This window comes from Rhodococcus sp. IEGM1428 (assembly GCF_050321865.1).
In the GTDB taxonomy this organism is placed as follows: Bacteria; Actinomycetota; Actinomycetes; order Mycobacteriales; family Mycobacteriaceae; genus Rhodococcoides.
The window spans coordinates 511,193-622,959 of the sequence record NZ_JBNQFW010000002.1; the positions used below are offsets into that span (position 1 = coordinate 511,193).

The following is a 111,767-nucleotide window of genomic DNA, read 5'->3' on the forward strand; positions in this document are numbered from 1 at the left end:
GACGACACCCATTTGACACCGGCGAGGGCCTGGTCGCCACCGAGATAGGCGGGCAGTGCGATGAAGCGTGTGCCAGGTTGGTCGATGGGCCGCACGAATGCCGAGAACGGCAGGTCGGATTGACCCAGATCATGTGCGATGTATGCAGATTGCACGGCATGCAGCACTGCCATCTCGGAGTCCGCCAGTGCGCGGTGCACATCGTCTGCGGTCATCAATTTCATCGTCGAAGCAACTCCTCGAGTCGGGTGGATGCGGCGAGTACCGCCGGTAGTCCTATGTGGTTCTGGACCCACGCGTCGTCGTAGATCGAGTGCAGGTATCGGTCACCGCCATCGGGGAGGATGGTCACGACGGTGCTGCCTGCCGGTAATCGAGGCAGGTACGCGGCGATGGCCGCGATCACCGCACCGGACGAGCCGCCGGCGAGAATCGCCTCACGCTCGGCGAGCAGCCGGCACGCGGCCACGCACTCGGCGTCGGTGACGAATACGACGTCGTCGGCCAGATCATCTCGGAAATGACCGGGCACCATGGTGGATCCGTGTCCCGGGAGGGTGCGGCCGTAGTCGGGAGCGGGCGGTGCCATCGAACCGAATATGGCGCTGCCGCAGGCATCGACGGCCACGATGCGCGTATGGGCTCCGCTGCTGCGAAGGTGATCTGCGATGCCGCGGAGCGAACCGCAGGATCCGGCGGCCACGAACAACACATCGGGTTCTCCTATGGCGTCGACGATTTCGCGTGCTGTTCTTCTGTGTGCGGCCGCTCCGCTCGGATTGTTGTACTGATCGAGGCACAGTGCGCCGGGAATGGACGTCAGCAGCTCCTGGACCCGGAGCAGCCTGGTAGGCAAGAACTCGCCGGTGGCGTGGTCGCGTTCGGTGACTATCTCGACCCGCGCGCCCAGTGCCCGCATGATCGCGAGATTGGTGTGCGATGCCTTCGGATCGGTCACCACGTGCAGACCGAGGCGGTGATAGGCACAGACCAGCGCGAGCGCGACACCGAGGTTGCCTGAACTGGATTCGACGATCGTGGTGACGCCGGGAACAGCGCGACCCTCTGCCAGGGCGGCCTCGACCATCTCACGCGCCGGTCGATCCTTGGTGCTACCACCGGGATTGGCGCGTTCGACCTTGGCGAGAACGCTGGCGGACACGGTGCGAAACAGTCGGTCCAGTCGGACCATGGGGGTCGCGCCGATTGCGGCGACGATGCCGTCGTGCACGGGGCTGATCGGATGTCGGGTTGCTGTGCCGTCCAGAATTACGGTCATGATGCACCTCCGGTTCTCGGGGGAGATGTCGCCGGCAACATCTGCAGGCGGATCTCGCTGACGTAGCGGTGCCCGACTGCATCGGCGAGCCAAGAACTGCCCGGATCGGGCAGGCATTCGGTGACGACGATCGGATCGAGTCGGTGCTGCTGGCGCCGGACCTGATGGACGAACGCCGCCACGAGTGTCGGACTGTCGAGGTCGAGATAGAGCGGCTTCGTCTCGCCCGGCACCTTCGCGTACACCCGGCCCGGCAACCCCAGCTGGCGGCGCCAACGGGTGACGGCCACGAAGTCCTGCCATGCAACGGTTTTCGTGGGCAGAGCGAGTTCGGCGAACGGACTGCGCCAGGTCTGCCGGAACACCACCGTACGATCGACCTCGAGCCGGGGGGTCTTCTGTCCGTGCAGCCCGACCTTGAAGCCGTCGGCTGCGACGATCGACAGTGGTACGGCGAAGGCTTCGGCGAGGGTGAATCGGCGCCCGTCGGGCAGCACCACGAACGTGTGCCCCTCGGTTCTGTCGAATCGAATGTCCGACGCCGCCACCACCGATCGAGGCTCGCGCGCAGCGGCATTGGTGAAGCCGATCGACGTCTCCTCGTGGCCGCACGTGGTAGGTACGAACCGACCGGTGTTGCGCTCCCACGTCGAGGGCAGCAGCGGAACCAGTCTGCGGACCCCCGAGACCGCGTTGATGGTGTCGCGGAAGTCGTCGGCGGCGCCCAGGTTCCACGTGAACACCGGCACGTCCAGCGAGACAAGGGCGGCGTGCATCTCGCCGAGAATCGCAGTGGAGTCACCGGCCAGAAGCCGATCGGCGTTCTCGGCGACGAACTGCAGGTCCGGACTGTGCGGCAGATTCACCGCGGTACCGGTGAGATCGGTGAATGCAGCCTGTGCCGTCAGTTCGGCTGCGCTGCGCTGGATGACAGCACCGTCCACCTCGCCCGGTTCGAGGCCGATCGACTGCGACCACCGGTCGGCGAGTTCACGGCGAGCGCGGTCGACGCTCGCACTCTCGCCCCAGAACACCGTCATGGTGCGGGGCCATACCTCGGCAAGAGTGATCGAGGTCAGATCGCCGCGGGCCGCGCGGTCGATGATCGCGTCGATCTCGGCGACGACGTAGTAAGCGAGGCGATCGGTGAACCACCGCGCGGCGTCGGCGATGAGTGCCAGAGCGTCGGCATGCGGGGCCAGCGCAGCGGTACCGATGGTCATGGTCACATCGCGGGCAGCGTCTTCGAAGCAGACGCTGCGGGCGGCGTACGACTTCGCTTCGGCGCGATGTGCTTTCACCTCGGTGATCCGCTCGAAGTCGCCCGAGAGTGCGGTGAGAGCAGCGTCGAGAGCGTCCGGCGTGCCGGCCTCCGAGACCGCCCGCAGCCCACCGTCGATGTCCGCGAGATCGCGAAGGCAGCGGGCCGCCACGGAGGCGTCGGCGATGGGGAGTACGCGGGACTCGAGGATGCGGTGAGCGTCGGCGGTGGAAGGAATTCTGGCGTCCCAGTTCAGTACCTTGCGCCGAACGAGCTTGCGCACTGCCGTGTCCACCGCCGTCGCGTCGAGTGCGAGTTCGTCGGCTATCCGGTCGATGGTGGCGTGCCCGTCACAGCAGAGCACGATGCGGAGGTCGTCCTCGGCGAGCCGGATGCGGCGCGATCCCGATCGGGCCTGCGACCGATCCGTATCGACTGCGACATCGGGGCGAAGGTACGGCGGGAGCCAGCGCCGGATCTGCTCGTCTCGGGACCATGCTGCGCCGATCGCCGCCGCGGCCCAGGCCTCGAGGAAGGTGCGGCGTTCGCGGATCAGCTGCGGCCCGTGTTCGAGCTCTCCCTCGGTGCTCTCTCCAAGTTCCACCCACGCCCCGGGACCGAAATAGCCGATGGTCTCGGCCTTCCCGCAGTAGCGCTGCCAGTACAGGGCAAGTGATCGCAGACGCTGTCGACGCTTGGACGGCGATCCACAGAACGGACTGGCAATCTGACGCCAGGCACCGCGGTTCTGCCACACCAGTGCGGTGACGAAATCCTCGCGCTCGACCAGGAGCGTCAGACGAGCTTCCTCCTTTTCGCGGGACGCGGTGAACTCGTCCTCGGTCGCGACGGACGGCCCACCGAAGACGTCGAGGCCGTCGGCAGAGAAGCCGGCGCTGCGCAGATTGGCTGTTCGCCACAGGTCCCAGTCGGTGGTGCCGAGGGCGAGGGTGCGGGTGAAGGGCGGGTCGGCCAGGGCGGCATGCCCGGTGGTGTGCGGAAGTTCGACGGCGGTCACGACGCTGCCCTCTGTGTCTCGACCGCTGGCGCTTGTGTCTCGTCCGCTCGCGCAGCCGTGACGCCTGCGGCGAACCGGGTGACCGCTTCGATCACCGAACCGTCGGGAACGTGGGAGAAGCTGAGCCGAATTCCGTCGGCGTGTTCGTCGGCGAGCGAGAAGTGGCTGCCACCCACGACGGAAACGCCCTGAGCTGCAGAATGTTCGACGACCGATGCCGTCGGGTAGCCGTTGCGACGACGCAACCAGATGTAGAAGCCGCCCCGAGGGGATTGCCATTCCCACTCGCCCTGATCGAGACGTTCGGCGAGTTGAGCGTCCATCAGTGCTGCACGACGGGCATAAACGGTGCGGAAGGCGTCCACCAGATCGAGCCAGCCGTGCTTGGCGTAGTAGCGCCCGACGGTTGCCTGGGCCAGCGGCGCGGGGGAGAGGGTGGTGATCTCGGCTACGGTGCGTAGCTCGTCGGCGAGCGCGGCGGGCGATTCGATCCAGCCGCACCGCAGGCCAGGTGCGAGGATCTTCGAGAACGTTCCGAGGTGTATCACCCGCTGCGGATCGAGACTGTGCAGTGTCGGGGCGGTGCGGTTGTCGATCGTCACGCCCGGAAAGCTCAGCAACGCATAGGGATCGTCCTCGATCACCGTCAGCTCGGCCGATGCTGCCGCCTCGACGATGCCCTCGCGTCGATCCGCGGACAGCGATCGCCCGGTCGGGTTGTGGAACGTCGGATTGGTGTAGAGCAGCACCGGGTGGCCGCCCGTTCGGCGGACGTCGGCAGCGACTGTCCGGATGGACTCCGGAGTGGGTCCTTCGCGGTCCGATTCGACTGCGACGGTGTTCAGGCCGGCGGTACGAAACGACGCCGCAGCACCCGGGTAGATCGGTGTCTCGCACAGCACGGTGGCTCCGCTGCCGGCGAATGCCAATGCGACGGTGAGCAATCCGTTCTGCGAACCGGCTGTCGGGATGAGATGTGCCGCGTTCACCGAGGCTCCGCGGAATTCCATGGCCCCGGTGATAGCGGCGGCCAAGGCGTCGGGCATGCGATAGGTGGAGTACTGCAGCAGGGTTCGCCCGCCGAGTCGCAGCATGCTGCGCATGGCATCGCTGATGTCGCTGGAGGGAAAGAGCTCGGGATCCGGCAGTCCGCCGGCAAGGTTGATGGTGTCGGCCACGGTATCGAACAGGCGAGGTAACGACGACCGGGTGGGTCGCGTCGGTGGCAGTGCAGTGGTGAGCATGTGAGATCCGTCCTCGAAGAGTCGGGTGCGAAGAACTCCTGCAGCTATGCCGCAGCGAGATTCGATACGGTGTCGAACAGGACGTCCGGGCTCAGAGCCGATCCGGCAGTGAGGGATTGCTCATCGAACTCGACTCCGAATGCATCCTCGATCGCAACCAGGATGTTGACGACGCCGAGGGAATCGATCGACGATTGCGAGAACGGACGGTCGGGTGCCACGACCGACTCGGGGGCGAGAGCGGCGAGAACGGAATCAAACTGCGAGCGCTGCATGATGGTCTCCTGAAGGTGTCGAGGTGGTGGTGTCGAGTTCGGCGCGCAGGGCGCGCCGGTCGGGCTTTCCGTTTGCGGTGAGGGGGATGCGGGCGCGGTGGACCACGGCGTTGGGATGCCGGACGGGATCGAGCGCGGCGCGCAGCTGCTGATGCACCCAGCGCGGATCGGCTGAGCCGGTGACGATCAGACGCAGAGCTCCGTCCTCGGTGACAACGGCAACCGCCTCCTCCACGGAGCCGAAGGACTCTGCGCACGATTCGATTTCGAGGAGTGAGATGCGAACACCGTTGCGTTTGACGACGTCGTCGTCGCGTCCCAAGAAGTAGAGCCGCCCGCGGGCGTCCATGTATCCGCGGTCGCCGGTGTGCAGTTCGAGACCATCGGCACCGGGACGAAATCTGATCTGTGCGTTCATGGGTACGTTCCAGTACCCGGCCATGACCGTCTCGCCGGAGACCACGATCTCACCGGCAGTTCCTGCCGACACGGGCGTTCCGTCACCTGCGACGATGCGGATGTCGTCGCCGGCGATGGGGTACCCGACCGAATCCGGGTACTCGGCGAACTCCTCGGGCGGCAGAATGGAGATGCGCTTGCATTCGGTCATGCCGTACATCGAGGCGTAGCGGGATCCTGGGAAAGACTGGAGCAGGGTTCGAGCGAGTTCGGGTGCCAGCCGGGCACCGGTGTTGGTGAAGAGGCGAACCGTGGTGATCGAGGCTGTGCGGCGAGCCACGATGCGCAGGATCTGGGCGAGCGCCGGTACCAGTGGGATGACGGTCACGGAGCGGCGTACCACCAGGTCGAGGATGCGCAGATCCTGGATCCCCTCGGCAACCACCACCGAGGCTCCGACTGCGAAGGACAGAAACACCTGGTAGAGGCCGTAATCGAACGACAAGGGGAGACGGCACAGCACAACGTCGTCGGATCGGTAGCCCAGGCCGGTGCCGATGGCGCTGACCGCGGCAGCGACTGCTCCGTGCGGGCACACGACGCCCTTGGGACTACCTGTGGTTCCGGAGGTGTAGATCAGCAGTGCGATGTCGTCGGGTCGAACGGGACTGGTGATCGGAGTTGTGGATCGGGAGCTTCCCAGGGCGGCAGTGACGCTGTCGACGGTGAGAACCCGCACCGGGCTGTCCTCGTGACGCTCTGGGTGATCGGTGACGACGAGTCGGCAGCCACTGTCGCGGACTATGTGTGCTGCCTGGCTCGCGGTGAGTTCGTTGTTGATCGGTACGAACACTGCTCCTGCACAGACGGTTCCGAACAGCAGCTCGACGAATGCTGCACTGGACCGGCCGTGATGTACGACGCGATCGCCGGGCCTGATGCCGTTGTCGATCAACCACGCCGTCGCACGCAGAACGCGCTCCCGCAGTGACCCGTAGGTGAGCTCGGTATCGCCATCGACGATGGCAATGTCGGTTTCCCGACCCTGGTCGAGGAGCTCAGGCAGCAGCATCGGATCGGCCCTTCGTCGTGGACGCCAGGCGATCGATGTCGCGCGGCGAGGTGATGCGCACGACGGCGACCGATGGCAATGTGCGCGAGGCGATTCCGGCCAGAGTGCCGGCCGGTGGTAGGCAGATCGCGCTGGTGATGTCGGCTGCGCGGAATGTCTCGAGGCAGAGGTCCCAGCGGACGGGCGCGGTGATCTGTTCCACGAGTCGCTCGCACAGGGACGTTGCACTCCTGACCGACGCGCCGTCGGCGTTGGACACGACGGGGACGTCGGCATCGCGGACAGGAACCGACGCAATCGCCTCGGCGAAGACCTCGGTGGCCGACTGCATCGCGGCACTGTGAAACGCACCTGCCACGTGCAGACGGCGTGCGGCGGTTCCGGCGGGTGGTGCAGCGACGAAAGCCTCGATCGCATCGATCGGACCTGCGGCCACCACCTGACCCGGGCCGTTGTGGTTGGCCACGGTGAGGCCGGCTGATTCGATTGCGTCGGTGACGGTTTCGAGATCCCCGCCGAGTACGGCCGCCATCGATCCTGTGGTGGCTGCACACGCGGCGGCCATCGCGCGGCCCCGCACGGCGGCCAGATGTACCGCGTCCGCGGGGTCGAGTGCTCCGGCCAGCGCTGCTGCGGCCAGTTCTCCGACCGAATGCCCTGCCACCGCGGTGTGGGCCTGGCCGGCGTCTGCCAGGGCGTCGATCACCGGAAGCCCGGCAAGGAGTGCGGCGGTGACGAGTAGGGGCTGTGCGTTCTCGGTACGGGCGATCTCGTCTTTGCTCGCGGTGGTGCCGAGCGCGATCAAGTCGATGCCTGCGCGTTGAGACCAGTCCTTTACCAGTCGATGTCGTTCGGGATCCTTGAGCCACGGTGCGAGCATCCGTGGCGTCTGTGCTCCCTGTCCGGGGGCGAGAAGGGTGATCATGGTGGTCCTCGTGCTCGTAGGTTCGGGGCATGCTTTCTCGCGCGGCGGCCGGAGTGGCCGATGCGTCGGGTGCTGCGGGGAGAGGATGGGAAGTACACGTGAGTCACTGGCGGCCGGTTGCCCCAGCGAATCGTCGGACGGCGGCGAAGGAGAATCCGAAAAACCAGGCTGCGACGTTGATGAGGGCGCCTGCCAGAGAGGCGTGAGACCCGTCGAGGTTGTAGCCGTCGGTCAGCGCGTAGCGGGCCAACGTCGCCACACCGTAGAGCGGTGTCACCTGTGCGATTGCGAGCATGCCGCCCGAGAGTGGGATGAAAATGTTGCCCAGGAAGGCGAGGCCGGTCATGACGACGCCAGGAACGTGGGTGACCACCTCGGGTGGCAGCAGCATCCCGAGCACCAGGCCGAGAGCGGAGAAGATGGCAGATCCGATCCAGGCCACGACGAGGCCGGTGATCCAGACGATCGCGTCGGCGCGGGCTCCGGTGAGTGCTCCGAGGATGCCGACCACGATGACCGGGATGGCCGCGTACACCTGGCAGGCGATGATGCGCGATGCGACGTAGCCGCCGGCACCCAAGGGCGACAGGCGAATTGTCCGCAACCAGCCGTTGGCCTTCTCGTTCGAGATGCCCGCGGCCCGCGAGATGGTGCCGATCGACGCACCGTAGACGGCGATTCCGATCATCATCCAGGCCTGAAAGTTGCCGTGCGGCAGATCGACTCCGGCGCTGGGTTCCACGACGCGGAACAGGGCGAGGTAGAGAACGGCGGGCAGCGCGACGGTGAAGATCAGATTCTGTGGGGTGATCTGCCTGCGGATGTCGTGCAGTACGAACGTGGGGTGTAGTCCGCGGCGGGGGCGTAGTGAGGTCGTAGTGGTCATCGGATGTCCTCAGTTCTGGTGAGTGCGGTCGGTCAGCGCCGAGAATGCTTCGTCGAGTGAGGCCGACACGATCGCGATATCTGTCGCGGAGGTCGACGTGCTCAGTGCGCGCACCACTGCGTCGGTATCGGTGCACACGAAGCGGAACCGGCCGTTGGCGAGTTCCTGCAGTCGCGAGCCGGTCTGCCCTGCAACGAATTCGGCCTCGGAGCGTGGCAGGTTGGCGTCGACGGTCCGATTGGAGACGGTGGCCTTGATCTGGGCCACCGTGCCGTCGGCGACGAGGGCGCCGTCGACGATGACGACGATTCGATCGGCGAAGTCCTGAGCCTCTTCGAGGTAGTGGGTTGCGAACATGACGGTGGTGCCGTTGGCTGCCTGTGCGTGCATCGCCTGCCAGAAGTGCTTGCGCGCAGTGACATCCATGCCGGCGGTCGGCTCGTCGAGCAGAAGCAGTTCGGGGTCGGACAGGAGCGCGAGAGCGAACCGCACCTTCTGCTGTTCGCCACCCGAGCATTTCGATACACGTCGGTTCACCAATTCACCGAGCCCGGCGCGGGTGATCGCGGCGGCAGGATCGGCCCCGATGTACAGAGAGCCCATCATCGCGACCAGTGCGCCGACGGTGACGTCCGGCAACAGTCCACCGGACTGGAGTACCGCGGCGCTGCGTCCTGTCGACGCGGCGGTCAGCGGATCGGTGCCGAGCACCTCGATGGTGCCGCCGTCCGGTTCGGTGAGTCCGAGGATCATGTCGATCGTCGTGCTCTTGCCTGCGCCGTTCGGTCCGAGAAACGCCACAACCTGCCCGCGGGGAATCGAGAGGTTGAGTTCGCGAACGGCGCGGAACTTCGAGCCCGTGGAGTCGCTGAACGACTTGTGGACACCGGTGGCGTGTACCGCGAGTGTTGTCTCGGTACCCACCGCCTCGGTGCGAGTCGAATTCTGCGTGATCATCTGCAATTCCCTTCGCTCTTTCGTCTGTGGATCTTCAGCCGTGTTCCTCGGCGACACATCAGACTCTCCACCTAGAAGAAAGCGCAGGTCAACGCCAATTGCCAGGTCGTTTCGGCCGTCATGGCGAACTGCTGACAACTGTCACGTGCAACTACGGACCAGGTGTCACGTAAGTGCCCCGATGCTGGGATTCACGCCCCTCGTGGGGATTCACACCGCCTGGAGCGGGCGTGAATGACGATGAAGGGCGTGGATTGGGTAGTGGACTTATCGTGGCGTGATGGAAATCGGATTCGACGCGGGTTCGTATACGGTCCGTGAGGTCGATGGCGGAGACACCACCGAGCGGTTCCTGGCCGTGTTCAACAGCAACCCCGAGTTCCTCGACGCGAGTACGTTGCACACCGGTGTCACCGTCTTCACCGAGGTGGATGTCGAGAAATTTCTCTGGCACAACACGGTCATGGAGAACTCCCACTGCCTGGTGATTCGTGCAGCAGAACGAATCGTGGGAGTGATGACATTGCTGGTTCCGCATCCCCGCGAAGGTCAACCGTGGGTGGGGAGTCTGATCGTCGACGGGGAACTGGAGCATGAGCGTGTGGCGAATCCGGTGCTGGCGGAGCTCGAGCGCATACTTGTGGCGCAGGGGTGGACCCATGTGTTCGTGGGTCCGATGGTAAGAATGGTCGAGAGCATCGGATGGTGGCGTTCACTCGACTATCTGCCGGTCGAACGACGACTGGACAACGACAAACGCGAAGTCGGGGTTCACCGAAAAACATTGCGGGATATCAGTTCTCCGGAGTGAGTTCCGAGATGTTCGACGACATCAGATCATCCGTGTCGGCCGTCTCGTCGAAGTAGCGACGAAAAGCATCCGCATGGATTCGATGATGTCGATGTGCTGTTGAAGAATCACGTCGAGAGACCGATCGGTGCCGGTAACGAGTTGGAGGAACTTATCACGGGTACCAGCTACGCGCCTGATGCTGGGATTGCCGCCCTTCGTGGGGATCCACACCCCGTCGACGGGGTGTGCTCGACGATCCCGGGCGTGGATCGAGGCAATCGTAGGCGCATCGCCCGTCGCAGATGGTAGGGCAGACCCCCGAATATTGTGTAGTGCGTGCGGCACTGTGCCGCGTCGACGAAACAGATTCAATTACTGCATGATTCGAGATGACGCATCTGCGGTCCGGCTCGACGATGTCCGGAAGGTGCACGGCGAGGGCCATCGCGCAGTTACAGCCCTCGACGGGGTATCGATGGACTTCGGGCGGGGTAGTTTCACTGCGATCATGGGCCCCTCGGGCTCGGGTAAGTCGACGCTGCTGCACTGCGCAGCAGGTCTGGATCGTCCGACCAGTGGCATCGTCACGATTGCTGGCACCGACATCGCCCAGCTCGACGAGAAGGCGCGCACCGAATTGCGTCGCCGCCGGGTGGGATTCGTATTTCAGGCGTTCAATCTGGTGAATTCGTTGACCGCAGCGAAAAACATCGAGTTACCAGCACGATTCGCTGGGTCTCGTATTCCGGCGAGTGAAGTGACGGCGGCGCTGGCGGCAGTGGGGCTCGAGGACCGCGCGTTCCATCGTCCTGCTGAGTTGTCGGGCGGTCAGCAGCAACGAGTTGCCCTGGCGCGGGCACTCATCACCCGGCCGGACGTTCTCTTCGCGGACGAACCGACCGGTGCCCTGGACTCGCGCTCATCGAAAGATGTTCTGTCGCTGATGCGCACGCTCGTCGACGATCACCAGCAGACCACTCTGATGGTCACGCACGACCCACTTGCCGCTTCTTACGCCGACGTAGCAATCTTTCTCGAGGACGGGCTCGTTGTCGATTCCTTGGAGATCGAACGGGAGCGACCGGACACTGCGGCCGTGATCGCCACTCGTATGGCCGGACTGGACGGATGATGCTGGCATCGGCGAACCTTCGCACTCATTGGAGAAGCTTTCTGGCCACACTGCTGGCCACGACGTTCGGGGTTGCCCTGATGAGCGCGACGCTCATCATCTACGACTCCGCACGACCGACGGTTCAGCCGCGGCTGGAGGGTGCGGCGCTACTCGCATTGCCCGCGCAGGCCGTGAACGAATTCGGCAACACGGCGGACTTCATTCCCTGGAGTGCAGAGCGGGCTCAGCAGGTTGCCGCCGATCTCGGTGCCGTGCCCGGGGTGGAGGCCGTCGTCACCGATAGGTCTTTTTATGCCCAGCCGTTCATCGACGGTGCGCCGGTCGAGGACGAGGGAGCGCAGGACGCCGGACACGGTTGGGCAAGTGCGCAATTGACACCCCTTCGGTTGACATCGGGTGCCGCACCGACGAACCCCGACCAGATTGTCGTTTCCGATTCACTGGGTCTCGCCGTAGGTGACACGGTCTCGGTGAATCTTGCGGCCGGGCTCGAGAAGTTCGCGGTGGCGGGAACACAGGACGGGCCGGGGCTCTATTTCGCTGAGGAACGTGCCGCGCAGCTGGACCCCGGTGTACGCGCGATCGGCGTCGTAGCGACGTCCGATGCACGGTTGGACGACCTCGAGACAAGGGTCGAAGAAAAGCTGGGTGACCGGGGACGAGTAGCCGCCGGCACCGATCGCGCAGCGCTGGAACCCGAGTTCGTCTCGCACCGGCGGAATCTGGGCACTCAGCTGATCGTCGCGATGGCCACCATCGGCCTGTTCACGACCGTCTTCGTTGTGGGATCGACATTCGCCCTCACGACATCCGAACGCCGACGGGAGATCGCCCTGCTGCGAACCATCGGTGCTGCAACGGGACAAGTACGACGCTTGGTGCTCGGAGAGGCCGCGGTGATCGGCCTCGTGGGTGGTCTCGTCGGTGCAGGCCTCGGCATCGCAGCGTCACCTGCGCTGCGAATGTTGCTGCTGAAACTCGACGTTCAACCGCCGGAGTTGCAGGTTCGGATATCGGCGTGGCCTCTACTGGTGGCGGTGAGCATCGGCATCACCGTGGCGTTGATCGGTGCCTGGATGCCCGCTCGATCGGCCGCCACAGTGGATCCCATCGAGGCCCTTCTCGATGCCGCCGTCGAACGACGTCCCATGACGACGCTGCGCTGGCTCATCGGGCTTGCCTCGCTCATCGGTGGTCTGGGTGCGACGGTGTCGACAGCAACAGCGGCTACCGACAGCCGAGTGAATACCGCGGTCGCTGCGGCCATGGTGCTGATCCTGGCTGCGGCGCTACTTGCGCCGATCGTGATCGGGCCGATCGCCGGCCTCGTGACTCGGCCGTTCACACGGCGCTCTCGATCGGCGTTATCGATGCTGGTCAGAGCGGAGCTGACGACGGGGTCACGCCGTGCGGCCGCTACCGTGGCTCCGGTCATTGCCGCCGTCGGCTTCGCGGTGCTGTTGAGCGGAATGGTGCAGACGATGGCCGTGGCGTATCCGGCCGCGCAGACCGAGCAATTGCGCGGACTGGCAGCCGTGACCCCCGATGGAACCGCGGGTCTGAGCGATCAGGTGGTAGCCGAAACAGCGGCGGGTCCGGTAGGAACAACTGCCGGACTACCGTCACGCGTATTCGTTCCTGGACCTGACGGCACCGTGACCGTCGTCGACGCCGTCGGCAGCCTCGATGAACGGTACGCCGCACCGGGGCGGGCAGTGCTGGACGAGGCAACAGCGAGTCTGTTCGATATGCGGGCCGGCGAGGAGATGTCGGTGACCTTCGCAGACGGTCGTTCCGAGAGCGTGGTGGTGTCGCAGGTGCTCCCGCTCGACCCCGCGCGTGGTGCATTCGTGCTGCCGCGCGCACTGGTACGCGATCATGATCCGTCGGCGTTGACCGAGGTCGTGTTCGTTCCGGAAGAAATGGCACCGACACATTTGACCGCAGGTGCGAGGGTCGAGGACGCACACAGTTTCGCGTTGCAGGACTACATGGTCGACGCGCGCCTCACCAATTGGCTTGCGGCCGTGCTCATCACGATGGGCGTCGGGTACAGCGGTCTCGCGGTGGCTAACAGCACGGCTATGTCGGCGTACCGACGCAAGGACGATTTTGCCGTCCTGAGAGCGTCCGGTGGAACCGACCGGCAACTGCTGACGACGGCCGTCGGCGAGACTGGTGTGATTGTTCTGATCGGGTCTGCGCTCGGTGTGATGGTCACCGTGCCTCCACTGCTGGCGATGGCGGTCGGCTTGTCTCAGGTGACCGAAGCCGAGGTGGGTCTGCAGATGTCGTGGTCGACCGTGCTGTGGGTGGTCTCGGGATGTTTGGCTCTGGCGACGGCCGCAACTGTGGTGGTGACCCGACGGGGGTTGAGGGTCCGGGCGGGATAGCCCTGTCGGCGAAAGGTGCTGTGCCACCTCACTTCGGCGGAGTCAGTGCGGTGATGTTCGCGGACGTCTGGGCATCGGTGTCGAGTGTCTCGTCGAAATAGCGACGAAAAAGCATCCGCATGGATTCGATAACATCGATGTGCTGCTGCAGAATGACGTCGAGAGACCGATCGGTGCCGGTGGCGAGACGACCGAACCGGGCTTGCAGATCTTGCGCAGACTTCAAGTCGCCCCACTCTTGAAACTCGCCCAGGCGAATGGCCTTACGTTTCATGTCGTTGAGGTGTGCGATGTACGCGACACAGGCTGCATCACACTTGGCAGCGACTTCGACCGGAATCGTGATGGAGCCGGCGTCGGCTTGGGCGTTGAGCTCTTGCCAATGTGTGATGAGGTCCGGCCTGGCTTCGGTCACGGGTTCGCGTCTTTCAGTCGGTGGAGTTAGCTGGGGAGTTCTGAGTCGAGCTTTGCGACCAGGGAATTCAGCTCGGTACATGGGTCGTAAGGAGGATTGCGGACCGTGGCATCTGTGATGATCGTTGCCCTGATCAGTTGGATGCCCTCTGTGAAGGCAACGCCGCAGTTCAGGGATGCGTCAGCACCGACCTGCTGATACTGGGTCGCGTCACGAGTGCCCACGCGCACGGGCTGGAGCCGGTCGAAGCTAGCGGGATCGTCGATGTAGTCAATGCCTTCGAGCCCGGCGAATATCGAAAAGAAGTATTTGTTGTTCGGCGGTCGATCCTCCCAACCACAAATCTTGAATCCGTATTGATCCCGCCCGAAGATTCCCGACTCCTTGGTGTCGACGTTCAATCCCGCTCGCTCGATTGCCTCGTCGGAGATGGTGCAGGGATCCCATGGCGTAGTGGGTGCCGCGATCGTGCTGCTGGTTTCCACCCGCGGCGTCGCCTCCCCTTCTGTGGTGTTCGAGCAGCCCGCGATCAGCAGAAGTGTCGCCATCATCGGGATCCATCGACGTGCCCTGCGCATTGCTCTTGTCCGTTCCTCGAGAACACCTACGTTCTTGGACGCAGCACAAGCCGCGTCGGTTCCAAGCGTCAGCAATTCGGGAGACGCAGAATCTGTGACAGGCTGGCAGACGTGGAGGATTGCGACGACGGCAACCCAGGCTCCACTACCGTGCTGGTCGAGACGGGTATCTACGGGGAACTGGATCTGATCTACCGGGACGACGAGGTGTGCGGTTCGTATCGCGAGGGCGTACCCATGACCGTCACGATTTCACGCACCGGGCCTCGGACCTCTGACTCGGCACCGATCGGGACGCGCAAGGCCGCACAGCTGAAAGCGAGCATCGACGGTTGCGAAATACTTCTCAATCCCGGCCGCGCGAGGCTCTTCAAGCGGTCCTACCGCGTCGGCATCCAATATGGCGGACGTACTCTGTCTCTGCGCGCCAAGAACCTGGAAGACAGTGTGCTGCTCGATGGTTCGTCGGACCGGGGCGACAACGAATTCGGGGTGCTGACTCGCGTTTTCGGTGGAGGTGTCGATGTGTTGTGGGCGCTCCCGTTCACAATGGTGAACAAGACGATCGAACCGCCGACACCGTCGCGCGAGGACGCCCTCGTCGGCATCGTCGTGGCTGCGGCATTCGGAACCGGCGGGTTGTCATTGACGACCATCGTGATGGGCGCACTCGAATCGATCCTTCCGTGACGGTCCCGCGGGCAACGCGCTGACAGATCGGCGTCGATTTGGCATGGTGGAGGGATGCAGCGGCGCGTGGGCGAGTGTTGGTCCGCGGGACCGGTCTCAGGGGTAACCCCTGGGTACATCACGAGAATCGAGCACTGCGTCCGAAGCTGGTCCGCACGCTTCGCGTGCTTGGCAGCTCCGAGGACAAAAGATTTCGGTCGCCCCGCGCCGTTGCACCCCACGGCCTTGCATGTCACAGCGCTGCACCCGATCGGTAGCCGCCTGTGACCGAACGCGAATTGACCCCATGGGCCGCTGCGACATTGGCGCGGCTAGCCGCCGATGTCGAGTGGACGCGGTCGGGACTCGAGGTTGCGTTCGCCCGTTTCATGCCCGAAAGAGCCTCGTGGCTCGCAGACCGAATTATCAATCTGTATCCCAGCCCACCCTTCGACGAGGCGTCGATTTTCGGTTTGTTGCGCGATCTTCCGTTCATCTCGGAGCCCTCCGCGTCCTCGCAGCGGCCCAATACGAGCTCCCGCTTCAAACCATGGCGATTCGAGGTACCGCGGTACGAGACCACCGGTCAGCTGGCTCGATCTCTCGACCTGACGATCTCCGAAATCGAATGGTTCGCCGACCTGCAGGGCAGGCTGCGTACCGCTCCGTTCCCGTTGCAGCACTATCGATCTGCGCGACTCGACAAGCGTCAGGGCATTCGACTACTGGAGGTCCCGAAACCACGCCTGCGTGAGGTTCAACGAAAGATACTGCGCCGCATACTCGATCGAATTCCGGCGCATCCAGCGGCGCATGGCTTTCGGAAGGCGCGCAGTCCGCGTACCTTCGCGATGCCGCATTCCGAACGCGACGTGGTGGTCTCGGTGGATCTCCGACGCTTCTTTCCGTCCATCGGGTTCGATCCAGTGGTCGCGATCTTCGAGGCGGTGGGCTACCCCAAGAGGGTCGCGGCAAATCTCGCCGCGCTGTGCACCACGGTCACCCCGGCCGGCGAATTGGTCGGGGTAGACCGTCCCACTGCGGCGCGGCTTCGAGCCACCCACTTGCCGCAGGGCGCGCCCACATCACCGGCGTTGGCGAATCTGGCTGCGCGACAACTCGATATCCGAGGCGCGGGCCTGGCCAGGTCCGTCGGTGCCCACTACAGCCGATACGCAGACGATCTGGCGTTCTCGGGTGGTGCAGACATCGACGTCGACAGACTGCTGTGGCTGATTTCCCAGATCGCCCACGACGAAGGCTTCACGATTCATCCCGACAAGACCAGGGTTCGACGCGCTCATCAGCGGCAACAGCTGACCGGGCTCGTCGTCAATTCGTGGCCGGCAGTGCCCCGAGAGGAGTACGACAATCTCAGGGCACTGCTGCACAACTGCATCAACACCGGACCAGCCGAGCAGAACCTGCACGACCACAACGATTTTCGTGCCCACGTCTACGGACGCATCGCCCGGATCGGCGAGACGAACGAGACGCGTCGCGCAAAGCTGCTGAGCATGGCGTCCCAGGTGAACTGGGACTGAGCTGCGAATCAGCTCCTCGGATTCGGATTCCATCCTCCCATCGCAGGCGGAAATCCATAACTGAGGAGCCGATACGCCTCAGACGGCCCGCACCCGCAGCAACACTCCGGTCTGCGGGAACAGCACCGGTAGTGCCACACCCGCCTGCGCCAACATCGAACCCGATAGCTCGACGATTCCGCCATCGGCGATCCATGGCGGAAGTTCGATGCCGTTGCCCAGGTCGCTGAGCTCCCGCACGAACTCGACGCGGTACCGAACATGTGGATCCAGACCTGGAAGGCGGACGCGATCGGTACGGTCCTCGGGCGAGGTATCCATCCGCACTACCGAGTATGCGGCCTCCGACAGATCCGCCGCCACGACTCCGTGTAGCCAGACGCTCTGGTCGGGATGGTCGGCGCGCACAACATCGCCGCTGTGCAACAACCCGCGCAGTTCCTTGTACAGCCCGGTCCACGTCGTCAGGTACTCGTGGTCCTCGGACGAGAGCTCGGTGACGTCCATCTCCAGCCCTGCGTGGCCGAACAGTGATGTCAAGCAACGGAACTGGAGAGTGGACCACCGACCCGACGTATGCGCGATCTGGGGCCCGACGTGCGAGCCGATCAACTCCGGCGGCAACAACTGCGTCGTCCACCGTTGCAAGCGTTGACGTTCGAGCGGATCGTTGGTGTCCGACGCCCAGACGCGGTCGGTGTGTTCGAGCACCTCCAGATCGATGCGGGCACCGCCCGATGCACAGGACTCGAACTCGACCTGTGGATGGCGGGATCGCAAGGCGTCGAGCAACCGATAGAACGCCGAGGTCTGTGTATGCACCGCAGCGCGACCGTCGGAGTCGACCGCCAGCATCAGGTCCCGGTTGTGATCCCACTTCACGTAGTCCGGCCGCTCGTTGGTCAACACAGCATCGATGGCCGAGAGGAGATAGTCGAATACGTCGTCACGGGTCAGATCCAGTACGTGCTGATGGCGCCATTCGAGGGGAATGTGGTCCGGCGCTGCGAGCAGCCAATCGGAATGTGCGCGAGCGATATCGGAGTCCAGGTTGACCATCTCGGGCTCGAACCACAGGCCGGGGCTCATCCCGAGCGCTCGGACGTGATCGAAGAGCGGGGCCAGGCCATCGGGCCAGACCCCCTCGTCCACCTGCCAGTCACCGAGACCGGCTCGATCGTCACGTCGGTGGCGGAACCAACCGTCGTCGAGCACAAATCGCTCGACTCCCACGCGCGCGGCGACATCCGCGATACCGCGAAGCCGGGTGAGATCGTGGTCGAAGTAGACGCCCTCCCACACGTTGAGGACCACCGGCCGCGGCGACGAGGGATGCGCCGGACGGGAGCGCATCCAGCGGTGCAGCGAGTGTGCCGAACCGTCAAGTCCGACAGCCGAATAAACGAAATGTACCCACGGCGTCGAGTAGGTCTCGCCGGTCTGCAACACCACCTCACCGGGCGCGAGCAGTTCACCACCCCCCAGAACGCCCGAGGCCTGACCGGCCCGCTCGGGAAGCCGCTCGGCCAGGTGCAGGTGATCCCCGCTCCACGCGACGTGCGCACCCCACACCTCACCGCTGCGGAAGCCGAAGCCCTCGCTGCCTGCGGTGAGAACCAGGGTGGCGTCGTGCCCCGTTCGTCCGCGGCGCGACGCGCGCACCACCGCACCGTGGTCGAACCGTCGACGCTGCGGGGTGCGCTCGCGGCAATGACGGCCCGTCAGATCGAGGAGTTCGGTTGCGGTGTCCGGCAACGGCATCAGGGTCACGACGCCGTCGACGGTCAGAGGTCCACCGTTCACGTTCTGGACACCCTGACGAACGCGCAGTGATCCGCCGACCTCGAGGGACAACTCGATCGACCACGAGATGCCCAGCTCGCTATCGGAAGCGGCCACAGTGCAACCGAATTCGGTCGCGGAGGTCGTCACTTCAGCCCAGCGCGGGTACTGCACCGAACCGTCGCGATGCACCGCCAGAGCCGGGGTGCCCTGCCAGGCGTCGTCGCCGCCGGGTGCGAGGGTGAGCCACCGCGGCACATCCACACTCGAGTGCGGAACCGCTGGTATAGCGGCCCTGCGCAGTTCGGTGAGGTCGTGATCGGTGAGCTCACCGAGATCGGCACCCCAGTGCAGCACGGCGGGAACGGCCGTGGACGACGGTCCGAGGATCACCATGACGCCGTCGCGGCGCAGGACGGTGAAGCTCACTTGTTGGCACCCATCGTCAGTCCGGACACGAAATGGCGTTGCAGCGCAATGAATACCAGCACCGTCGGTAGCGCGACCAGTACCGAGCCCGCCGCGAGCAGGTTGGTGTCGGTGAAGAAGCTGCCCTGCAGATTCTGCAGCGCCGTTGTCACCGGAAGCTTGTCACCGCTGACCATCAGGGCCAGGGCCCAGAAGAAGTCGTTGTAGATCCACGTCACCATGAGGGTGGCGAGTGCGGCCAGCGCGGGCCGACACAGCGGCATGACGACCTGCCAGTACTGCCGGAACAAGCCTGCGCCGTCGACGGTCGCGGCCTCGAGCAGTTCGTATGGCACGGTTTTCATGTAGTTGCTGAGCACGAAGACGCAGAAGCCCGTCTGGAATGCGACGTGCACGATGATCAGGCCCCAGTAGCTGTCGTACAGCGAGCCCGAGGAACTCATCCAGTACGGAACCGGAATTGCGTTGTACAGCCGGAACAATGGGGTCAGCAGGGTCTGCTGCGGCAGCAGGTTGCCGGCGATGAACACCGCCAGCATGAAGATGTTGAACTTCCAGCTGAAGCGCGCCAGGATGAACGCTGCCATCGAGCCGAAGAACAGGATGAGCAGCACCGACGGAATTGTGATGATCATCGAGTTGAGGAAGTAGTGCGGGATGCCGCCGATCTGCCACGAGTCGATGTAGTTGTCCAAGGTGAACCCGCCCACCGACAGGTACCCGTTGAGCAGCACGTAGTCGTAGTCGCGGAACGAGTTGTACACCGCCCACACCAGAGGGAACAGCCAGGCCAGCGCCATGACCGTCAGCAGCACGTAGATCGCGATCTGTGCGGTGCCCGCGCGTCGACGATTGGCGACGGCGGCGCGGTTGCGGGTCAGTGGATCGCGCTCGGGAGGTGCTGTGCGCGTGAGTGAAGTGGTCATCAGTCTTTGCTCCGAAGAACGATGGCGAGGTACAGGGCGATGAAGACTAGCGAGATGCCGAGCATGATGGTGGCCAGTGCCGAACCGAATCCGATCCGGCTCGCCTCACCGACTACGTTCGCCGTCACGAGAGCCGAGATCAGCTCTAGTCCGTTGCGGCCCTTGTTGATCACCCACACGAGGTCGAAGGCGCGCAGCGCCTCGATGACGGTGATGACGATGATCAACAGGTTGGTGTTCTTCATCAGCGGGAAGATGACGCTGAAGAACGTGCGTATCGGCCCGGCACCGTCCATCACCGCGGCCTCGCGGACGGACGGGTCTATGGCCTTGAGGCCGGCCAAGTACAACAGCATGATGTAGCCGGTGTGACGCCAACCTGCCGCGACCATGACGGCCCAGATGTTGATGTCCGGATCGCCGAGCCAGTCGACGTCCGTGCCGAGCAGGCTGTTGAGGACGCCGCCCTCGGTGGAGTAGATGAGCTGCCAGATGAAGCCGATGAGGGCCATCGACAGCACCACGGGGATGTAGAAGATGCTCTGGTACAGCCGAGATCCCTTGAGATTCTTGTCCAACAGAATCGCGAGCAGGATGCCGATGACGGTGGGGACGAGGAACAGGAAGACGAGCCACAGCACGTTGTTCTGCAGTGCTTGCTGGAACGGCGGATACGCCTGGACCGCGTCGACGTAGTTCTGAGTACCGATCCACTCGATACTCGACGTGCCGCCGATTCCGTCCCAGCGTGCGAACGAGAGGATCACCGTGAACACGGTGGGAATCCAGACGAGACCGATGACGATCATCGCGGGAACGCCGAGCATCAGTGCGATGGTCCACTTCTCGCGAACACTGCGCCGAATCTTCGGCGACTTGACCCGTTCGGGTGCGGTCATGGCATTACCTGATCTCGAGGTCGAGTGAATGATGGGGGTCGAATCACAGTGCGCACGATCATGTTCCGAACACCGCCGACTTCTGGCGCTCGATGCTGCGGACCAATCCGTCGACATCGTTCGGGTTGCCGATGAACTGTTGCAGAGCCGGGATCATGACGATGGACGCGAAGTCGGGTCGGGTGTCGCGGTCGAAGAACTGAGTGATGGATCCGGCGTTCTGCACGAGGTCTGCCGATTTACGCACCAGTGCAGGGAAATCCGACAGGTCGGCGTCACGGTGTGCGGGAATGGCCTGCGGATCCTGCTTCGCATAGGCCACTGCCGGGTCGGGTCCGGTGAGGAAGGTCAGCAGCTTCTCGGCAGCGGGACGGTTGCGCGGATCGGCGCGCATCATGAAGCCGTCCATCGGTGCCTCGACCGCGGAACTGCCGATGGCGGAGTCGAGTTCGGGGAAGGGGAAGAAGTCCAGATCGTCCCGCTCGGCCCCGGCGGGGAAGCTCTGTGCGACGAACATGCCGGCGACCAGGGACCCGACGCTCTTGTTGAGCAACGCCGTCTGCGCATCGGCGATCTTGCGGCCCAACGGCTGCGGTTGATGGAACGGCAAGAGCTCGCGCCAGGTGTCGAACACCGTGCGGACGCGGTTGTCGGTCCAGCTGACATCACCGGCCAACAGGGTGCGGTGGAAGTCGACACCGTTGAGGCGCAGGTTCAGATAGTCGAACGTCCCCATCGGTGGCCAGCCGTCACGGGCACCGAAGCCGATCGGGGTGATGTTGTCGGCCTGCATCTGCTTGTTCAGCGCGACCCACTGGTCGTAGGTCTTGGGCGGTTCGTATCCGCGCTCGGCCCACAGGCTCGGCCGGTAGAACACTGCCCAGGGGTAGTAGAAGAACGGAATCAGATATTGGTTGCCGTCGGATCCGGTCGAGTTCTCCTTGAAGCTGTCGCTGTATCCGCCGCCGTTGCTCGCCCACACATTCGAGACGTCCTCCACCAGACCCTTGTCTGCGAAGTACTTCATTCGGTAGCCGCCCATCCAGGTGAACACGTCGTCCGGCGTCCCCTGGAGGTAGTTGTTGACGTTCTCCTGGAACGACGTCGAATCGACGGTGTTGACGCGGATGTCGCCACCGGTCTGTTGCCGATACATGGCAACGAAGTCCTCGACGCCGACCTTGGAGTTCTTGTCCGACAGCCGCGAGCCGAGCGTGACCGTGTTGGGATCGAGACTGCTCGAGCACGACGACAGCACGCCACCGGCGGTCACTGCGCCGGCGGCAACGAGCGCTGACCTGAGGAAGTCGCGCCGAGACGGCTGCCACGTACGCGGCCACTCCTGTGGGTTCATGAGAATCCTTCGCCGGAAAATGTCGATAACGATCAGAAATGAACATCAACGATGTTCAACGATGTGCGTTTACTGACCGTTCGGGGTGATGCAGGTTACAGAAACATGACTCGGTAGCGTCTGTCAAGCTCTTGCTAGTCCTCTCACCTGCGCCAGTAGGAGAATGTTCATTCATGTTGACATCTGAGAGCTGCTCGTTCATATTGTGAGCATGGACACAGCGCGACGCAGCACCTGGCCGACCCAGGGAATTTCCTTCGGGGGCGATTACAACCCCGAGCAGTGGCCCGAGGACGTGTGGCATCGCGACGTCGAGCTGATGCACGAGGCCGGTGTCGACTTCGTGACCGTCGGTGTCTTCTCCTGGGCGCGCCTCCAGCCGACCGCGACGACGTGGGACTTCGAGTGGCTCGATCGGGTCATGGACCTGATGCACCAGGGCGAGATTCGGGTCGATCTGGCCACGGCTACCGCGTCGCCCCCACCCTGGTTGGCCACGGCCTACCCGCAGATGCGTCCGGTCGACGATCGCGGCTACCGGTACGCCATCGGAAGTCGTCAGACGTGGAGCCCCAGTTCCGCTGTGTACCGAGAACATTCGCTCGCGCTGGTCGAGAAGATGGCGCATCGCTACGGTGAGCACCCCGCGCTGGCGATGTGGCATGTCTCCAACGAACTCGGCTGCCACAACGCCCTGTGCTACTCCGACGACAGTGCCTACGCGTTCCGGGAATGGCTCAGCACCAGGTACATCGACCTCGAGACCCTCAACACCGCCTGGGGCACCGACTTCTGGAGCCAGCGCTACAGCGACTGGGACGAGATCGTTCCTCCATCGGTGAGCACCACGTTCGGCAACCCGACTCACCAGCTCGACTGGCGACGCTTCTGCTCCGACGCACTGCTCGAGCAGTACCGAGCCGAGAAGGCCGTGCTGAATCGCATCACCCCCGAGATTCCCGTGACTACTAACTTCATGGTGGGTATGGGACAGGGCCCCGCGCTTGCAGGCAACATGGACTACGCGTCGTGGGCCCCCGAGCAGGACATCGTCTCCACCGACCACTACCTCGTCGGACCCGAAACAGGCGACGCCGCCGCACATCACAAGCTCTCGTTCTCGGCCGACCTCACCCGCGGCGTGGCCGGTCGTCGACCATGGCTGTTGATGGAGCACTCCACCAGCGCCGTCAATTGGCAGCACATCAACCGTGCCAAGGTTCCCGGCGAGATGATGCGTAACTCCCTGGCGCACATGGCTCGCGGAGCAGACGGCATCGCCTACTTCCAGTTCCGTGCGTCCAAGGCGGGCGCGGAGAAGTTCCATTCGGCTCTGGTTCCCCACGCCGGTGAGGACTCCGCCCGCTGGCGCGAGGTCGTCGAGCTCGGCGCGGCTCTGCGTCGCATGGCCCCGGTGGCAGGCAGCACCGTCGATGCTCGGGTTGCCGTGCTCTTCGACTGGGCCTCGCAGTGGGCGTGCGAGCAGGAGGGCCATCCGTCGATGGCGATGCAGCCCATGGAGATTGCTCGACGCGCACATCGCGGATTCACTTCCGCGGGCGTGACCTGCGACGTCGTCCCGTCGTCGACGGACCTGAGCGACTACGACGTGATCGTGGTTCCGGCTCTCTACCTGTGCAGCGACGAGACCGCGGCGCGGATAGCCGACGCTGCAGAAGTAGGTGCGCAGGTGCTCGTCACTGCGTTCTCGGGAATCGCCGACGAGGACGATCACGTGCGACTCGGCGGCTACCCGGGTGCCTTCCGCGAGCTGCTCGGCGTCCGAGTCGAGGAGTTCTTTCCGCTCGCCGAGGGCGAGACCCTGACGCTCGACAACGAGACCCTCGGGGAGATCTGGAGCGAATACCTCACTGCGTCCGAGGATGTCGACGTACTCGCGCGGCATACCCAGGGCCACTTGCGTGGAGTTCCCGCGCTGACCAAGCGCGCGGTCGGCTCCGGCGCCGCCTGGTACGCGGCCACCGTCCCCGACGCGGCGGGCTGGGCCACGCTGGCCGACAAGCTTTGCGCTGCAGCAGAAATCGATACCCGACGCGACCTCGGATCCGATGTGGAGATCGTGCGACGATCGGCAGGGGAGCAGTCCTGGTTCTTCGTACTCAACCACGGGAGCGACAAGGTCAGCGTGCCGGCCACAGGTACCGACCTGGTCAGTGGGGCACAGGTCGACGGTGAGCTGATCGTGGCCGCAGGCGGCAGCGCAGTGATCGCCGAGACCCGCTGATGCTCGCCCATCAGCGTCAGCAGAAGATCCTCGACCAGGTGACGGCCTCGGGCGCAGTCAAGGTCGCCGATCTGGGTGCAGCGCTGTCGGTGTCGGACATGACCATTCGACGCGACATCAACGAACTCGTCGCCCGGGGTCTGGTCGAGCGGGTGCACGGCGGCGTCACGCTCCCCCGATCGGCGAGTGTGTTCGAGCCGGGCTTCTCGGCCAAGTCCGAACTCGATCGCGACGCCAAGGCCGCAATTGCCAAAGCCGCTGCGCGTTTCGTGCGGCCGGGAACATCGATCGGTATCTCTGGCGGCACTACAACACACGCGCTGGCCGAGGAACTGCTCGACGTCCCGGACATCACCGTCGTCACCAATTCTCTCCCCGTTGCCGACCTGTTTCACACCGGTGGCCGGACGGATCAAACCGTGTTGCTCACCGGCGGGGAACGCACACCTTCCTACGCGTTGGTCGGGCCGCTCACGGTCAGTGCCCTGCAGAGTATCCACCTGGACATGCTGTTCCTCGGGACGCACGGGGTGGACATCGAATCGGGGCTCACCTGCCCCAATCTCATGGAGGCACAGACCAATCAGGCGCTGGTGGCGTCGTCCCGCCGCGTCATCGTTTTGGCCGACCACACCAAGTGGGGTGTCCGTGCGCTCGCCAACACCATCCCGCTCTCTCGCGTCGACGTGTTCGTCACCGATGCCGGGCTCGACTCCGGCGTACAGGACGCGTTGTCCGAGGTGGTCGACGACGTGGTGATCGCCGGAGAACCTGTCGACACGAACGAGGAACGAGTACTCGATGACCGCGCATGACGCCACGACGCACGCACTGCGCAAGACGTCGACCACTCTGGCCGATGGTCGAGAGCTGATCTATTACGACGACACCGAGCCCTACGTCTCCGGTGGAGCCACCCGCGACCTGGTCGATACCCGCGCGCTCGCGCCGTCGATGTCGCAGTCGCAGATGCGATTCGACGTTCTCACCGGCGAATGGATCGTCATCGCCGCTCAGCGGATGGACCGGACGTTCTTGCCGCCGGCCGACGCGTCGCCGCTGGCACCGAGTCGTCCCGACAGGCCGGCGACGGAGATTCCGGCTGCAGATTACGACGTGGTGGTGTTCGAGAATCGATTCCCGTCACTATCGGAAACTGCTGCACAGCAGACACTTCCGACAGAGGTGGACGGTGAGGCACTGTGGCCACTCGCGCCCGGCACCGGTCGCTGCGAGGTGATCTGTTTCGCCAGCGATCCCGACGCTTCTTTCGTCTCGCTGGAGCTCTCTCGGGTCCGCACCATCATCGACGTCTGGGCCGACCGCACCGCTGCGCTCTCCGCGATCCCCGGCGTGCAGCAGGTCTTCTGCTTCGAGAACCGCGGCAAGGAAATCGGCGTCACGCTGACGCACCCGCACGGTCAGATCTACGCCTACCCCTACCTCCCACCTCGGACCGACGCGCTGATGCGGCAGTCTCGCAAGCACATCGAGAGCACCGGACGAGTACTGCTGGCCGATGTCCTCGCTGCCGAACTGCGTTCGGGTCGACGCATCGTGGTCGACGCCGAGCACTGGGTCGCCTACGTCCCGGCGGCGTCACGGTGGCCGGTCGAGGTTCATCTCGCCCCTCGTCGCGATGTGGCGGACCTCGCCGAGTTGAACGATGTCGAGCGTGACGAACTGGCCGAGGTCTACCGGCATCTGTTGCGCGGAGTCGATGCGTTCTTCGAGGGCGTCGACGAGGTGCCGTACATCTCGGCGTGGCACCAGGCGCCCGTGGGAGCCGACCGCGAACTGGGACGGCTTCACCTGCAACTGTTTTCGATGATGCGCTCACCGGGCCGGATGAAGTTCTTGGCCGGCTCGGAATCGGCGATGGGCGCGTGGGTCAACGACACCACGCCGGAACGGATCGCCGATCGACTGCGTGAGGTACTCGGATGAAGTGGCTCGATGTCGTCGCCGAGGAAGATCTCGCCGACGGGGCCGCAGCGCTGTTTCGCTGCGCGTTCGACGGTGAACCCGATGGCGTCTGGATCGCTCCGGGCCGAGTCAATCTGATCGGGGAGCACATCGATTACGCAGGCGGTCTCGTGTTGCCGTTCGCGTTGCCGTACGCCACCGCGGTCGCGGTACGTCGCCGCGAGGACACGGTGATGCGCGCCGTGTCGACACACACCGACGAGTCGTGGACGGGTGAGCTCGGGGAGATCGGCCCGGGCACACCGTCGGGGTGGGCCGCGTACGTGGCGGGCGTGGCCTGGGCGCTGCAGGAGCACGGGATAGGCGGGGTCGATGTTGCCGTGCACTCTTCGGTGCCGGTGGGTTCGGGCCTGTCGAGTTCGGCAGCCCTCGAGTGCTCGTTCGCTCTGGCGCTCAGTGAGCTGTTCGATCTGCAGGTCGATCGAAACATTTTGATAGACGCCAGTATTCGAGCCGAGAACGAGATCGCCGGTGCGTCGACGGGCGGCATGGATCAGAACATCGCGATGTCGGCTCAGCCGGGACACGCGCTGTTGCTCGATTGTCTCGACGGGTCGACGCGTCAGATCCCCCTCGATCTCGATGCGTCGGGAACCAGGCTGCTGGTGATCGACACCAATGCACCGCACCGGCTGGTCGACGGCCAGTACGGAGCGCGTCGGAAGTCGCTCGACACCGCATACGCCGAATTGGGGGTCACGACGCTGCGCGGCCTCGATCTCGAGCAGACCGTCTCGCGCCTCGTCGACGACACTCTGCTCACCCGAGTTCGTCACGTCATCAGTGAGATCGGGCGGGTGGAGCAGGCAGCCGAGCTACTCGACCGCGGTGCCGCAGGCTCCGAACTCGGTGAGTTGATGACGGCCTCGCACGTGTCGTTGCGAGACGACTACGAGGTCAGCTCTCCGGAGCTCGACAGTGTCGTGGACGCAGCGCTTCGCGCAGGCGCGCACGGAGCTCGCATGACCGGCGGAGGCTTCGGCGGATCGGCCATTGCCTTGGTGCCGTCGGACATCGTCGAAGCGGTGGTGGTCGAGATCGACTCCAGCGCAGCACGAGCCGGACTGCCACAGCCCACCTTTCTCCGCGCCGAGCCCGCCGGCTCCGCGCATCGATTCTTCTAACCTCTACAAAGGAGCACTCCCATGGCACAGGTCACGTACGAAGGAGCGACCAAGCTGTATCCGGGATCGGACGTTGCAGCGGTCGAGTCGTTGGATCTCGCCATCGAGGACGGCGAATTCCTCGTTCTCGTCGGCCCGTCCGGCTGCGGAAAGTCCACCTCGCTGCGCATGCTCGCCGGGCTGGAGGACGTCGACTACGGTGCCATCAAGATCGGTGACCGAGACGTCACTTCATTGGCACCCAAGGAACGTGACATCGCGATGGTGTTCCAGAACTACGCGCTGTACCCGCACATGACCGTCGCGAAGAACATGGGCTTCGCGTTGCAGATCGCCGGTATGGACAAGGCCGAGGTGGGCCGACGCGTCGAGGAAGCGGCGAAAATTCTGGACCTGACCGACTACCTCGGCCGTAAGCCCAAGGCGCTCTCCGGTGGTCAGCGTCAGCGCGTTGCGATGGGCCGTGCGATCGTGCGGAACCCGCAGGTGTTTCTCATGGACGAGCCGCTGTCGAACCTCGACGCCAAGCTACGCGTCCAGACCCGCACGCAGATCTCCTTGCTGCAGCGCAGGCTCGGCACCACCACGGTGTACGTCACCCACGATCAGGTCGAGGCCATGACCATGGGCGATCGCGTGGCGATCATGAAAGCCGGTGTACTGCAACAGTGCGCCAGCCCGAAGGAGCTCTACGAGCGTCCGGTCAATGCATTCGTTGCAGGCTTCATCGGCTCGCCCGCGATGAACCTGTTCGAGGTGGACGTCGTCGCCGGTGCCGCGAAAATCGGATCGCTGACGGTGCCCATCGAGCGGTCGATTGCCGACCGCATCGACGGCAGCCGCGTGACGATGGGCGTGCGCCCGGAAGCATGGACGCTGTCCGATTCCGGTACCGACATCGTTGTCGACGTCGTCGAGGAACTCGGTGCAGATGCCTACATCTACGGCCGGACCGTCGAGGACGCGTCGAATCTCGGCACGCTGGGGGCTCAGATCATCGCCCGGATCCCCGACATCGCGACGCCCTCTCAGGGAGACGTCATTCGAATAGCCCCTCGCGCCGAGACGGTGCACTACTTCTCGACGAAGACGGGATTGAATCTGCGCCCCTGAGCTCGAATCAGGAACGAACCAGAGTGGCAGCGAACTGTGCGCCCTGAGTGGTGGATCCGTTCGTACCGTACTGAAGGTGCGCGAAGGCGTTGAATCCGCCGATCTGGCATACCGGATCGCCGAAGTTGCAGAAGCTCGTCGTGCGTGAACCGTATGTGCTGCTGGATGTTTCGATCTTCCGCCCGTACAGGCCGAACGGGTTGCCGAACACCACGACTGCTTCGACCCGGGAGGCCAGGGCGGCGGGAATGACGGCACCGGTGAAGCTGCTGGGGGTGCGCAGGCCGACGGCGTTGGTCACCACGGTGGCTCCTTGTGAATATCCACCGATCACGAACTTCGTCGAAGGGCAGGATGCAGCAACGGAATTCAAGTGTGCGACGAGGTCACGGGATCCGGGGCCCGCGCTTGCCTGGGTGAAGTCTGCGGCGTAGTCGACGGCGTAGGTGCTCGCCGAGCGGTCCGACAGCTGAGATTTGAGGCTGTTGACGAACGGTGTGCCGGTGATGCCGAGTCCGGGGAGCTCGCCGGTACCCCGAGCGAAGGAGATATCGACGTCCGAACATGGCGCAGCGGAGGCCACGCCCGCCGGAAGTGCCACCGTCGACGCCGAAATAGCCAGCGCTGCAATGGAATATGCGAGCAAACGTTTCTTCATGCGGTGTCCTTCTTGGGTCGAGGGAGGCCTACCGGCACGAACGATAGCTGCTGAAACGATCTTTTCCCAGGGTCGTCAAACTTTCGATTACCAGCATCTCGACGGTTGGTTGGACAGTTCTGGGGGAGTGCCCCGCGATCGCGTCGGTCGGACATCACGGGGCTGGTTTCTCAACGCCTGTTGCGATACGGTCTCCGCCGGGGTTGCCGTAGACCGGGCACAAAGCCTGGTCCGAATTTTTCCGGGGGATATGTCGTGAAGAGTCGTGGAGTACAGGTTGCTGTAGTGACGGCGGCGGTCGTGGTCATGTGCCCGACGATCGCGGCGAACGCTGCGCCCGGCCCGGCTCCGGCCCCCGCCACGATCCTCGGCTCGATCGAGAACGGACCCGGTAGCTTCAGTGTCTACCGCACCGTCGACAGCGGGCAGCGACCCACCGAAGCCGACAATTCCGCGTGCAACGACTACTTCGGATCCCCGCGCTCGCTGACCGTGGTCGAGCGGCTCGACGCGCGGATGTACACCTTCACCAACGATCCGTCGACGGGTTTCCTGCTCGATCCCACCGCCCAGAACGTCGGACCGATCTACGTGTGCGACGGCCCGACGGTCGACGGCCAGGCGTTTCTCGACCAGTGGGGGGTGCTGACCGCTCCGGGCCTGGGCAGGTTGTCGATGAACGGTCCCTGCGGGCTCGAGTTCATGATCGGCTCGCCGGGGCGCGGCGCCGTCGATTGTGTTCTGCGAGTGCAGCCCAATGACTCCGGGGTCACCGACGGGGTCGCGACCAGCAACTCGGTCGCCAATCCGCTTCGGTTGCCGGACGGTCGAACCGGCTCGCTGTGGACTCTGTACACACTGGGCGAGGGGACTGCTCCGGTGGCCGAGCCCGTACCAGGCACTCCGCAGCCGACCGGCTCGGTGAAGTACAGCGTCGGCCGCGAGGTCAATTCGATCTCGACCGGTTCCACCCCGGCATGCCCGGGTGGAGTGCGCACTACGGAGATCCACTCCGTCTCGGTGGACCCGGCCACCGGAGCGGCATCGACCGAGCCGTCCGAGGACGTTGCCGCCAACGCGTCGATCTGTTACCAGAACCCGTCGTCACCGGACTTCGGCGCGTCGCTGAGTATCACGAGCCTCGGCGTCACACCCGCGCTCACGGCAACCTCGACCGGGCAATGCCGGCGTACCGATCTGGCTGTCGGAGCAGATATCGTGCAGCAGTCCTGTGGCTTCACTCTGCCACCGCAGCTCGGTCGCGGCCTGACCGGTGGACAGGTGACGTTGAACGGCCTGGTCCCGAGGAACGATCCAGCGGGATCTGCGAATTCGGCAATCTGGACCACGTCCTTCCTCGGTCCCATTGCTCCACGATGACGCAGCGTCGTCCTTGGGCTCTCGTTCTCGCGGTGCTCGCGATCTGTTTCTCCGGTGTACCCGAGGCAGTAGCCGAGCCTGCCACCGCGCCAGAGCCCGTCGGATACGGGCAGACCAGAGACATCGCCGTAGTTCCCCTGCCGGGGCAGCCCGAGGGGATGGCAGTCGATCCTGTGGACGGCAGCATCTGGTCGGGATCGAATCGACCGAATTCGGCTGCGGACGTGTGGCATTGGGATTCGCACGGCCGACTGCTCGATACGTACTCCTTGATGGATCACGAACCTGCCGAGCACGGCGTCAACGGGATCACTCTCGACGGTGACGGCCGGGTGTACGCCCTCGACTACTCGGGTACACGGGCTGTGAGGATCGACCCAGCGACCGGTACGCAATCGGTCTATGCGACATTCGCGAATCTGCCGATCTGTGCGGAGACTGTGAGCACTGCTTGTGAGCCGTCGCCCGTCGACCGGCCTGCGTGGCCGAACTGGGCCACTTTTGCCCCCGACGGAACCCTGTATGTCAGCGACCTGAACCAGGCCACCGTCTGGAAGGTACCTGCGGGTGGTGGGGCAGCCGAAATCTGGTATCAGAACAAAGATTTCGCGTCGATCTACAGTGTCAACGGTATGCAGTTCGATTCATCGGGTCGGCTGAACTTCGTGGTGACCATGTCGCTGACCCCGGATATCAGCACGATCGGCCGCGGCGTCGTCTACCGAATTGCGCTCGACTCCAACGGTTCACCCGGTCCGTTGGAGCGCATAGCGGTCGTCGCGCAGGGCGACGGCCTGGCCATCGGAACGAGCGGTCGCATCTACCTGCCGATCTCGAACCCGCTCATCAATTCGATCCAGGTGGTCGACCCGAACAACGGGTCGATAGTGGCCGAGCTACCGACCCTGGCGGATCGCGTGACCCGCTCGATTCCGTACTCGACCCCCGCGTCGGTTGCGTTCCGAGGAACCTCGTTGATCGTGTCCAACCACGGTCTCTTGGCTATCGACCCACGTCAATGGGCGATCCTCGAACTCGGAGTCGGAGAGACGGGATTGGCGCTGCACTATCCGACGGGGATCTCCTAACCGGTGCTACCGTCTGCCGGTGGACCTTGTCGTTCCCTCCGCTGATCTCGCCGATGCATGGCGGGATGCGCATGCCGAGTGGGGACCCGGGTTCCATGAGGACGGTTTCGGGTTGACCGCTGACGATGATGTCGATTCCGCACAGGGCTTCTCGGACTGGGTCGATCGGCTGCGACGCGACAGCCTGTGCACTTACCGCTGGATCGTGGAGGTCGCCGAGTAGTGGGCGGGATCGCTGTGCGGCACGGCAGCGCTGCGGAGATCGAGCGGTTGGGCCACCTCGGCTATGGGGTGCGACCGTCCGACCGTGGCCGCGGAGTTGCCACGCGAGCGCTCGCCGACATGCTGAAAGTTGCCGCAGAGATTGGGTTCTCGGAACTGACGGCGGTGTGCGAGGTCGATAATCGTGCGTCGGTTGCGACGCTCGAAGGGGCCGGTGGTGAGCTCCTCGACCGCCACGGACCGACGGTCAAATATCGGATCAGGGTCGCGCTCTGAGTCTCAGCGCTTCGATATTCAACGAACCGCCTGATCTGTCTACCGCTGGCCGCTCACTGCCGGACCGACCACGACTGGGTCGACGCTGCAGTAAACCAGAATTGCTCAACGGCCGATTCTGCGCCGATCGGCAGCTGTTCTGGCTGGATCGAGAGCGGTCGGCGCGCGACACTTGACCCTCACACAGTGTGAGAGGGGATTCTCTTCAGAATCATGTTCAGCATCGGAGAGTTCGCATCGATCGGCCGGGTGTCGGTTCGCATGCTTCGGCATTTCGACGAGATCGGGTTGTTGACGCCGGCACGGGTGGATTCGTTCACCGGATACCGCTCGTACGACGGCTCGCAGTTCGAGGTCCTGGGACGCATCCTCATGTTCAAGGACCTCGGGTTCCGGCTCGACGAGGTGACGCAGATCGTGCATGGCCAGGTCGATGGTGACCGTCTACGCGAGTTGCTTGCCGCCAAGCGCGATGACGTCGTGCGTCGACTCGATCTCGACGCCGCTCGGCTGCGTCGTATCGATGCGCGGCTCTCCCACACCGAAGGGATTTCGATGATCACCGTGGACACCAAATCGTTGCCTGCCACTCGCATCGCTGTCGTCACGGAGACCGCCGCCGGGTTCGGTCCGCAGAACATCGGCCCGGTCATCGGTCCGATGTATGCCCGACTCGCTCAGACGCTCGCCGGGCACGGCGTGACGTTCGGCCCCTCGTCGATCGCCATGTACGAAGCCGTCGACGACGGAGACGGCACGGGCATCACCGTGCACGCCGCGTTCGAGGTGGGGCCTGAGGTCGTGGCCGGTGAGGGCTTCGAGGTTCGGGAGCTACCGCCCGTCGAGCTCGCGGTGACCACCGTGCACCACGGGCCGATGGCCACGATCGGTGAAACGTGGGAGCAGTTGATGGCGTGGATCGAGGCCAACGGCTACGAGCTCTCAGGCGTCTGCCGGGAGCTCTACCTGGTGTCGGAGCCGCAGCCGCAGGAGAACTGGGTCACCGAACTCCAGCAGCCGGTGGTCCGACGTCAGGACGCCTGAGCGAGCTCGACGAGTGCGGTGCACTGGCAGCCGCCGGTGACCTCTTCGCACTCGAGGACCAGGAAGTGACGGACGTACTCGAGGTCCACGCAGTCCGGCTCCGTGCACTCCGCACCGCCGACCGCATGGATCACAAGTGTGCCGTGGCAAGTATCGAAGCTGGTGGACACGCGAATTCCCTTCTGTCGTTTCTCCTACATCCTTGATATCACCGGGCTCCGACAAGTTCGGGAGAAGACCAGCGTGTTCGACGCCTGAGCTGGGGTGACCCGGTCTTCAGGGTAGGGCGGGCCCTACTTCGTTTCGTGGGTTCACAGTGGGGACGCCCAGCCAACGGCCCACTTAGGCTCATCCGCATGAACCAGCCCTTACCGATTCCCCTGAATCCGCTCAGAGCATGGATTTCGCAACAGTGGTGGCTGGCCATGGCCTCCCTGCTGGCGACAACGTTGGCCGGCCTCGGCGGTTGGCTGGTCGTCGGTTTGATCGTGCTCGCGGTGTTCGCGTTGCCGTTCGCCCTCAGTGGTGTGCTCGTCTTCGTGTTCACGATCGTGATCCTTCGGTGGCTGGACATCGCGGCGCGGGCCGGCATCGGCGTCACCAGTGGCCTCGACATCACCAAGCCTGCGATCATTGTTTATCCCACCAGCTGGCAGAAGCTGGTGTGGTGCGTCCGCGACATCGGGTTGTGGAAGTCGTTGGTCTACTGGTTTACTCGCATCCCGATTTCGGCCGCGCTGCTGTTCTTGCTACCGGCGCTGTTCCTCGCCCTTCCCATTCTGGCGGCGGCGCCGGTCGCGTGGTTGGTCACCGACCCCGAGGGCACCGGACTGGAGATCGCCGAACGGGTGGACTTCCCGTTGGTCGCGTTGGTAGGTGCAGCGGCTCTGGCGGTGTTCGTTGGCGGCGTTCCTCCTCTGACAACCCTGCTCGCGAAGCTCGATTGGTGGAGCGCAGCAGCGCTACTCGGTCAGTCCGAGTCGAGCAGGCGGGTGGACGAGTTGACAGTGAGCCGCGCTCGCGTCGTCGATGCTGCCGACGCCGAGCGGCGACGCATCGAACGAGACCTGCACGACGGTGCCCAGCAACGGTTGGTCTCGGTCGCAATGTCTTTGGGGCAAGCCAAGTCTCGTGCGTCGGCTACCGACGACGTGGTGTTGAAAGGGCTGATCGACGATGCACATCGTGAGGCCAAGAATGCAATCGGTGAGATACGGACGCTGACGCGTGGACTGCATCCACCGATCCTGACCGATCGTGGACTCGACGCAGCACTGTCGTCGGTCGCGGCGTTGTCGACGGTTCCGGTGACCATCGACATCGACCCCGCTCTCACCGGTGAGCGGCGTCTGAATGCAACTGCAGAATCGACGGTGTACTTCGTCGTATCAGAGACCCTGACCAATGTCGGCAAGCACGCGAGCGCGAACCACGTGCAAGTGGGTGTCGTCCGCGGCGAGTCGTCCATCGGAGTGACCGTGGTCGACGACGGTTGTGGCGGTGCGTATCTCGAACCCGGAGGCGGATTGGCCGGACTCTCCGACAGGCTCACTGGAATCGACGGAACCCTGACGCTGAACTCGCCGTCCGGTGGCCCGACACGAGTGGAGGTGACCATCCCGTGCGAGTGATCATTGCCGACGACTCGGTACTGCTGCGCGAGGGTGTTGCGCGACTGCTGGTCGACACCGGAGCAGAGGTGATCGGCAAAGTGGGTGATGCGGCGCAGCTTCTGACGCTGATGTCGGCCACCGAACCTCTGCCCGACGTCTGCATCATCGATGTACGGATGCCTCCGACATTTCTCGACGAGGGACTGCGCGCGGCCCTCGTCATTCGTGAGCGTTGGCCCGACGTCGGCGTACTGGTGCTTTCGCAGTACGTCGAGGAGAGGTATGCGGCCGAACTGATTCGGCAGAGCACGGACGGCGTCGGATATCTGCTCAAGGATCGCGTCGCGGACGTCGACGAATTTGCCGACGCGGTACAAACCGTCGCCGACGGCGGAACGGTCATCGATCCTGAAGTGGTGCAGCAGATCCTCGCGCGCGCGCCACGATCGGATCCACTGGACTCGTTGACGCCGCGAGAGCGAGACGTGTTGACGGCCATGGCCGAAGGCAAGTCCAATGCCGGCATCGCGGCCACCCTTGTCGTCGGTCAAGCGGCCGTCGAGAAGCACATCGGAAACATCTTCGCCAAACTCGGTTTGCTCGGTGACAGTGCTGATCACCGCCGGGTCATGGCCGTACTACGATACCTGGGAGCAATTCGATGAGTCGAATTCCATTGTTACGCAACGTTGTAGCTATAACTACTGCAGCGGTGGTGATCGGTCTGGCCGGAGCCGGAACGACAGCCGCGATCGCGCTCGGCTTCTCGGTTCCGAAGACTCAGAACTACGACTACTCGGTAGACCACGTGATCGAGGGCTCGCACTTGGCTGTGACGACCGGGTTCGCCCATCTGACCTTCGTGCCCAGCCCTGATGACTCGCTTCATGTTCGGGCTCACGGTATCTACCGAGGAGAGAGCCCCACGATCGATATCGCGCCGGACGGATCGACCGTGGCGGTGGAATGCTCCTACGACAAATACGGATCATGCGACGCCGACGTCGAATTGCAGATACCGGCAGATCTGACCCTTACAGTCGACGGCGCAAACGGCGACGTCGTGTTGTCCGATGTCGATGCTGACGTGGACATCTCGACAGGATCGGGATCGGTGTTCGCCCGTGGATCGGCGGGAACCCTGCTCGTCGACACGCGTTTCGGGGACGTGAAGATCAGCGATGCCACGGCGACCGCTGTCGAGGTGAGTACGACCTTCGGCGAGATCACCGTCGAATCGCGGACTGCGCCGGAATCGCTGAACGCGCGCAATGTAATCGGTGACATCACGATCGGGCTACCACCCGCCGATTCCTATGCCGTCGAGGCAGCATCCGAGAAGGGCGAAGCAGTGATCGACGTTATCGACGACCCGCGATCACCGAAGTCGGTTTCCGCTACCAGTGAGGAGGGGCAGATCGAAGTGCGAGCACGGTAGCGCGCATCAGTGACTGCGCCGCCACGCGCTGAACGAACGGACCGAGGATGTGGTGGGACGCGTCAGCCAGGGCCATGGATGCAACTCGACCGGGGCGATGGCGTCGGCGATGCGGGAGAAGCCGGGAACGGGTGCCCAGGTGGCGGCCAGCGACCGTCCGGAGAGCTCGTCGGAGACTCGGCCGCGACGTACCTCCAACGGTCGGGTCGACGCGATCTCGCCGAGTGTCTCGGCGAGAAACACCAGTCGCTTGCCGGAGAGTCGCAGTTTCCGCAGGAGTGGTTCGTCGAATACGAAGACGGCAGGTCGCTCGGGGTCCGCAGCCATGGCTGGGTCGGAGGCGCCGAGCGATTCGGCGGTCAACCAGACCTGTTCTGCACCATCGCCTTCCATGTGTGCGGGGCCCGCGGGAATCGGAGCCTTGTTCAGATCAGGACCGTCGACCGCCGGTCCGAGATCGTCGTCGGGCCAATTCTCGATGGGGCAGGCATCTTTCAGCGCACAGTTGCGACATAGGGACGGGGCGCGCTTGTTCACCTGCCATCGACTGAAGCCGTAGACCTTCCCACTCCCGGTGCCGACGGTCCACTGCCAGCCGAGGCGGTTCGCGGCGCGGGAGCCGTCGAGCAGATGGGCGAACATCTCGTCCTCACCGTCGCGCCACGTCGCTCCGGCGCGCACTGCCCACTGGGAGGCCAGCCACATGCGAGTTTGGTTGACCAGCCAACCGTCCTCGTGCAATTCACCCACCACCGAAGACATGCAGTTCATCTCCTCGGGCCAGGGCTGCGCCGTCCAGCCCTGCTGCCGCGGTTGCTCACGCCGTAGCGAACGCCCCAGATCGGTACCGACTCGTGCGTAGAGATGGCGGGCGTACTCCTGCCACATGAGCTCGTCGCGGTACCGGGAACGGTCGCGTGGGGGAGCGTCGGCTACCGCGTCCCAGACTTCTCGTAGCGTCAGCAGTCCGTGGCGAATGTACGGCGACATGCGGCTTGCGCCGCGGCGATTCACCGGGAGGACGGTGCTGCGGTCGCGGGCGTAGCCGGTGATGTCCAGCCCGGCCAATGCGACGTCGGCAGCCGACTGCCCGCCGCGAATGGCACCGGCGGCAACCCCGTCCGATCCCTCGCACGTCAGATCACCCAGATGCTCGGCGACCCAGGCGACGACGTCGTCGGTGGCGGCACCGTCGGCGATGGACGGGGGAGGGGGCAGCTCGGGCATGCCGTCGGACTTCCCCGTCGGCCCGGAAGAGAAACGCAGCTGTCAGGGGCGGGGCAGGCGGCGGTGGAGCGGGTTTGATGTGGTTGGGCTCGAGGCCCGACCTTTCGCTGGGATGGAGGAGACCACTGCCGGTGTGTCGGCGGTAGCGCGTGAGGCGTCGTGCGCCTTCATCGCAGCGCTGTTTCCTCGGCCGAGGGCAGGAGAAGAGATCTGTCGTGCGGCTGCCTCGCCACAGTCAGGGCACGGCACCTCGCCGGGAACGTCGGCCATGGTGAATCTCTGCTCGACGGGTGCGCAACGCTGTGCGCAGCGGAAGCTGTAGGTGGGCACGCATCCGAGAGTAGCGCGAGGTGCCGAATCAGTGGCGTTCCGGCGCAACGTCATACAAGATTTACACGGCATATCGGGCCGGATACTTCACGACGGTGCAATGATCGAGGGAGGAGAATCCGCGCAACCGGAGGTGCCTCGTGCCCGAACTGCTGTTTCCGCTCGACTCGACGAAGAGCTTCACCGAACAGGAGATCGTCGGCCACAACCGATGGCATCCCGATATCCCGGCGGCGGTTACGGTCAAACCCGGCACGTCCTTTCGGGCGCATTGTCGCGAATGGTTCGACGGGGCCATCCACAACGACGATTCGGCCGAGGACATCCTGAATGCGCCGCTCAACAACGTGCACACGCTGTCCGGGCCGTTCCATATCGAAGGAGCCGAGCCCGGTGATCTGTTGATCGTCGATATTCTCGACGTCGGACCGATCCCGCAGGAGGATTCGGGTCCGCTGGCCGGCCAGGGCTGGGGCTACACGGGTATCTTCGCCAAGGAGAACGGCGGCGGGTTCCTCACCGATCGATTCCCCGACGCGTACAAGGCGATCTGGGATTTTTCCGGTCAGACCACCACATCTCGCCACGTCCCGCACGTGAAGTACACCGGCATCACCCATCCCGGCCTGATGGGGACTGCGCCATCTGCGCAATTGTTGGCGAAGTGGAACGCCCGTGAAGGTGCCTTGATCGCCACGGACCCTCATCGTGTCCCGCCACTGGCGCTGGCTCCCGAACTCGACGGTGCGATCCTCGGTTCCCTGAGCGGTGACGAATTCTCCCGTGTTGCAGGTGAAGCCGCGCGGACGGCACCGCCCCGAGAGAACGGCGGAAATCAGGACATCAAGAACCTCACCAAGGGCACCCGCGTCTTCTATCCGGTGTTCGTGCCGGGGGCGAAGTTGTCGTTCGGAGACTTGCACTTCTCGCAGGGAGACGGGGAGATCACGTTCTGCGGAGCCATCGAAATGGGCGGCTTCATGGACCTGCATGTCGACTTGATCAAGGGCGGTATGGAGACCTACGGGGTGAGCGAAAACGCGATCTTCATGCCCGGCAACACCGCACCGCAGTACTCGGAATGGATTGCCTTCTCGGGCATTTCGGTGACCGTCGACGGGGAGCAGAAGTATCTGGACTCCGACCTGTCCTACCAGAACGCGTGCATGCACGCGATCGACTACCTCACCAAGTTCGGCTACAGCCCCGAGCAGGCATACCTGCTACTGGGCTCGGCCCCGATCGAAGGACGCCTGTCCGGGGTGGTGGATATCCCCAATTCCTGTGCCACCGTGTACATCCCCACTGCAATCTTCGATTTCCCGATAGCGCCCTCGGCAAGCGGTCCGTTCCAAATCGACCCGGGAATGGGAGCGCCGAGAGCACAATTCTGACGCAGTGTCGGTGGTCCGGTGGCTAGTGCTTCTCGTCGTAGGCCGCAGTGATGATCGCCGGAGTCGAATTGGGCAAGCGCGCACGTACGGGATACAGGATGCGCGTGTAGGTGTCGAACACGGTGGGGACCAGCGAGCCCACCGTCGTATCGGCCGCGATGTTCAGGCTGTCGTTCACCCAGCCTGCCTCCGAGACATCCTGTTGCAGCGAGTCTTCCGACCACTCGGCGCGATGGTGTCTCAATGGCTGTACCAGGGTTGTGGGCTGTCGGGGTCGTCGATGACCGTGTCGACGCGGCGGTCGGCGAGAACGTCCTGTATTGCCGATGAGCTGGCACCAATGGTTGCGAAGTGGGGGTCGACGTCGTTGGCGATGCACCAGGCGCGGTCGGCGGGCCAGACGAACGAGGGAATCGGCAGACCACCGGAATCCGGGGGATCGAGTGCCTGGTCCCAGTGCAGCAGGTCCAGCGCAGGTCCTCGGAACAGGAACGCTTCCCGTTCGGGAAGGTTGATTCGAGCGGCACCATGAGTTTCGAGACCGCCCCATCCCTCCCACACGCAGAAGTAACAGTCCGCTGGTGTCGAAGTGTGCTTCGCCAGCATCGCGACGGCTATTGCCAATTGATCTGTCTCCTAACGCTCGTCGTATGGAACGTCCGCTTAGCCCTCACGTTGATCCGCGTGCGCCGGATCGGGAATGAACCGTAGCCGTGCGTAGCTTTCGTACCCCAGTGGGCCTCGGACGGCGAGGTCCCACCAATCACGATCAGCGTGGACGAGCCAGTCGGCGGCAGTTGGATCGCTGGACGCCCGCACGGTCATGGTGTGCCCTTCCTGGTGTCGATCGCTTCCACGCTCCCGCTACTCGACCGATGTGATCCGTAGGCGTGACGCTACCTCTCCCAAAAAGGGGATCGGACTACCTGTGCGGGCATATGAATCGAGTGCCAGTCGTCGAGGCGGTCCGAGGCGTCTCGGATCGGGTAGGAACGTGTGTTCGAATACTTGTCGGTGGGTCGCGTTAGATTTTGTTCATGCTTTCGGGGGACGGCGGATCAGGGGTGGACGGCATCGAGACGGTGCCGCCTCCCCCTGTCGTGTCCGATCCCGAACTGTCGGTGTTGGTGGACCGGGTCGAGTCCGCGGTCGCGGAGTTGGCCGGGCAGGGGTCGGTGTCGTGGACGAATGCCGACCGGCGTGCGGTGATCCAACGCATGGAAACACTCACCAGGTCTGTGACGGCGTACTCGTACACCTGGCTCAACGAGTTGATCGATCAGCGCGGCCTCGATGTGTATCCGGGGTCGGTGCCGTGCTCGGTGGCGTGGATGTTGCGGATCACCCCACGCGCAGCCGGTGCGCGAGTGCGCCTGGCAGCGGAGTTGGGCGATCGCACCGCACTGTCCGGTGAAGCCCTGCCCCCGTTGTTGCCGCATACCGCCGAGGCGTTGCGGGCGGGGTTGCTCGATGCCAAGCATGTGCAGATGATCCGCGAATTCTTCAAGCACTTGCCGACGAGTGTGGATCCGCAGACCCGCGATCTCGCAGAACAGCAGTTGGTGGGGTACGCCTGCACCCGGCGGCCCGACGACTTCGCACCGTTGGTGGCGCACCTGGACTCGGTCCTCAACCCCGACGGCGATTACGACGAGGACGAGGACGAGGACGGTAAGCCCAGGCCACGCAAACGACGCGATGCGTTCTTCTATCTCGGTGAGCAGGGTGCCGACGGTATGTCGGAAGGCAACTTCTGCGTCGATTCCGAACTACGCGCCTATCTCGAGGCTTTGTTCTCCAAAGCTGCGAAACCGGGCGTGAACAATCCGGCCGACCCGACATCGGTCGTCCACGACGAAACCAGCGACCACGACGATCAGACCAGCGGCGGCGGGAGCGGCAGTGCCACTGCGCCGACGCCCGAGCCGACGTCCGGTGATGCCGGGTCGAGCGATGCAGGCCTGTGGGATGAGACGACCTGCAACGGGGACAGTGACTGCAGTGACGACGACTGCTGCAAAGGCGACTGCGGAGTCGGTGCCGACTGTGGTTGCCGCACAGAGTTCGACGACACGCTCGACTCCGACGGGTACGACGGCTCCGACGACACTGCAGGCACTGCTGAACCCGGCGGACACTCCGCATCCGACGCCGGCGGTGACGATGGCGCTGGCGGAGACGATGGCGCTGGCGGAGACGGTGACGGTGACGATGATGCACCGGACACCGCAGTGCGGGACGCTGCCGCCGCGCGTGATCGACGTACCCAGAACGAACGCCGTCACGACGCCCTGAAAATGGCACTCCGGCACACACTCGCCTCCGGCACCCTCGGCACTCACCGCGGCATCCCCGTCACCGCCATCGTCACCATGAGTTTGAAAGATCTCGAATCGGGTTGCGGATACGCCATGACCGCCACCGGATCCCGCGTCTCCATCCGCGATGCGATCCGTATGGCCTCTCACGCCCACCACTACCTCACCATCTTCGACGACAACGGACGCGCCCTCTACCTCGGCCGCTCCAAACGCATCGCCTCCGCCGACCAACGCATCGTCCTCATCGCCCGCGACCGCGGCTGCAGCTTCCCCTCCTGCACCCGCCCCGCTACCTGGTGCCAAGCCCACCACCTCGACGACTGGACCGACGGCGGCTACACCGACATCGACGCCCTCACCTTCGGCTGCGACATGCACCACGCCCTCGTCGGCACCGGACCAGGCAAATGGGCAACCACCAAAACCACCGCAGCACATCGATATCCGGGCCGCACCCTCTGGCACCCACCCACCGGAATGGACCCCAAGCGCCGCGGGCTGATCAACCACGCACACCACCCAGAAGAAGTCCTCTACCCACCCGACAACCACGACGACACAGGCGACGAGGAACCACGACAACCCGCATGACGACCTACACCAGCATCACGGCACAGCTCTGCCTGTCGTCGGTGCATGGCAGCCGCTCCGCGACGGCCGCGGAGACGAATTCAGCTATCTCCAGGCGACATCGTCCGCGGAACTTTACGCCGGTAGTCACCCGACCCGGTGCCTGACGGCACGGGGCACCACCTGGAAGGACCGCCGCTGATGTCCGCTCGAGCATGGGTCACTCTGATCGTCGGCGTACTCGCCCTGACAGTCCGCTAACGCACCGTGGCCGACAAACGCGCCCAAGCCTGGCAACGGATCACCTGGTGCCTCGAACGCACCACCAGCGACAGCGACACCGAGGCCGAACTCGGATGGGACATCTACGCCACCGTCATCGACTCCGCCCTGATCACCCGAACCGAGCAAGACGTCCTGGTCGCGGTCTCCGATCGAGCTGCAGCCCGACGCGCACTGGCGGACCAGGACCGAACCGAGGACACTGACAACCAGAACGAGCAGGAGGACCCACGATGACTACGACCGAAAAGCGCACCGACCGACCGGCCGAGCGTCCCCGAGTCGCCGCCGCAGCGGCCCGCGCCTCGATCGCGCTCCGCGAACGCACCGGCCGCGAGGTACCGCAATGGCTTCGTGACACCGCCGAAGGGCGCCCGACCACCCCACCCGCCGACCGGACCTGACACTCACAGCCCGCAGAACCCGACAAGGCCCGCACCCCGACACACCGGGGGCGGGCCTTCTCCGTTGCCAGGGACGGACCAGCGGCGCGCGTAGGACCGGGCCACCCTGCGGGAGTACACGATTCGATCTCCGTTGCCCTGCACCCGTCGGTGCCGATCGCAGCGATCAGGTAGGGCAATTCCGCGTCGGACGCCGCCCGCATAGGTCAAGCCCGAAAATTAGTAGAGCTCCCGAGTCGTTACTGCGTACGGTAATCGGATGATGGTTCTGGAGAGCAGGACTGCGGTGTTGTCGCCGCCGGTCTTCTTCGTCTGGAAGGCACTCATGCGCCCAGATGTGCATCCCAAGAATCAGGGGTTCGCCTGGCCGGTGATGTTCGAGGATCAGCCGCTACCTCGCATCGTCGAGAGCAGCGAGTTCGACCGCGTTGTCTGGGGCTCGCCGTGGCCGAGTCTCCCCGACATCCTGTTGCAGTTCGACCTGACTCCAGAAACTCGTCTGCGCTGGACGCTGTTGGCCCACACGCCGGCACCCGATCAGCAGGCGGTCGAGTGGCTCCGCGACCAAGTGAGCCATCTGGTGAACATCGACCTGCGCAACGCGATCGAATATTGAACTGTCATCTGTTGCCGCCGCTCGGTCCGTGGGGATAGCGCTTACCGACGGCGAACCACAGGATAGGCCCGACGATCGGCAAGATGAACGCGACGAATGCCCATGCCAGGCTGGCCACCAACCCGGTACTGGGGTCACGGAGGATCGAGACAAGTGCCATGGCGTACAAAGCGATTGCAATCGCGGCACCGGCAGAAACCATGGCTCCTAAGGTAGCTCAATCCGCGTTGCGGACAACCTCGATCAGCCTGTTCGCGAAACTGGTTGCGGTGATGACCAATCCGTTGTTCAGCTGTGGATCCAGTACCGCACTGCGACCCGCGGCGACGGCGGGGAGGTTCTGCCATGCGGCGATTCCGTCGATCTGGGTTGGGTCGGTGGTCTGGTGGAAGATGAACTCCGCATCCGCGATCTGGTTCAGATTCTCGACCGACAGGCGATAGTTTCCCTCCTCGTCCTCGGGATTGTTCTGCAGCACAGTGAATCCCATGTCCGTGGCCACCGCATTGCCGAGGTAGTTGGTCCACACGATGACGTATCCCTTGGCAACCGGTTCGCTGGTGATGAGGGCGATTCTGCGACCGTTCGTGACCGCGGCCGCGTCGTCGATGGTCCGCTGGTACTCGTCCAGACGCGGCTGCACAGTGTCGAGTAGACCGATGGCCGAGAACTGGTCGACGGTGTACCGCTCGAAATCCGGCTCGTTGACTTCGACGGGCAGGACCGGCGCAATTTTGGTGAGCTGGTCGTTTCCGTACCAGTCGAGTCGCCATCCGTTGGCACGCATCACGATGAGATCAGGTGACAGCGCCGCGATCTCCTCTGCCGTCGGACCGTCGGGTCCACCTATGACCTGGGTCTGCGCGTCGAGCAATCCCTCGAACTGTCCCGCGGGACGCGCGCCGGGCTGGAAGGTGTTGCCGGTAGCAATGATGGGATATCCGGCCAGCAGAGCGAATTCGAGATCTCCCCGTCCCTCCATCACGACCACGCGGGTGGGGCGCGCGGGAACGGTGACATCGAATCCGTCGCCCGTCATCCGCACTGTCTGCGAGGTCGCGGCCGCTGCATCCTGGCCCCGAGGCGAGCAGGCGGTAGCGACGGCAACCGCCCCGACAGCCAGGAAGAACCCGCGACGGTCGAGCGTTGTGGACGACAAAATTCGAGAGGGCACTAGCATAGGCTACCCTTTGTTCTGGTGGCCCTAAAACCGTTCCCTGTCGACGTGCTCGTCCCGCTCATGCACGAGTTCGTAGCGAGCCAGCCACAATCCCCGCAGAACCTGCTGATTCTCGGTGTGCACGAAGCCGAACGACTCGTAGAGTCTGCGCGCCGGGGCATTGTCTCGTCCGGTAGCCACCTGTATACGTTGTCCCACAATCGATTCCATCATCACCTCGACCAACGCTCGTCCGACGCCCTGACGATGTATGTGTGGTGCCACCACCAGACGGTCGATCTCCGACCCGGACCACCCTGCGGCACCTAGGATTTCGTCACCCTGCCGCGCAACGAGCCAGTGGACCTGTGCAGCACACAGATCGCCCACCGACTCGTGCAGCAGCGGGATGCGGTCGTCGCCGATCAGTCTCGCTTCGACTGCATACGAACTCTTCTGCACCGCGAGGATCTGCTCGGCGACGCCCAGATCGGCCGCAGGGTCGACGCGAATAATCTCAATAGCGGCCACCGGCGGGAGCCGGCAGAGCGTCGAGAGCAGCCAGGTGGTCCGGGCTCAAGATGAGCGCGGCCGCGCCAGCGTTCTCGTCCAGGCGCGAGGTGCGTCTGGTCCCGGGAATCGGGACCACGTGTTCACCCTGCGCCAGAACCCAGGCCAGGGCCACCTGCGCCGGCGTCGCACCGAGCTCGTCGGCGACGGCCGCGATAGCGTCGACGATCACGAGATTCGCATCCAGGTTGTCTTGACTGAAGCGTGGCAGCCGAGCTCGGAAATCATCTGCAGCGGGTGCTGTTCCGCGAAAGTTGCCGGTCAGGAAGCCGCGGCCCAGTGGTGAGAACGGCACGAATGCCGCACCGTTGTCTTGCGTCCACTTCAGCGACGTAGCGAGGTGATCGCGCGTCCACAGGGACAACTCCGACTGCACCGCAGAAATCGGATGCACCTGTTGGGCACGATCGAGCTGCTCGACGCTGAACTCCGAGACACCCAGTGCGCGAACCTTTCCGGCCTGCACGGCCTCGGCCATCGCGCCGATGCTGTCTTCGACGTCCACCTCGGGATCGGGACGGTGCAGGTAGTACAGATCGATGTGGTCGACGCCCAGGCGGCTCAGCGAATCGTCGATCGCCGAACGTAGGTGTTCGGGCTTGCCGTTGGGGCCCGAAATGACCGGCTCTCCGGCGTCGCCGACGTGGGAGACGAGACCACCCTTGGTCGCGAGGATCACCTCGTCGCGTCGGCTACCGATGGCTGCGCCGACGACTTCCTCGTTGGTGAACGGTCCGTACACATCGGCCGTGTCGATGAAATTCACACCCAGGTCCAGGGCGTGCCCGATGACGCGATCGGGGGTCTCCGTCTGATCGTCGGCCTTGTATGCCCAGGTCATTCCCATGCATCCCAGGCCGATGGCACCGACTTCGGGCCCGCCGTTCCAGAGAGTTCGGGTCGGTATGGTGCGTTCGCTCATGTACTCGACCATAGAGAAGTAAAAGCGTTGTCGCTCGAACTCACCGGACGACTAGCATCGCCGCATGGCTCTTCCGCACTCGAAGGTGTATTTCGGCGATCGCTTGGTGGACGCACACGAGGCGACGCTCGGTGTCGCGACCTCGGCCGTCCTGTACGGGCTCAGTGTCTACACGGTGTTCCCGGTCCAGGTGGACGGTGAACGGCGTACCGCTTTCCGGTTGCTCGATCACTATCAGCGACTCGTCGAATCCTGCAAGATCGTCGGCATCGACACGTTTGCCTCGCAGTGGACGTTCGAGCGATTCGTACAGGCGACGCGGGACGTGGTTGCCGCCAATGCCCCGTCGACCGAGGTCTACGTTCGGGCGACCGTCCACGTCGACGAGTCGATTCCCGGAACGCGGGTACGCGGACTGCACACCACGGTGTCCATCTTTCTGTACGACGCCAATCCCATTGTCCCGCAGAACGGGATGCGCCTGAAGACGAGTGTGTGGCGTCGTATCCCCGACAACGCCATTCCGTCCCGCGCCAAGGTGAACGGAGCCTACGTCAATTCTGTTCTGGCCAAACAGGATGCGATCGACAGCGGCTTCGACGACTGCATCTTCCTCGACATCAACGGCCACGTCTGCGAGCTGAGTGCCGCGAACATCTTCCTCGTGCGGAACGGCGTACTCGTCACCCCCGACGTCACCAGCGACATTCTCGACGGCATCAATCGTCGAACTATCCTGACGTTGGCGCGCGAAGAAGGACTGACGGTCCAGGAGCGCACCGTCGACCTCACCGAGCTGTACATCGCCGACGAGGTCTTCGTGTGCGGCACCTCGGCGGGAGTTGCCCCGGTGTACGAAATCGACGGTCGAGCAGTCGGAGCGAAGGAAAGCGGGCCGGTGACGCTGACCCTACGCAAGCGTCACCAGGCCGCACTCACCAGCGACGAAGTACACGGCTGGGTGAGCGTGCTCTGACGGTTACGTGGGGCAGGTCGACGCGAGTCCGGCGATCAGTGCTTCCGTGGCCGGCTGCTCGAGAGGGTCGGCGGCCGGATTCGGAGCCGCCGTGGTCCAGGCCAGCGATACCTGACGGCCGCCGTCGGGGCTGGAGAACTGGAATGTGCGGTATCCGAAACCGTTGCCGCGGTTGCCGAACACCAGCTCGCCCGACCCTGGATTGCATGCGTCACCGCCGAGGAGCAATCCGAGGCCGTAGCCGGAGGGGCTGACCACCTGCATCTCGTCGATCAGATTCTGCGGGATCAGGGTGCCGTCGAACAATGCTCGGAAGAAGGTGTTCATGTCGCCGACGGTCGAGACCACGGCGGCACCGGAGGACCAGATGCTCGCGTCGTAATCGGTGACGTCGGTGTAGGTTCCGTTTTCGAGCGCGTAACCGTGCAGGGCATTGTCGGCGATGGCCGCGTCGGTGGGGTAAGTCGTGTCGGCCATCTCCAGGGGATCGAAGATCCTGTCCTGCAACGACTGTCCGATGCTCTTGCCGTCGAGATCGGCTGCGATGCGACCGAGAAGGACGTAGTTGGTGTTGGAGTAGGCGAATGTGGACCCCGGATCGTTAGGCCACGGCATGGCCAGGGCCTGGGAGATCAATTCGTCGTCGGTAACCGAATCTGCGGAGCGTGCGGCAATCTGCTCCGCAGAGTCGAAGCCGACCAGGTAATCGGGTATGCCGCTGGTGTGATCGAGTAGTTGGCGAACGGTCACGGGCCTGGGCAGCAGACCGGGAAGCAACTCGTCGACCTGTTGATCGAGCTCGAGCTTCCCCTCGTCCACGAGCTGGAGCACCACTGCGGCGACCATTGCCTTGGTGACGCTGGCGATACGGACCGGGTAATCGGCGGACGCAGGCTCGGTGCCATCGCGCTCGACCAGACCGGCCGCTCCCGACCAGGAATCCTCGCCGTCGCGTACCTGCGCAACGGCGGCGACGGACCCGGCGTCGACCAGTGCGTCCAGGGCAACTTGCACGTCGTCGGTTCTGATGTTCCCGCTCGACGGCGTCGTGGTGGTCGCTTCGACGGCTGACGGCTCGTCGGACGATGCGCATCCACTGAGCAGCAGGGATGTCGAGACTGTGAGGGCGGCGAGGATTCGTAGCTTGCTCATGTCTTCGACGCTATCGTCGTTCGGTGAAGGATTTCAGTGTCAAATGTCAGTGATTCTCCGCGACCGGGATGGTGGGCAGCAGAGCGCGAGAATGTATGTCGTGCTGTACCGCCTCGACGAAGGCGTCCCTGCCGAGCACGACCTTCGCGTTCAACGCGGGGTAAGAGACCGAGACCGCGTGACTGTCTCGCTCTCGATCGCCGATGACCGCGATGTAGGAGTCACGATGCAGTCGGGCACTCCGGATACGTGCGCCCAGGGAACCGTCCTCGAGAATCTCGGCACGAATCGATGCATTGTGTAGTCGGGCGACCAGCGCGCTCGCTGGTGGGGAGTGCGACGCGTTCACCGGAATCACCGCCACCTGCCGCGGTGCGAGCCACGGTGGCATTCGACCTGCGTGGCGATCGATCAGCATCGCGGTCAGACGCTCCATCGAACCGAGCACGCCGCGGTGGATCATCACCGGTCGGTGCTTCTCACCGTCGGACCCGGTGTATTCGAGGCCGAACCGCTCGGGCTGATTGAAATCGATCTGCACGGTCGACACAGTCTCCTGATGACCGGCGACCTGAACATCTATCTTCGGCCCGTAGAAGGCGGCATCTCCATAGCCGACGGTGAACTCACGATCACCCAGTGCCGCGCGTAGCTGCCCCTCGGCGGTACTCCACTGCGCGGCGTCACCCAGGTAGCGTCCAGTCCTACCTCGAAGCGAGAGCCTGAACGAAGGAGCGAGTCCCAGTACGCGGTAACATCTTTGGATGGATTCGAGAGCCAGCCGGACTTCGTCGCCAACCTGATCAGGGGTGCAGAACACATGCGCATCGTCGAGTGAGATCTGTCGAACTCTGGTCAATCCGCCCAGTACACCGGACAGTTCACTTCGGAACATCGACCCCAGCTCCGATACTCGAAACGGTAGGTCGCGAAAACTGCGCCCGCGGGCATCGAAGACCTGGGTGTGGTGTGGGCAATTGGCCGGTCGCAGAACGAATTCCTCACCGCCGATACGCATCGGGGGGAACATATCGGCCGAGAATTTGTCCCAGTGGCCCGACCTCTCGAACAGCGAGCGTTTCGCCAGGACCGGTGTGTACACGCCGAGGCAGCCTGAGCGCGCTGCTTCCTCGGCTGCCAGTTTCTCGAGTTCCGCTCTGATGATTGCGCCGTCTGGGAGCCAGACGGGTAGACCGGCACCGATGGCCGGGCTGGTTGCAAAGAGATCCAACTCGCGACCGAGCGGGCTGTGGTCGGACTTCATGGGTACTCCACTTCTACTGTGGCCCAGAAGAAGTGCCCAGATACGCGAAAACCCCGGGAACAACTCCCGGGGTTCGTCGAAACAGGGGCGGTGCAGGCCTACTTCGGACGCCGGAAGAAAACCGGCGTCGTCGTCAGTGGCTGCAGGTGCATCATGGATTCGACGGTACAACGCTCGAGCAACGGCTGGCAAGAGCTGTCAGCGGTCGACCTGGCAAAAGCTGAGATGATTCGAGAACGGGTCTATCACGGTCATGGTCGGCCCACCCGGCGCTGTGCGATCGATTCCGGGTCGACTGCGTGGGTTTTTCTTCTGCAACAGTTCGGCATTGAACGACACGACGTCCGCGATCGGTATCCAGACGGACGATCCCGGTGTGCCGTCGCCGTAGTGCTGGGACAGATCCAGGATGCACTCTCCGCGTGAAACGCGAATGTACAGCGGCAGATCCGGCTCGAATCGATGCTCCCATTCGACCGAAAAGCCCAGATAGTCCAGATAGAACGCACGCGCTTCGATGTCGTCGAAGATGCGGAGAATCGGAACTGCCGAGCCGAAAGCCTTCATGACATCGAGTGTGGCATGTCCAGCGCTGCGCGCACCAGGGTTGCGCTACCGTCCGCTCGAATCCAGAAGCACCCCGGCCGCAGTCTTTGCTGCGGTGGCAGATTCGGCCAGTTCGGTAATGGCTGCGGTAGTTTGAGCGCCTTCGGCGAGCAAGGCGATCTGCAGCCCGACGGTCGGCTCGCATCCGGCTTCGACGGCCAAGCGGGTGACGTACTCGATGAAACGCTTCTTGTGCTGATGTGCGGCGTCGGCGACCTCGGGCATGGTTGCGCCCAGTTCGCCGAACGAGTTGATGAAGGCGCACCCGCGGAAGTCGTCCTGGCGAAACCAGTGGTCCAAGAAGTCGAAGATCGACAGCAGTTTCTCTCGAGGGGATCCGTGTAGGGCTGCTTCGGCGTGGATGCCGTCGGTCCACTGCTGGGTGCGACCACGAAGAACCTCGGCGACGATGGCGGTTTTCGAGGGAAAGAGCGTGTACAGGCGCTTGAGGGAGATGCCGGCCTTGGCACGCAATTCGTCCATACCCACTGCCTGGATGCCGCGCGCATAGAACAGTTCGTCCGCGGCGTTCACCACCTGTGCCCGTCCGATTTCCGTACTGGTCATCGCTTACCCCTTGCCGAGAGAACCAACGTTCTCTACGGTAGTCGACATGCAGGGAGAACGACCGTTCTCCCGCTCGATGTTCAGGACACAGGAAGGCAGGATCATGGCGTACATCAACGTCGGAACCGAGAACTCCACCCCCGTCGAGGTCTACTACGAGGATCACGGCACCGGCCAACCCGTCGTGCTCATCCACGGCTACCCGCTCGACGGCAACTCCTGGGAACGTCAGTCGCGCGCACTACTCGACGCCGGCTACCGCGTCATCACCTACGACCGCCGTGGGTTCGGGCAGTCGAGCAAGCCCACCGTCGGATACGACTACGACACCTTCGCTGCAGACCTGGACAAGGTGCTCACCGAGCTTGATCTCAACGATGTCATCCTGGTCGGATTCTCCATGGGCACAGGGGAACTAGCTCGGTACGCCGCGAAGTACGGCACCGACCGCGTGGCCAAGTTCGCGTTCCTCGCATCCCTCGAGCCGTTCCTGCTGCAGACCGACGACAACCCCACCGGCGTTCCGCAGTCGGTGTTCGACGGCATCGAGACCGCGGCCCGCGAAGACAGGTTCACCTGGTTCGAGAATTTCTACAAGGACTTCTACAACCTCGACGAGAACCTCGGTACCCGCATCAGCGAGGCCACAGTGCGCGCGAGCTGGAACACCGCCACTACCAGCGCGCCCGTCGCGGCTTACGCCGTGGTGCCCACCTGGCTCGAGGACTTCCGCGCAGATGTTGCGAAGGTACGTGAATCCGGCAAGCCCACGCTGATCCTGCACGGAACCGCGGACAACATCCTGCCGATCGATTCGACGGGACGTCCGTTCCACCAGGCATTCCCCGAGGCCACGTACGTCGAGGTCGAGGGCGCACCCCACGGACTGCTGTGGACGCACTTCCAGGAAGTGAACGACGCGCTGCTCGCGTTCGTGAAGTAACAGCACTACGGCGGCAGGCATTACGGCCTGCCGCCGAGTGGGCTGCTAGACCGCGACGACGCCGTCGTGGTCGCTGTAGACGATCTCGCCCGGGTTGAACGTGACGCCGCCGAAGCTGACCGGAACGTTCTTCTCACCCGAGCCGGTTTGCGTGCTCTTGCGCGGGTTGGTCCCCAGCGCCTTGACGCCGATGTCGAGTGTGCGCAGAATCGCGGAGTCGCGCACCGCACCGTTGACGATGACACCCGCCCAGCCGTTGGTGACTCCGCGGCCGGCGATGATGTCGCCGACGAGGGCGGTGTGAACACTGGCATCGCCGTCGACCACCAGGACGCCACCGTTGCCGGGCTCGCTGAGCGTCTGCTTGACCAGCAAGTTGTCCTGGAAGCAGCGGATGGTGGTAATCGGTCCCGCGAACTCGGTGTGCTTGCCGAACTGGATGAACTGGGTGTCGCAGCTGCGGATCTCGGGACCGATCTCGTCGGCCAGATCAGCTGTTGCCTTGAATTCCACAGGTGAAGTCATGCGGCACAGACTATCGCTCGCCCATCAGCCCCGGCCGTGACGCCGTTCGTAGTCGTCGCGAGTGCGGTCGACGCGGCTCTGCGCCTTGGCGTTGATCAGTTGCGGGTCGAGGCCGTGGATCAGCAGACGATGCCGCCGATAGACGTTCATCAGGGCAATCGAGAAGTAGACCAGCGGGATGAACAGCAGCGACATCATCGCGAGTGACATCCACAGCGGACCCGGAATCAGCAGGAACAGCAGTAGTAGCGGAATGATCGGCACGATGAATCGGGCGATGTAGCGGACCTGCGCACCGTTGCCCACGAGATCCTTGCGAACCCAGTCCTGCATCGACTCGGGCAGGGTGCGTCCGAACGAATAGCCCAGAAACTGCAGCGGGGTGGGCGTCGTACGTTCGGTGGTCATCGCGCAATGCTAGTCCTGTCTTCGTTGGTAGATCTCACCGTTGACTGCGGTTTATCTCATATGTGACGATAGCGTCAGTTACGGATGCCGACAGAAGGACTTCGACTGTGATCGATCGCAGAACCCTGCTCGGAGCGCTCGGTGCCGCGACGATCTCCGGTGTCGCCCTCTCGGCGATGACGTCGGCCCCGGGATCGGCATCGCCCGCTCCAGGCTCCGGCGGGGTGATCGACGTCCACTCTCACATGGTTCCCGACTTCTACCTGCGAGAGGCTCTCGCGTCGGGCATCGCATTTCCCGACGGCATGCCGAAGTGGCCGAGCTGGTCGGTGGGCGAACACCTGCAGATGATGGACGGCTGCGGCATCGACAGAGCGATCCTGTCCGTCTCGTCGCCCGGAGTGCATTTCGGCGACGACGGCAAGGCGGCCGATCTCGCCCGACGCGTCAACGACTTCGGGGCCGGTGTTGTCGCGAGCCAACCCCGACTCGGATTTTTCGCATCGCTACCGCTACCGAACGTCGTCGACTCGACGGTCGAGGCAATCCGTGCGCTCGATCAGCTCGGTGCCGACGGAGTGACGGTGATGTCGAACGCCGGCGGGATGTACCTGGGCAACGCCGTGCTGACGCCACTGCTCGCCGCGTTGGATGCGCGATCGGCAGTCGTGTTCGTGCATCCGACTTCGCCGCCGAATTCCGCTGCGGTATCTCTCGGGCGTCCGGCACCGATGATCGAATTCCTCTTCGACACAGCGCGGACCGTCGTCGACCTGATTCTGTTGGGTGTGGTCGACCGATTCCCGAACATCCGTTGGGTGTTCACGCACGGCGGCGGAGTACTGCCGCTACTGGCGGACAGGGTCGACTTCTTCCGGACGCAGGTCGGCCTGGGGACGCCGACGACGCCGGATGTACTGCAGCGCTTGTGGTTCGACCTCGCCGGAACGCCGGTTCCACGGCAGCTGCCCGCGCTGCTGTCCACCGTCGGACCCGATCGTCTGGTGTACGGCAGTGATTACTGCTTCACGCCGATCAGCGGCGTGCAGGAGCAATTGCGATCACTCGACGCCGGTGCTGCGAACGGCGGACTCGAGAACTGGCGCGCGGCGACGTCGAGCAATGCTCGTGGGCTGCTGAGATTCTGACCAGTGGGGGATGAATGAAAGCGCAAGCACTGCAACCGATCTCCGAACAGTGGGATTGGCAGATGAATGCTGCCTGCCGCTCGATGCCGGTCTCGATGTTCTACCCGCCCCTGGGGCTGCGGGGATACTCGTTGAGAAACCTGGAGCGACAGGCCAAGCTCGTGTGCGATCGATGCCCTGTGATCGCGCGCTGTCTGCAACATGCACTCGACACGGACGAAAGGCATGGAGTCTGGGGTGGATCGACCGCACACGAGCGGTCCGCGATGGCTCGTGCCAACCCTGACGAGCAGCGTTCGCCCGGACATCTACGACCCGGGTCGGAATCCGCACCCCCTGCAGGAGGTGCGGATTCCGACGAGAGGTGCGGAACGAGACGCGTCAACCCTGACGAGCAGCGTTCGCGACGATGACGTCACGGAGATACTGCGCCAAACCGTCGGCGATATCGTTGTAGTGCTTGGCAAATCGCTCGTCGGCGATGTACATCTCCGCCAGGTTCACCTGCATCTCGTAACCGCAGTCGTAGTAACGCTCGATCGATGCCCGATGACGCTCGGCCAGTTCCCCGGCCTCGGCGGAATCCGGCGACACACCCCGCTGCATCGCGGTCGCGAGATCCGCTTCCAGTAGGTCCGTCTCTTCCTTGACGGCCTTCCAGTCGTCCTTGGTGAACGACGCCGTTCGCTGCTGCGACTGCTTCCACTCGTCGGTCTCGCCCCAACGCTGCTCGGCCTCCTCGGCGTACTCCTCGCCGGGCCAGTTGTCTCCGAAAATCTCGCGCTGTTCCTCGGGGGTCAGTTGCATACCCATCTTCTTCGCCTCCATCATCTTGTCCACGGCCGCAGCCATTGCGTGCAAGTGATCGATCCGCTCGTTCAACAACTCTCGCTGCCGACGCAGATGCGCCATGGCATCGACCGCCGGATCGTCGAGCAACGCTGCGATGACCTCGAGCGGAAACCCGAGTTCGCGGTAGGTCAGTACCTGATGCAGCCGTTCGACATCGGCCGACGAATACGTCCGATAGCCCTTCGGGGTTCTCCCCGACGGCACGACCAACGCGATCTCGTCGTAATGATGCAGCGTCCTGACGCTGACACCCACCAACTTCGAGACCGCGCCGACCTGCATGCCTGCCGAACCGTTCGCGGACGAATCACTCACGAAGGACACTGTGCTGCCTCCCGTGGCGTGAGGGTCAAGCTGCTAATTGACGACGCGTTCGCAGCCGGAGGTGGGCACGCCGGCGAGGCGTTGCGCGAGCCAATCGTATGCGCCGGGACGGCCGTTGGACTGGGCGAGTGTGTGATCTCCCGGAACCTCTTCGAGATGGACCGAAGCGCCTGCGGCGCACCACTGGTCCTGCACGGCCTCGGCACCTTCCTTGGGGATGAGGAAGTCCTGCAGGCCCTGGTAGATGTACACCGGTGCGTCCGGCTTCTGCTGGCCCATCCGGTTTTCCTCGACGACGGTCTTGGTGATCGGATGCTCGAAGACATCAGGGACGCTGGAGAGGTTTCGCTGGTCCAACAGCAGTAGTCCCGTGTAGGACAACACATCTACGCACTGATCCTTCTGCGCCAGTGCCAGTCGCTTGCCGTTGTCGTTGGCGAGCTGCCGCATCTCGGGGTACTCCCGGGACAGTCCGATTGTCGCCGCTGTGAACAGGCCCGATCCGATCTGACCGTTCAACGAGGTCTGCAGAATCTTGTAGTCGGTCGGCGGACCGCCGAACGCGACGCCGGCGATGTTCAACTCCGGTGCGTATTCGGGAGCAAGCTGCGCTGCCCAACCCGAGGCGATGGCACCGCCGGAGTAGCCGGTGATGCCGATCGGTGCATCCGCGCCCACTCCTACGCTCTGGGCGGCGCGGATGCCGTCGAGCACGGTGTGTCCGGAGACGAGACCGGCCGAGTAGGCCTGCCGAGGGCCTTGATAATCGGTGACGACCACGGTGTAGCCGCGATCGAGCAGAATCCGTACCTGATCGATCTCCTTGTTGTTGCCCCGCGGGAGGGTGTACGACGGCGCGCACTTGTTTCCGAGCGAGTCCGTTGCCTCGTTGTATGCGATGACGGGCCGGTCACCGCCTCCGGTCCACGGTGCGACGGGAGTCAGCACCGTCGTCGCCGCCGCGATGGGCTGGTTCTTGGAGTCGGTCGAGCGAAAGAGCAACTGCACCGACGACGCCCCGGGCGTCACCGCGACATCACGACGGTTGAGCACTGCCCCCGGCTGGAGATTCTCGTATCCGGCAGGCGGATCGAACCATGGATCACCGAGTGAGGTGGGGAGATACGCAGCGGGATCGCTCGGCGGCGAGATGAAGTCCTGAAGTGGATCTGCTTGGGCCGACCCTGCGAACGACAGCATCAATGCTGCAGCTCCGGCCAAAACGAATGCCTTGCGCATGTATTTCCCACCCCAGTAGCTCCGTACGCCCCGACGTCCGGTAGACCACTGCCCATCGTGCCACAGGATAGGCCGACTTCGACCCTGTGAACTGAGCCGAAGACCATGTAGGTTGTCTGTTACTCCGAACACTACTCACCAGTAGGGACATCGAAATGCCTGCACCGTCCGCCTCGACCTTCTCTCGGCTCGCTGATCTCATCGCCATTCCCGACGCCGAATCGCGGCCGACGAAAACCATCACCGAGGTGTTCACCGGCAAGGAGCTGGCGACCATCCCGGTCGGTACCGCTGCTGATGCGACGGCAGCGATTGCACGCGCACGCGCAGCTCAGGCGGCATGGGCCAAGCGCCCGGTGTCCGAGCGTGCGGAGATCTTCCACCGCTACCGAGACCTGGTGCTCGCCCACCGCGACGAGCTGATGGACATGGCGCAGGCCGAGACCGGCAAGTCCCGCGCCGCGGCTCTCGAGGAAGTTCTCGACATCGCGATGACCTCGCGGCACTACGCGCGCACCGCCGCGAAGCTGCTGGCACCCAAGAAGGTCACCGGAATGCTGCCGGTGCTGACCAAGACGCGAGTTCGATACCAGCCCAAGGGAATCGTCGGGATCATCTCCCCATGGAACTACCCGATGACCCTCGCAGTGTCCGACGCCATTCCGGCTCTGCTGGCCGGCAACGGAGTGGTACTCAAGCCCGACAGCCAGACGCCGTACTGCGCCCTCGCCTGTGTCGAACTGCTCTACAAGGCAGGTCTTCCCCGCGACCTGTTCGCCGTGGTGCCGGGTCCGGGTTCGGTGGTGGGAACCGCATTGGTGGAGAACACCGAGTACGTCATGTTCACCGGCTCCACCGCCACCGGGCAGCTGCTGGCCGAGCAGGCGGGACGTCGTCTCATCGGGTTCTCGGCCGAGCTCGGCGGAAAGAACGCCATGATCGTGGCCAAGGGGGCCAACCTTCGGGAGGTGTCCGACGCGGCCGTCCGCGCCTGCTTCTCCAACTCCGGTCAGCTCTGTATCTCCATCGAACGTATCTACGTCGAGAAGTCCATCGCCGCGGAGTTCACCGAGAAGTTCGGTCAGCGGGTACGCAACATGACCCTCGGAGCCGACTACGAATTCGGCGTCGAAATGGGAAGCCTCATCTCCGAGGACCAGATCAAGACCGTCTCGTCTCACGTCGACGACGCAAAGGTCAAGGGCGCGACCGTGATCGCAGGCGGCAAGGCTCGCCCCGACATCGGCCCGCTGTTCTACGAGCCGACGCTACTGGCCAACGTCACCGAGGACATGGAGTGCGCGGCAACCGAAACCTTCGGCCCGCTGGTCTCGATCTACCCCGTCACCGACGTCGACGAGGCGATCGAGAAGGCCAACGACACCGAGTACGGACTCAACGCCAGCGTGTGGGCCAAGACCAAGGCGCAGGGCGAAGCCATTGCGGCGCGGCTGCATTCGGGCACCGTCAACGTCGACGAGGGCTACGCGCCGACGTGGGGAACCACCGGTGCGCCGATGGGCGGCATGGGCGTGTCCGGAATGGGCCGCAGGCACGGCACCGAGGGCCTGCTCAAGTACACGGAATCGCAGACGATCGCTACGACGCGTCTGCTCAATCTCGGCGGACCGCGGGGACTTCCGCCGAAGTTGTGGGCGAAGATCATGCCGCCGTTCGTCAAGGCGCTGAAGTACATCCCGGGTCGGTAGACAGGACGCGCAACCTCGACGACGAGGCGGTTCTACGTCTTCCGTAGGACCGAGATGCTCAGGGCCCTGCTGTAGATCGAGTCGAAGTCGATCGAGTCGGCATCGACTCGATCGAACGTCGGCCACGACTGCAGATCGATTCCCTCGTCGTCGAGTGCAGTCGTGGGTATGTCCCACACGGTGTTTCCGGTTCTGACGTCGATGCCTCGTAGTACCTCGGGGCCGAAGAGAGTGGCGACGTCGCCGTCCAGTGCGCCGACCTCGGCGAATCCGCCGGACTCGCGACTCCACAACGTGGCTCCGGTGTCGAGGTCGATTGCGGATTCGGTGGCCGTGTCGTTGTTGCGGAGCAGCGCCACCGAACCTGCGACGGCATAGGCGAGCCCGTTCGTTTTCAGGAAACTCGCGGCGGGTTGGGAGATGTCTGCTGGAACGGCCCAGACCAGACCGTCGTTGGTCCACACCGGATCGGGAATCGACGGTCGGTATCCGCCGGTGCCGAGAAGTGTTGCTACCGACTCGGCCGGGGAATCGAATGTCGGTTGCTGCAGGGTGACGGAATCCGTTGCAGCGAGCGCGGTTCCTTCGGTATCGACGACCTCCGAGCCCGTGACCGTGCTGGGGTCGGCGCAGTCGGTGCGTACCACCCGAACTCTGCCGTCGAGCGAGGCAGTGCCGGACCGGGCGCAGTCGGGTGCTGTTCTGGACCAGAGGTTGTCGCCGGTGTCGAGGTCGAAGGCGAACAGACCCTGATCGTCGTCGAACAGTCCGATTCCGTTCTCCGTGTGCAGCGTGGAGGCGTAAAGCGACTGCGCCGAGTCGAACTGCACCGACCAGTCGGCGTCGAGAGCGTCCGCGGTGCCGCGCGATACTGTTGGCTCGGCACCCTCGTCCGCCGCATGCGAGGTGTAGACGCGGCCGCCGGACGTCGTCAGATTCGTGATGGGAAATGCTGCGTCACGAGTGGCCGATTCTCCGGATTCGCCGTCGACAGTGAGGATCTCGGAATCCGAGCTGCCGTTGCTGCGATAGCAAACGATCTGTCCGTCGACGAATTCCTTGCCGCAACCCACGATGTCGTCCGCGGGAACACGCCAGCGCACCGCGCCGTCAGCGATGTCGAGACCCACCAGGGCGGCGTCGAGGTACTCCCGTCCGTCCGGACGGCCGAAGAGGGTGACGACCGTAGACCCGTCGGTGATGGAGCCGGATTCCATCGAGTCGGTCGTGCTGCCTCGCACGGGATCGCGGAATTGCCCGTCCGACACGTCGAGGTCCGAGGGCGACAGGGTCCATCCCAGACCGGGTGCCGCGCCGGTGGCACCGTCGACCGGTGTGCCGGCCGGAGGCGGCTGTTTCTCGGCCGCGCACGCCGCGCAGGCGATGGCTGCTGCCAGGAGCACCGCGGCGGCGGACAACTGGGAACGACGTGTCATGGAAGGTGCTCCCGGGAAAAAGGTGGGCGGTCTGTTCTGCCAGCATAGAGAACGAAAATTCCCCGCACTCCTGACGGGGTGCGGGGAATTCTTCTTCGTGCTGGGCCTAGTTGACGCTGTGGCCGTTCAGTCCGGCATTCGCATAGTGATTGCGGCTGTCGGGAATGTGGTTGTCTCCCAACACCCGAGCGATCTGCTCCTCGCTGAGTCCGAGGCGACGAAGCCGCTCGCACACTGCGTCGAAGTCGATCATCTTCGCGTCGAGTTCCTGTTGCAGTGCAACAACTTCGGCGCGAATGGTCTCGGCCTCGTCGAGTGCGGCCAACGTGTCCTTGGGCTCGGGCAACAGCAGGGCGAGTAGTCGATCACGTGCGTCGGTGCTCAGACCCTCGAAGGGTCGCTGCCCCGGCTGGGCCTCGTGCCGACCCTCGATGCGGCGACTCTTGATGCGACCACTCTCGATGCGACGATCGCTTTCGTACTCTGTCTCGTAGTCGGTCGAGACGTACTCCTGAGTTGCACCGAAGGACGGGATCTCGGCGAACTGATCCTTCGACTCCTCCACCGGTCCTGTTGCGGGAGTCGAGGCAATGTCGATCGTCTGGCGCAGTGGACGATTCGGAATGAAGATCACTGCGATCAGCGTGACGATTGCAACGAAGCCGGCGATCATGAAGATGCGTCCTGTCGCATCACCGTAGGCGGTGCGGATGACGCTGACGATCGGTGCGGGCAGTGACGTCAGATCGAGCGACCCGCCGCCGCTGGCCGAGCTGTCCACGCCGAGCTGCGCCAAGCCGCTGGCCGACTTCTCGGCGACCCGGGTTGCGAGTAGCGAACCGAGAACCGAGACGCCGATCGCGCCGCCGAAGGTACGGAAGAAGGCGACCGTCGACGATGCCGCACCGACGTTCTGCACGCTGACCGTGTTCTGCACTGCGAGAACGAGATTCTGCATCAGCATGCCGGTACCCAGGCCGACGATGGTGATGAAGATGCCGACCGTGACCAGGCTGGTGGCGTGATCGATCGTGCCCAGGAGCAGGAATCCGACGACCAGCAGAACGGAACCGGTGACGATGAACGGCTTCCACTTTCCGAACTTGGTGATGAGCTGACCCGAGCCGACGGAGGCGACGAGCATGCCGAACACCAGTGGGATCGAGAGCAATCCGGCTTCGGTGGGGGTGTAGCCGCGAGCGGTCTGGAAGTACTGGCCGAGGAAGGTGGTGGCTCCGAAGAGGCCGACACCGACGGCGATGGACGCGACGATGGCCAGGCCGGTGGTGCGCTCGGTGACGATCTTGAGCGGGATGATCGGCGACTTGTGCCGAGCCTCGACGATGATCGTCAGGACGAGCAGCAGAACTCCGCCGCCGACCAGGTAAGCGGTCTCACGGGAGATCCAGTCGTAGTAGTCCGCCTTGCCTGCGAACGAAACCCACACGAGGAGAACGGAAACGCCGGCGGTCAGCAGCAGTGCGCCGAGCCAGTCGATGGAGACGTTGTCCTTGCGGACGGTCTTGATGTGCAGTGTCTTCTGCAGCAGGCCGAGGGCGATGACAGCGAGCGGCACGCAGACGAAGAAGCACCAGCGCCAGCCGAGGGGGCTGTCCACGATGACGCCGCCCAGGATGGGGCCACCGGACATCGACACGGCCATGACAGCGCCGGTGTAACCCGAGTAGCGACCGCGATCACGCGGGGAGACGATGGTGCCGATGATGGCGATGACGAGTGCCGTCAAACCGCCCATGCCGATGCCCTGCACCACACGAGCGGCGAGCAGCAGCGGAACGTTGTGGGCGAAGCCGGCGATCAGCGAGCCGGCGACGAAGATGACGATCGCGCTCTGAACCAGGACCTTCTTGTTGAACAGGTCGGCGAGCTTGCCCCAGATGGGCGTCGACGCGGCGTTGGCCAGCAGTGCGGTGGTGATGACCCAGGCGTACGCGGTCTGCGAGCCCTTCAGGTCACCGATGATGGTCGGGAGTGCGGTCGAAACGATGGTGGTGCTCAGCAGCGCGGTGAACAGCGCGGCCAGCAGACCGGTGAGGGCCTCGAGGATCTGGCGATGCGACATTGCATCGGGATCGGCGACTGCCTGATTGGGCGGATTCTCCGCTGTTGTGGTCATGTCTTATCTCGCAATCAATTCAATGCGGGCCACGTCCTGGTGCTGGGCGTGGGCGTCTTCGGTGAACGTGTCGTTGAGCTTGCGGATGGAATCGAGGGCATCGAGTGCCTCGGTTTCACTCCACTCGCTCAACATCTCTGCCAGGCGTCGTGCTCGCCTGTCCCAAATCTGTTTCAGTCGAGCCTGACCTTCGTCCGACACGCAGACCCGGGACGCCCTTCGGTCGTCCGGATCGGGATGCCGATCGATGTAGCCGAGGTCGACGAGGTCCGCGATCTGCCGGCTGAGGGCGGACTGGCTGACGCAGAGCCTGCTGGCGAGGTCGGTCTGTCTGCATTCACCTTCGGTCGCGAGGATGGCCAGAACTCCGGTCAGCGCCTGCGGCAACGGTGAATCCTCGACTCCGGTGGTCACGGCCCGCTTCAGCGTGCGCCCGAAGAGGAAAACCTCTTCGACCAGCGACTCCGCTGTCGTGGATTGAACTGCCATGAGTACTCCAACACTGAGTTCGATTTACTTGCTGTCTGCAACCATATATATACATACATGCGCTAAGCAAATAATATTCCTGTCTGGTGAATCACAGTGACGGGTCTGCTGGGGCTCGGGGGGGCGAACGATCCGCGGTCGAGAGTGTTCAGTGCGCGTAGAAGAACGACCGCCGGACGGTCATGGCGACGGTCTCGCCCACCTGCGGGCGCGGTCCGCGAACCGAGATGCGGAAGTCGACGTCGCCGCTGCGCACCAGCACATCGCTGGCATCACGTCCGAACAGCGAGGAGGTCACGGTGCCACTGATGTCGCCGTCGGACACGATCTCGATGTCGGTCGGCAGGACCGCGAGTGTCCCGGGTCCGGTGCCGTCGGATGCCAGTGTGAGGGAGCCGGAGGTGAAGGTGCCGTGGGCAACGGTACCGTCGACGAGGGTGGCGTCGGACAGGAAGCGGGCGACGAACGCCGACTTCGGGGCACGCACCACGTCCTCGGGTGTACCGACCTGCGCGATGGTGCCCTGATCGAGGACGACCACCCGGTCTGCGAGGGCAAGGGCCTCGGTGCGATCGTGCGTCACATGTACGACGGTCAACCCTGCTGCGCGCGTCAGAGATCGGAGTTCGAGACGAAGCCGATCGCGCAGCGGCTCGTCCAACGCCGAGAGTGCCTCGTCCAGGAGCAGCGCCCGCGGCGACGAGACCAGGGCGCGAGCGAGCGCAACGCGTTGCCGCTGGCCACCGGAGAGAGTTGCCGGGTCCCGCTTCTCGAGCCCCGGCAGCCCGACGAGCTCGAGCACGTCGGCTACCTTCTTCGTACGCTCCGATTTGGATACCTTGGCCAATTCGAGCGGGTAGGAGACGTTTCGGCCGACGGTGCGGTGCGGCCACAGTGCATGCTGCTGGAACACCATCCCGAGCTTGCGAGCCTCGGGAGGCGTCGAAACGTGTTTGCTTGCCACAACATCCGGGCCGATGGAGATGGAACCGGCGGTCGGCGTGAGGAAGCCGGCGACAGTGCGCAGCAGCGTGGTCTTCCCCGAGCCCGACGGTCCGACGAGTGCGACGAACTCTCCGTCGGCGATGTCGAGATCGATTCCCTCCACGCCGACCGTGCCGTCGTGGTAACGGAGGCCGAGATGTTCGATCGTGATGGCAGACATCGGATTCCTTCTTATCGGCGTCGGACTTGCGGGCGTCCGGCTCGGGTGGAGGCGACCAGGCCCAGACCAGCGAATCCGACGAGCGCGACGAGTAGGGACAGTGCAGAGGCGGCGTTGTAGTCGCCGGCCTGCTGCAGGTTGAATATGGATACGCCGAGGGTCTGTGTGCCCGGAGCAACGAGGAGCACCGACATGGTCAGCTCGCGCACTGCAGTGAGGGCTACGAGCACCGCTCCGGTGACTGCGGCGGGGATCGCCATCTTCCACGGCACGTCCCAGAGCGACCGAAGATGTGATGCGCCGGAGGATCTCGCGACTTCTTCGAGGGCCGTCGGCGTGGAACTCAGTGGCGCACGGACGGCTTGGACGACGATCGCGAGGAACGCCATGACGTAGGCGCACAGGATGACCCACTTGGTGTCGAACAGTCCGGTGTAGCGTCCGATGATCAACCAACCGACGGCGATGACCAGGCCGGGAATTGCCTGCGGCAGCATGGCAGCCAGGTCGAGGCCGATGTTGTCGCGAGATCGGGTGCGGGTGGTGAGCACGCCGATGGCCAAGCCGAGGAATCCGCAGACGAGAGCCGCCCCGAGGGCCAGCGTCACCGAATTCTGAATGCCCACCAGGGTTCCCGGTGCGGTGACGGCACTTTCGATACTCTGCAGCGTGAGGTTTCCCCAGGTGAGCGGTACGCCGGGGGCCGGCAACAATGCCTGAGTTGCCAGCGCCAGGATCGGCAGCACCGTCAGGGCCAGCCCAAGGATCCATGCAGCGACGCCTGCTGGAATTCGACTGCGGCCCAGCGGAAGTAACTGTGGGGCCGTGACTGCGCCGTCCAACTGAATCGATCGGCGACCGAGAATGCGATCGATCGCGACTGCGACCACGGCGAGCGCGAGGAGTCCGATGCCGATGGTCGAGACCACTTCGAGCGGTCGATCGACGGTGCCCGACTGGATGTATCGGTACACCATGGTCGAGAGCGTGACGTAGCGCTCGGGCAAGCCGATCAGGGCAGGAATGCCGAAATCCGCAAGATTGGATACGGCCGTCAACGTCAGTGACGCCAGCAGGGCCGGTCGCAGCAGTGGCAGCGTGACGTCGCGCATGGCTCGGAACGGAGATGCTCCGGCAATGCGAGCCGCCTGTTCCAGATCACCGGGTACGCGTCGGAGCGCGGCCGAAATGATCAGGTACGCAAGCGGGTACGAATGGACCGTGAGTAGGAAGATCACCCCGTCGCCGCCGTAGATGTTCCACAGCGGACCGCCGCCGAACGTCTCGTTCCAGAACGAGTTGATCATTCCGCTCGGGCCCAGCAGGCCCGTCCACGCGATCGCGCCGACGAACGGCGGAATCAGCAACGGGCTGAGCAGAATCAGACGTAGTACCGAGCGACCGGGCAGATCGATGCGATCGAGAACGAGGGCCATGATGGTCGCGATCGCCACCGCAGCGGCCGCCGACAGACCTGCAGATACGACGCTGTTGGCCGCCGCCGAGGCGATTCCGCCGTCGAGCAGCTCCTGAATGTGGTTGCCACCCAGACCGATCGAGACAACCGCGGCCAACGGTGCGCCGATCAGAGCCAGGACGGCCAGCCACAGGCAGGCGCGTACCCAGGTGACGCGGTCAGCCAAGAAGATCGTTGAACGTGGCGACGGCATCGGGCTGCGAGGCGGTGATCGTGTCGAGGTCCGGGTTCAGCAGTGCGATGTCGTCGAGAGAGGGCGCGCCCTCGGGCGTGCCGACATCGGACCGGACCGGCAGGTACTGCTGTTCGACGGCGATCTCCTGACCGCGCTTGCTGACCAGGAAGTCCACGTACTTCTGTGCAGCCTCCTGGTTGGCCGAGTCCTTGAAGATGCCGGCCGGCTCGGAGATGTACGGGACACCGTCGGTGGGATACGACGCCGCGATGGGCGAGCCCTTCTCGGCCAGCTCGCGCACCAGGTAGTCGACGACGATCCCGACCGGCTGGGTGCCTGCGGCAACCGCCTGAGCGACGGGGCCGTTGCTCTCGGCGACCACGGGTTCGTTGGCGACGAGGTCGGTGAGCCACGGAAGCCCGAGGTCTTCCTGGCCGAGCCACACCGCGGTGTTGAACGCTGCGGCGCCGGACACGTCGGGATTGGGCAGCGTGATCTTGCCCTTGTACTGGGGATCGGCCAGTTCTTTCCACGACGTCGGTGGCTGCGAGACGGCCCCGGTGTTGTAGGCGATGACCGTCGGGATGATGCGGGTGCCCACGTAGTAGCCGTCGGGATCGACGACGTTGGGATCGAGCGCATCGACGTCGGCCGGGGTGTACTGCAGCAGCAGGTCGTCGGCCTTGTACTTCTCGAACGTCGGAGCGTCTGCGGCGAGTAGTACGTCGGCACCGATGGAACCGGTCTGCCGTTCGGAGGCGATGCGCGCGTTGAGATCGCCGGTGCCCGCGCGGAACACCTGCACATCGATGCCCGGATTCTCGGCGGTGAACTCGGCGTTGAGAGCATCGATCTTGGCCTGTGGCTCCGAGGTGTACACCGTGAGGGTGCCGCTGGCACCGTCTCCGCCGGCCTCGGGGGCCGCAGGTTCGGAGCAGGACGCAAGGGTGAGAGCAGCTGCGAGACCGAGGATTCCACCGGCGGCGACGCGAGAAACGATGTTCACTTCAGACTTCTCCTGAGAAATATCGAGCACGGAAGCTGCTCATGCTTCCGACCGTAACCGACGCGCTGACGTGTGTTGTGGGAACCGCACATGTCGTCGGGGTGAACGAATCGATGGTTTCAGGGGGTGCCGATCTGGACCAGTTCTTCGATGCCTCGAAGATCCTCGACTTTCGGGTCATCGGCCGAGCACCGTGGATCAGATCGCCCGCAAGGGCCGGGTCGTGTTCCGAGTCGAGACGTCGGCTACGTCGACGAAGTTGTTCCATTGTCTTCGCTCTGCCGGACCCAACAAGATGCTCGGTCGTCCTGCGACCGTAATCAGCAGCGACTCGCCGGCCTCCGCTCGCTTGTCGTACCCCTCGCCTACTCTCTCGACCACACACATCCGGGGGGACATCATGAGCAACCGCAGATCGCGTAGCAGAAAGACCAGTCGCGAGGCCCACAGTCAGGCTCAGCGTGAAAGGGAACCTCTTTTCTGGCCGAGCGCCCTTCTCCACTTCTCCGATTGGCTGGTCGAGAATGCCTGGGTCGCAGATCAGTTGACGGCTTTCGCGACAGCTATGACAGTCGATCGGTCGGTCCGCGAGCGGAACGTGAGCGTGTACGGCGCAGATTTTCCGATCGACATGTTCTGTCTCGATGATCACGAGTACTTCGACCTCGATGAGTATGAACGGTCGCCGTGGGAGCGCGACGAGATTCGCCGCGCCATCGATCTTTTCGGCACGTTCGTCGTCGCCGAACGGTTGTCGCCATCTCAGAACGAAGAGATCTCGAGAGAGATCGGGTCCTCGTCTGCATTCGCGCCGGTGCCCAGTTCTCCGATATCGCCGGGGCGCTCGAGCCCACTCAGTACACCGATAGTGGTCTCACTCCTGCAACGTTTGGCAACGTGGGCTGCGACTGAGCGCCGCGCGCCATCGGCCCGAATCGACTACTGGGACGACTCGGCCGAGATCGTTGCTGCGCTTGGGATTCCTGGTTTCGACAGTATCGCTACACAACCTGACTTCATGGCGATGGTGAACTATCGATCGGTGTTGGATACCGCCCGTAGGGTCGGTGTCCTCGAGAACGCGGGCCAGATCTATACCCGCGGACCCGAAGCCTGTGCTTGGGTGGTGTCTCCGAGCGCGGACCGAACTCGCGCCGCCGTGGTCGAGGCGTACGCATCCTGCTTGACGCCTGTCTACGACTCCGGCGATGATTCTGTGCAGTCCGAGCTCGTGGCAGGCTCGGCGTTGGCGACCACCGTGCTCGTGCGCAGCCTCGTCGGTGATCCGGTGGGGGAATCCGACGGTGTGGTCCTGGGAACGATGTCCGACAGTAAGGTGATTCAGACCGTCGCGACACTCCGGTTCATGTCGATGTTCGACCTCGGATTGCTCGTCAAGGTGAACGACAAGTTCTGCGTACCTGATCCTCTGGCCCCGCTTCTGCTCGAGGCGCTCGATCGTGACCGTGTGCGGCGCAAAGGGCTCGCAGCGTGACCTGATGAGCGTCCGGTAGCTCATACTGGTTCACAAACCGAGTGCGTGTACGGCAAAAGTGCGTCCCCAATCCGGTCCGGTCCCTTCACGACCCAAGGTCGATGGCACAGCGCCGATCACAGTGAGGAAGTCCAAGGTCGGTCGAGCGAGGTACTGGGCGTAGCGTCTTTCGCTCTCGGGGACTCGCCATCCGATGCTCTCGAGGCTTCGAAGGATCAGCGAATTGCGTTCGGTCGGAGAGCAACCCCCTGCAACCGCCACCAGGAGCAGCAGGCCTGCATCCTTCTCGTACTGCTCGCGTCCGAAGGGCATCCGAGCCGCGGCGTGCGACCACAGGCGGACTGGGTCGGTGGCCAGGGTGTTGCCCAAACGGGTGCGAAGTAGCCGTCCCTTCAGCACACGAACCAGTCCGAGTTGCGTCACAGCAGCCCGAAGCCAGTGCACCTGCTGATGGTCCACCTCGCGGTTGGAGTTTCCGAACCATTCAGCACCCCACTCGAGCTCTACACGCATCGCAGCAATGTCTCTGGGCGGGAGATAGCCCGCAGCAGTGAGCGTGATTCCCTCTGCGCCCACCCGCGCCAGCATCCACGTCAACTTATCCATTGCCGATGCCGCCGCTGCGGGGTCCACCTGTGCCACATCGAAATCGACGCGTGCGAGGACATCGGGCAGATCGGGGTGATACTCGAGGGGCCCGCGCTCGAGAAGCGAGCCGAGTTTGGGTAGCCGCTCGTGTACGCGGCCGGCCAAATCCGTTACGGCGCGCCGCAACGCGATTCTGTTGTTCGCGTCGGCCACCGCGAAGCGCTCCTCGAAGCTGCCCGCCCACTGCTTCATATGGTTGTGCTCAGGATGATCGGTGTCAGCGAGAACCTTCAGCAGCTCGTCGTAGCCGGACGTACCACCGGAGTCCTCGGGTGGGCAGGCGCGGTCGCCGTCGAGGCAGGTTGCAGTACCGGCAACGGCCGATCTTTCTTCGACGACCAGGTGGTGTGTCTATCCGTCACCGAAGTCGTACTCGTACCCGAGACGATCCCCGACGGCACCGAGGACTTCGTCCACTCGCACGCCGTCCTCGAGCGTCCCGGCGCCGTCGTCCCACTCCTCGAGCGCGGACTTCATCTCGTAGCGTCGACTGGTTCGATAGGGATCGTCGCCGACGAAGAACATGTGCAGGTGTCGGTCTTCCCAGCCCATGACGTCTTGGATGACGTCGTGTAGCTCGGGCAGTGTGGCGTCGGAATTGACGGTGAACCGCCGCCACACCGCTGGTTCGATGTCGGCCAGAGTCACCTTGATCGTCAGCATCGAAACATCTTCCACCATGTGCGAGATGCTCGTCGCGAACGTCCCCGCGGGGACGCTTTCTGAGCGATACAGTCCAAACATGGACGTTGTGCGCGCGATGCCCCTGCTCACGGTCACCGATCTCGATGCGACGCTGGACGCGTACGTTCAGGTCACCGGCATGGAGGTCGTCATGAACCACGGTTGGATCGCGACGCTTGCTCCGGCCGGCGACAGCTCGGCGCAGCTGAGTCTGATCACCACCGACCCCACCGGACCGGTGAACCCGTCGGCGTCGATCGAGGTGGACGACGTCGACTCGGCCTATAGAGCTGCAGTCGACGCGGACCTCGAAATCGTCTACGAGATCACCAACGAGGAGTGGGGCGTACGCCGATTCTTCTTCCGCGATGCGGGCGGCAATGTGGTGAACGTGCTCGCTCACATGTGAGGTCAGTTGGGGTGCAACAGGTTCCCTCGTAGAACACCTCGAACGGTGCGGGTGGCGACGGTGATCCAGGCTGCGAGCAGTGCCGCATACAGCACTACGGCGAGGGCGTGAACGAGACCGAAATCGAGGGCACTACCCAGGGCAGTCGCTCCGGTGACGCAGGTACCGATGGGGAACGTGAACGACCACCACGTCAGCGAGAATTCCATCTTTCTACGCGCCGCGTACACGCTGAGTGCGGCGGCGAGCGCGAACATCAGCACTCCGAAGCCGCCCATGATCAGCCCGTAGCCGATGCCGAACACGTGCAATCCGACGGCGATCGACGCCTGTGAGCCGGTGAACACCATCGATGCATCGGTGCCGAGTAGGTTTGCCGCAGTGATCGACTGACCGATCAGTCCCAGCGTGATCCACACCGTCGGAGCCGCGTCGACGGGCGGTAGACCGCCGTGCACCAGACGTCCGTAGATCAGCGTCAGCGTGATCATCCCGATGATCAACGACAGTCCGAACATCGCGTAGCAGGCGCACAACAGAGCCAGCCGCCACTGACCCTCGGGCAGGTGCGGAAGCAGCAACGCCCCGGTCGATGCCGAGACCATCGGCGGAACGACGGGCATCAGCCACGCAGGCAGGGCTGCGACGTCGCGGTGATCGGCCGCGGTGATCATTCGATACGGAACGGCGACGCTGGTGAACAGGCCCGCGAGTGTTCCCGTGATCCACAGGATGGCGAACAAAGCGGTCGACGCCGAGGGGCCGAGCACATCGGCTCCGAGGAGACCGGCGCCTGCACCGACGGTCAGCAGTGCCATGGGCGGGGCTCCGTAGAACTGCACCATCACCGGATGTCGTGCGTACTCGACGGCCCGGTCGCGATGGCCGATCCAGTGCAGCGCGAAGGCGGTGCCGATGACGAACAGCGCCGCAGCGGCACAGACCCAGACCGTGACCGCGAAGATGTGCAGAGCCGGGAACTGCACCGGCAACGTTGCGGCTGCGGTGGCGACGATGCCGGTCCCCATCACCGCGGCGAACCAGTTGGGGGTGATGTGCTCGAAGGTTCGGCGGTGCGTATCGGTTTCGGTCTCGGTCGAGATCGGGGCGGGGACGGTCACGGTCATGTGTTCAGCCTGCGCGGTGCCGCGCTCGGTCGGTAGGCACCGGATTGTTGACCGGTCATAACGTGGGGTTATGGCTGTGTCTTCGCCGCCACAGCCAGCAACTCTGCGGCCGGACCGGTCGGGATACGACCGGACGGCCAGATGGCCCTCAACTCTCGGCGCAGCGTCAGCCCTGGGATCGGCACCTGGATCAGCGTTCCTGCGGCCAGCTCGGGTGCAACGGCCAGTGAGCTGAGGACGGCACCGCCGATTCCTGCGCCGACAGCCGATTTGATCGCCGTCGTCGACGAGACCTCGAGGAGCGGAGCCGCCGGTTGCCCGAGTCCCGCTGCGGCCAAAGCGTTTTCGTAGGCCGAGCGCGTGCCCGAGCCCGTCTCTCGCGTGACGAGTGCGGTGGCGACGATCTCGGGGGCGGTGGGTGGGGTGCTGACCCACGCGTGTCCCGGCGGGACCACGAGCACCAATTCATCGATGGCCATCGTCCGATGATCGAGACCTGCAGGTATTTCGGGACTTTCGATGAAACCGATGTCTGCGCTACCTGCCAGCACCTTCTCGGCGACCACCGTGGAGTTGCCCGAACTCAGGGTCGGCACTATGTGCGGAAGCTGCGCATGCAGCGTGACCAGCCAGCGTGGCAGAAGATACTCTGCGACAGTCTGACTCGCAGCGATCTGCACGTGGCCGATGCGTTCGGCGTGCAGCGCGGCGATCGCGGTCGCCAAGTCTTCGGCCGACCGGACGACCGGTGCGGCCCAACTTGCGACGAGCTCGCCGAGCTCGGTCAGCACCGCTCCGCGTGCGCCCCGTTTCAGTAACGGCGCACCGACACGACGCTCCAGCGCACGGATGCGTGAACTTGCGGCCGGTTGCGACATGCCGTGCGCTCGGCCCGCTCGACCGATGCTGCCGAGCTCGGCCACCGACAGCAACAGATCGATGCTGGTGAGATCGGCAACGTGAGGGGGAAGCGGCACAGGGCGAGCCTACTTTCGTCAGTAATCGCTGAAGAGGTCCAGCTCGCCCTCGGGCTCGGCGGCGTCCTCGGACTCGATCGCATCTTCCGTGTCCTCGGGATCGTCAGGATCACTGCGCTCGTGCAGCACCGAACCCACCAGCGCGGTGACGTCGATGGCTGCGGGATCGGGGATCGGATGCCCCTCGACGAAGGCGAGTCGCTCGGCAGACAGGTACGCCAGCCGCACCGCCTGCACGACGAGGACGCGTCGCAGGCCCTCGGACACCTCTCCACGTTCACGAGTGACGGCGGCCAGACGCGAAATTGTCTCGGCGCGGCGCGCGATACGGATGTCGGGGTGCCCGCGCTCGCGACGCGTCTGTTCGGAGATCAACGACCGGCGCAGCGACGCGGGTAGTGCGATGGGACGCGAGACCGGCGGAATCTTCTCGTTGAGGATCGCTTTGTGTCGCGATTTGTCGATGGCTTCGAGGTACGCCGTGTACTCGTGGGCATTGAGATCTTGCTCGGCAGCGCGGAATTGCTCTGCGCCATCCGACTTCTTGAGGTCCTCGTACTGCCACAGTGGCCAGATCTCGATCTCCGCGACTTCGAACACATCGAGCACCCGCATCGCGACGGCGTCGGTTCGCTGGTTGGTCAGATGTCGTTGCACTCGGACACTGAGCTTCTCTTTGGTCTGTCCCACATAGATCGGTTCGCCGTCGTAATCGTAGAACGCGTACACGCCCCACTTGGCTGCCGACCACATTCGGCCTCGATGGTCTTTCTCACTCAGCACCTCTCGCAGCGCCGTGCGAAAGGACTGCACGTCGTCCGCAGGCAGGGTGCTCTTTCGCGGTGCGACGGCCGACGCCCGAAGTGAGGACTTACCGTGACTGGACATGTGCCGCAGCAGAATTCAGGGTCGTCGAATTGACGAGAGATCCGGTGACGAGCGGCATCAGATAGTGCTCGGCGAGCCACGCGACCACAGGAACGCACACCGCATCACCGAAACCGAAGAGCGCCTGATTGTTTCGCAGGCCGTCGAGCGTGTACTCACCCGCACCCATCAGGCGGGCGTACTCGACCGGCGTCATCCAGCGCACCTGCAACCGGCCGTTCCCCATCTTGACGACCGCCTGCTTCGAGGATCCGCCGCGGGCAGTACGGAGGCAGCCGGAGATGTCGTCGGGTCGAGCCTCCCACACCGCGACGCCGTTACGAGTACGGCGGTAGGCGGTGCGGTAGCTGACCTTGCGGGCCTTCTTCAGAATCTCGATGCGCTGCAACTGAATCGGCGACAACGACTGCACGAACGCCGCGGTACGGTCGGCATCCCACCACCGCGAGTCTCGGTAGTCCATACGCTCGACCACATCACCGAGACCACTGGTCAACGGAATGGGTGGACTCGGTAGCGGTGCTCGATGCGTCAGCAACGTCGAATCGCCGTACACCGCCTGCAGCCAATCGGGTCGCAGCTCACTGTTGGGATCGCGGGCGTCCTCGGGCGGATTCTGCGCACCGATCAAGAACAGGCGCGGACGCGATTGCGGGACGAAGCGTCGAGCATCGATGGTCAACACATCCACCGAGTAACCGAGCTCGTTGAGCTCCCGGACCGCCGCAGCCAGATCGTCTCCTCCGTGACTGGTGGCCAGGCCGACGACATTCTCGAGCGCGACCACCTCCGGGCGCGCGGCACCGAGTTCACCCAGCACCCGGGTGAAATGCCGGAAGGTCGACGAGTTTTTGCCCGCGAGACCGGCCCGGCCACCGGCCAGTGACAGATCGGTGCACGGAAACGATGCCCATGCCAACGACAAGCCCTCGGGGAGATCGTGACCGCGAGTGGCAGCGACATCGCCCAGCTGAAAATGGCCCGCATCGTCACCGAAGTGCTGGCGATACATCTGGTGCTTGTCACGCTCGATGTCGTTGGCCCAGCGCACCTCGAAACCGGCCTGCTCCAAGCCCATTCGGACGAGACCGATGCCGGCGAAGAACTCTGCGACCGTGGGGATACCGTCGACCGAGGACGCCGAAGAACCACCCGGCACCACAGTCAACTTCGGCATGCACCCAGGCTAGTACAGACTCCCGACAGACTGACCTGTCCGGTCATTCCGCAGGCTCCACTCCTGCCCTACGCCGTGGTTGCCAGTGCCGCCGCCAGGCCGAACGCGACCGCCAGTAGACACACATGCGAGGCTGCGCGGCCCAGCGAGTACTCCACGGTGGATCTGTGCGCGGCGGCGCTGGGCAACCACGTACGGCGGATTCGGTTGGCCACCGCGACGAGGATCACGGTGATCAGGACCTTGGCGAGAACGATTCGGCCGTAACCGGTCTCGCCCGCTGCGGCGATGTTGTCCAGCTTGAGGACCGCGTCCAGCACGCCGGTGCCAGCGACTGCAAGTACGCACCAGAAGGCGATCCTGGAGTAGACCGGCAGCAGCGTCGCCCAGGCGGATTTGCTCCGCAGACTCAGCGCCATCGCACCGAGAACGCCGAGCCACACCGATGCGAACAACACATGCACCGCAACGGCAATGGAGCCGAACGCAAACTGTGACATGTGTCCGGTGATCGGGCGCGCGACAAGGGCGAGGGACGCCAACACGATCACCGGAATCGGAGACCAGTCTGCCTCGCGTCGATAGCCGGCCACTCCGATGGCGCACAGGGCAAGCGCAAGAATCACCGTCGCCGTCCCCAGTCGACCAACCGAGATCTCGGTCGCGAACGAGGTGAATACGCTCGGCGACAACGTCAACGGAGTGCGACCGGCAGAATCTGCAGCGGCCGCGATGAGCAGAACGAACTCGGCAACCGCCCACAGCCCCGACAGGAATCCGATCGCTCGCCACATCACCAGCGGGTCGACGGCGTGGCGACCGGAATCGGAATTGCCGTCCATGACAGCGAGAACGCCGAACCCCAACACGACCGAACCCGAGGCCACCGCAACCACCCGCAGCCACGACGACCCGCCGGGGAAGGTGGGGTACGCGAGCGCGAATGCGGCCGCCACCCCCAGCAACGACGCGGCTGCGGCGGCGAGCACGAGCCGAACGCTTCTCTCGCTCACCGCAGCCATGTCGGTCCTACTTCTTGGTCTTCGGCTTACGCAGGGCGAATCCCAATGCCCCTGCGAAGGCCAGAACGGCAACCACGATCAACACGATGTGTTCGTAGCCGCCGAGGAACCCGCCCTCGGACTCTTCCGAGGTGCCCGACGCGTCGGCCGGTGCCCCGGGCGTTCCCGAACCCTCCTGAGTCAGCGTGAACGTCGCAGTACCGCTCACCGGATGACCGTCGGCCGAGGTGATGCGATAGGCGAGGGTGTATTCGCCGGTCGGTCCCAGCTCGCCGACATCGACGACGACACTCTGGCCCTCGATGCGGGCGTCGCCCTTCGACCAGATGTTGCCGTCGGGTCCGACGACGTTGAGCGTGGCGAACTGCGACTGCGGTACCTCGTTGAACGTCACCGAGGCCGTGGCCGGAGACGCGTCGAGGGAGGAGCCGTCGGCCGGGCTGTATCCGGTGACCTGCGAGTGCGCCGACGCGATGGGGGCGGCGATCAGCAACGTCAGCAGCGCTACGAACAGTGCCTTCGCAGAAAAGGTCAGCGCCTTCGCAGAAAAGGCCAGCGCCCTCACGAGCGCCGGGCCCGGATCGTTGCGCCGATGCCGAGGCCTGCGCCGACGGCTCCGAGCACCAGTCCGACGCCGGCGAGCCAGCGAGCGGTGTTGTCGGAAGTCGACGCCTCCGACGATGCCTCGGCGGTCTCGGTGGTCGCAGACTGCATGCCACCGTGCGCCTCGCCGCTGGCCGCGGCGAGAGTCAGAGTGGGCGCAGGCAATTCGGGCTCGCTGCCGTCCTGTGCCATGGGCTCGTTCCACTCGACGACCTCACCGTCGGTGTAGGTCTGCGTGGCCGGGAACGAGACGGTCTCCTCCTCGGGCAGCGGCCCAGCCGAGAGCAGGAACTGCTGGAACTGACCGGGGCCGACCTCGGCGCCGGGGTTCGCCGTCCACGTCACCGACACCGCGAGATCGGCCGAGTCCTTCTCGACGGTGGACGTCCAACCCGGGATGGGCTGCGTACGAGCAGAATTGAGGCCCGGCAGGGTGACCTTGACCGAACTGGTCGAGGCGGTGTCGGACTCGGTGGGAACACGGAACGTCAGCACCGAGTAGCCGCCCTGTTCGGCGTCGGGAGCAGAGACGACGACGTGTGCCGATGCCGCGCCTGCGCCGATCAGCAACGCGCCGAGGGTGGCCCCGGAAACGAACAGGACACGGGAAAGAGAGCTCTTCATGGGTATTGGGTCATTTCTGTGTGGAGAAGTGCGGAATGGGATATCGGTCAGTACGCCGATATCGGGGGTCCGCGACGAGAAATGGCCCAGTCCAGCGCGGTGCCGTGTATCGGCGGCAACGCAACGGAGAATCGGACGCGACCGACGGCGGAACCGTCGGGCAGGGGAGTGAGGAGCGCGAGAACGGCGCGGACGATGGATGTGATCGGTCCGTAGAGGCGTTCGGCGGCGGCGATCAACAGCGCGGCGACCACGGACGCGGCCGCGTGGAAGGCAATCATCGCTGTGCTGGGGAGTAACGAGTGGCTGTGCTGCATGCCCGACATGTCGCTCAGGCTCAGTGCGATGTGGGCGAGAAGTTGGCCGCCCATCAAGGCCGGGAGCAGTACCGTCGACCGTCTCGGTACTGCCGTCATGGCCCCGACGCCGATGCTGACGACGACAAGCAGAGTCAGGGCGGCTCCGTCGGGCCAACCGCCGCCGGCCATGCCGTGCGCGGCCACCGCGAGCGCCGCGGTGACGCTACCGACAGCTCCGCCGCGCAGTGGTGCGGCGGAGGCGTCGGTCATCGGTTGTTCAGGGGTCAGCGCACGCCGAGGCGGGCCAGCAGATCGGCTTCGATGCCGTCGAGCTCTGCGGAGATGGCCGCGTGGGCGGTCTTGCGGCGAGCGGGCGGCATCTGCTCGGATGCACGCACAGCGGTCGTCAGATCGTCCAGGCGCTCGCTGATCGCGGCACCGAAACTCTTGGTTTCGGGATCGGAGTGACGCGCACCGATGGTGCTCAGCGACTTCTCGGCCCCGGCGATGCGGGCACTGAGCTTGCCGCCGTGGCCGGTGTATTCGCTGAGCTGATCCGGCGTGACACCCATCTGCTGTGCCTTGCGGTTGTCCAGCTGCCCCCGGACGACGGTGGCCGCGCGGTAGGCGATCGGAGCGAGCACCGGAAGCAACAGCCGAGCGATGCCGAGGTACTTACGGATCTGCGCCACGTTGAGCGTGCCCTGAGCGGCAGCTTTCTGCTGCGCCCGCAGAGCCGACACCTGCGCCTTCTCGACATTCTTCTGCGACTTCGCCTCCACCGCGCTGAGCTTGCTCTGCGCCTTGGCGATCGACTTCAGCTGCTTGCGCTCGTTCTTCGCGCCGAGCTTCGCTTCCAGAGTGGCCTTGTGCTTGAGAGCCTTGGCCTCTGCCTTGCGAGTGGCACGACCCTTACGCTTACGGAACAAACCCATCGACAAGGCTCCTGACATGTACTGCTCGGCGGAAACGGTGCGTTCCACACAGCCTATCGGGCGCTGATCTGTGATGGCTGTCGGAGGGCTGACCTAGTGTCTTGGAGTGTGAACGGTCAACGAGGTGCGTCGGTGTCATCTCCCGTGCTGTCATCTCCCGTGCTGCTCGACGCCGGATCGTTGACGCGCTGCCGTCATCGGCTCTACCTCGATACCGCCTACGGCTCGTTGCTGCGCGGGGAGCCCGAGAACCCGGGTGTGCGACAGCGCCGGGAAGCAGCGCAGGCGCACCGCGAGAACATCCGCACGCAGTTGGCCGTGGCGGATCCGATGCAGTGGACAGAAATCGACGAGCCGACGGCCCGCGCCGCGGCCGATGCCACTGTCGCGGCCTGCCGGGCCGGAGTCGAGCGAATCTGGAACGCGGTGCTGCCTCTCGAGCGCGATACCGGTCGGCGTGGACGTAGCGAACTTCTGGTGCGCGACGCTGCGGGCGGGTACATCCCGGTGATCGTCGTCAACCACAAGGTGACCGATCCGGGGCGCGGCGCTCGAACGACCTCGCTGACGCACTGGTCCCCGGCCGTCGACGAGACCCGGAAGGTACGCAGTCAGTTGCGTGACCAGCTTCGGCTCGCCCACCTCTACCGCATGCTGGTGCACGAGGGACTGGAAGCGTCCTCGCCCGTCGGCGGCGCAGTGGGCTATCGCGGCGACTGCATGCTGGTCCACGATCTGACGACGGTGCTCGGCGAATACGACACCCGCTTCGCCGATCGGCTCGCCGTCGCGCAGGGCATCGCGTTCACCGTTCCTTCCCAGGTGAGCGAATGTCGTTCGTGTGCATGGTGGTTCGACTGCAAGCCGCAGCTCGAAGCCGTTCGTGACGTCTCACTCGTCGCGTCGGGTTCGCGGGCGGACGTGCTCCGCGCGGCAGGTGTGCGCACCATCGACGAGTTGGCGCAGTGGACCGGTCCGGCTCCCGAGGAGTGGCCATTCGGAAACTTCGACGACGCGGTGTCCGCGGCGCTGGCCTGGCGAGCCGACGTCCCTCTGCTCCGGCGCTCCGAGACCGTCTCGGTGCACCGCGCCGACGTCGAGGTGGACGTGGATATGGAGAGCTACCAGGAACACGGTGCCTACCTGTGGGGCACGTTGCTCACCGAGGCGGGTGGGCCGCCGCCGACATACCGGGGCTTCGTCACGTGGGATCCGCTGCCGACCGTCTACGAGGGGCGCTCGTTCGCGGTGTTCTGGAACTGGTTGATGGAGGTCAGGGCCGACGCGGCCGCACGCGGCAAAACCTTTGCCGCCTATTGCTATTCGCGTCAAGCCGAAGACAAATGGTTGCTCGATTCCGCTCGCCGATTCGCCGACGTCCCCGGGGTTCCCACCGAGGCGCAGATTCGCGAGTTCATCGACAGCGAGCAGTGGGTGGACGTCTACCAGGCGGTCAGTGACCAGTTCATCTGCCCGAACGGCAAGGGGCTCAAGAAGATTGCCCCGGTGGCCGGTTTCGCATGGCGCGACGACGAGGCCGGTGGGGAGGCGTCGATGGGCTGGTACCGCGAGGCCGTCGGCTACGACGCTGATCCCGATCACACCCAGCGCGAGCGGCTGCTTGTCTACAACGAGGACGACGTGCTGGCAACAAAAGTGTTGCGCGAGTGGATGACCGACCGCGCCGAGAAGGAGATCCCGACCGTGGCGGACCTGCGCGCTCGTGCGTGACCCCGCCTCGGAGAAGCGGGGTCACGCGACGGCTGTCTAGCGCGGAGCCATGCGGATTGCGCCGTCCATACGGATGGTCTCGCCGTTGAGGTAGTCGTGCTCGGCGATCATCTGGACGAGCTGGGCGTACTCGCTGGGCTGAGCCAGGCGAGAGGGGAACGGCACCGACGCCTCGAGGCCCTGACGGTATTCCTCGGTGACGCCGGCGAGCATCGGAGTGTCGACGATGCCGGGGGCGATGGTGTTGACGCGGATGCCGACCTGGGCCAGGTCACGGGCCGCGGTGATGGTCATCGCGTGCACGCCGCCCTTGGAGGCGGTGTAGGCGATCTGGCCGATCTGGCCCTCGAATGCGGCCACCGATGCGGTGTTGATGACGACGCCGCGCTGGCCTGCGTCGTCCACGGTCGACTGCGACTGCATCCGGTTCGCGGCCAGCCGCATCACGTTGAACGTGCCGAGCAGGTTGATGGTGATGACGGTGCGGAACAGCTCGAGATCGTGCGGTCCCTTCTTGGACAGGATGCGACCCGCCCAGCCCACGCCCGCGCAGTTGACGACGATGCGCAGCGGCACACCGGATTCGACGATGGTGTCCAGTGCGGCCTCGACCTCGGCCTCGCTGGTGACGTCCGCGGGCAGCAGAGTCACCCCGGCCGGGACGCTGTCTCCGGCGCGCTCGATGGACTGCGGCAGGTCGAGCCCGAATACGGTCACGCCGGCGGCGGCCAGACGTGCGGCCGTTGCGGCTCCGAGGCCGGACGCCCCACCGGTGACAAGTGCTGCTGTTCCTGAAATCTCCACGTCGTACGATCCCCTTCGCTCACGGTGGCGGGCCACGGCACAGGCTGCGACCTCGTAGTCGCTTGCACCATAACCGGCGGGGCACCTCACCCACCCTCAGGCGCCCTGAAGGGGACCTACTTGATCCCGCTGCGCGCGAATCCGGCGATGAAGTACTTCTGGAAGAACAGGAAGAGCAGCGCCATCGGCACGACGTTGATCAGCGCGAACGCCATCGTGGCACCGTAATCGCTGTTCGCTTGGCCCTGCAGGTACAGCAGGCCGATCGGCAGCGTGAACAGCTCGTTCTCCCGCAGCGCGATCAGCGGCCACGCGAAGTCGTTCCACGACTGCAGCAGGCTCATGAAGGCGAGTACGGCGATCAAAGGACCCGACAGGGGCAGCACGACGCGCCGGAAGATCTGCCAGTGGCCGGCGCCGTCGAGACGCGCCGCTTCGAGCAGCTCACGCGGAATGCCGAGCATGAACTGGCGCGCGAGGAACAGCCCGAACGCCGACGCCGAACTCGGCAGGATCACCGCCCAGTACGTGCCGTACAGGCCGAGCCCCACGACGATGCGGAACAGCGCCACCATGATCACCTGCACCGGCAGCACCAAGGTGGCCAGCGCAATGAAGAACAACGGCGTCGAGAATCGAAACTTCAAGTGCGCGAACGCATATCCCGCGAGCAGACTCGTCACCACGGTGATGATCGTGACCACGACGGCAATGGCAATCGAGTTTCCGAGCCACGTCGCGACCGGGAACGAATCGAACACGCGGGTGACGTTCTCCCACGTCACCTGGCGCGGCCACAACCGTAGCTCGCCCCCGCCCAGCAACTCGCCGCGAGTCGAAAACGCCACGGCGAGCATCCAATACAGCGGCGCTACGGTGATCAGCCCGATGACGGCGATGATCACGGTGCGCAGCACCATTGCCCGGCGAGCGGACGCGTTCCTCGGCCCACTCATTCGACCAGATCCTTCGTTCGGCTCGCGCGCCACTGCGCGGCTGCGAACGTGAGGGCGAACAGGAACAGCACCATCCCGATCGACGCGGCGTAACCCTGATCGCGCGTCACGAAGCCCGTCTCGTAGGCGTACGTGACCAGCACCGACGTCGCCCCGCCCGGTCCGCCGCCGGTGAGAACGAAGACCAGATCGAACACCTGGAACGAGTAGATGACATTGAGCACCAGCAGGAAGAACGAGGTGGGACCCAGCAGCGGCACCGTCACGTTGCGGAAGCGTTGAAATGCGTTCGCGCCGTCGAGCCTGGCCGCCTCGTACAGGTCAGGACCGAGACCTTGGAGCCCGGCCAGGTAGATCAGCATGTTCAGCCCGGTGCGCCACCACACCGTGGCGATGACGATCGACGCGAAAGCCGGCCCGGGAGAGGACTGCCAATCGATAGCAGGCAGCCCGAGGAAACCGATCAGATTGTTGAGCACGCCCGAGTTCTGGTCGAACACCAGAATGCCGATCAGTCCGGTCGCCACACCCGAGACGGCCATCGGCAGGATCACCAGTGAGCGCCACAACGGCCGCGCAGGTAACGCGGAATTGAGCAGCACCGCAGCGATCAGACCGAACAGCATCGACAGCGGAGTGACCAACGCGGTGAACACCAGCGTATTGATCAGCGCCCGCCAGAACAGTGGATCCTCCACCAGGCGTGCGTAATTGGCCGCTCCGACGAACTCTCCGGCACCGAATCCGTCCGTCTGCTGCAGGCTGACCACGAACGCGGCGACGAGAGGAACGAGGACGAACACGGCCAACAGTGCGTAGCTGGGGGCCAGAAATCCGGCGGCCGCGAACGCTTCTTTGCGCGCACCGGCGCGCTTGGTCTTCGCTCGTACTACAGCCGTCATGCGCCGGTGACCCCGGCGATTCCGGTCTGCAATGCGGACACGGTGGCAGCGGCGTCCTGCGAGCCCGCGAACGCGAGATCGAGTTGCTCTTTCAGCACCGGGATGATTGCCGACATCGACGGCGAGGCCACCTGCGCTGCATCCTGCGGCTGCACGGTGGTCGCTTGCGCCGCGAAGATCGGCGCCAGCTCCGACCGGATGTCGAATTCGAGGTCGGAGTTGAGCAGGTCGGTGCGCGTGGGCAGCAGCGAGGCGGCCTTGCAGAAGTTGCGCATCTGCTCCTGCTGGGTGACGAACTCGAGGAACGACGCTGCCAACTCCGGCTGCGAGGTCTGCGACGTCGCGACGAGTGCGTTGCCGCCGAAGTCGCCGCCGCCCCGGCGATCTCGCGGTGCATAGGTGGCCGTCCAATCGAAGCTGGCCGTGGCATCGGCGTCGGGCAATTGGAACGCACCCGACCAGACCATGGCGACCGACTGCGAGAACCACGCCTCGCTGGCGTAACTCGACGACGCAATGGTGTTGTTGGCAGGCACGTAGCCCTTCGAGAAGAAGGACGACGAGAATTCGACGGCTCGACGAGCCTCGTCGGAGTCGATCAATGGAGTCTTCTGGTCCTCGGCCAGGAAGGACCCACCGGCCTGGAACAGCAGACTCAGCCAGCGAGTGACACCGTTGCCCTGCCAGTTGTAGGCCCACGGATACTTGTCGGCCGGCAGCGAGGAACGCAGTCGATCGCCGATCGACGCCAACTCCTCCCACGTCCAGGCGTCGTCCAGATTGGTGGGAACCGAGTCGATACCGGCCTGCGACAACAGGTTTCGGTTCACCAAAATTGCCGAGGTATCGGTGTGGTGCGGCAGGCCGTAGGGGATTCCGCCGTTCTGCACTGCGGCCCACGCTGTCGGCGTGAACTGATCCCGTGTGTCCGACGCCAAGAGCGGCGACAGATCCAGCAGTTGGCCTCGGCCGGCGTATGCGCCGAACGTGTAATACGGAACGCGGAAGATGTCGGGTGGGTTGCTCGCCTGCAGCTGGGCGTCGATGTTGGTGAACATCTGCTCGTACGGTACCGCGTTGAGGGTGATCGTCGACCCGGGATTTGCCGCCTCGAATGCGCTGATCGAGGCGCGAAAACCGGCCAACTCGGCATCGGTGCCCCACGTGGTGAACGTCAGCGTGCCCTCGGCCTGCTGCGACGGGCTGGACTTGACGAAGCCGCACCCCGCCAACAGCAGCGGCACGGCGGCGGCACCGGATCCGATCAGGAACGATCGACGATCGAGAGGCATGGCGGGGCTCCATTCACCGGCAGTAGCTGTACAGACCTACTGGTCCGCCGCAGGGTAACCACGACGGTCTCGGCCCAAACCCGGAGTTCAGCTGCTGATTCGACCGGTCTCGTCGTACTCGATTCGCCGTGCGCTGTCGCCGAGGTCGTCGAGCAGAACGGTGGCCGCGACCGGGCGTCCGGGAGGGAGGAGCCGGACCGTGACGGACCCGGCGTGGGCACCGTCCAGGCTGTTCGACGCGGCGGCCACGATGCGGTCGCGTGCGTCGTCGTCCAGCGTGGCCGGGGCTCGGTCGTCGAGCATCATCACTTCGACCCCTCGGGCCCGGGCGGATCTCGCGGCGCGAGCGAGGTCCGGTCGCACCAGGCCGCGGGCGCGCAGGGAGTCTCGCAGCTCCGCTTCGAGCAAGACGCACGCGAGTACTTCCTCGTCGGTGGGATCGGGGCCGTCGGCTATGCGCTGGAGCAGCGGCCGGGCCAATGCGTCGAGACTGGCCAGACGCGCGTCTCGTTCCTCGAGGACGGCAGCCGCGGCGGCTCGGGACGCGATACGCACCGTGGACTGCGTGCGCAACTCGAAGATTGCTGCGGCCAAGGGGCGGATGGTGAAGGCGAAGAATGTGGCCATCAACAGCGGCGCGACGTTGATGGCGCTGAACGAGAGCCCGTACAGCGCGCCCTGGCCCGTCACGGCCGCCCACCCGATGGCGACGGCCATGGTCAGCACCAACCCGAGCCACGCGGCCGGTGTGCGACCGCGGACGCACATGAAGGTGTAGATCACCACGGACATACCCAACGGCCAGGTCTGCAGGCTTCCGGTCAGTGGTACCGGTAGCACCGCGAAGACCGAGGTCGCGGCGACCGGACCCGACACGGTGAGCAATGCTGTCGAGCGAACCCCCAATGGATCGCCCGAAGCGCCGAGCAACAGGGTGACGGCTCCCGCGAACACGAGAACCGCCGCGAACGGTGGCCACACCGCCGAGACCCCGTCGAGCGTCGCGCCGGCGCACACGGCACACGCGAGAACGAAGAACACTGCAACGGCATACGCGGCCGTCGACTTCATCGACAGCAGGTCGCGGATGTCCTGGCCGTTCATCCTTTCCAACCCAACCGCACGATGGTGCCGGCGCTGGAGGACTCGATGTCGGCCGATCCGCCGTCGAGCTGACGCATCCTGCCCTCGATGCTGACGGCGACGCCCAGTCGGTGGGGCGGCACCGAGCGCCGATCGAAGCCCGCACCGTCGTCACGAACGGTGACCTGCAGAGACGACGGGCCGACGCGGGCAGTGACCGATCGGTTCGACGCCGGTGCGTGAATCCGGCTGTTGCGCAGTGCTTCTGCGAGAGCTGCAGCGACGGATCTGACGACGTCGGCCGGGTAGTCCTCCGATCGTTCGGGCTCTTCCGCCTGTACGGTGAATTCGATCGACTCGTCGACCGTCGTTGCGGCGGAACGAAGCTGAGCGAGAGCCTCGTCGGCGGAGAAATTGTCGGAGACGGTACCGGTGGTCAGATCGTCCAGATGGGCGAGTGCCGACCGGGCCTGGCGGGCCAGACTCGGGGTGCGGCCATGGCGCGCGACGGCGAGCAGCGAGGACATGACCTCGTCGTGGATCAACGCGTCGAACCGCTCACGCTCGACTTCGCGCGCGGAGGCCGCCGCGGCCCGTGCCGCGTCGTTGTGTGCTTCGGAGATGGTGGCATCGAGAATGCGTCCGGTGCGTACCGCGGCGAGTGTGGCCGCCACGAACACCGTGCAGAACATCATCGCGAAGAAGATCTCCGCAACGATGTTGCTGCGCGGGAACGGTTCTCGCAGAGACTGATTGGTGAGTTGGACGATAACAACGCTGACGGTCATGTGGACGAACGCCGGAACGGGACGCCACACTGTGGCAGCGGCGAGCGCCGCAAGGCCGGGGAACGCCGCGAGAAATGTCCCGGCCTGATCGAAGGCGGTGCCGTCCCAGGCGGCCCACCACAGCAGGGCCATGATCGGGAATGCCGACGCCGCAACCGAACCGGCGATCCTGATGGCAGTGATGCTCGGATGAAAGGTGGAGGCTCCGAACGCGAAACCGCTGCCGAACACGACCATCACGGTGACCGGGGTCCACCAACCGGGAACTGCTTCGCTACTGCGCCCGATGTCGGGAATCAACAGCAGCAGATAGACCAGATAGCCGGTACCGACGAAACGGCCGAAAATTCTGATCAGTCGATCCGTCGAACGGTGCGCCGCGTCGGCTCCGGCCACCTGCTGCTCGTCGTCCATTCACCCCTCCGAGGGAGGAGTGTAAACCAAGGTCAGGCGTCTTCGGTGGTGGTCTGCTGCTCGATCTCGTGCGACCCGTCGGAGCTGGAGGACTCGGTGCGGGACGCCTTGGCGCGAAGCACCGCGACGATGACGGCGGAGATCGCCACGACCACTCCTGCCGCGATGTACGGCGCGGATGTCCCCGGCATCAGGCCCTCGAAGAACAGGACGGCACCGAAGACGAAGAACAGGATTGCTGCGCCGTACTGAATCATGCGCTCCGGCAGGTGCTTTCCGAGAACCGCACCGACGACGATGGCAAGCGCATCGGCCGCGACCATGCCGATCGTCGAGCCGATCCAGACGCCGACCCAGTCGTTGTCGGCAGCGAGGGTGACGGTCGCCAGCATCGTCTTGTCGCCCAGTTCGGCGAGGAAGAACGCAGAAGCGATCGCCAGGAAGGCGGACTTGGTGACGCGGGAGGCTTTCGCGCCTTCGTCGTCGGACAACGAGTCGCCGCGCAGCGTCCAGAGTCCGAAAATGACGAATGCGATGCCGCCGACGATCGATATCGCCTCGGTGGGGATCGACACGCCGAGGAAGTGGCCGACCGCGACGGACACGAGGTGCACGATCGTGGTGGCGACGGTGATGCCGCCGATGACGACGTACCACTTGTAGCGCAGAGCGAATGTCATGGCCATGAGCTGGGATTTGTCACCCAACTCGGCCACGAAAATGACAGCGAAACTCAACAACAATGCGGACAGCACAGCAGACTCCTCGGTCGTCGAACGGACCGAAGGTCTCGCCCACCGGAAGAACCGGTTCAGGTGCCGGGTCGCAGTTTTACGACCAGTATGTCGACACGTTGATTGGGGGCTACTCCCCTTCGCTGTAGACGACTCTAAGTGTCGTTTCGCGAATTGTCCAATGCGCCAATAAGTTTGGGCACCCGAAAAATCGTGTGCGGGGAGCGGTCAGGAGGCGAGGAGCATTGCCAAAACTGCGGTGTCGGGATCGCTGATCGGATCGAGGCCGACCCGACTGACCATCGATGTCACGGTGCCGTCGGATTCGGCCTCCACCCACGCAGCCCGGTGATCGAGGCCCAGATGTGGAAGACCCGGCAGCAGAACACAACCGGAGGCAGCGCCCGCGCACTCCGGCAGTGAGGGCGTCGTCTCCGACGGTGGATGCAACATCAGCAACGCGGCCGGCTGACGGGCCGAGAACCGCCCGGGTGCCAACGCGAAATCGCCGATCACCGGTCCCTCGGCCACCACCAGGCCGACCGTCCCCGGCTCGGGATCCTCGGGTAACTCCTCCCGCACCCCGAACACCGTCGACGTCGCCAACAGACCCGGCATCGACGCAACCCGAACGGCCAGCGCGAGAAACTGGGCCCACTCCTTGGTGGTGTCCGGCCAACGGCCGGAGATCACGAACCCGCGCAGCAGACCGGCGGCGTGAAAAGGCGAGACACCGATGAGATTTCGATCGTCCATTGCGCATCCCTCCCAGACAGGTACGAGGCAGAAGCCGGGTACACGACGTTGGGTAAGGAGAAGGATGACCCGAAAACGGCTGGCACACAAGATGGGGAGAGTGCCAACCGAAAACGTAGCCGCCCCACGGCGGATCGGCAGCCGATACGCTGCTGCGGTGAAAAACAGAGGATCCGCTCGGCGAACCGTTGTCTGCCTGCTGTTCGGTGCGCTACTGATCGGTGCGACCGCGTGCAGTCGGGAGGCATCGAGCGCCGAGGAGACCGGCGGCGAGGTTCGCACCGTGCAGCATGCATTCGGGGAGACGAGTGTGCCCGTCGATCCACAGCGCGTTGCCGTGCTCGACGGCGACCGCACGTTGGAAGCGGTCGTGGCTCTGGGCGTGCAGCCCGTCGCAGCGGTGAAACCGCCGCTGACCGGCGACTACGCACCCGTCGTACGTGCTCGGCTCACCGACGAACCGGTGGACATCGGATCCGCCGACTCCGACATCGATGTCGAGGCGCTCACGGCCGCCGCACCGGACCTGATCGTCATGCGAACGACGGGGGAGGAGAACCGGGCGCTGTACGACCAGGTCCGCCCGATCGCCCCGACCGTCGTCGTGGAGTACACCCCGGCCTCGTGGCAGAACACTCTGCAGCAGGTGGGGGACATATTCGACCGGAGGGAGAGCGCCGACGGCTTGTTGGCGGACTATCGCCGAGCGGTCGACGAATCCGCGGCGCGCGCACCTCGCGAGAACAGCACGTTGACCGTCGCACGTGTGCGAGCCGACTCGTTGCGATACATGACCGAGGACGGATCGTTCCCGTACTCGGTTCTGGCCGATCTGGGCTACCGAGCCCCCGCACAGCAGGATCACGGTTCGGACGCGGTGCAGACCGTCGACGTCAGTCCGGAATTAATCGATGTACTGGCGGCCGACGACATCCTCCTGCTGGCCGACGCCGGGACGGAGGACGCCGTGGCACAGCTACGACAGAACCCGCTCTTCACCGGTCTCGGTGCTCGGGTGATCGAGCTGCCGTCGAAGGATTTTCTCTTCGGCAACGTGCTGACCGCCCGCGCTCTGATCGACACCGCGTCGGAGATCGGAGGCTGACGTGCCTGCATCCGAACGCTGGGTGGGCTGTGCTGCGGTGGCGCGCGCAAGCAACGAGTCGCTCCGCGGAACAGCAGCGAGGGCCGAAGGCTGGGTATTGATCGAACATCGGGGCCCGTGGGGTCGCGAACCGTGGGATCCGGAGGGTCCGTTGAGCCGGATCGGTACCGAACTCTCCCGGCGCTGCAAGGCCGTCGGGGTTCGCCCTCAACTGGTGCGAGAAACTCATGGCAGACGTGAACCCACCGATACACGACGGGTGTTTCTGGTTCATTCGGGTCGCCGCGGTGCATGGCTGGAGCAATACACGATCGACACTGTCGAGCAAGTACTTCGACTACCGCTCGAAGCCGCCGCCGAAGGCACCCCACCCGGCACCGGGACTCGCGTCGACCAGCCGCTGTACCTCGTCTGCACGCACGGCAAGAAGGACCCGTGCTGTGCTGTGCTCGGTCGGCCGGTAGCGGCTGCCCTGAATCGACCGGCTGGGCGGGTATGGGAATCGACGCACCTGGGCGGGGACCGATACGCAGCCGGCATGGTGGCACTGCCGGACGGCAGCTACTACGGCAACCTCGACCCGGCAAACGCGCAGGCCGTGGTGGACGGTCACGACCGCGGGCAGCTCACCCTGCGCAACTACCGGGGCCGCTGCACCGACGACACGGCCGCTCAGATCGCCGAACACGCCGTACGAACCGAGTACGGCCTCACCGGAATCGACGACGTGCACCCGACCGAGGTCACCTCGTCCAGCGACGGGTCCGATGTCGTCGTGGTGACAACATCGGGATCGGTGCAGGTACACGTGACGCCCGATCCCGAGACCCCGCGTAGGACGACCTGCCGCTCCGAAGCATTCGCGACGCCCGACCACGGCGTCACGTCGATTCGGTCGGTTCCCGCAGCCGGGAGCGCATGACTTTTCGAACGAGACAGGGCCACCGCAACTGATGCGGTGGCCCTGTCTGCGATTGCGCGATTCACGGCAATCTCGAAAAACCTACGGGAAGATCAGACCCGGGGTCTTCGAGGTGGCGGCCTCGAAACGAGCCTGGACGTCGGCCCAGTTGACGACGTTCCAGAACGCCTTCACGTAGTCGGCCTTGACGTTCTTGTACTGCAGGTAGAAGGCGTGCTCCCACATGTCGACCTGGAGCAGCGGGATGATGCCCAGCGGCACGTTGGCCTGCTGATCGTAGAGCTGGAAGGTGAGGAGCTTCTTGCCCAGCGAGTCGTAACCCAGCACTGCCCAGCCGGAGCCCTGCAGGCCGTTGGCGGCAGCGGTGAACTGTGCGCGGAACTTGTCGAACGAACCGAACTGGTCGTCGATCGCGGCACCGAGCTCACCCTCGGGCTTGTCGCCACCGTTGGGCGAGAGGTTCTTCCACCAGATGGAGTGGTTGACGTGGCCACCGAGGTGGAACGCGAGGTTCTTCTCGTGCAGGAAGATGGCGGCGTGATCGTCGTTGTCGCGTGCTGCGGCGAGCTTCTCGAGGGCGGTGTTCGCGCCTGCCACGTAGGTGGCGTGATGCTTGGAGTGGTGAAGCTCGTTGATCTCGCCCGAGATGTGCGGCTCGAGGGCGGAGTAATCGAAATCAAGGTCGGGCAAGGTGTACTCGGACACGTGGTTCCCTTCTCTAACGACGCCGTACCCATCGCGTGATGCGGGCACGTTCGTCCTACTTCGGATCTTTCGTAGGGTTCAACCCAATCTCATTCCTACCCCTTGTGCAACCGTTGTAACCGAGATGCTTTTCTCGGAATAAATTCACGTGAACAAGGCAACGGAATTCGCGGCTGCGAATTCGCTCCGAATATCACGAAACAGTTGCGGAGCGGGTCTGGATTGGTCCTGAAGTTGAACGGAACCTAAACTCGCGGGTGTGGAAGGGGACCGACCGAGCCGAAATACGGTCGAGGACTCCGCCGTCGAGGAGCCGGTCACCGCGCCCCGAGTTCAGATGAACGGTGCCGACCTCCTTCGCGTCATCGCCGTTTTCGCAGTCCTGTACTCACATATTTCGTTCTATCTGATCGACGACATCGGCGGTGGCTGGTGGGTGATCGACGTGGTCAACACGGTCCTCATCGAGGACGCCGGACTGAACCTGCACCTGTCCTTCGTCGGCGTCAGTATGTTCATGCTGCTCACCGGCCTGCTGATCACCCGATCGGCGATGCGGCACTCGCGTCGGGACTTCATGGTCGCGCGTCTCGCCCGCCTGGTCCCTGCACTCTGGTTCGCCGTCGCGCTGGCGGTCATCCTCGTCAAACTCGGCCTCAACGGGATGTTCAGCGGTCAACCCGGAATCACCAACGGCGAGGCCGTGCTCAGCTTTTTCCTCGGGGGCTTCTTTCTCCGACCGGAAGTTGCCGTCCTCGGCGTCACCTGGACGCTCGTCGTGCAAATCGTGTTCTACCTGTACTGCGTCGCCATGCGCGGGCCGCTGCGTACTCGGCCTATCGTCGTGCCGCTGGTCGGAGCTGCGTTGTGCGCTGTGGTCATCGCCTACAACCTGTACCTGTCGCAGCCGTACACGATCCCGTTCCTGACGAAGGTCGCAGGCGTGCTAACGACCCTGTTCCTCGGCCAGATCATCTACCTCGGCTGGGCGAAGCTGGTCGGCTGGCGATGGGTGGTCGTCGGTGTCATCGCGCAGATCGAAGTCATCCGACTCTCCATCGACGTCCACACCTTCTGGATGGGCGACACCTACCTGTGGACCCTGCTGGTCATCACCGGCATCGTCCTGATCCTGGCCCGATACGACGGGCCCATCACCCGTTGGCCCGTCGTCCACTGGATCGGCACGCGGAGCTATGCGATCTATTTGATCCACACTCTCGTGCTGTACCGCATCTACGCCACCGTCGAGCCGCACCTGGGCCCCAGCGCCGCCGTGCTGGCCTTCCTCGCCGGCACGGCGGCACTCGCCGAAATCATGTACCGCTGGATCGAACTGCCCGCGGCTCGACACATCAGCTCGACCTACGCACGCCTACGTGCTCGATCCGCCGCCTGACCGAGGCCCCCTGGGTACTCGATGTGACATTTGGTGGCCTTTTCGGGGGTCGATGTGACATTTGGTGGACTTCGGTGGGCGGACTTCGGTGGGCGGACTTCGGTGGGCGGACTTCGGTGGGCGGACTTCGGTGGGCGGACTGCGGGGGTTAGAGCTGCGGGAGAACCTCGGATGCGACGAGTTCGAGGTGATCGAGATCGGTGAGATCCATGGTCTGCAGGTACACCCGGGTGGCTCCGACCGCTCCGAAGCTGCCGATCTTGTCGACCAGTTCGGCGGGGCTGCCCGCGGCACCGTTCTCGCGTAACTCCGATACCTCACGGCCGATGGCGGCGGCGCGTCGAGCGATGTCTTCTTCGGTGCGGCCGCAGCACAGGACGAGGGCGTTGGAGTAGACGAGGGAGTCCGGATCGCGGTCGGCGGCAGTGCAGGCAGCGCGGACGCGACCGAACTGGGTCTCGGTATCGGCCAGCGACGCGAAGGGGATGTTGAACTCGTCGGCGTACTTCGCGGCGAGTGCCGGGGTGCGCTTCTTTCCGCCGCCGCCGATGACGATGGGTGGGTGCGGGGTCTGCACCGGCTTCGGGAGCGCGGGAGAGTCCGTGACGGGGTAGTGCGTGCCGTCGTACGAGAACGTGTCGCCGACGGGGGTGTCCCAGAGTCCGGTGATGACGGCGAGTTGCTCTTCGAGCCGGTCGAAACGCTCGCCGAGCGGAGGGAACGGGATGCCGTATGCCTTGTGCTCGTCCTCGAACCAGCCGGCACCGAGGCCGAGGTCGACGCGGCCGCCGCTCATGGCGTCGACCTGCGCGACGCTGATGGCCAGTGGCCCCGGGTAGCGGAAGGTGGCCGAGGTGACCAGTGTGCCGAGCCGAATGGTCGACGTCTCGCGGGCCAGGCCTGCCAGCGTGATCCAGGCGTCGGTGGGCCCGGGACCGCCGTCGCCGCTCATCGCGAGGTAGTGGTCGGATCGGAAGAATGCGCCGTAGCCGAACTCCTCGGCTGCTTTCGCAACGCGTAGGAGGTCGTCGTACGTGGCACCTTGTTGCGGTTCGGTGAAGACGCGCAGTTCTACGGACGGGAGGGGAGCCTGCGGAACGACCTGGGATGGGAAAGTCATGTTCGCCAGCCTAAACAGCGCCTCCACCGGACCGCAGACGGTCGCTGTGTCAAATCACCATCGATCCACAACCTGCGTTGGTACTCGGTACACCGCGAGACCGACTCGACGCTCTGACCTGTGGATAGAAACAGGCACAGGCCCCGATTCTGTGCATCAACCTGTGGATACTGTGGATAACTTCTGTGGCGTGAGTGACGTAGGTCATAACACCGCCTTGCTCGGGTCGTCGGGACACGGGTGGCAGCCCCGCGCGAGGCCGTGACAAGATCGAGGTGTGTCTCACCCCGAGCAGCCGCCCGCCGTCACCGTCGACCGACTCCCGGTGCCGTTTCCCGAGACGGCGCTGCTACTCGACGTACGTGAACCCGAGGAGTGGCAGGCCGGGCACGCGCCCGATGCGGTGCACATCCCGATGAGTGACATTCCGTCCCGCGCCGGTGAGATCGACAATCAATCCGAGGTCTACGTCGTCTGCAAAGCCGGTGGTCGGTCGGCCCGCGTCGTCGAATACCTGAACCGAGTGGGTTTCGAGGCGATCAACGTCGACGGTGGGATGCTCGCCTGGCAGGCCGCAGGTCGACCGATCGAACGAGACGACGACTCCCACGAACCGAGAATCATCTAGATGACGGCACCGCGGGGACGCGCACAGGCGTTCCAGGTCTGTGCCCGCTGCAGCACTCGCTGGGCGGTCGGTGCACGGCCGGGCACGTGGTGCCCCCGCTGCCACGGCGTCCTGCTCTCGCCCGTGTCGACCCAAGCGCCTGCGCAGGGCCGGCGAAACTTCCGCTGGGTCGCACGACCGGCGACATCGCGCTCGACGTCCGCTCGCACGACTCGAACCTCAGCCCCGACGCCGACGCCGCACTACGAGTCGACGCCTACCTGGGGCTTGCGTGACATCCCGCGCGATCCAGCGGCGAGTCGGCCGGTGGGACGCGTCGAGCAGTACGCCGCGAACGCGCAGTTGCTCGTCGTCGTCACCGCGCTGCTGCTGGCTCTCGGCGCGTTCGCCGAGGTGTTTCGCTACGGAATTCTGCTGTACAACCGCACCCGACTCGTCTCGCCGATCACCCTGGCCGTATCCGACGCGTTGGTGTACTTCGCTCAGGTGGGTTCGCTCGTCGTCGGCCTGTTCGCTCTCATCGGCTCGTCGTGCTGGTTGATCCGGCAACGTCGGCTCGCTTTCGCCGCAGCGGGCGCGACCGATCCGCGATCGGTGCGATGGATGCTGCTGTTGTCGATGCTGCCGCTGGTGCGCATCGTCATGCCCGGGGTGTATCTGACCGAGCTGGCCCGACTGCGGGGTGACACCGAGGCCGACGTGCACCGCGAGCTGTTTCTGGTGCGCATCTGGTGGGGTGTCTGGGCCGCGAGCAACGCGCTGGTGGTCGTCCAACTGCTGTGGAATCTGCAGGGCAGCCTGCAGGCCCGGGCCGACGGAGTTCTCCTGTCGGCGGTCGTTGCGGCAGTAGCTGCGGGTTCGGCCGTGCTCGCCCTGGCGGTGATGCGCCGATTCGAGGGCCGCACGCTGCGCGGATCGGCCCTGGCGCGTCCTACCCGATGGGTCATGGCCACGGGCAAGACCGTCGGCAACAACGTCACCGGCAACAATGACACCGGAAGCAAGGTCACCGCCCCGAAGGCCACCGACATCGAGGCGACCGGTCCCGAGCGCTCGAAGGAAGAGCCCGTCGAGCACGAAGCGGTGACGGCGTCGTGAGTCCCGATCGCCGCGGCCCGCTCGTCGTCGCACATCGTGGTGCCTCGGCGGCCAAGAAGGAACACACCCTCGCGGCGTACGACCTGGCGCTGCGTGAGGGAGCAGACGGCGTCGAGTGCGATGTACGGCTGACCAAGGACGGTCACATCGTGTGCGTGCACGACCGTCGTGTCGACAGAACCTCGAACGGCACCGGAATCGTCAGCGAGATGAATTTCGCCGAACTTGCGCAGCTGAACTACGGCGAACCCGACGAACCCGCCGAACTCCTGACACTGCACGACCTCATCGCGCTCGTGCTCGACTGGACCAGCAAACCGGTCAAGGTCTTCATCGAAACCAAGCATCCCGTGCGCTACGGCTCGCTGATCGAGAGCGCGGTACTCGAGGAGCTGGGCAAGTTCGGCATCGGTGCGCCCGCATCGGCAGACCACTCGCGAGCGGTCATCATGTCGTTCGCGCCGTCGGCGGTCTGGCGCGTACGGCGCTCTGCCCCGATGCTCCCGACGGTGCTCCTCGGCGACAGCTCGCACTACCTCGGCGGAGGAGCGGCGACGACCGTCGGTGCCACCGCCGTCGGACCGTCCATCCGCGCGCTGCGCGAGCACCCGAGCATCATCGACCGCGCCGCCGCGTCGGGCCGGGCGAGTTACGTGTGGACCGTCGACGAGAAAGAGGACGTGGACCTGTGCCGCGAACTCGGTGTCGGATGGATCGCCACCAACCACCCCGGCCGAACGCGAGCCTGGCTCGAATCGAAGAACGTGTAGGTTTTCGGGCGTGGGTAAGAGCAAAAGAAACAGTGGACCGAAGCAGGGCAGCAACCGAGCGGCGAAGCTGGCGCAGCGTGAGGCTGAGCGCGCGAGCATCGACTCGGCGTCGACCCGCCCGTTCGAGGGCCTGGCCGCCGAATGCGATCTGGTAGCGCTGCGTGAGTTCGTCCCGTCGGCAACGGCCACCGCGCCGATCACGGTGGACGGTCGCACCATCACGCTGGCAACGGTGCTGCCCGGTGCCGTCGCGGCACTGGTGCGCGAAGACGCGGGCACCGTCGAGGGATTTGTCGGCCTTCAGGTGCAGACGCAGTCGAAAGACGTTGCAGCAGATATCAGTAGCGCACTCGGCTGGGTGTCCACTGCTTCCGCGGGCGAGTCGCTCGAAGCCGCGAAGATCACCGACAGCACCCCAGCATTGACCGAGGTGCTCGACGCGTCCGCGCTGCTCGAGATCACCGTCCATCAGGACTTCAACTGGTGGATTCCCGAAAGTGCTACTCCCGCAGCCGATGTGACCGCCACTGTGGAGCGTGCGAATCAAGCGATCATGCCGTCGGCACGGATCGAAGCGGACGGCGTCGTTGCGGCCTGGTGGGTGGATGCGGGCGACAAGGCACACATCCGCTGGGTTCGGCCGGAGAGCGAAGACGATGTGATGCTCGCTCTCGCTCGGCTGCACGATGCGGGCGATCTGCACCTGGGCGAGGGATCGCGCTACGCCGGTTCGTTCCGTACGCACGGATTGCTGGTGCCGGTGTTCGATCTCGATCCCGAGATGCACCCTACCGAATGGGCTTCGCCCACAAAGGAATTCGGAGACAAGCTGAGCGAAGCTCTCGCTGTCGACGCTCCGCTCACTGCAGCGCAGCTGCGCTCACGTGACGGCTTGCGCGGTCGTCAGGTCACGTTGCGCTGACGGCTCCGGCCGGGATACGCGGTCGAGACGAATTGCTCGGAAACGCACATCGGGTGGCCGCCCGAACAAGAATTCTTGTTCGGGCGGCCACCCGTACGAGCGCGCTACTTGCGGCGGGACTTACAGCGATCCGCCGGCAACGGTGGGTGCGCCTGCGTCGGCGACCACGCTGGTGTTCATCTCACGGGCAACGAACTGCTCGAGGTCGAACAGGTTGTGGCCCGCGCGATCTGCGATGTTGAGCAGGGTCTTCATGCTGGCAACTTCCTCGACCTGCTCCTTGAGGAACCACTGCATGAACTGCTCGCCGAGGTAGTCGCCCTCTTCGCGTGCGGTGCTCGCCAGCGCGATGATCTGGTCGGTGACGGTCTCTTCCTGCGCCAGCGCCAGGGCGATGGCCTCACGAGGATCGGTGAAGACGGACTTCGACGCGTCGACGCCGGTCAGCTCGACCGTGATGTCGCGATCGAGGAAGTACTGCACGATCATCATCGCGTGGTTGCGCTCTTCGACCGACTGCGCGTAGAAGTGCTTGGCCAGCTGCGGCAGGTCGACATTCGCGAAGTAGACAGCGGTGGCGATGTACTGCTGCGAGGCGTTGAACTCGTTGCGAATCTGGTCGCGAAGAAGTGCATGGAACTTGGTGTGGCTGGTTTCTTTGATATCTACGCTCATGACGAGGACGATATGCCTGGTCAGAGGCATTGTCATCCAAGTCGAACCTTATTGAGGCGAACGTACCCTAATACAGTGGATCCTAAATGTCCGCTCTGAGCAGGGCTCAAGCTACGCGCTCCCGGCCTCTTTCGGGGCGTTGGTGGCGCGGATCACCGATCCACCGATTTCTCGGGCGACGTACTGCTCGATGTCGAACAGGTTGGATTCGGCCCGCCGGACGATGTTGAGCAGACTCTGCATCGCCGCCACCTCCTCGACCTGCTCGGTGAGGAACCAGTGGGTGAACTGCTCGCCGATGTAGTCGCGCTCGGCCCGGGCAGCGTGCGCGAGCGCGGTGATCTGCTCGGTCACCGTCGTCTCCTGTGCCAGTGCCAATTCCACCGGCTCGAGCACCGACTCGAACGCCGTCACCACGTCGCCGATGCTCGACGCGTCGACTTCGAGTCGATTGTCGATGAGGAACCGGATCATCATCATGGCGTGCCGACGCTCTTCGGCGGACTGGGCGTAGAAGCGGGTGGCCAGCTGCGGTAGATCGTTTCGGTCGAACCACACCGCGATCGCGACGTACTGCTGCGATGCGGTGAACTCGTGCCGCACCTGAGCGCGCAGTAGATCATGAAACGACGCACCGGGCGTCACGGCGGGCTGGGCAGACGGCAGTGTCATGGTCCATAACCTACAACCCAGGGTCGCCTATCAGGGGCCGCCGGTCAGCAGATCCGGTGGAATTTCGCGATCCTGGGCGATGGCGTCGAAGAATGCCGGTGCGCGGGTGTCGTCCCACAGCAGCACGTTTCCGACGTCGGAGTCCTGGAATCCGCCGACCGGTACCGTCGTGGTCACCGGACCACCGCGCATTGCCCAGGCCAGCGCGGCGAGGTTCCAGATGTGGTCTCCCTCGTCGACGCTCAACGACGACGCCGTATCGGACACCAACGGCCACAGCTTCAGTGGGTTGAGGAAAGTCGATGCGCTGGTGGCTTTTTCGAGCAGCGCCGACATGAATGCCCGCTGGTTGTTCATCCGGTCCAGATCGGCCAGCGCGGTCGCGCGGGACCGCACGAACCCGAGCGCGTCGGACCCGGTGAGATCCTGGCAGCCGGCGGGAATGTTGATGCCCGCCAACGGATCGTCGATTGCGTTCTGCACGCACACGTTCACCCCGCCGACCGCGTCGACTATCCCGGCGAAGCCGCCGAAGCCGATCTCGGCGTAGTGATCGATGTGCACCCCGGTCGCGCCTTCGACCGTCTGTACCAACAGCGACGGTCCACCGAATGCGAATGCCGCGTTGAGCTTGTCTTCGCCGTTGCCCGGAATGGACACGTACGAATCGCGAGGCAGGCTGACCATGGTGGTCGCCCCGCTGCCCTCGGGAATGTGGATCAGGATGATCGTGTCGGTGCGGCTCGGGCCAACCTCGCCGCCGGTCGCCAGCGTGGCCTCCTGCTCCGGCGTGAGGCCTGCCCGTGAATCCGACCCGACGAGAAGCCAATTGGTGCCCGGAGTGTCTCCGACGCGACCAGGGTAGGAGGTGAGGGCGTCGACTCGCGTCAACGAGCTGTCGACGTAGTAGACGACACCGCCGATTCCCAGCAGGAGAACGAGCAACACGATCAGGAAACGTCGACCCCAGCGTCTGCGTTTGCGCGGCTTCGCGACCTTGGGTGGACGCGAATCTCGTTGTGGTCGAGCCGGTTGTGGTCTAGCGGGTTCCGGCCGGCGCTGTGCAGGCGCTGCGGGTTGGCGCTCCTCGGCGTACGGCTCCGGCTGCTGGCGCGGGGCATACCCGGTGCGGCCCTGCTGCTCGTCCGCGGAGCGTGAGTACTGACGCGTCGAATTGGGTGTATCGGGTGTATCGGACCGGGGTGAACGAGACTGTGCCGAACCGGGTTCCGGCGCCTGCGACCACGCCTGCTGCGCCGCGGCCGAGCGTGCCGGCCCGGCCACAGGCCGGCCGTCGCGACGAATGAACTCGGTGCCTTCCGGTACCTGACCCGGTGGGACGGGGAGGCCAGGTGCCGGACGCTCTGGGTTGTACTGGCGCGGCGCTCGCTCGGGTGGCGGCTGGCCGGGGCGATACCCGCGAGGAGGCGGCGGCTGCTGGGCGGACGGCTGTCGGAAGGGCCGCTGGCCGGGTGGTTGATGGCCGGGGGACTGTTGGCCGGGCCGGTTGGGGCCAGGAGGCTGTTGGTTCGGTGGCTGTTGGTTGGGGCGCTGAGGATTGGGGCGTTGGGGATTGGGGCGCTGCTGGTCGGGCGGCTGTCGGCGGGGTGGCTGCTGCGGGGGTTGCCCCCCGGCGCGACGAGGCTGAGCTGCTGGACCGGGCTGGGGTGGGCTGGGCCTAGCTGCTGGACCGGGCTGGGGCGCTGGATCGGGTCGGCCGTGACGACTCGGCATCGATCGGTCGGGCGGCGTGCGCCCCGGAGGCGGTGCCTGGCCTGGAGGCGGTGTCTGGCCTGGAGGGGGCGTCCGACCGGGAGGCGGCGTGCGACGGTCCGGCGCGCCGTGCCGTCCGTAGCGATCGTCGTCGTTCACGGATCGACTGTAGCTGTCGGCGCGGGAACACCATGGTTCCTCGAGCCTGGATCGGGTCTGGATTCAGGGGAGCCACGACAGATGTTCGCGCAGGAGGGCATAGCCGACGAAGGCGACGATATCGATCAGAGCATGCGCGATCAGCAGTGGCCAGAGCCTGCCGGTGCGCTGCCAGTAGCGGCCGAAGACCAGCCCCATCAGGAAGTTTCCGACGCCTCCGCCTACCCCCTGATAGAGGTGGTAGCTCCCGCGCAGGAGTGCCGAACACAGCAGAGACTTGTTTTCACCGAGCCCGAGTCTGCGTAGCCGGGAGATCAGGTAGGCCACGACGATGATCTCCTCGGCACCGGAGTTGGCCAGCGCGTACAGGATCAGGGCCGGCACGCGCCACCAGTGGTCGTCGAGTGCGCTGGGAACGACGTTCAGATTGAAGCCGAGAGCATTGCCGACGAGATACAGCGCCAGCCCGGGCAGCCCGATCAACGCCGCCAGTCCGACGCCGTGACCGAGGTCGATCTTCAGGCGCGGTCTGGCCAGTCCGATCGCCCGCGGTGCCAGGTCGGCTCGCCACAGCAGGTACAAACCCAGCCCGCCCCAGGCGCACAACCGCAGAATGCTGAGCAGTTGGAACAACAGATCGATCAGGCTGAAGCTCGACCGCGACGAGTTCAGTGCCACGGTCTGATCGGACAGAGCCGCGGTCTGTAGGGCATCCTCGACGAGCGAGAGGATGCTGCTCATTCCGCTGAGGCCGAACGTCACCAGCAGCACGATCGCGATCTCGACCTTGATGGTCGTGCGCTCGCGAGCGTCGGGCAGGGGAGCCGTGCGCTCCGGCGGCGGTGACGTCAACCAGCTCTTGAAGTCGATCACCGCACGAGTCTGCCTTGTTTGCCGAAACGTGCGTCAGCCGCGAGCGCGTAGGCCGTTCAGAAACGGGCAACCGGCGAGTACCCGCAGGGCCCGACTGAGCGAGAGGACGTCGTCGACGGGCTCGGCGAATCCCAGGCGGACGTCGTTGTCACCGCAGTCGCTCTCGATGCGCAGTCGAATTCCGTAGCGATCGATACCCAACGGACGGATTCGACCCTGCCGCAGGGACGGCGGGAGGCGTCGGGACAGTTGGGCGAGCAGATCGGGATGGTCGGAATCGAGGTGCTCGAGCCAGCTCGTCTCCATCTCCCAGAACGGATCGGGTTCGGCCGCCAGCAGCGATTCGACGTCGACGGGTTCTGCGCCGGTACTGTCCGCGACCACTGCCGAGCCCACGATCAGCCGCATCAGCGAGGTGGTGTGGCCGACGTCGAGCAGGGCCGGGTGCGGGTGTTCTGCGGCTACGGCTCCGGCCATGGGGCGCATCAGCGATTCCGGGACCGGACGCAGATCGCCGCGCAGCCACACCAGCGAACGCACCGGTTCGCGTAGTGCCAGTGGTGCGTGATCGGTGAGTTCGAGGACGGCAGGAATGCCCGCCCGCGAGGATTGCCAGGTGTTGGCGTCGTCGAGAGAGTCGGTGGGGACGGCCAGAATCATCTCGCCGTTGGGTCGCAGGTGATGAAGGGACGTGACCACCGGGTCGCTGCCGTCTATGGCCAGGGCGGCACCCTCGGCGCGCATGCAGGCACTGCGCACGCGTTCGGCAGTGGACGGTCCGGTGGTGGTGGTTGCGCCGAGCATGGGCTCCTCCGATGCGATCGGGCTGGGCAAGAAGGTGAGGCATACCTAAGTAATGTGTCCCTAAGTTATACCGGTGTGGCGAGGATCGCAAGAGCATCCCGGGTCTACGGTGAGGGCGTGCCGATTCCGTTGACCCTCGGTGTGCCACACCGACCCGACCCGAACGCACTCGTGCACGGGTTACTGCTGCCGATCTGCTCCGATTCCGACGAGCTGAACGCCGCCCCGCGAGGGGCCGAGTACGGCCCGCCCGTGGTCCGAGCGTCGACTCTGCTCGCGATGACGGACACGGCTGTTCTCGGACGCATCGTGGTGCACCTCGACATCGACCCGGACGAACTCCGCGCGAGTCGAACCGGCGGATACGAGGTGGTCCGATTCGACGTGGGCGCCCCCGCGGAACATCTCGCCGATGCGCTCGCGCTGCGGTTGCCCTCGCCGCTGGTCGTCTTCCCTGTGTTCGACGCCATCGACGTGGCCGAGACCGCAGAGGCCGTCGTCTTCGCGCACCGGACTCCGGGCATCAGCGTCGCCGACACCCCGAGACGCATCGCCGACGTGCTCGCCGTGGTCTCCCACGCAGACGTCGGCCTGGTCGCCCGCGCAGACAACGGCGACGACGTCCTGGCGATCCTCGCTGCGACGGTGGCATCGCTGCGCGGAGACGACATCAGCGCCGCTCTGGCCGCCCCGAATGTCGCCGCGCTGCGGGCCCTGATCCCCGAGGCCGCGGAGGCGGTGCGCGAGGTGCTGCTCGGAATCGAGATCGCCGACGCAGTCGCTGCCCGCGTACGGCTCGTCGAGGTCGGTTTGATCGCTTCGCGGACGTCGACAACGTAACCTCGAGGCGTGCCTCGCATCGCTTATTTCGGCCCATCCGGAACGTTCACGGAGATGGCGCTGGCGCAGTTCGAAAAGCTCGGAACCATCGCCGCCGTCGGTTTGGACGGTGCCGTCCAGCGCGTGACGGCCGCGAGCCCACCCGCGGCACTCGAGGCAGTGCGTTCGGGTAACGCCGACGCGGCCGTCGTTCCCATCGAAAGTTCGATCGAGGGCGCGGTACCGCCGACCCTCGACGCGTTGTCCGAGGGTCGCCGGTTGCAGATCGTCGCCGAGACCGAGATCGAGGTGGCATTCACCATTCTCGGAGGTCCCGGCGTCACCCTCGATTCGGCCCGCACGATCAGCGCCTACCCCATCGCGCTCAATCAGGTGCGACAGTGGTTGCAGGCCACCATGCCCGGCGCGGCAGTGCAGTCGGCCTCGTCGAATGCCGGTGCGGCAGAAGATGTTGCCGCCGGAATGGTCGACGCAGCGGTGTCGACACGGTTGGCCGGTGAGCGCCTGTCGCTGCCGACGTTGGCCGACGGCATCATCGACGTCGAGGGTGCGCGAACCCGGTTCGTGCTGGTGACACCGCCTCAGCCGGTTGCTCCCCGCACCGGTGCAGACCGCACCGCCGTGGTTCTCGAGCCACCCAACGACCCGGGCACCCTGCCTGCGGCGTTGGCCGAGTTCGGGATTCGCAACATCGACCTGACGTTCATCGAATCACGTCCTACGCGTTCGCAATTCGGCACGTACCGATTCTTCGTCGACTGCGCGGGCCATGTCGAGGATCCGCTCGTCGCCGAAGCACTGACGGCATTCCATCGCAAGATGCCGCTACGGTTCCTCGGATCGTGGCCCATCGCAACGGGAGCGGGTGGATCGGTGCCGCCGCCGATCGACGAGCACGTGCAGTGGCTCGACGATATTCGCGCCGGACGCGGTGATCTGTGATGGGCAAGCTGATTCTGGTGCGGCACGGTCAGACGAAAGCCAATGTTGCGAAGATGCTCGATACCGCGCCGCCCGGAGCCGAGTTGACCGAACTGGGTCACCAGCAAGCCGAAAGTTATGCCCGGACCTGGGTGGGGCATCCACCTGCCGTGCTCGTGTCTTCGATTGCGTTGCGCGCGAAGCAAACTGCCGGCTACATCGAGCGGGCAACCGGGGTTCCTCTGGTGGTGACCGAAGGAATCCAGGAGACCTACGCCGGAGATCTCGAAGACCGAGACGACCCCGCTGCGCACAAGGAGTTCACCGAGGTCTTCCATCGCTGGCACACCGGCGATCTGGCGGCGGCGGTGCCGGGCGGAGACAGCGGGCATTCGGTGCTGGAGCGTTATGTGCCGGTGCTCGATGCGCTGCGCGCGCAGTACCTCGGCGACGACACTGCCGGCGATGTCGTCGTCGTGAGCCACGGTGCCGCCATCAGATTGGTTGCGGCCGTACTGGCCGGCGTCGACGGCACATTCGCAGCCGACAACCATCTCGACAACACTCAGACCGTGGAACTGTTGCCGCTGCCCGGCGGGGGGTGGGCCTGCGGTAAGTGGGGCACATTCCTGCCGCCGTTCGAGGGCCAGGGCAGCGAGAAGGCCGACAACCCGATCAGCTGAGCCTGTCAGACCATGTTGTTCGTCGAACCCGGTCTTCGTCAAACCCTGTGTTCGTCAGACCCGGCATTCCCGAGCCGACTCGATCAACTCGGTCAGCGCCGCCGTCACCTTGCGGTCCGTTGCCCCGGTCAATGAGCTCCAGGACGTGCCGTCGGCGGCCAGGGTGGAGGTGGCGACGATGCGTCCGGCTCGGGTATCGAACAGGGCGACGGGTCTACCGGCAACGTGCCGGGTGCCGTGTCTGGGCGCCACAGCCGTGATCTCGGTTCTGCCGGCGCACGTGGACATGGCCGATGCCAGGGCCGACGCGCGGTCGTTGGCTATTCCGATGCGGCCGAGGCGGGACGCGGTTGCTCCGACATCGCTCGGTGCGGCATCGAGGGCCTCGGCCAACAATGCGGTGGGAGCGTTGATGACGCCGGGGTCGAACGGCGTAGCGGCACCGATCGTCACAGCGAGATCTCGGGCCGGGTCGCCGTGAATGACGCGGATGGTGACGACGTTCTCTCGCCGGACCGCGGCGACCGTGATCCGGTCGTCGGACGCAACGCAGATCCGGGTGGTGGGAGCCGGCTCGTCGCTCTCGACGTCGAACACTCGCGCCGAGACGTACCAGTGCGGTTGTTCGAGAACCCGCATCCACTGTTGCAGATCCTCGTGAACTCGGCCGCCGGTGATCAGGCCGACGTTGTCCAGTGCGTCTCGGCCACGACCGAGGGCGCGATCTCGGGCAGCGGCGTCGTCGAAGCGCGGAAACACGTCGAGGACGACGGGTAGTTCGGCTATTGACAGCTCGTCGACCAGGAAGTCCATCTCGTCCACACCGAGCGCGGCGTTCGGCAGTGTGTGGCCCACCGGCACGGTTCCCAAGTCGATCAACGGCCGTTTCCGCTGGTATCGGGTACAGACAGGGCGGGATCCGCACCGATGACGGACGGTGCGACGGTACGGCCGTCGGCGAAGTGCTCGAACTGCTTGAGGTAGTCCGGGGTCTCGTGTTCGTCGTCCTCGGCCTGGCCGCGTGCGCCCGATGCGGGCGCACCCGCCGTGCCGGTCCCACGCTGTGCGAGGCCCCCGTCGGCGGCGGTGGGTGCGCCGAACGCGTTGGCAGGGCCGCTCTGGCCCGGACCGAAGAGCGTCGAACCGCCACCGGCAGGACTCGGCGCAGACCCGGGCATTCCGACACCGCCGAAGCCCTCGAGTCCGGCACCTCCTGCTCCGAACGAGACCGGACGCGTGGAGGCCGGGCCGACCGCGAGAGACGCCGAACCGTTGGACGCGAATCCGTGACCGCCGCCGACCCCGGATCCGCCGGACAGTGCCGTCGACCCGATGGTGGACGCCGCAGTAGCCACGGTGGATACACCGGTACTGGCGATGGAGGTGGCAGCGCTACCGATCTGGCCGGCGGCTGCGGCGACTCCGGGATTCTGCGTTGCCGCCATCAGGCCGCCGATCGCAGCCTGAACGGGCGAGGTCATCACAGCATTGGCGAACTTTCCGAGGCCGCTGCCGGAATCGGACACGATCGCGGGCGGATGATCGAAGGTGGTCTTGACGATGCGGTGCGAGTTGACCAGCTCGAATCCCTCCATCACCAGGGCTGCCCGGATGTCGAGGAACCGGTCTGCCACCTCGGCTGCCTCGTAGCTGCCGTTCAGCGCGCCGCCCGTGGAGGCGGCGGTGACCTTGGCGGCCTGCACGACGCCGATTTCCGCCAGTGACGGCATGGTCGCGAGCGCCACGCCATAGGTGGTCCCGGCGGCGGGAGCCTCGACCGACAGCGCGGCCGCTTTCAGTGCCGTTGCACCGGTCCACGTTGCGAAACGTGCGAGCGCGGCCTGAGCGAGGAGGGCCGAATCGCCCTCCCACCCGGCGGTCAACGCCGCAGTGACCGCGGCGATACTCGCCGATGCCTCCGTGAACGCCGCAGCAACCGAACCCCACGCGCCGCCGGCGACGTGCAACGGCACCGGACCCGGCCCGAGCAGTCGGGTCGAATTTCCCGTTGCCGTGCGCGGTAGCCACACCACACCTGTCACTCCGAGCGTCATCCTCTAGCCCCCATGATGTTCGAGCCCTGCATCGTTTCTTGTGGTGCGGTCGAGTTGTGGTGCAGTCGAGTTCGGTGCGAGCGTCAGATGCCGGGTAAACCGGGTAGGCCACCCGCTGTGTCGTCGTCGGTGGCCACGTAGTCCGCGGCCTGCTTCCGTAGTTCCTCGGCAGCGCGGTGTAGCTCTGAAATGCCCTGTGCTGCAGCAGGTCCGAAGGTATCGGCCGCGGTGCCGAAGAATCGTTCGGTGAGTAGAGAAACCTCGTCGGTGCCGGGCGGCAGAGGCCGCACGGGAATCGCCGTCGCGGTGACGGCGGCCTGCAACCTGGCGGCGACGGCATCGAGCTCCGACGCAGCGAGCTGCAGTGCCACCGGATCCACCTTGATGACGGTCATGAGCCACGCCCCCCCGATCGAAGAACTTCCACTGTCGGTAGGTAGGACGCCACCGTGCTCGGTTTGGTTCCATCGAGGCGAGAAATACTCAGATCGACTTCTCGGCCACCGAACCGATCGTCCACGAGCCGCCACGACGACTGACGGATGTGCGGCTGAGTGGCGACACGTCGACCCGCCAGAACGACCGAACCGGAGCCTCCAACACCAGCACCACCACGGCCCGAATCACAGCGGGAGAGGTCACCGCCAGCGTGCGACCGGGCGTCGAACCGACATCGTCGAGCCACGTCTGCACGCGAGAGAACAACGCGACCAGAGACTCGCCGCCCGGCGGCACGAACGCCGCATCGCTGAGCCACGCCATCGCGTCGGCGTCGGGCAGATCGGTCATCTCGAGTCCGGACCACCGGCCGTAGTCGATGTCGGCCAACGCGGGTTCGACCGAGATGTCGGTGCCGAAGATCTGCGCCGTGGCCATCGATCGAGATTCCGGGCCGGACAGGACGCGGTCGGCTCGGGGAATGTCGGTCACCGCAGCAAGGTCTCGCACTCCCGAGTCGTCCAGCGGCTCGTCGCCGGGAAATCGGCCGGTGCGCATCGCGGCGGTTCTGGCGTGGCTCACCAACATCAGTCGGGTCACGGGCGCAGGCACAGTGTCATTGTGGCGCAGCCTGGTGTCATTGTGGCGCAGTTGTCACTCTGGCGTCGAGCCGCGGTCGGTCAGGACAGCGATTGACACAGCGTCGTGTTCGGTGCCACAGTTCGCAGGTTAGACGCGATGTACGCAGGTAATCCGGTGAAAATCCGGAACGGTTGCGCCACTGTGATCGACGTCGGGCATATGTCCGAATTCGAGAGCCAGAAAACTCGTACATCGCATGGCCGTCTCTTCTTTTCGGAAGGGACTACGGGACGCATATCCCAGGAGGACACCATGGCAATCACTCATTCCCCCAGTAATGCGACGGAGTCGGCGGCCCTCGCCGTCATCGTCGCCGCGACGATACTGCTCGCTTTCGTCGTGCTCTACCTGGTCGGCTTCGATCAGGGCGCGATCTCCCGCAGTGGCATGTACATGCACGAACTGATGCACGACGGCCGCCACCTGCTGGGTCTGCCATGCCACTGACCGACACCACCCACCGCCCGACGCTGCAGGGAACGTTCGTTCAGTTGCTGCTACGAGGGCTGCTCGCCGGACTCGTCGCGGGCCTGCTCGCCGGTGCCGTCGCCTTCGTCGTCGGCGAGCCGCACATCGACTCGGCCATCTCCATCGAGGAGGCAGCAGGCGAGGCTCATCACGCCGACTCCGACACGACGGCCGCGCACTCGCACGGCGACGAGGATCCGCTCGTCAGTCGGGACGGACAACGCGTCGGACTGTTCCTCGCCACCGGACTCGCCGGCCTGGCACTCGGCGCGATCTTCGCGTCGGCACTGCACTATGCCCGACGCTTCAGCGCCCTCCCGGGCTCGATCCTCGCGCTCGTCGGAGCCGGTGCCGGGTGGTTGGCCATCGAAGCGGTGCCGTTCTTCAAGTACCCGGCGAACCCGCCGGCCGTCGGAGATCCGGACACCATCACCCAGCGCACGTGGCTGTGGCTGGCATCGGTGATTCTCGGCCTGCTGGCCGTCGGAGTTGGAATCTATGTCGCGAAGGTCGTGGCATCGCAGCATTCGGTGGCAGTCCGCGTCGGCGCACCGACCGTGGCGTTCTTGGTGATCGTCGGCATCGGTTACGCACTGTTGCCCGGAATCAACGAGGTGGGCGCGGACTTCCCGGCAACTCTGCTGTGGGAATTCCGACTGTCGTCACTGGCCACGCAGGCAACCCTGTGGCTGGCCCTGGGATTGGGCTTCGCGTTCCTCACCGACCGCGCAGTTCGACCTGTTCGCCGAGAGGTAGTTGCGGCGTAGCCCAGTGTCCGCTTCGCCCCCCGGTTGGGATGAATGCGCCATTCAGGCCATCTGAGTGACTGAAACCCACATTCATCCCAACCTGGGGGTGCTGGGGGGTGTGCGACTGAGGTGAGTGCGGTCGGGATGAGCGAGTGTGCTCAGCCGAATCCGAGTTGATGCAGGCGCTCGTCGTCGATGCCGAAGTGATGTCCGATTTCGTGGGCCACGGTGATGGCGATTTCGCGTCGAGCCTCGGTTTCGTCGTCGACCATTTCGAGGATCGGCTTGCGGTAGATGGTGATGACGTCCGGTAGGTGTCCGCTGTATTCGTAACGCTCGGTGAGCGCGATGCCCTCGTACAACCCCAGGATGTCCTCGGTGGGGTGTTCCTCCTCGACGAGCACGACCACGTTGTTCATGAAGTCGGTGAGCTCGCGCGGCAGGGTGTCGAGGGCGTCGGACACGGCTTCCTCGAAGTCGACGCGGGTCATCTGGGTGGGGATGTCAGCCTCCGGTGGTGATCGGAGCAGCACCGGGCAGCGGAGTGGGCAGCGCGCGGCCGTCGGGAGCCGATGGCGGTGGGACAGGCGCTGCACCGTTGATGAGAATGTCGCCCTTGGCACTGCCGACGATGGTCGCGAATCCGCCGGAATCGAGTTCCTTGCCCACTGAACACGTCACCTGACGGCTACCGGCGAGCCAGCTCGCGACGTCGATGGTGTCCCAGAACAGGGTCAGCGTCTTGTCGCGTAGTGCCGTGTCCGAGCCGAGATAGCCGTTGACGGCGTCGGTGCAGGTGCTCTCCAGATACGCGTCCTGGTCGCCCTCCGACGGGTGCCCGCCGGGGAACTGCTGCGTCAGGTTGATCACCGAGGCGACCTCGAAGGCGTGCGGTGCCGAGCAGTCCACCGGATCTGCGGGCACGTTCTGATTGATGCCGATGCACGTGCCCGTCGGCCAGACCTTGGACTGATCCTGGTCGAGGATCGAACCGGTCATTTCCAGCAGAGCTCCGGTGTTCGACGGCATCTGCACCCCGCAGCGCAGGGTTCGCTCGCCCTTGGCCCACCCGGCCTGGCTGGGGAACATCAGCCCGACGCCGAAGAGTCCGTTGGGATCGAACTTTGCACCGACGTAGTCGTCGACGGCGGCCGTGCAGTGTTCGTCACGCAGCTGGCCGAACCGGATGGATCCGGGATACTGCGAACCGGGACCGAACTCGACGCCGGGGTAGACGCTCATGTCGATGTCGCGAGCGACCTCGAAGCGATGAGGATCGGCGCACGACACTTCGGCGAGATCCTGTCGGTCGGTCTCCGGATCGTCGGTGGGCGTCCATTGCAGGCACGTACCGGGATCGGCTGCACCGAACGAGGATGCCGATACGGGTCCGTCGGTCACCGGACCGCTGGCTGCCGAATGGGTGGTGATCTTCTCGGGTGCCGAGAACCCGTCGGAGAGGAACGCCGTCGCACCCGCGGCCAGCACTGCACCGACCGCAACCATGGCGAGCCCTCGTCGGGCGGTGGTTGCGGAGAGAGTTCGCCGATTCCGGCTCTCTGGGGGGTCTGTTTCGTTCGCGGACATCGCCTCCATCATGCCCGAGTATGTTCGGTCCTCATGAGCGACCCGACAGGTGACGACGACCTCAGCGAGCTGGCCGGCCGACTGTTCACGATGGCGCGCACCGGCGATGCGGCCGGTCTGGCGAGCTATGTGGACGCGGGCGTTCCGGTGAATCTCCACAACGAGTCCGGGGACACGTTGGTCATGCTCGCGGCCTATCACGGGCATGCCGATGCGGTGCGCGTGCTGGTCGAGCGCGGTGCCGACGTGAACAAGCCCAACGACAAGGGGCAGACCCCACTCGCGGGTGCGGTCTTCAAAGGCGAGGATGACGTGGTCCGAGTTCTCGTCGACGGAGGAGCCGATCCCCACGGGGGTCACCCGTCGGCCATCGATGCCGCCACGATGTTCGGACGCGAGGACTACCTGGGGTTGCTCGGCAAGTAAGGTTCCCTCTCGTGATCGACCTGAAATTCCTTCGCGAAAATCCTGACGCCGTACGCGCCTCGCAGCGCACCCGAGGCGAGGACCCCGCCCTCGTCGACGCGCTTCTCGATGCCGACGCGTCCCGCCGGGCCGCCGTGCTCGCCGGAGATCAGCTGCGCGCCGAGCAGAAGGCATTGGGCAAGAAGGTCGGAAAGGCATCGGCCGAGGATCGTCCCGCGCTGCTCGCCGGCGCGTCGGAACTGGCCGCCAAGGTCAAGGCCGCGCAGGCCGCCGAGGCCGAGGCCGACGCAGCTCTCGACACGGCACACCGCGCGATCTCCAACATCGTTCAGGACGGCACACCCGCAGGCGGCGAAGACGATTTCGTGTTGCTCGAGACGGTCGGCGACATCCCGGAATTCGATTTCGAGCCCAAGGACCACCTCGAGCTCGGTGAGTCGCTGAACTTGATCGACATGGAACGCGGAGCAAAGGTCTCGGGCTCACGCTTCTACTTCATGACCGGCTACGGCGCGTTACTGCAGCAGGGTCTGCTGCAGCTCGCCGCGCAGAAGGCCGTCAAGAACGGGTTCACCATGATGATCCCGCCGGTGCTCGTGCGGCCGGAGATCATGTCGGGAACCGGTTTCCTCGGCGCACACGCAGACGAGATCTACCGCCTCGAAGCCGACGATCTCTACCTCGTCGGAACCTCGGAAGTTGCTCTCGCGGGCTATCACTCGGGCGAGATCATCGACCTCGCCGACGGCCCCAAGCGCTACGCCGGTTGGTCGTCGTGCTTTCGTCGTGAAGCGGGCAGCTACGGCAAGGACACCCGCGGCATCATTCGCGTCCACCAGTTCGACAAGATCGAGATGTTCTCGTACATCAAGCCCGAGGACGCGGCGGCCGAGCACCAGAAGCTCCTGGAGTACGAGAAGGAGATGCTCGCCGCGGTCGAGTTGCCGTACCGCGTCATCGACACCGCCGGCGGAGACCTCGGCTCATCGGCCGCGCGCAAATTCGACTGCGAAGCGTGGGTTCCCACCCAGAAGGCGTACCGAGAACTGACCTCGACCTCGAACTGCACCACCTTCCAGGCCCGACGCCTCGGCGTTCGATACCGCGACGAGAACGGCAAGCCTCAGATCGCCGCGACCCTCAACGGTACCCTCGCCACCACACGGTGGATCGTGGCAATCCTGGAGAACCACCAGCAGGCCGACGGCACCGTCCGGGTCCCGGAAGCCCTCGTGCCCTTCGTCGGGACCGACGTACTGACGTAATCGGGTCGTTCCGCAGGCTCCACTCCGGCAGTAGCGGTGCAGCTCAGGCGATGTCGCCGATGCAGTAGCCCTCGCCGCCGACGGTCAGTACGAACGTGCGGTTCTGGTACGCCCCCGAGGCATCGATGATGTCGGCATTGACCTGCGTGTAGATGCCGTTCTGAGCCGTGACGAACACGCTGTCGGGATCGAACGAGGTGATGCTCGGCAGAATCGCCGGGTTCTGTGCCAGAGGTGGGGCAGTAGGAGACCCGGTGCCGTTTGGATCCCACGTGCCGCGACTCTCGCACACGAGGGGGTAGCGCTCCTCCACGTCGTCCCGGTTGACCGGAATGCCGGCGATGCGTCCCAGATAGCGATCGACGGAATAGGCCGCGTCTGCCGCGTCGAACACGGGGGCGGTGCCGGTGGGGTAGACGGTAGGGCAGGCGTAGCCGGACGCGATGTCACTGCGCTTGATGGCGACCGTCGCAGTGGGCCCGGTCCACGTCACCGCGTACTGACCGTCGACGGCGGGAGCAACTACTGCAGCGAGGATGGCGCCGGTGTCGAAATACATCGTCGGGATGTCGGTGGGCGGGACGGTCCAGCACTTTGCCGTCACGACACCTATGCCGCCGCCGGTTAGATCGTTGACGAACGGCCGCAGCGCCGCCGCGGCCTCAGGATTGCCGGGGGCTTCGCCGACGGGTGGCCCCGGTGGGATGGGCGGGGGAGCCGGGGTAGTGATTGTGGTCGACGGCGATTCCTGGGTGGTCGACCCGTCGGCTGTGGACTCGACTGTGTTGCTCGGCGAGGCGGCCTGATCGGACGGGATCCCGACCGCGGAATCGCAGGCACCGACCAGTGCAATCGTCGCGATCAGCGGCAGCGCGGTTCGGCCGACTCGGCTGCGCCGCGGTGGTGCCGCTCTGTTCTTCACGTGTTTCTCTCCCCCATAGCTCTTCTACCGAACTGCGCACGACCCGACCGCACTCTGCCGCACCTTTCTCCGGCCCCGTCCACCGACTACGCTAACCGACTGTGGAACCCGTCTACCGATCAGTCATCGGCATAGCTCGCACCGTGTTCGCGTTCGAGGGCCTGAAGTTCGAGGTCGAGGGCGAGGAACACATCCCTGCTACCGGTGGCGCTGTCATCGCCGTCAACCACACCGGATACATGGACTTCACCTACGCCGGACTGCCACCGCGGCGAGTGAAGCGCTACATCCGCTTCATGGCCAAGAAGGAAGTCTTCGACAACAAGATCTCCGGCCCCATCATGCGTGCGCTGCGGCACATCCCCGTCGATCGTGGGGCAGGTGCCGAGTCCTACAAGTCGGCGGTGGAAAGTCTGCGCAACGGCGAACTCGTGGGCGTGTATCCCGAAGCCACCATCAGCCGAAGCTTCGAGATCAAGGAATTCAAGTCCGGTGCAGCGCGCATGGCCATCGAAGCCGGCGTCCCCATCATCCCGACGGTCATCTGGGGCGCGCAGCGCGTGTGGACCAAGGGCTACCCGAAGCGATTGGGCCGCACCAACACTCCGATCTCCATTGCCGTCGGTGAGCCGATCGCGCCGGTCGGACCGCCGAACGAACTGACCGACAAGCTACGCGCGGTGATGCAGAAGATGCTGCTCGAACTGCAGGAGAACTACCACCACGAGCCCGGCGCGTACTGGGTGCCGGCCCGACTCGGCGGTAGTGCGCCAACCCTGGAGGAAGCCGACAAGCTCGACGCCCAGGACCTCGCGGCACGTGCGGCCAAGCGCGCCGAGTAGAACTGTGCGATGAACCTCCGCGGTGAACGGGTCGTGCTACGGCCCGTCGCCGCCGAGGATGTGCCGGAGCTGCGCCGAATTCTGCACACCCCCGAGGTGTACATGCGGTGGGGCGACGAGGACGCCGACGAGAACTGGCCGTTCGACGACCCGGAGGCGGTCCGGATGATTGTCGAACTCGACGGTGCCGCAAGAGGATTGATC

At 64.8% G+C, this 111,767-nt stretch carries 117 protein-coding genes and 1 pseudogene (2 of these 118 running past the window's edge); 47 read left to right on the forward strand and 71 right to left on the reverse strand.

Annotated elements, in window-relative coordinates; all coding sequences use genetic code 11:
* The 9 genes from ACQR3T_RS10940 to ACQR3T_RS10980 form a co-directional block, all read right to left on the reverse strand.
* On the reverse strand, positions 1-215 hold the beginning of the coding sequence (locus ACQR3T_RS10940; protein ID WP_428693402.1) for a hypothetical protein. Its footprint begins 814 nt before the window's first position; the window shows 215 of its 1,029 coding nt (coding positions 1-215); the start codon lies at positions 213-215; the stop codon falls past the left edge of the window.
* A gap of 5 nt (positions 216-220) precedes the next feature.
* On the reverse strand, positions 221-1,279 hold the full coding sequence (sbnA, locus tag ACQR3T_RS10945; protein WP_094608989.1) for a 2,3-diaminopropionate biosynthesis protein SbnA: 1,059 nt from the start codon (positions 1,277-1,279) through the stop codon (positions 221-223).
* Positions 1,276-3,558, reverse strand: coding sequence for a lantibiotic dehydratase (locus ACQR3T_RS10950; RefSeq protein ID WP_428693403.1), 2,283 nt, complete (start codon positions 3,556-3,558; stop codon positions 1,276-1,278). The genes sbnA and ACQR3T_RS10950 overlap by 4 nt, the downstream gene beginning before the upstream one ends.
* Positions 3,555-4,802, reverse strand: coding sequence for a PLP-dependent aminotransferase family protein (locus ACQR3T_RS10955; RefSeq protein WP_428693404.1), 1,248 nt, complete (start codon positions 4,800-4,802; stop codon positions 3,555-3,557). Before ACQR3T_RS10955 ends, ACQR3T_RS10950 begins: the two co-directional genes overlap by 4 nt.
* 44 nt (positions 4,803-4,846) lie before the next feature.
* A complete protein-coding gene (locus ACQR3T_RS10960) occupies positions 4,847-5,077 on the reverse strand; it encodes a phosphopantetheine-binding protein (RefSeq protein ID WP_428693405.1) in 231 nt (76 codons plus the stop codon).
* The gene (locus tag ACQR3T_RS10965) at positions 5,058-6,548 is read right to left on the reverse strand and encodes a class I adenylate-forming enzyme family protein (protein ID WP_080730613.1); all 1,491 of its coding nucleotides are present in this window, start codon (positions 6,546-6,548) and stop codon (positions 5,058-5,060) included. Before ACQR3T_RS10965 ends, ACQR3T_RS10960 begins: the two co-directional genes overlap by 20 nt.
* Positions 6,535-7,473: an ACP S-malonyltransferase gene (locus ACQR3T_RS10970; RefSeq protein WP_428693406.1), complete on the reverse strand. Its 939-nt coding sequence runs from the start codon at positions 7,471-7,473 to the stop codon at positions 6,535-6,537. Before ACQR3T_RS10970 ends, ACQR3T_RS10965 begins: the two co-directional genes overlap by 14 nt.
* A gap of 103 nt (positions 7,474-7,576) precedes the next feature.
* Entirely contained in the window at positions 7,577-8,359 is a 783-nt protein-coding gene (locus ACQR3T_RS10975) for an ABC transporter permease (protein WP_428693407.1), read from the reverse strand.
* Positions 8,360-8,368: 9 nt separating this feature from the next.
* Positions 8,369-9,316 (reverse strand): ABC transporter ATP-binding protein, encoded by a 948-nt coding sequence (locus ACQR3T_RS10980; RefSeq protein WP_428693408.1) that lies wholly within the window; start codon positions 9,314-9,316, stop codon positions 8,369-8,371.
* Positions 9,317-9,596: 280 nt separating this feature from the next.
* Here ACQR3T_RS10980 and ACQR3T_RS10985 point away from each other — a divergent pair, with 280 nt between their 5' ends.
* From ACQR3T_RS10985 to ACQR3T_RS10995, 3 genes are all read left to right on the forward strand, one after another.
* Positions 9,597-10,127, forward strand: coding sequence for a hypothetical protein (locus ACQR3T_RS10985; protein ID WP_428693409.1), 531 nt, complete (start codon positions 9,597-9,599; stop codon positions 10,125-10,127).
* 361 nt (positions 10,128-10,488) lie between these two features.
* A complete protein-coding gene (locus ACQR3T_RS10990) occupies positions 10,489-11,241 on the forward strand; it encodes an ABC transporter ATP-binding protein (protein WP_428693410.1) in 753 nt (250 codons plus the stop codon).
* Positions 11,238-13,637, forward strand: a complete 2,400-nt coding sequence (locus ACQR3T_RS10995; RefSeq protein WP_428693411.1) for an FtsX-like permease family protein — start codon at positions 11,238-11,240, stop codon at positions 13,635-13,637. Before ACQR3T_RS10990 ends, ACQR3T_RS10995 begins: the two co-directional genes overlap by 4 nt.
* Before the next feature lie 28 nt (positions 13,638-13,665).
* Here the strand turns inward: ACQR3T_RS10995 and ACQR3T_RS11000 are convergent, their stop codons facing one another.
* Entirely contained in the window at positions 13,666-14,052 is a 387-nt protein-coding gene (locus ACQR3T_RS11000) for a hypothetical protein (protein ID WP_428693412.1), read from the reverse strand.
* A 26-nt stretch (positions 14,053-14,078) separates the two neighbouring features.
* Positions 14,079-14,600, reverse strand: coding sequence for a DUF3558 family protein (locus ACQR3T_RS11005; protein ID WP_428693413.1), 522 nt, complete (start codon positions 14,598-14,600; stop codon positions 14,079-14,081).
* A gap of 141 nt (positions 14,601-14,741) precedes the next feature.
* On the opposite strand from ACQR3T_RS11005, the gene ACQR3T_RS11010 reads away from it, so the two are divergent.
* Both ACQR3T_RS11010 and ACQR3T_RS11015 read left to right on the forward strand, forming a co-directional pair.
* The gene (locus ACQR3T_RS11010; RefSeq protein WP_428693414.1) at positions 14,742-15,320 is read left to right on the forward strand and encodes a hypothetical protein; all 579 of its coding nucleotides are present in this window, start codon (positions 14,742-14,744) and stop codon (positions 15,318-15,320) included.
* 263 nt (positions 15,321-15,583) lie between these two features.
* The gene (locus tag ACQR3T_RS11015) at positions 15,584-16,843 is read left to right on the forward strand and encodes a reverse transcriptase family protein (RefSeq protein ID WP_428693415.1); all 1,260 of its coding nucleotides are present in this window, start codon (positions 15,584-15,586) and stop codon (positions 16,841-16,843) included.
* 78 nt (positions 16,844-16,921) lie between these two features.
* On the opposite strand, the gene ACQR3T_RS11020 is transcribed toward ACQR3T_RS11015, so the two are convergent.
* From ACQR3T_RS11020 to ACQR3T_RS11035, 4 genes are read right to left on the reverse strand one after another with little or no spacing between them, the layout of a single operon-like run.
* Positions 16,922-19,054, reverse strand: coding sequence for an alpha-galactosidase (locus ACQR3T_RS11020; RefSeq protein ID WP_428693416.1), 2,133 nt, complete (start codon positions 19,052-19,054; stop codon positions 16,922-16,924).
* Positions 19,051-19,980, reverse strand: a complete 930-nt coding sequence (locus ACQR3T_RS11025) for a carbohydrate ABC transporter permease (protein ID WP_080730614.1) — start codon at positions 19,978-19,980, stop codon at positions 19,051-19,053. The genes ACQR3T_RS11020 and ACQR3T_RS11025 overlap by 4 nt, the downstream gene beginning before the upstream one ends.
* A complete protein-coding gene (locus ACQR3T_RS11030) occupies positions 19,980-20,879 on the reverse strand; it encodes a carbohydrate ABC transporter permease (RefSeq protein ID WP_032378859.1) in 900 nt (299 codons plus the stop codon). The genes ACQR3T_RS11025 and ACQR3T_RS11030 overlap by 1 nt, the downstream gene beginning before the upstream one ends.
* Before the next feature lie 58 nt (positions 20,880-20,937).
* The gene (locus ACQR3T_RS11035) at positions 20,938-22,233 is read right to left on the reverse strand and encodes an ABC transporter substrate-binding protein (protein WP_428693417.1); all 1,296 of its coding nucleotides are present in this window, start codon (positions 22,231-22,233) and stop codon (positions 20,938-20,940) included.
* Positions 22,234-22,444: 211 nt separating this feature from the next.
* Between ACQR3T_RS11035 and ACQR3T_RS11040 the strand changes: the two genes are divergently transcribed.
* Genes ACQR3T_RS11040 through ACQR3T_RS11060 form a run of 5 tightly spaced genes read left to right on the forward strand, consistent with a single transcriptional unit; the run spans position 22,445 to position 28,701 of the window.
* Positions 22,445-24,478, forward strand: coding sequence for a beta-galactosidase (locus ACQR3T_RS11040; RefSeq protein ID WP_428693418.1), 2,034 nt, complete (start codon positions 22,445-22,447; stop codon positions 24,476-24,478).
* Positions 24,478-25,293, forward strand: a complete 816-nt coding sequence (locus ACQR3T_RS11045) for a DeoR/GlpR family DNA-binding transcription regulator (protein ID WP_428693419.1) — start codon at positions 24,478-24,480, stop codon at positions 25,291-25,293. Before ACQR3T_RS11040 ends, ACQR3T_RS11045 begins: the two co-directional genes overlap by 1 nt.
* Positions 25,280-26,425, forward strand: coding sequence for a galactose-1-phosphate uridylyltransferase (galT, locus tag ACQR3T_RS11050; protein ID WP_428693420.1), 1,146 nt, complete (start codon positions 25,280-25,282; stop codon positions 26,423-26,425). Before ACQR3T_RS11045 ends, galT begins: the two co-directional genes overlap by 14 nt.
* The gene (galK, locus tag ACQR3T_RS11055; RefSeq protein WP_428693421.1) at positions 26,422-27,588 is read left to right on the forward strand and encodes a galactokinase; all 1,167 of its coding nucleotides are present in this window, start codon (positions 26,422-26,424) and stop codon (positions 27,586-27,588) included. The genes galT and galK overlap by 4 nt, the downstream gene beginning before the upstream one ends.
* 21 nt (positions 27,589-27,609) lie before the next feature.
* Entirely contained in the window at positions 27,610-28,701 is a 1,092-nt protein-coding gene (locus ACQR3T_RS11060) for an ABC transporter ATP-binding protein (RefSeq protein ID WP_032378864.1), read from the forward strand.
* A gap of 7 nt (positions 28,702-28,708) precedes the next feature.
* Here the strand turns inward: ACQR3T_RS11060 and ACQR3T_RS11065 are convergent, their stop codons facing one another.
* Positions 28,709-29,359: a cutinase family protein gene (locus tag ACQR3T_RS11065; protein ID WP_032378865.1), complete on the reverse strand. Its 651-nt coding sequence runs from the start codon at positions 29,357-29,359 to the stop codon at positions 28,709-28,711.
* Positions 29,360-29,614: 255 nt separating this feature from the next.
* On the opposite strand from ACQR3T_RS11065, the gene ACQR3T_RS11070 reads away from it, so the two are divergent.
* The 5 genes from ACQR3T_RS11070 to ACQR3T_RS11090 all read left to right on the forward strand — a co-directional run bounded on the left by ACQR3T_RS11070 (position 29,615) and on the right by ACQR3T_RS11090 (position 33,369).
* On the forward strand, positions 29,615-30,739 hold the full coding sequence (locus ACQR3T_RS11070) for a hypothetical protein (protein WP_428693422.1): 1,125 nt from the start codon (positions 29,615-29,617) through the stop codon (positions 30,737-30,739).
* Positions 30,736-31,827 (forward strand): SMP-30/gluconolactonase/LRE family protein, encoded by a 1,092-nt coding sequence (locus tag ACQR3T_RS11075; RefSeq protein WP_428693423.1) that lies wholly within the window; start codon positions 30,736-30,738, stop codon positions 31,825-31,827. The genes ACQR3T_RS11070 and ACQR3T_RS11075 overlap by 4 nt, the downstream gene beginning before the upstream one ends.
* A gap of 19 nt (positions 31,828-31,846) precedes the next feature.
* Positions 31,847-32,050 (forward strand): hypothetical protein, encoded by a 204-nt coding sequence (locus tag ACQR3T_RS11080; RefSeq protein ID WP_428693424.1) that lies wholly within the window; start codon positions 31,847-31,849, stop codon positions 32,048-32,050.
* On the forward strand, positions 32,050-32,325 hold the full coding sequence (locus ACQR3T_RS11085; RefSeq protein WP_428693425.1) for a GNAT family N-acetyltransferase: 276 nt from the start codon (positions 32,050-32,052) through the stop codon (positions 32,323-32,325). Before ACQR3T_RS11080 ends, ACQR3T_RS11085 begins: the two co-directional genes overlap by 1 nt.
* A 213-nt stretch (positions 32,326-32,538) precedes the next feature.
* Complete coding sequence (locus ACQR3T_RS11090) at positions 32,539-33,369, forward strand: MerR family transcriptional regulator (RefSeq protein WP_428693426.1); 831 nt, start codon at positions 32,539-32,541, stop codon at positions 33,367-33,369.
* Here ACQR3T_RS11090 and ACQR3T_RS11095 read toward each other — a convergent pair.
* Positions 33,357-33,539: a hypothetical protein gene (locus ACQR3T_RS11095; RefSeq protein WP_230592311.1), complete on the reverse strand. Its 183-nt coding sequence runs from the start codon at positions 33,537-33,539 to the stop codon at positions 33,357-33,359. The genes ACQR3T_RS11090 and ACQR3T_RS11095 overlap by 13 nt on opposite strands.
* 186 nt (positions 33,540-33,725) lie before the next feature.
* On the opposite strand from ACQR3T_RS11095, the gene ACQR3T_RS11100 reads away from it, so the two are divergent.
* From ACQR3T_RS11100 to ACQR3T_RS11110, 3 genes are read left to right on the forward strand one after another with little or no spacing between them, the layout of a single operon-like run.
* Positions 33,726-35,000, forward strand: a complete 1,275-nt coding sequence (locus ACQR3T_RS11100) for a sensor histidine kinase (RefSeq protein ID WP_080730616.1) — start codon at positions 33,726-33,728, stop codon at positions 34,998-35,000.
* Entirely contained in the window at positions 34,991-35,647 is a 657-nt protein-coding gene (locus ACQR3T_RS11105) for a response regulator transcription factor (protein WP_032378872.1), read from the forward strand. Before ACQR3T_RS11100 ends, ACQR3T_RS11105 begins: the two co-directional genes overlap by 10 nt.
* Entirely contained in the window at positions 35,644-36,420 is a 777-nt protein-coding gene (locus ACQR3T_RS11110; RefSeq protein ID WP_080730617.1) for a DUF4097 family beta strand repeat-containing protein, read from the forward strand. Before ACQR3T_RS11105 ends, ACQR3T_RS11110 begins: the two co-directional genes overlap by 4 nt.
* Before the next feature lie 6 nt (positions 36,421-36,426).
* On the opposite strand, the gene ACQR3T_RS11115 is transcribed toward ACQR3T_RS11110, so the two are convergent.
* Together ACQR3T_RS11115 and ACQR3T_RS11120 are read right to left on the reverse strand one after the other, a co-directional pair.
* Complete coding sequence (locus ACQR3T_RS11115; RefSeq protein WP_428693427.1) at positions 36,427-37,647, reverse strand: FAD-binding domain-containing protein; 1,221 nt, start codon at positions 37,645-37,647, stop codon at positions 36,427-36,429.
* A gap of 42 nt (positions 37,648-37,689) precedes the next feature.
* On the reverse strand, positions 37,690-38,049 hold the full coding sequence (locus tag ACQR3T_RS11120) for an FmdB family zinc ribbon protein (protein WP_428693428.1): 360 nt from the start codon (positions 38,047-38,049) through the stop codon (positions 37,690-37,692).
* Positions 38,050-38,117: 68 nt separating this feature from the next.
* Here ACQR3T_RS11120 and fmdA point away from each other — a divergent pair, with 68 nt between their 5' ends.
* A complete protein-coding gene (fmdA, locus tag ACQR3T_RS11125; RefSeq protein ID WP_032378875.1) occupies positions 38,118-39,371 on the forward strand; it encodes a formamidase in 1,254 nt (417 codons plus the stop codon).
* Between the two features lie 22 nt (positions 39,372-39,393).
* Here the strand turns inward: fmdA and ACQR3T_RS11130 are convergent, their stop codons facing one another.
* Both ACQR3T_RS11130 and ACQR3T_RS11135 read right to left on the reverse strand, forming a co-directional pair.
* A complete protein-coding gene (locus ACQR3T_RS11130; protein ID WP_428693429.1) occupies positions 39,394-39,549 on the reverse strand; it encodes a hypothetical protein in 156 nt (51 codons plus the stop codon).
* A gap of 62 nt (positions 39,550-39,611) precedes the next feature.
* Entirely contained in the window at positions 39,612-39,995 is a 384-nt protein-coding gene (locus tag ACQR3T_RS11135) for a hypothetical protein (protein WP_428693430.1), read from the reverse strand.
* A gap of 413 nt (positions 39,996-40,408) precedes the next feature.
* Here ACQR3T_RS11135 and ACQR3T_RS11140 point away from each other — a divergent pair, with 413 nt between their 5' ends.
* The 4 genes from ACQR3T_RS11140 to ACQR3T_RS11155 all read left to right on the forward strand — a co-directional run bounded on the left by ACQR3T_RS11140 (position 40,409) and on the right by ACQR3T_RS11155 (position 43,564).
* Positions 40,409-42,283, forward strand: a complete 1,875-nt coding sequence (locus ACQR3T_RS11140) for a DUF222 domain-containing protein (RefSeq protein WP_428693431.1) — start codon at positions 40,409-40,411, stop codon at positions 42,281-42,283.
* A gap of 246 nt (positions 42,284-42,529) precedes the next feature.
* Positions 42,530-42,781 carry a hypothetical protein gene (locus ACQR3T_RS11145; RefSeq protein WP_428693432.1) on the forward strand — a complete coding sequence of 84 codons (252 nt, stop codon included), beginning with the start codon at positions 42,530-42,532 and terminating at the stop codon, positions 42,779-42,781.
* On the forward strand, positions 42,778-42,948 hold the full coding sequence (locus ACQR3T_RS11150; protein ID WP_428693433.1) for a hypothetical protein: 171 nt from the start codon (positions 42,778-42,780) through the stop codon (positions 42,946-42,948). Before ACQR3T_RS11145 ends, ACQR3T_RS11150 begins: the two co-directional genes overlap by 4 nt.
* A 259-nt stretch (positions 42,949-43,207) precedes the next feature.
* The gene (locus ACQR3T_RS11155; RefSeq protein WP_428693434.1) at positions 43,208-43,564 is read left to right on the forward strand and encodes a hypothetical protein; all 357 of its coding nucleotides are present in this window, start codon (positions 43,208-43,210) and stop codon (positions 43,562-43,564) included.
* A 4-nt stretch (positions 43,565-43,568) separates the two neighbouring features.
* On the opposite strand, the gene ACQR3T_RS11160 is transcribed toward ACQR3T_RS11155, so the two are convergent.
* The 4 genes from ACQR3T_RS11160 to ACQR3T_RS11175 are packed head-to-tail and all read right to left on the reverse strand — an operon-like array spanning position 43,569 to position 46,215.
* Positions 43,569-43,766, reverse strand: coding sequence for a PLD nuclease N-terminal domain-containing protein (locus tag ACQR3T_RS11160; RefSeq protein ID WP_428693435.1), 198 nt, complete (start codon positions 43,764-43,766; stop codon positions 43,569-43,571).
* A 15-nt stretch (positions 43,767-43,781) separates the two neighbouring features.
* Complete coding sequence (locus tag ACQR3T_RS11165; protein WP_428693436.1) at positions 43,782-44,738, reverse strand: ABC transporter substrate-binding protein; 957 nt, start codon at positions 44,736-44,738, stop codon at positions 43,782-43,784.
* A 30-nt stretch (positions 44,739-44,768) separates the two neighbouring features.
* Entirely contained in the window at positions 44,769-45,254 is a 486-nt protein-coding gene (locus ACQR3T_RS11170; protein WP_428693437.1) for a GNAT family N-acetyltransferase, read from the reverse strand.
* Positions 45,241-46,215, reverse strand: coding sequence for an aldo/keto reductase (locus ACQR3T_RS11175; protein WP_428693438.1), 975 nt, complete (start codon positions 46,213-46,215; stop codon positions 45,241-45,243). Before ACQR3T_RS11175 ends, ACQR3T_RS11170 begins: the two co-directional genes overlap by 14 nt.
* 64 nt (positions 46,216-46,279) lie before the next feature.
* On the opposite strand from ACQR3T_RS11175, the gene ACQR3T_RS11180 reads away from it, so the two are divergent.
* Positions 46,280-47,191: an aminotransferase class IV gene (locus ACQR3T_RS11180; protein ID WP_428693439.1), complete on the forward strand. Its 912-nt coding sequence runs from the start codon at positions 46,280-46,282 to the stop codon at positions 47,189-47,191.
* Positions 47,192-47,194: 3 nt separating this feature from the next.
* Here the strand turns inward: ACQR3T_RS11180 and ACQR3T_RS11185 are convergent, their stop codons facing one another.
* The 4 genes from ACQR3T_RS11185 to ACQR3T_RS11200 all read right to left on the reverse strand — a co-directional run bounded on the left by ACQR3T_RS11185 (position 47,195) and on the right by ACQR3T_RS11200 (position 50,780).
* Positions 47,195-48,343, reverse strand: a complete 1,149-nt coding sequence (locus ACQR3T_RS11185) for a serine hydrolase domain-containing protein (RefSeq protein ID WP_428693440.1) — start codon at positions 48,341-48,343, stop codon at positions 47,195-47,197.
* Positions 48,344-48,389: 46 nt separating this feature from the next.
* Positions 48,390-49,607 (reverse strand): threonine--tRNA ligase, encoded by a 1,218-nt coding sequence (gene thrS / locus ACQR3T_RS11190; RefSeq protein WP_428693441.1) that lies wholly within the window; start codon positions 49,605-49,607, stop codon positions 48,390-48,392.
* 198 nt (positions 49,608-49,805) lie between these two features.
* Positions 49,806-50,174, reverse strand: a complete 369-nt coding sequence (locus ACQR3T_RS11195; protein WP_428693442.1) for a glyoxalase superfamily protein — start codon at positions 50,172-50,174, stop codon at positions 49,806-49,808.
* A gap of 45 nt (positions 50,175-50,219) precedes the next feature.
* The gene (locus tag ACQR3T_RS11200) at positions 50,220-50,780 is read right to left on the reverse strand and encodes a TetR/AcrR family transcriptional regulator (RefSeq protein WP_032380900.1); all 561 of its coding nucleotides are present in this window, start codon (positions 50,778-50,780) and stop codon (positions 50,220-50,222) included.
* Positions 50,781-50,883: 103 nt separating this feature from the next.
* Between ACQR3T_RS11200 and ACQR3T_RS11205 the strand changes: the two genes are divergently transcribed.
* On the forward strand, positions 50,884-51,723 hold the full coding sequence (locus ACQR3T_RS11205; RefSeq protein ID WP_428693906.1) for an alpha/beta fold hydrolase: 840 nt from the start codon (positions 50,884-50,886) through the stop codon (positions 51,721-51,723).
* A 45-nt stretch (positions 51,724-51,768) separates the two neighbouring features.
* On the opposite strand, the gene rraA is transcribed toward ACQR3T_RS11205, so the two are convergent.
* Both rraA and ACQR3T_RS11215 read right to left on the reverse strand, forming a co-directional pair.
* Positions 51,769-52,248, reverse strand: coding sequence for a ribonuclease E activity regulator RraA (gene rraA, locus ACQR3T_RS11210; RefSeq protein ID WP_428693443.1), 480 nt, complete (start codon positions 52,246-52,248; stop codon positions 51,769-51,771).
* A gap of 24 nt (positions 52,249-52,272) precedes the next feature.
* Complete coding sequence (locus ACQR3T_RS11215) at positions 52,273-52,656, reverse strand: DUF5313 family protein (RefSeq protein ID WP_032401464.1); 384 nt, start codon at positions 52,654-52,656, stop codon at positions 52,273-52,275.
* Between the two features lie 107 nt (positions 52,657-52,763).
* Here ACQR3T_RS11215 and ACQR3T_RS11220 point away from each other — a divergent pair, with 107 nt between their 5' ends.
* Together ACQR3T_RS11220 and ACQR3T_RS11225 are read left to right on the forward strand one after the other, a co-directional pair.
* The gene (locus ACQR3T_RS11220; RefSeq protein WP_428693444.1) at positions 52,764-53,804 is read left to right on the forward strand and encodes an amidohydrolase family protein; all 1,041 of its coding nucleotides are present in this window, start codon (positions 52,764-52,766) and stop codon (positions 53,802-53,804) included.
* Positions 53,805-53,866: 62 nt separating this feature from the next.
* A complete protein-coding gene (locus tag ACQR3T_RS11225) occupies positions 53,867-54,217 on the forward strand; it encodes a WhiB family transcriptional regulator (protein ID WP_428693907.1) in 351 nt (116 codons plus the stop codon).
* Here the strand turns inward: ACQR3T_RS11225 and ACQR3T_RS11230 are convergent.
* Both ACQR3T_RS11230 and ACQR3T_RS11235 read right to left on the reverse strand, forming a co-directional pair.
* The gene (locus ACQR3T_RS11230) at positions 54,186-54,938 is read right to left on the reverse strand and encodes a MerR family transcriptional regulator (protein ID WP_428693908.1); all 753 of its coding nucleotides are present in this window, start codon (positions 54,936-54,938) and stop codon (positions 54,186-54,188) included. The genes ACQR3T_RS11225 and ACQR3T_RS11230 overlap by 32 nt on opposite strands.
* A gap of 75 nt (positions 54,939-55,013) precedes the next feature.
* Positions 55,014-56,219: a lipase family protein gene (locus ACQR3T_RS11235; protein WP_428693445.1), complete on the reverse strand. Its 1,206-nt coding sequence runs from the start codon at positions 56,217-56,219 to the stop codon at positions 55,014-55,016.
* A 155-nt stretch (positions 56,220-56,374) separates the two neighbouring features.
* Between ACQR3T_RS11235 and ACQR3T_RS11240 the strand changes: the two genes are divergently transcribed.
* Entirely contained in the window at positions 56,375-57,928 is a 1,554-nt protein-coding gene (locus ACQR3T_RS11240; protein ID WP_032380906.1) for a succinic semialdehyde dehydrogenase, read from the forward strand.
* Between the two features lie 32 nt (positions 57,929-57,960).
* Here ACQR3T_RS11240 and ACQR3T_RS11245 read toward each other — a convergent pair whose 3' ends face one another.
* The 6 genes from ACQR3T_RS11245 to ACQR3T_RS11270 form a co-directional block, all read right to left on the reverse strand.
* The gene (locus tag ACQR3T_RS11245; RefSeq protein ID WP_428693446.1) at positions 57,961-59,364 is read right to left on the reverse strand and encodes a PQQ-binding-like beta-propeller repeat protein; all 1,404 of its coding nucleotides are present in this window, start codon (positions 59,362-59,364) and stop codon (positions 57,961-57,963) included.
* Positions 59,365-59,470: 106 nt separating this feature from the next.
* Positions 59,471-61,501, reverse strand: a complete 2,031-nt coding sequence (locus ACQR3T_RS11250; protein ID WP_428693447.1) for an MDR family MFS transporter — start codon at positions 61,499-61,501, stop codon at positions 59,471-59,473.
* Between the two features lie 3 nt (positions 61,502-61,504).
* Complete coding sequence (locus ACQR3T_RS11255; protein WP_032380909.1) at positions 61,505-61,990, reverse strand: MarR family winged helix-turn-helix transcriptional regulator; 486 nt, start codon at positions 61,988-61,990, stop codon at positions 61,505-61,507.
* Positions 61,991-62,138: 148 nt separating this feature from the next.
* A complete protein-coding gene (locus ACQR3T_RS11260) occupies positions 62,139-63,155 on the reverse strand; it encodes an ABC transporter ATP-binding protein (protein ID WP_428693448.1) in 1,017 nt (338 codons plus the stop codon).
* A gap of 11 nt (positions 63,156-63,166) precedes the next feature.
* The gene (locus ACQR3T_RS11265) at positions 63,167-64,825 is read right to left on the reverse strand and encodes an ABC transporter permease (protein ID WP_428693449.1); all 1,659 of its coding nucleotides are present in this window, start codon (positions 64,823-64,825) and stop codon (positions 63,167-63,169) included.
* The gene (locus tag ACQR3T_RS11270) at positions 64,791-65,813 is read right to left on the reverse strand and encodes an ABC transporter substrate-binding protein (RefSeq protein ID WP_428693450.1); all 1,023 of its coding nucleotides are present in this window, start codon (positions 65,811-65,813) and stop codon (positions 64,791-64,793) included. The genes ACQR3T_RS11265 and ACQR3T_RS11270 overlap by 35 nt, the downstream gene beginning before the upstream one ends.
* A gap of 400 nt (positions 65,814-66,213) precedes the next feature.
* Between ACQR3T_RS11270 and ACQR3T_RS11275 the strand changes: the two genes are divergently transcribed.
* Complete coding sequence (locus ACQR3T_RS11275) at positions 66,214-67,308, forward strand: hypothetical protein (protein WP_428693451.1); 1,095 nt, start codon at positions 66,214-66,216, stop codon at positions 67,306-67,308.
* Positions 67,309-67,338: 30 nt separating this feature from the next.
* Here ACQR3T_RS11275 and ACQR3T_RS11280 read toward each other — a convergent pair.
* Positions 67,339-68,700: pseudogene (locus ACQR3T_RS11280) on the reverse strand (plasmid pRiA4b ORF-3 family protein).
* Between ACQR3T_RS11280 and ACQR3T_RS11285 the strand changes: the two are divergent.
* Positions 68,699-69,049, forward strand: coding sequence for a VOC family protein (locus ACQR3T_RS11285; protein ID WP_037152660.1), 351 nt, complete (start codon positions 68,699-68,701; stop codon positions 69,047-69,049). The pseudogene ACQR3T_RS11280 and the gene ACQR3T_RS11285 overlap by 2 nt on opposite strands.
* Before the next feature lie 2 nt (positions 69,050-69,051).
* Here ACQR3T_RS11285 and ACQR3T_RS11290 read toward each other — a convergent pair whose 3' ends face one another.
* From ACQR3T_RS11290 to ACQR3T_RS11330, 9 genes are all read right to left on the reverse strand, one after another.
* A complete protein-coding gene (locus ACQR3T_RS11290) occupies positions 69,052-70,176 on the reverse strand; it encodes a TDT family transporter (protein WP_428693452.1) in 1,125 nt (374 codons plus the stop codon).
* A 68-nt stretch (positions 70,177-70,244) separates the two neighbouring features.
* Positions 70,245-71,153, reverse strand: coding sequence for a LysR family transcriptional regulator (locus ACQR3T_RS11295; protein WP_428693453.1), 909 nt, complete (start codon positions 71,151-71,153; stop codon positions 70,245-70,247).
* 18 nt (positions 71,154-71,171) lie between these two features.
* The gene (locus tag ACQR3T_RS11300) at positions 71,172-72,041 is read right to left on the reverse strand and encodes a GIY-YIG nuclease family protein (protein ID WP_428693454.1); all 870 of its coding nucleotides are present in this window, start codon (positions 72,039-72,041) and stop codon (positions 71,172-71,174) included.
* A complete protein-coding gene (locus tag ACQR3T_RS11305; protein ID WP_428693455.1) occupies positions 72,025-73,218 on the reverse strand; it encodes a DNA cytosine methyltransferase in 1,194 nt (397 codons plus the stop codon). Before ACQR3T_RS11305 ends, ACQR3T_RS11300 begins: the two co-directional genes overlap by 17 nt.
* A gap of 68 nt (positions 73,219-73,286) precedes the next feature.
* Positions 73,287-74,240, reverse strand: a complete 954-nt coding sequence (locus ACQR3T_RS11310) for a copper resistance D family protein (protein ID WP_428693456.1) — start codon at positions 74,238-74,240, stop codon at positions 73,287-73,289.
* A 7-nt stretch (positions 74,241-74,247) separates the two neighbouring features.
* Positions 74,248-74,805 (reverse strand): copper resistance CopC family protein, encoded by a 558-nt coding sequence (locus ACQR3T_RS11315; RefSeq protein ID WP_428693457.1) that lies wholly within the window; start codon positions 74,803-74,805, stop codon positions 74,248-74,250.
* Positions 74,802-75,467, reverse strand: coding sequence for a YcnI family protein (locus ACQR3T_RS11320; RefSeq protein ID WP_428693458.1), 666 nt, complete (start codon positions 75,465-75,467; stop codon positions 74,802-74,804). Before ACQR3T_RS11320 ends, ACQR3T_RS11315 begins: the two co-directional genes overlap by 4 nt.
* A 47-nt stretch (positions 75,468-75,514) precedes the next feature.
* Positions 75,515-76,036 (reverse strand): hypothetical protein, encoded by a 522-nt coding sequence (locus ACQR3T_RS11325; RefSeq protein ID WP_428693459.1) that lies wholly within the window; start codon positions 76,034-76,036, stop codon positions 75,515-75,517.
* A 14-nt stretch (positions 76,037-76,050) separates the two neighbouring features.
* Positions 76,051-76,701 carry a DUF6474 family protein gene (locus tag ACQR3T_RS11330; RefSeq protein ID WP_032380918.1) on the reverse strand — a complete coding sequence of 217 codons (651 nt, stop codon included), beginning with the start codon at positions 76,699-76,701 and terminating at the stop codon, positions 76,051-76,053.
* A gap of 162 nt (positions 76,702-76,863) precedes the next feature.
* Between ACQR3T_RS11330 and ACQR3T_RS11335 the strand changes: the two genes are divergently transcribed.
* Positions 76,864-78,432, forward strand: coding sequence for a TM0106 family RecB-like putative nuclease (locus tag ACQR3T_RS11335; RefSeq protein ID WP_428693909.1), 1,569 nt, complete (start codon positions 76,864-76,866; stop codon positions 78,430-78,432).
* A 36-nt stretch (positions 78,433-78,468) separates the two neighbouring features.
* Here the strand turns inward: ACQR3T_RS11335 and ACQR3T_RS11340 are convergent, their stop codons facing one another.
* From ACQR3T_RS11340 to ACQR3T_RS11375, 8 genes are all read right to left on the reverse strand, one after another.
* Positions 78,469-79,236: an SDR family NAD(P)-dependent oxidoreductase gene (locus tag ACQR3T_RS11340; RefSeq protein WP_032380920.1), complete on the reverse strand. Its 768-nt coding sequence runs from the start codon at positions 79,234-79,236 to the stop codon at positions 78,469-78,471.
* A gap of 116 nt (positions 79,237-79,352) precedes the next feature.
* Positions 79,353-80,192 (reverse strand): carbohydrate ABC transporter permease, encoded by an 840-nt coding sequence (locus ACQR3T_RS11345; protein ID WP_052071020.1) that lies wholly within the window; start codon positions 80,190-80,192, stop codon positions 79,353-79,355.
* Positions 80,189-81,094 (reverse strand): carbohydrate ABC transporter permease, encoded by a 906-nt coding sequence (locus ACQR3T_RS11350; protein WP_032380922.1) that lies wholly within the window; start codon positions 81,092-81,094, stop codon positions 80,189-80,191. The genes ACQR3T_RS11345 and ACQR3T_RS11350 overlap by 4 nt, the downstream gene beginning before the upstream one ends.
* On the reverse strand, positions 81,091-82,386 hold the full coding sequence (locus ACQR3T_RS11355) for an ABC transporter substrate-binding protein (RefSeq protein WP_032380923.1): 1,296 nt from the start codon (positions 82,384-82,386) through the stop codon (positions 81,091-81,093). The genes ACQR3T_RS11350 and ACQR3T_RS11355 overlap by 4 nt, the downstream gene beginning before the upstream one ends.
* Before the next feature lie 87 nt (positions 82,387-82,473).
* The gene (locus ACQR3T_RS11360) at positions 82,474-83,490 is read right to left on the reverse strand and encodes a hypothetical protein (protein WP_052071021.1); all 1,017 of its coding nucleotides are present in this window, start codon (positions 83,488-83,490) and stop codon (positions 82,474-82,476) included.
* Entirely contained in the window at positions 83,487-84,671 is a 1,185-nt protein-coding gene (locus ACQR3T_RS11365; RefSeq protein WP_428693460.1) for a sensor histidine kinase, read from the reverse strand. Before ACQR3T_RS11365 ends, ACQR3T_RS11360 begins: the two co-directional genes overlap by 4 nt.
* 32 nt (positions 84,672-84,703) lie before the next feature.
* Positions 84,704-85,426: a TMEM165/GDT1 family protein gene (locus ACQR3T_RS11370; protein WP_032380925.1), complete on the reverse strand. Its 723-nt coding sequence runs from the start codon at positions 85,424-85,426 to the stop codon at positions 84,704-84,706.
* A 207-nt stretch (positions 85,427-85,633) separates the two neighbouring features.
* Complete coding sequence (locus ACQR3T_RS11375) at positions 85,634-86,161, reverse strand: hypothetical protein (protein WP_032380926.1); 528 nt, start codon at positions 86,159-86,161, stop codon at positions 85,634-85,636.
* A gap of 157 nt (positions 86,162-86,318) precedes the next feature.
* On the opposite strand from ACQR3T_RS11375, the gene ACQR3T_RS11380 reads away from it, so the two are divergent.
* Both ACQR3T_RS11380 and ACQR3T_RS11385 read left to right on the forward strand, forming a co-directional pair.
* On the forward strand, positions 86,319-87,266 hold the full coding sequence (locus ACQR3T_RS11380) for an ABC transporter substrate-binding protein (RefSeq protein WP_428693461.1): 948 nt from the start codon (positions 86,319-86,321) through the stop codon (positions 87,264-87,266).
* A gap of 1 nt (position 87,267) precedes the next feature.
* Positions 87,268-88,188 carry a sucrase ferredoxin gene (locus ACQR3T_RS11385; RefSeq protein ID WP_428693462.1) on the forward strand — a complete coding sequence of 307 codons (921 nt, stop codon included), beginning with the start codon at positions 87,268-87,270 and terminating at the stop codon, positions 88,186-88,188.
* A gap of 81 nt (positions 88,189-88,269) precedes the next feature.
* On the opposite strand, the gene ACQR3T_RS11390 is transcribed toward ACQR3T_RS11385, so the two are convergent.
* Positions 88,270-88,893 (reverse strand): superoxide dismutase, encoded by a 624-nt coding sequence (locus ACQR3T_RS11390; protein ID WP_094676503.1) that lies wholly within the window; start codon positions 88,891-88,893, stop codon positions 88,270-88,272.
* A 259-nt stretch (positions 88,894-89,152) separates the two neighbouring features.
* On the opposite strand from ACQR3T_RS11390, the gene ACQR3T_RS11395 reads away from it, so the two are divergent.
* A complete protein-coding gene (locus tag ACQR3T_RS11395) occupies positions 89,153-90,292 on the forward strand; it encodes an acyltransferase family protein (RefSeq protein ID WP_428693463.1) in 1,140 nt (379 codons plus the stop codon).
* Positions 90,293-90,440: 148 nt separating this feature from the next.
* Here the strand turns inward: ACQR3T_RS11395 and ACQR3T_RS11400 are convergent, their stop codons facing one another.
* Positions 90,441-91,412: an LLM class F420-dependent oxidoreductase gene (locus ACQR3T_RS11400; protein WP_094737891.1), complete on the reverse strand. Its 972-nt coding sequence runs from the start codon at positions 91,410-91,412 to the stop codon at positions 90,441-90,443.
* Between the two features lie 277 nt (positions 91,413-91,689).
* Here ACQR3T_RS11400 and ACQR3T_RS11405 point away from each other — a divergent pair, with 277 nt between their 5' ends.
* From ACQR3T_RS11405 to ACQR3T_RS11420, 4 genes are read left to right on the forward strand one after another with little or no spacing between them, the layout of a single operon-like run.
* Complete coding sequence (locus tag ACQR3T_RS11405; RefSeq protein ID WP_032381046.1) at positions 91,690-92,040, forward strand: rhodanese-like domain-containing protein; 351 nt, start codon at positions 91,690-91,692, stop codon at positions 92,038-92,040.
* Positions 92,041-93,138, forward strand: a complete 1,098-nt coding sequence (locus ACQR3T_RS11410) for a DUF4328 domain-containing protein (protein WP_428693464.1) — start codon at positions 92,041-92,043, stop codon at positions 93,136-93,138. It abuts the gene before it with no gap.
* A complete protein-coding gene (locus ACQR3T_RS11415) occupies positions 93,135-93,908 on the forward strand; it encodes a glycerophosphodiester phosphodiesterase (protein ID WP_428693465.1) in 774 nt (257 codons plus the stop codon). The genes ACQR3T_RS11410 and ACQR3T_RS11415 overlap by 4 nt, the downstream gene beginning before the upstream one ends.
* 10 nt (positions 93,909-93,918) lie before the next feature.
* A complete protein-coding gene (locus ACQR3T_RS11420; protein WP_428693466.1) occupies positions 93,919-94,830 on the forward strand; it encodes a DUF5926 family protein in 912 nt (303 codons plus the stop codon).
* Positions 94,831-94,950: 120 nt separating this feature from the next.
* Here the strand turns inward: ACQR3T_RS11420 and ACQR3T_RS11425 are convergent, their stop codons facing one another.
* The 5 genes from ACQR3T_RS11425 to ACQR3T_RS11445 form a co-directional block, all read right to left on the reverse strand.
* Positions 94,951-95,505 carry a ferritin gene (locus ACQR3T_RS11425; protein WP_032381166.1) on the reverse strand — a complete coding sequence of 185 codons (555 nt, stop codon included), beginning with the start codon at positions 95,503-95,505 and terminating at the stop codon, positions 94,951-94,953.
* 111 nt (positions 95,506-95,616) lie between these two features.
* Positions 95,617-96,177 carry a ferritin gene (locus ACQR3T_RS11430; RefSeq protein WP_032381049.1) on the reverse strand — a complete coding sequence of 187 codons (561 nt, stop codon included), beginning with the start codon at positions 96,175-96,177 and terminating at the stop codon, positions 95,617-95,619.
* A gap of 30 nt (positions 96,178-96,207) precedes the next feature.
* Positions 96,208-97,461, reverse strand: coding sequence for an LCP family protein (locus tag ACQR3T_RS11435; protein WP_428693467.1), 1,254 nt, complete (start codon positions 97,459-97,461; stop codon positions 96,208-96,210).
* A 651-nt stretch (positions 97,462-98,112) separates the two neighbouring features.
* Positions 98,113-98,922, reverse strand: a complete 810-nt coding sequence (locus tag ACQR3T_RS11440; protein WP_032381050.1) for a CPBP family intramembrane glutamic endopeptidase — start codon at positions 98,920-98,922, stop codon at positions 98,113-98,115.
* Between the two features lie 33 nt (positions 98,923-98,955).
* The gene (locus ACQR3T_RS11445; protein ID WP_428693468.1) at positions 98,956-99,726 is read right to left on the reverse strand and encodes a DUF2470 domain-containing protein; all 771 of its coding nucleotides are present in this window, start codon (positions 99,724-99,726) and stop codon (positions 98,956-98,958) included.
* Positions 99,727-99,843: 117 nt separating this feature from the next.
* On the opposite strand from ACQR3T_RS11445, the gene ACQR3T_RS11450 reads away from it, so the two are divergent.
* The 3 genes from ACQR3T_RS11450 to ACQR3T_RS11460 are packed head-to-tail and all read left to right on the forward strand — an operon-like array spanning position 99,844 to position 102,170.
* Positions 99,844-100,566 (forward strand): hypothetical protein, encoded by a 723-nt coding sequence (locus tag ACQR3T_RS11450; protein WP_428693469.1) that lies wholly within the window; start codon positions 99,844-99,846, stop codon positions 100,564-100,566.
* 9 nt (positions 100,567-100,575) lie between these two features.
* Positions 100,576-101,508 (forward strand): prephenate dehydratase, encoded by a 933-nt coding sequence (gene pheA / locus ACQR3T_RS11455; protein ID WP_428693470.1) that lies wholly within the window; start codon positions 100,576-100,578, stop codon positions 101,506-101,508.
* On the forward strand, positions 101,505-102,170 hold the full coding sequence (locus tag ACQR3T_RS11460) for a histidine phosphatase family protein (RefSeq protein ID WP_428693471.1): 666 nt from the start codon (positions 101,505-101,507) through the stop codon (positions 102,168-102,170). The genes pheA and ACQR3T_RS11460 overlap by 4 nt, the downstream gene beginning before the upstream one ends.
* A 54-nt stretch (positions 102,171-102,224) precedes the next feature.
* Here the strand turns inward: ACQR3T_RS11460 and ACQR3T_RS11465 are convergent, their stop codons facing one another.
* From ACQR3T_RS11465 to ACQR3T_RS11480, 4 genes are all read right to left on the reverse strand, one after another.
* Positions 102,225-103,049, reverse strand: a complete 825-nt coding sequence (locus ACQR3T_RS11465) for an ESX secretion-associated protein EspG (RefSeq protein ID WP_428693472.1) — start codon at positions 103,047-103,049, stop codon at positions 102,225-102,227.
* Positions 103,046-104,224, reverse strand: a complete 1,179-nt coding sequence (locus ACQR3T_RS11470) for a PPE domain-containing protein (protein WP_428693473.1) — start codon at positions 104,222-104,224, stop codon at positions 103,046-103,048. Before ACQR3T_RS11470 ends, ACQR3T_RS11465 begins: the two co-directional genes overlap by 4 nt.
* Positions 104,225-104,307: 83 nt before the next feature.
* Entirely contained in the window at positions 104,308-104,619 is a 312-nt protein-coding gene (locus ACQR3T_RS11475; RefSeq protein WP_032381057.1) for a PE family protein, read from the reverse strand.
* A gap of 88 nt (positions 104,620-104,707) precedes the next feature.
* Positions 104,708-105,274, reverse strand: coding sequence for a histidine phosphatase family protein (locus tag ACQR3T_RS11480; protein WP_428693474.1), 567 nt, complete (start codon positions 105,272-105,274; stop codon positions 104,708-104,710).
* 282 nt (positions 105,275-105,556) lie between these two features.
* Between ACQR3T_RS11480 and ACQR3T_RS11485 the strand changes: the two genes are divergently transcribed.
* Positions 105,557-105,751 carry a CbtB domain-containing protein gene (locus ACQR3T_RS11485; protein ID WP_037186564.1) on the forward strand — a complete coding sequence of 65 codons (195 nt, stop codon included), beginning with the start codon at positions 105,557-105,559 and terminating at the stop codon, positions 105,749-105,751.
* The gene (locus ACQR3T_RS11490; protein WP_428693475.1) at positions 105,742-106,539 is read left to right on the forward strand and encodes a CbtA family protein; all 798 of its coding nucleotides are present in this window, start codon (positions 105,742-105,744) and stop codon (positions 106,537-106,539) included. Before ACQR3T_RS11485 ends, ACQR3T_RS11490 begins: the two co-directional genes overlap by 10 nt.
* Positions 106,540-106,679: 140 nt before the next feature.
* Here ACQR3T_RS11490 and ACQR3T_RS11495 read toward each other — a convergent pair whose 3' ends face one another.
* Together ACQR3T_RS11495 and ACQR3T_RS11500 are read right to left on the reverse strand one after the other, a co-directional pair.
* A complete protein-coding gene (locus ACQR3T_RS11495; RefSeq protein WP_080734486.1) occupies positions 106,680-107,012 on the reverse strand; it encodes a metallopeptidase family protein in 333 nt (110 codons plus the stop codon).
* Between the two features lie 13 nt (positions 107,013-107,025).
* On the reverse strand, positions 107,026-108,117 hold the full coding sequence (locus tag ACQR3T_RS11500; RefSeq protein ID WP_032381060.1) for a septum formation family protein: 1,092 nt from the start codon (positions 108,115-108,117) through the stop codon (positions 107,026-107,028).
* Between the two features lie 24 nt (positions 108,118-108,141).
* On the opposite strand from ACQR3T_RS11500, the gene ACQR3T_RS11505 reads away from it, so the two are divergent.
* Positions 108,142-108,534 carry an ankyrin repeat domain-containing protein gene (locus ACQR3T_RS11505; protein WP_032381061.1) on the forward strand — a complete coding sequence of 131 codons (393 nt, stop codon included), beginning with the start codon at positions 108,142-108,144 and terminating at the stop codon, positions 108,532-108,534.
* Between the two features lie 11 nt (positions 108,535-108,545).
* Positions 108,546-109,799: a serine--tRNA ligase gene (gene serS / locus ACQR3T_RS11510; RefSeq protein ID WP_428693476.1), complete on the forward strand. Its 1,254-nt coding sequence runs from the start codon at positions 108,546-108,548 to the stop codon at positions 109,797-109,799.
* Between the two features lie 43 nt (positions 109,800-109,842).
* On the opposite strand, the gene ACQR3T_RS11515 is transcribed toward serS, so the two are convergent.
* Positions 109,843-110,721: a hypothetical protein gene (locus ACQR3T_RS11515; RefSeq protein WP_428693477.1), complete on the reverse strand. Its 879-nt coding sequence runs from the start codon at positions 110,719-110,721 to the stop codon at positions 109,843-109,845.
* Positions 110,722-110,822: 101 nt separating this feature from the next.
* Here ACQR3T_RS11515 and ACQR3T_RS11520 point away from each other — a divergent pair, with 101 nt between their 5' ends.
* Positions 110,823-111,563: a lysophospholipid acyltransferase family protein gene (locus ACQR3T_RS11520; RefSeq protein WP_037152791.1), complete on the forward strand. Its 741-nt coding sequence runs from the start codon at positions 110,823-110,825 to the stop codon at positions 111,561-111,563.
* Between the two features lie 9 nt (positions 111,564-111,572).
* Positions 111,573-111,767: the beginning of a GNAT family N-acetyltransferase gene (locus ACQR3T_RS11525; RefSeq protein ID WP_428693478.1), read on the forward strand. The gene runs 291 nt beyond the window's last position; only the first 195 of its 486 coding nucleotides appear in the window; it begins with the start codon at positions 111,573-111,575; its stop codon lies beyond the right edge, outside the window.

Bases quoted from the DNA above. Each gene is read 5' to 3' on its own strand.
- sbnA (WP_094608989.1), bottom strand. From the start codon at position 1,279: ATGACCGTAATTCTGGACGGCACAGCAACCCGACATCCGATCAGCCCC.
- ACQR3T_RS10955 (WP_428693404.1), bottom strand. From the start codon at position 4,802: ATGCTCACCACTGCACTGCCACCGACGCGACCCACCCGGTCGTCGTTA.
- ACQR3T_RS10960 (WP_428693405.1), bottom strand. From the start codon at position 5,077: ATGCAGCGCTCGCAGTTTGATTCCGTTCTCGCCGCTCTCGCCCCCGAG.
- ACQR3T_RS10965 (WP_080730613.1), bottom strand. From the start codon at position 6,548: ATGCTGCTGCCTGAGCTCCTCGACCAGGGTCGGGAAACCGACATTGCC.
- ACQR3T_RS10970 (WP_428693406.1), bottom strand. From the start codon at position 7,473: ATGATCACCCTTCTCGCCCCCGGACAGGGAGCACAGACGCCACGGATG.
- ACQR3T_RS10975 (WP_428693407.1), bottom strand. From the start codon at position 8,359: ATGACCACTACGACCTCACTACGCCCCCGCCGCGGACTACACCCCACG.
- ACQR3T_RS10980 (WP_428693408.1), bottom strand. From the start codon at position 9,316: ATGATCACGCAGAATTCGACTCGCACCGAGGCGGTGGGTACCGAGACA.
- ACQR3T_RS10985 (WP_428693409.1), top strand. From the start codon at position 9,597: ATGGAAATCGGATTCGACGCGGGTTCGTATACGGTCCGTGAGGTCGAT.
- ACQR3T_RS10990 (WP_428693410.1), top strand. From the start codon at position 10,489: ATGATTCGAGATGACGCATCTGCGGTCCGGCTCGACGATGTCCGGAAG.
- ACQR3T_RS10995 (WP_428693411.1), top strand. From the start codon at position 11,238: ATGATGCTGGCATCGGCGAACCTTCGCACTCATTGGAGAAGCTTTCTG.
- ACQR3T_RS11005 (WP_428693413.1), bottom strand. From the start codon at position 14,600: ATGGCGACACTTCTGCTGATCGCGGGCTGCTCGAACACCACAGAAGGG.
- ACQR3T_RS11025 (WP_080730614.1), bottom strand. From the start codon at position 19,980: ATGACCACTTCACTCACGCGCACAGCACCTCCCGAGCGCGATCCACTG.
- ACQR3T_RS11030 (WP_032378859.1), bottom strand. From the start codon at position 20,879: ATGACCGCACCCGAACGGGTCAAGTCGCCGAAGATTCGGCGCAGTGTT.
- ACQR3T_RS11035 (WP_428693417.1), bottom strand. From the start codon at position 22,233: ATGAACCCACAGGAGTGGCCGCGTACGTGGCAGCCGTCTCGGCGCGAC.
- ACQR3T_RS11040 (WP_428693418.1), top strand. From the start codon at position 22,445: ATGGACACAGCGCGACGCAGCACCTGGCCGACCCAGGGAATTTCCTTC.
- ACQR3T_RS11045 (WP_428693419.1), top strand. From the start codon at position 24,478: ATGCTCGCCCATCAGCGTCAGCAGAAGATCCTCGACCAGGTGACGGCC.
- galT (WP_428693420.1), top strand. From the start codon at position 25,280: ATGACCGCGCATGACGCCACGACGCACGCACTGCGCAAGACGTCGACC.
- galK (WP_428693421.1), top strand. From the start codon at position 26,422: ATGAAGTGGCTCGATGTCGTCGCCGAGGAAGATCTCGCCGACGGGGCC.
- ACQR3T_RS11060 (WP_032378864.1), top strand. From the start codon at position 27,610: ATGGCACAGGTCACGTACGAAGGAGCGACCAAGCTGTATCCGGGATCG.
- ACQR3T_RS11065 (WP_032378865.1), bottom strand. From the start codon at position 29,359: ATGAAGAAACGTTTGCTCGCATATTCCATTGCAGCGCTGGCTATTTCG.
- ACQR3T_RS11075 (WP_428693423.1), top strand. From the start codon at position 30,736: ATGACGCAGCGTCGTCCTTGGGCTCTCGTTCTCGCGGTGCTCGCGATC.
- ACQR3T_RS11090 (WP_428693426.1), top strand. From the start codon at position 32,539: ATGTTCAGCATCGGAGAGTTCGCATCGATCGGCCGGGTGTCGGTTCGC.
- ACQR3T_RS11100 (WP_080730616.1), top strand. From the start codon at position 33,726: ATGAACCAGCCCTTACCGATTCCCCTGAATCCGCTCAGAGCATGGATT.
- ACQR3T_RS11110 (WP_080730617.1), top strand. From the start codon at position 35,644: ATGAGTCGAATTCCATTGTTACGCAACGTTGTAGCTATAACTACTGCA.
- ACQR3T_RS11115 (WP_428693427.1), bottom strand. From the start codon at position 37,647: ATGCCCGAGCTGCCCCCTCCCCCGTCCATCGCCGACGGTGCCGCCACC.
- ACQR3T_RS11120 (WP_428693428.1), bottom strand. From the start codon at position 38,049: ATGCCGTGTAAATCTTGTATGACGTTGCGCCGGAACGCCACTGATTCG.
- ACQR3T_RS11140 (WP_428693431.1), top strand. From the start codon at position 40,409: ATGCTTTCGGGGGACGGCGGATCAGGGGTGGACGGCATCGAGACGGTG.
- ACQR3T_RS11150 (WP_428693433.1), top strand. From the start codon at position 42,778: ATGACTACGACCGAAAAGCGCACCGACCGACCGGCCGAGCGTCCCCGA.
- ACQR3T_RS11155 (WP_428693434.1), top strand. From the start codon at position 43,208: ATGATGGTTCTGGAGAGCAGGACTGCGGTGTTGTCGCCGCCGGTCTTC.
- ACQR3T_RS11160 (WP_428693435.1), bottom strand. From the start codon at position 43,766: ATGGTTTCTGCCGGTGCCGCGATTGCAATCGCTTTGTACGCCATGGCA.
- ACQR3T_RS11175 (WP_428693438.1), bottom strand. From the start codon at position 46,215: ATGAGCGAACGCACCATACCGACCCGAACTCTCTGGAACGGCGGGCCC.
- ACQR3T_RS11180 (WP_428693439.1), top strand. From the start codon at position 46,280: ATGGCTCTTCCGCACTCGAAGGTGTATTTCGGCGATCGCTTGGTGGAC.
- ACQR3T_RS11185 (WP_428693440.1), bottom strand. From the start codon at position 48,343: ATGAGCAAGCTACGAATCCTCGCCGCCCTCACAGTCTCGACATCCCTG.
- thrS (WP_428693441.1), bottom strand. From the start codon at position 49,607: ATGAAGTCCGACCACAGCCCGCTCGGTCGCGAGTTGGATCTCTTTGCA.
- ACQR3T_RS11195 (WP_428693442.1), bottom strand. From the start codon at position 50,174: ATGAAGGCTTTCGGCTCGGCAGTTCCGATTCTCCGCATCTTCGACGAC.
- ACQR3T_RS11200 (WP_032380900.1), bottom strand. From the start codon at position 50,780: ATGACCAGTACGGAAATCGGACGGGCACAGGTGGTGAACGCCGCGGAC.
- ACQR3T_RS11205 (WP_428693906.1), top strand. From the start codon at position 50,884: ATGGCGTACATCAACGTCGGAACCGAGAACTCCACCCCCGTCGAGGTC.
- rraA (WP_428693443.1), bottom strand. From the start codon at position 52,248: ATGACTTCACCTGTGGAATTCAAGGCAACAGCTGATCTGGCCGACGAG.
- ACQR3T_RS11215 (WP_032401464.1), bottom strand. From the start codon at position 52,656: ATGACCACCGAACGTACGACGCCCACCCCGCTGCAGTTTCTGGGCTAT.
- ACQR3T_RS11225 (WP_428693907.1), top strand. From the start codon at position 53,867: ATGAATGCTGCCTGCCGCTCGATGCCGGTCTCGATGTTCTACCCGCCC.
- ACQR3T_RS11230 (WP_428693908.1), bottom strand. From the start codon at position 54,938: ATGCAGGTCGGCGCGGTCTCGAAGTTGGTGGGTGTCAGCGTCAGGACG.
- ACQR3T_RS11235 (WP_428693445.1), bottom strand. From the start codon at position 56,219: ATGCGCAAGGCATTCGTTTTGGCCGGAGCTGCAGCATTGATGCTGTCG.
- ACQR3T_RS11240 (WP_032380906.1), top strand. From the start codon at position 56,375: ATGCCTGCACCGTCCGCCTCGACCTTCTCTCGGCTCGCTGATCTCATC.
- ACQR3T_RS11245 (WP_428693446.1), bottom strand. From the start codon at position 59,364: ATGACACGTCGTTCCCAGTTGTCCGCCGCCGCGGTGCTCCTGGCAGCA.
- ACQR3T_RS11250 (WP_428693447.1), bottom strand. From the start codon at position 61,501: ATGACCACAACAGCGGAGAATCCGCCCAATCAGGCAGTCGCCGATCCC.
- ACQR3T_RS11255 (WP_032380909.1), bottom strand. From the start codon at position 61,990: ATGGCAGTTCAATCCACGACAGCGGAGTCGCTGGTCGAAGAGGTTTTC.
- ACQR3T_RS11260 (WP_428693448.1), bottom strand. From the start codon at position 63,155: ATGTCTGCCATCACGATCGAACATCTCGGCCTCCGTTACCACGACGGC.
- ACQR3T_RS11265 (WP_428693449.1), bottom strand. From the start codon at position 64,825: ATGCCGTCGCCACGTTCAACGATCTTCTTGGCTGACCGCGTCACCTGG.
- ACQR3T_RS11275 (WP_428693451.1), top strand. From the start codon at position 66,214: ATGAGCAACCGCAGATCGCGTAGCAGAAAGACCAGTCGCGAGGCCCAC.
- ACQR3T_RS11285 (WP_037152660.1), top strand. From the start codon at position 68,699: ATGGACGTTGTGCGCGCGATGCCCCTGCTCACGGTCACCGATCTCGAT.
- ACQR3T_RS11290 (WP_428693452.1), bottom strand. From the start codon at position 70,176: ATGACCGTGACCGTCCCCGCCCCGATCTCGACCGAGACCGAAACCGAT.
- ACQR3T_RS11300 (WP_428693454.1), bottom strand. From the start codon at position 72,041: ATGTCCAGTCACGGTAAGTCCTCACTTCGGGCGTCGGCCGTCGCACCG.
- ACQR3T_RS11305 (WP_428693455.1), bottom strand. From the start codon at position 73,218: ATGCCGAAGTTGACTGTGGTGCCGGGTGGTTCTTCGGCGTCCTCGGTC.
- ACQR3T_RS11310 (WP_428693456.1), bottom strand. From the start codon at position 74,240: ATGGCTGCGGTGAGCGAGAGAAGCGTTCGGCTCGTGCTCGCCGCCGCA.
- ACQR3T_RS11320 (WP_428693458.1), bottom strand. From the start codon at position 75,467: ATGAAGAGCTCTCTTTCCCGTGTCCTGTTCGTTTCCGGGGCCACCCTC.
- ACQR3T_RS11325 (WP_428693459.1), bottom strand. From the start codon at position 76,036: ATGACCGACGCCTCCGCCGCACCACTGCGCGGCGGAGCTGTCGGTAGC.
- ACQR3T_RS11330 (WP_032380918.1), bottom strand. From the start codon at position 76,701: ATGGGTTTGTTCCGTAAGCGTAAGGGTCGTGCCACTCGCAAGGCAGAG.
- ACQR3T_RS11345 (WP_052071020.1), bottom strand. From the start codon at position 80,192: ATGAGTGGGCCGAGGAACGCGTCCGCTCGCCGGGCAATGGTGCTGCGC.
- ACQR3T_RS11350 (WP_032380922.1), bottom strand. From the start codon at position 81,094: ATGACGGCTGTAGTACGAGCGAAGACCAAGCGCGCCGGTGCGCGCAAA.
- ACQR3T_RS11355 (WP_032380923.1), bottom strand. From the start codon at position 82,386: ATGCCTCTCGATCGTCGATCGTTCCTGATCGGATCCGGTGCCGCCGCC.
- ACQR3T_RS11360 (WP_052071021.1), bottom strand. From the start codon at position 83,490: ATGAACGGCCAGGACATCCGCGACCTGCTGTCGATGAAGTCGACGGCC.
- ACQR3T_RS11365 (WP_428693460.1), bottom strand. From the start codon at position 84,671: ATGGACGACGAGCAGCAGGTGGCCGGAGCCGACGCGGCGCACCGTTCG.
- ACQR3T_RS11375 (WP_032380926.1), bottom strand. From the start codon at position 86,161: ATGGACGATCGAAATCTCATCGGTGTCTCGCCTTTTCACGCCGCCGGT.
- ACQR3T_RS11400 (WP_094737891.1), bottom strand. From the start codon at position 91,412: ATGACTTTCCCATCCCAGGTCGTTCCGCAGGCTCCCCTCCCGTCCGTA.
- ACQR3T_RS11410 (WP_428693464.1), top strand. From the start codon at position 92,041: ATGACGGCACCGCGGGGACGCGCACAGGCGTTCCAGGTCTGTGCCCGC.
- ACQR3T_RS11425 (WP_032381166.1), bottom strand. From the start codon at position 95,505: ATGAGCGTAGATATCAAAGAAACCAGCCACACCAAGTTCCATGCACTT.
- ACQR3T_RS11430 (WP_032381049.1), bottom strand. From the start codon at position 96,177: ATGACACTGCCGTCTGCCCAGCCCGCCGTGACGCCCGGTGCGTCGTTT.
- ACQR3T_RS11445 (WP_428693468.1), bottom strand. From the start codon at position 99,726: ATGCTCGGCGCAACCACCACCACCGGACCGTCCACTGCCGAACGCGTG.
- ACQR3T_RS11470 (WP_428693473.1), bottom strand. From the start codon at position 104,224: ATGACGCTCGGAGTGACAGGTGTGGTGTGGCTACCGCGCACGGCAACG.
- ACQR3T_RS11475 (WP_032381057.1), bottom strand. From the start codon at position 104,619: ATGACCGTCATCAAGGTGGATCCGGTGGCACTGCAGCTCGCTGCGTCG.
- ACQR3T_RS11485 (WP_037186564.1), top strand. From the start codon at position 105,557: ATGGCAATCACTCATTCCCCCAGTAATGCGACGGAGTCGGCGGCCCTC.
- ACQR3T_RS11490 (WP_428693475.1), top strand. From the start codon at position 105,742: ATGCCACTGACCGACACCACCCACCGCCCGACGCTGCAGGGAACGTTC.
- ACQR3T_RS11495 (WP_080734486.1), bottom strand. From the start codon at position 107,012: ATGACCCGCGTCGACTTCGAGGAAGCCGTGTCCGACGCCCTCGACACC.
- ACQR3T_RS11500 (WP_032381060.1), bottom strand. From the start codon at position 108,117: ATGGAGGCGATGTCCGCGAACGAAACAGACCCCCCAGAGAGCCGGAAT.
- ACQR3T_RS11505 (WP_032381061.1), top strand. From the start codon at position 108,142: ATGAGCGACCCGACAGGTGACGACGACCTCAGCGAGCTGGCCGGCCGA.